This is a genomic window from Pseudosulfitobacter pseudonitzschiae, assembly GCF_900129395.1.
Lineage (GTDB): Bacteria > Pseudomonadota > Alphaproteobacteria > Rhodobacterales > Rhodobacteraceae > Pseudosulfitobacter > Pseudosulfitobacter pseudonitzschiae.
Genome location: NZ_FQVP01000011.1, coordinates 1 through 108,257, shown reverse-complemented (window position 1 = coordinate 108,257; position 108,257 = coordinate 1). Strand labels below are relative to the sequence as shown.

Annotated in this window: 88 protein-coding genes; 40 read left to right on the top strand and 48 right to left on the bottom strand. The window is 63.2% G+C overall.

Annotated features, from left to right (window positions below; all coding sequences use genetic code 11):
* Positions 1–219, top strand: a 219-nt coding sequence (locus BUC08_RS25050; protein ID WP_234973790.1) for a hypothetical protein, incomplete at its 5' end; no start/stop codon positions are given.
* Here BUC08_RS25050 and BUC08_RS21660 read toward each other — a convergent pair.
* On the bottom strand, positions 184–936 hold the full coding sequence (locus BUC08_RS21660; protein ID WP_037928977.1) for a hypothetical protein: 753 nt from the start codon (positions 934–936) through the stop codon (positions 184–186). The genes BUC08_RS25050 and BUC08_RS21660 overlap by 36 nt on opposite strands.
* 54 nt (positions 937–990) lie before the next feature.
* Positions 991–1,344 carry a hydroxyisourate hydrolase gene (gene uraH / locus BUC08_RS21655; RefSeq protein ID WP_037928979.1) on the bottom strand — a complete coding sequence of 118 codons (354 nt, stop codon included), beginning with the start codon at positions 1,342–1,344 and terminating at the stop codon, positions 991–993.
* Between the two features lie 152 nt (positions 1,345–1,496).
* On the opposite strand from uraH, the gene puuE reads away from it, so the two are divergent.
* Together puuE and BUC08_RS21645 are read left to right on the top strand one after the other, a co-directional pair.
* Positions 1,497–2,909, top strand: coding sequence for an allantoinase PuuE (gene puuE / locus BUC08_RS21650; RefSeq protein ID WP_037928980.1), 1,413 nt, complete (start codon positions 1,497–1,499; stop codon positions 2,907–2,909).
* Positions 2,906–3,406 carry an ureidoglycolate lyase gene (locus BUC08_RS21645; protein ID WP_037928984.1) on the top strand — a complete coding sequence of 167 codons (501 nt, stop codon included), beginning with the start codon at positions 2,906–2,908 and terminating at the stop codon, positions 3,404–3,406. Before puuE ends, BUC08_RS21645 begins: the two co-directional genes overlap by 4 nt.
* A 261-nt stretch (positions 3,407–3,667) precedes the next feature.
* On the opposite strand, the gene BUC08_RS21640 is transcribed toward BUC08_RS21645, so the two are convergent.
* Positions 3,668–4,492, bottom strand: a complete 825-nt coding sequence (locus tag BUC08_RS21640) for an IclR family transcriptional regulator (RefSeq protein WP_051694583.1) — start codon at positions 4,490–4,492, stop codon at positions 3,668–3,670.
* Positions 4,493–4,747: 255 nt separating this feature from the next.
* On the opposite strand from BUC08_RS21640, the gene BUC08_RS21635 reads away from it, so the two are divergent.
* Positions 4,748–6,154, top strand: coding sequence for an amidase (locus tag BUC08_RS21635; protein ID WP_037928988.1), 1,407 nt, complete (start codon positions 4,748–4,750; stop codon positions 6,152–6,154).
* Between the two features lie 44 nt (positions 6,155–6,198).
* Here the strand turns inward: BUC08_RS21635 and BUC08_RS21630 are convergent, their stop codons facing one another.
* From BUC08_RS21630 to BUC08_RS21620, 3 genes are all read right to left on the bottom strand, one after another.
* Positions 6,199–7,632, bottom strand: coding sequence for an amidase (locus tag BUC08_RS21630; protein WP_051694584.1), 1,434 nt, complete (start codon positions 7,630–7,632; stop codon positions 6,199–6,201).
* Positions 7,633–7,694: 62 nt separating this feature from the next.
* On the bottom strand, positions 7,695–8,543 hold the full coding sequence (locus BUC08_RS21625) for an amidohydrolase family protein (RefSeq protein WP_037928990.1): 849 nt from the start codon (positions 8,541–8,543) through the stop codon (positions 7,695–7,697).
* 10 nt (positions 8,544–8,553) lie between these two features.
* Entirely contained in the window at positions 8,554–10,155 is a 1,602-nt protein-coding gene (locus BUC08_RS21620; protein WP_051694585.1) for a class I adenylate-forming enzyme family protein, read from the bottom strand.
* Between the two features lie 294 nt (positions 10,156–10,449).
* Here BUC08_RS21620 and BUC08_RS21615 point away from each other — a divergent pair, with 294 nt between their 5' ends.
* From BUC08_RS21615 to BUC08_RS21595, 5 genes are all read left to right on the top strand, one after another.
* Positions 10,450–11,601 carry an ABC transporter ATP-binding protein gene (locus BUC08_RS21615; RefSeq protein ID WP_051694586.1) on the top strand — a complete coding sequence of 384 codons (1,152 nt, stop codon included), beginning with the start codon at positions 10,450–10,452 and terminating at the stop codon, positions 11,599–11,601.
* Between the two features lie 19 nt (positions 11,602–11,620).
* The gene (locus BUC08_RS21610) at positions 11,621–12,679 is read left to right on the top strand and encodes an extracellular solute-binding protein (protein WP_037928993.1); all 1,059 of its coding nucleotides are present in this window, start codon (positions 11,621–11,623) and stop codon (positions 12,677–12,679) included.
* Between the two features lie 64 nt (positions 12,680–12,743).
* Positions 12,744–13,583 carry an ABC transporter permease gene (locus BUC08_RS21605; RefSeq protein WP_037928996.1) on the top strand — a complete coding sequence of 280 codons (840 nt, stop codon included), beginning with the start codon at positions 12,744–12,746 and terminating at the stop codon, positions 13,581–13,583.
* On the top strand, positions 13,580–14,356 hold the full coding sequence (locus BUC08_RS21600) for an ABC transporter permease (protein ID WP_037928998.1): 777 nt from the start codon (positions 13,580–13,582) through the stop codon (positions 14,354–14,356). The genes BUC08_RS21605 and BUC08_RS21600 overlap by 4 nt, the downstream gene beginning before the upstream one ends.
* On the top strand, positions 14,356–15,654 hold the full coding sequence (locus BUC08_RS21595; RefSeq protein ID WP_037929000.1) for an NAD(P)/FAD-dependent oxidoreductase: 1,299 nt from the start codon (positions 14,356–14,358) through the stop codon (positions 15,652–15,654). Before BUC08_RS21600 ends, BUC08_RS21595 begins: the two co-directional genes overlap by 1 nt.
* A gap of 61 nt (positions 15,655–15,715) precedes the next feature.
* Here BUC08_RS21595 and BUC08_RS21590 read toward each other — a convergent pair whose 3' ends face one another.
* Positions 15,716–17,152, bottom strand: a complete 1,437-nt coding sequence (locus BUC08_RS21590) for a YfcC family protein (RefSeq protein WP_037929001.1) — start codon at positions 17,150–17,152, stop codon at positions 15,716–15,718.
* 136 nt (positions 17,153–17,288) lie between these two features.
* Here BUC08_RS21590 and BUC08_RS21585 point away from each other — a divergent pair, with 136 nt between their 5' ends.
* Complete coding sequence (locus tag BUC08_RS21585; protein ID WP_234973789.1) at positions 17,289–17,948, top strand: GntR family transcriptional regulator; 660 nt, start codon at positions 17,289–17,291, stop codon at positions 17,946–17,948.
* 2 nt (positions 17,949–17,950) lie between these two features.
* On the opposite strand, the gene BUC08_RS21580 is transcribed toward BUC08_RS21585, so the two are convergent.
* The 8 genes from BUC08_RS21580 to BUC08_RS21545 form a co-directional block, all read right to left on the bottom strand.
* A complete protein-coding gene (locus BUC08_RS21580) occupies positions 17,951–19,687 on the bottom strand; it encodes a dipeptide ABC transporter ATP-binding protein (protein WP_037929002.1) in 1,737 nt (578 codons plus the stop codon).
* Between the two features lie 4 nt (positions 19,688–19,691).
* On the bottom strand, positions 19,692–20,630 hold the full coding sequence (locus tag BUC08_RS21575; RefSeq protein WP_051694587.1) for an ABC transporter permease: 939 nt from the start codon (positions 20,628–20,630) through the stop codon (positions 19,692–19,694).
* Positions 20,623–21,618: an ABC transporter permease gene (locus tag BUC08_RS21570; RefSeq protein ID WP_037929005.1), complete on the bottom strand. Its 996-nt coding sequence runs from the start codon at positions 21,616–21,618 to the stop codon at positions 20,623–20,625. The genes BUC08_RS21575 and BUC08_RS21570 overlap by 8 nt, the downstream gene beginning before the upstream one ends.
* Before the next feature lie 88 nt (positions 21,619–21,706).
* Entirely contained in the window at positions 21,707–23,302 is a 1,596-nt protein-coding gene (locus BUC08_RS21565) for an ABC transporter substrate-binding protein (RefSeq protein WP_037929008.1), read from the bottom strand.
* Between the two features lie 22 nt (positions 23,303–23,324).
* Positions 23,325–24,497, bottom strand: a complete 1,173-nt coding sequence (locus BUC08_RS21560; RefSeq protein ID WP_037929011.1) for a M20 aminoacylase family protein — start codon at positions 24,495–24,497, stop codon at positions 23,325–23,327.
* Positions 24,498–24,734: 237 nt separating this feature from the next.
* Complete coding sequence (locus BUC08_RS21555) at positions 24,735–25,460, bottom strand: ribonuclease activity regulator RraA (RefSeq protein ID WP_037929016.1); 726 nt, start codon at positions 25,458–25,460, stop codon at positions 24,735–24,737.
* A gap of 273 nt (positions 25,461–25,733) precedes the next feature.
* On the bottom strand, positions 25,734–26,801 hold the full coding sequence (locus BUC08_RS21550; RefSeq protein ID WP_037929019.1) for a ParB/RepB/Spo0J family partition protein: 1,068 nt from the start codon (positions 26,799–26,801) through the stop codon (positions 25,734–25,736).
* Between the two features lies 1 nt (position 26,802).
* On the bottom strand, positions 26,803–28,107 hold the full coding sequence (locus BUC08_RS21545; protein ID WP_143186808.1) for an AAA family ATPase: 1,305 nt from the start codon (positions 28,105–28,107) through the stop codon (positions 26,803–26,805).
* A 361-nt stretch (positions 28,108–28,468) separates the two neighbouring features.
* Here BUC08_RS21545 and BUC08_RS21540 point away from each other — a divergent pair, with 361 nt between their 5' ends.
* On the top strand, positions 28,469–29,164 hold the full coding sequence (locus BUC08_RS21540; RefSeq protein WP_037929186.1) for a DnaA N-terminal domain-containing protein: 696 nt from the start codon (positions 28,469–28,471) through the stop codon (positions 29,162–29,164).
* Positions 29,165–29,320: 156 nt separating this feature from the next.
* Here the strand turns inward: BUC08_RS21540 and BUC08_RS21535 are convergent, their stop codons facing one another.
* Positions 29,321–29,875: a TetR/AcrR family transcriptional regulator gene (locus BUC08_RS21535; protein ID WP_200796226.1), complete on the bottom strand. Its 555-nt coding sequence runs from the start codon at positions 29,873–29,875 to the stop codon at positions 29,321–29,323.
* 166 nt (positions 29,876–30,041) lie between these two features.
* Here BUC08_RS21535 and BUC08_RS21530 point away from each other — a divergent pair, with 166 nt between their 5' ends.
* Genes BUC08_RS21530 through BUC08_RS21520 form a run of 3 tightly spaced genes read left to right on the top strand, consistent with a single transcriptional unit; the run spans position 30,042 to position 35,754 of the window.
* On the top strand, positions 30,042–31,253 hold the full coding sequence (locus tag BUC08_RS21530; protein WP_143186805.1) for an efflux RND transporter periplasmic adaptor subunit: 1,212 nt from the start codon (positions 30,042–30,044) through the stop codon (positions 31,251–31,253).
* A 5-nt stretch (positions 31,254–31,258) separates the two neighbouring features.
* On the top strand, positions 31,259–34,366 hold the full coding sequence (locus BUC08_RS21525) for an efflux RND transporter permease subunit (protein WP_037929022.1): 3,108 nt from the start codon (positions 31,259–31,261) through the stop codon (positions 34,364–34,366).
* Positions 34,363–35,754 carry an efflux transporter outer membrane subunit gene (locus tag BUC08_RS21520; RefSeq protein ID WP_037929024.1) on the top strand — a complete coding sequence of 464 codons (1,392 nt, stop codon included), beginning with the start codon at positions 34,363–34,365 and terminating at the stop codon, positions 35,752–35,754. The genes BUC08_RS21525 and BUC08_RS21520 overlap by 4 nt, the downstream gene beginning before the upstream one ends.
* Positions 35,755–35,779: 25 nt before the next feature.
* Here BUC08_RS21520 and purU read toward each other — a convergent pair whose 3' ends face one another.
* Positions 35,780–36,664: a formyltetrahydrofolate deformylase gene (purU, locus tag BUC08_RS21515; RefSeq protein ID WP_037929026.1), complete on the bottom strand. Its 885-nt coding sequence runs from the start codon at positions 36,662–36,664 to the stop codon at positions 35,780–35,782.
* A gap of 293 nt (positions 36,665–36,957) precedes the next feature.
* On the opposite strand from purU, the gene BUC08_RS21510 reads away from it, so the two are divergent.
* The 5 genes from BUC08_RS21510 (at position 36,958) to BUC08_RS21490 (ending at position 46,588) form a co-directional block, all read left to right on the top strand.
* Positions 36,958–38,193 carry a metallophosphoesterase family protein gene (locus tag BUC08_RS21510; protein WP_081855441.1) on the top strand — a complete coding sequence of 412 codons (1,236 nt, stop codon included), beginning with the start codon at positions 36,958–36,960 and terminating at the stop codon, positions 38,191–38,193.
* The gene (locus BUC08_RS21505; protein WP_037929034.1) at positions 38,193–41,618 is read left to right on the top strand and encodes an ATP-binding protein; all 3,426 of its coding nucleotides are present in this window, start codon (positions 38,193–38,195) and stop codon (positions 41,616–41,618) included. Before BUC08_RS21510 ends, BUC08_RS21505 begins: the two co-directional genes overlap by 1 nt.
* A 154-nt stretch (positions 41,619–41,772) precedes the next feature.
* The gene (locus BUC08_RS21500) at positions 41,773–42,123 is read left to right on the top strand and encodes a RidA family protein (RefSeq protein ID WP_037929036.1); all 351 of its coding nucleotides are present in this window, start codon (positions 41,773–41,775) and stop codon (positions 42,121–42,123) included.
* A 153-nt stretch (positions 42,124–42,276) separates the two neighbouring features.
* Positions 42,277–43,461: an efflux RND transporter periplasmic adaptor subunit gene (locus BUC08_RS21495; RefSeq protein ID WP_397467016.1), complete on the top strand. Its 1,185-nt coding sequence runs from the start codon at positions 42,277–42,279 to the stop codon at positions 43,459–43,461.
* Positions 43,462–43,480: 19 nt separating this feature from the next.
* Positions 43,481–46,588, top strand: a complete 3,108-nt coding sequence (locus BUC08_RS21490) for an efflux RND transporter permease subunit (RefSeq protein WP_037929038.1) — start codon at positions 43,481–43,483, stop codon at positions 46,586–46,588.
* An 18-nt stretch (positions 46,589–46,606) separates the two neighbouring features.
* Here the strand turns inward: BUC08_RS21490 and BUC08_RS21485 are convergent, their stop codons facing one another.
* From BUC08_RS21485 to glpD, 11 genes are all read right to left on the bottom strand, one after another.
* Positions 46,607–47,401, bottom strand: coding sequence for a carbohydrate ABC transporter permease (locus BUC08_RS21485; RefSeq protein WP_037929041.1), 795 nt, complete (start codon positions 47,399–47,401; stop codon positions 46,607–46,609).
* Positions 47,398–48,255 carry a carbohydrate ABC transporter permease gene (locus tag BUC08_RS21480; RefSeq protein ID WP_234973788.1) on the bottom strand — a complete coding sequence of 286 codons (858 nt, stop codon included), beginning with the start codon at positions 48,253–48,255 and terminating at the stop codon, positions 47,398–47,400. The genes BUC08_RS21485 and BUC08_RS21480 overlap by 4 nt, the downstream gene beginning before the upstream one ends.
* Complete coding sequence (locus tag BUC08_RS21475; RefSeq protein ID WP_037929044.1) at positions 48,252–49,361, bottom strand: iron-containing alcohol dehydrogenase; 1,110 nt, start codon at positions 49,359–49,361, stop codon at positions 48,252–48,254. Before BUC08_RS21475 ends, BUC08_RS21480 begins: the two co-directional genes overlap by 4 nt.
* Positions 49,362–49,365: 4 nt before the next feature.
* On the bottom strand, positions 49,366–50,853 hold the full coding sequence (gene glpK / locus BUC08_RS21470) for a glycerol kinase GlpK (RefSeq protein WP_037929201.1): 1,488 nt from the start codon (positions 50,851–50,853) through the stop codon (positions 49,366–49,368).
* Between the two features lie 75 nt (positions 50,854–50,928).
* A complete protein-coding gene (locus tag BUC08_RS21465; RefSeq protein WP_037929046.1) occupies positions 50,929–52,650 on the bottom strand; it encodes an ABC transporter substrate-binding protein in 1,722 nt (573 codons plus the stop codon).
* 70 nt (positions 52,651–52,720) lie between these two features.
* The gene (locus tag BUC08_RS21460; RefSeq protein ID WP_028957569.1) at positions 52,721–52,993 is read right to left on the bottom strand and encodes a DUF2160 domain-containing protein; all 273 of its coding nucleotides are present in this window, start codon (positions 52,991–52,993) and stop codon (positions 52,721–52,723) included.
* Positions 52,994–53,008: 15 nt separating this feature from the next.
* Complete coding sequence (locus tag BUC08_RS21455) at positions 53,009–53,872, bottom strand: carbohydrate ABC transporter permease (protein ID WP_037929048.1); 864 nt, start codon at positions 53,870–53,872, stop codon at positions 53,009–53,011.
* 1 nt (position 53,873) lies between these two features.
* On the bottom strand, positions 53,874–54,743 hold the full coding sequence (locus BUC08_RS21450) for a carbohydrate ABC transporter permease (RefSeq protein WP_028957571.1): 870 nt from the start codon (positions 54,741–54,743) through the stop codon (positions 53,874–53,876).
* On the bottom strand, positions 54,743–55,819 hold the full coding sequence (locus tag BUC08_RS21445; protein WP_037929052.1) for an ABC transporter ATP-binding protein: 1,077 nt from the start codon (positions 55,817–55,819) through the stop codon (positions 54,743–54,745). Before BUC08_RS21445 ends, BUC08_RS21450 begins: the two co-directional genes overlap by 1 nt.
* Positions 55,820–55,822: 3 nt before the next feature.
* Entirely contained in the window at positions 55,823–56,911 is a 1,089-nt protein-coding gene (locus tag BUC08_RS21440; protein WP_037929055.1) for an ABC transporter ATP-binding protein, read from the bottom strand.
* Positions 56,912–56,920: 9 nt separating this feature from the next.
* Positions 56,921–58,501: a glycerol-3-phosphate dehydrogenase gene (glpD, locus tag BUC08_RS21435; RefSeq protein WP_037929062.1), complete on the bottom strand. Its 1,581-nt coding sequence runs from the start codon at positions 58,499–58,501 to the stop codon at positions 56,921–56,923.
* A 219-nt stretch (positions 58,502–58,720) separates the two neighbouring features.
* On the opposite strand from glpD, the gene BUC08_RS21430 reads away from it, so the two are divergent.
* The 4 genes from BUC08_RS21430 to BUC08_RS21415 all read left to right on the top strand — a co-directional run bounded on the left by BUC08_RS21430 (position 58,721) and on the right by BUC08_RS21415 (position 62,246).
* On the top strand, positions 58,721–59,479 hold the full coding sequence (locus tag BUC08_RS21430; RefSeq protein WP_037929064.1) for a DeoR/GlpR family DNA-binding transcription regulator: 759 nt from the start codon (positions 58,721–58,723) through the stop codon (positions 59,477–59,479).
* A 201-nt stretch (positions 59,480–59,680) separates the two neighbouring features.
* Positions 59,681–60,658 (top strand): response regulator, encoded by a 978-nt coding sequence (locus BUC08_RS21425; protein ID WP_224557188.1) that lies wholly within the window; start codon positions 59,681–59,683, stop codon positions 60,656–60,658.
* 266 nt (positions 60,659–60,924) lie between these two features.
* Entirely contained in the window at positions 60,925–61,896 is a 972-nt protein-coding gene (locus tag BUC08_RS21420; protein WP_037929066.1) for a response regulator, read from the top strand.
* Between the two features lie 17 nt (positions 61,897–61,913).
* Positions 61,914–62,246, top strand: coding sequence for an Hpt domain-containing protein (locus BUC08_RS21415; RefSeq protein ID WP_224557305.1), 333 nt, complete (start codon positions 61,914–61,916; stop codon positions 62,244–62,246).
* A 163-nt stretch (positions 62,247–62,409) separates the two neighbouring features.
* Here the strand turns inward: BUC08_RS21415 and BUC08_RS21410 are convergent, their stop codons facing one another.
* The 7 genes from BUC08_RS21410 to BUC08_RS21375 all read right to left on the bottom strand — a co-directional run bounded on the left by BUC08_RS21410 (position 62,410) and on the right by BUC08_RS21375 (position 72,631).
* Positions 62,410–62,790 carry a response regulator gene (locus BUC08_RS21410; RefSeq protein WP_037929072.1) on the bottom strand — a complete coding sequence of 127 codons (381 nt, stop codon included), beginning with the start codon at positions 62,788–62,790 and terminating at the stop codon, positions 62,410–62,412.
* Positions 62,791–62,801: 11 nt separating this feature from the next.
* Positions 62,802–64,340 (bottom strand): PAS domain-containing sensor histidine kinase, encoded by a 1,539-nt coding sequence (locus tag BUC08_RS21405; protein ID WP_224557189.1) that lies wholly within the window; start codon positions 64,338–64,340, stop codon positions 62,802–62,804.
* A 264-nt stretch (positions 64,341–64,604) separates the two neighbouring features.
* On the bottom strand, positions 64,605–67,751 hold the full coding sequence (locus BUC08_RS21400; RefSeq protein ID WP_234973787.1) for a CHASE domain-containing protein: 3,147 nt from the start codon (positions 67,749–67,751) through the stop codon (positions 64,605–64,607).
* A 408-nt stretch (positions 67,752–68,159) separates the two neighbouring features.
* A complete protein-coding gene (locus BUC08_RS21390) occupies positions 68,160–68,849 on the bottom strand; it encodes an aspartate/glutamate racemase family protein (RefSeq protein WP_037929080.1) in 690 nt (229 codons plus the stop codon).
* Complete coding sequence (locus tag BUC08_RS21385) at positions 68,842–69,774, bottom strand: 3-hydroxyacyl-CoA dehydrogenase NAD-binding domain-containing protein (RefSeq protein WP_037929083.1); 933 nt, start codon at positions 69,772–69,774, stop codon at positions 68,842–68,844. Before BUC08_RS21385 ends, BUC08_RS21390 begins: the two co-directional genes overlap by 8 nt.
* An 82-nt stretch (positions 69,775–69,856) precedes the next feature.
* Positions 69,857–71,374 (bottom strand): malonate--CoA ligase, encoded by a 1,518-nt coding sequence (locus BUC08_RS21380; RefSeq protein WP_037929085.1) that lies wholly within the window; start codon positions 71,372–71,374, stop codon positions 69,857–69,859.
* Between the two features lie 3 nt (positions 71,375–71,377).
* Positions 71,378–72,631, bottom strand: a complete 1,254-nt coding sequence (locus BUC08_RS21375; protein WP_037929087.1) for a malonyl-CoA decarboxylase — start codon at positions 72,629–72,631, stop codon at positions 71,378–71,380.
* 223 nt (positions 72,632–72,854) lie between these two features.
* Here BUC08_RS21375 and BUC08_RS21370 point away from each other — a divergent pair, with 223 nt between their 5' ends.
* The 11 genes from BUC08_RS21370 (at position 72,855) to BUC08_RS21320 (ending at position 86,179) form a co-directional block, all read left to right on the top strand.
* Positions 72,855–73,511, top strand: coding sequence for a GntR family transcriptional regulator (locus tag BUC08_RS21370; RefSeq protein WP_037929089.1), 657 nt, complete (start codon positions 72,855–72,857; stop codon positions 73,509–73,511).
* 262 nt (positions 73,512–73,773) lie between these two features.
* Positions 73,774–75,288 (top strand): ABC transporter substrate-binding protein, encoded by a 1,515-nt coding sequence (locus BUC08_RS21365; RefSeq protein WP_037929091.1) that lies wholly within the window; start codon positions 73,774–73,776, stop codon positions 75,286–75,288.
* Between the two features lie 69 nt (positions 75,289–75,357).
* On the top strand, positions 75,358–76,275 hold the full coding sequence (locus BUC08_RS21360) for an ABC transporter permease (protein WP_037929093.1): 918 nt from the start codon (positions 75,358–75,360) through the stop codon (positions 76,273–76,275).
* Positions 76,276–76,283: 8 nt separating this feature from the next.
* Positions 76,284–77,195 (top strand): ABC transporter permease, encoded by a 912-nt coding sequence (locus tag BUC08_RS21355; protein ID WP_037929096.1) that lies wholly within the window; start codon positions 76,284–76,286, stop codon positions 77,193–77,195.
* Positions 77,195–78,832, top strand: a complete 1,638-nt coding sequence (locus BUC08_RS21350; protein ID WP_037929103.1) for an ABC transporter ATP-binding protein — start codon at positions 77,195–77,197, stop codon at positions 78,830–78,832. Before BUC08_RS21355 ends, BUC08_RS21350 begins: the two co-directional genes overlap by 1 nt.
* Positions 78,829–80,418, top strand: coding sequence for a gamma-glutamyltransferase (locus BUC08_RS21345; protein WP_037929106.1), 1,590 nt, complete (start codon positions 78,829–78,831; stop codon positions 80,416–80,418). Before BUC08_RS21350 ends, BUC08_RS21345 begins: the two co-directional genes overlap by 4 nt.
* The gene (locus tag BUC08_RS21340) at positions 80,419–81,807 is read left to right on the top strand and encodes a M20 family metallopeptidase (protein WP_037929108.1); all 1,389 of its coding nucleotides are present in this window, start codon (positions 80,419–80,421) and stop codon (positions 81,805–81,807) included.
* 4 nt (positions 81,808–81,811) lie between these two features.
* The gene (locus tag BUC08_RS21335) at positions 81,812–83,122 is read left to right on the top strand and encodes a D-serine ammonia-lyase (protein WP_234973786.1); all 1,311 of its coding nucleotides are present in this window, start codon (positions 81,812–81,814) and stop codon (positions 83,120–83,122) included.
* The gene (locus BUC08_RS21330) at positions 83,119–84,609 is read left to right on the top strand and encodes an amidase (protein WP_037929113.1); all 1,491 of its coding nucleotides are present in this window, start codon (positions 83,119–83,121) and stop codon (positions 84,607–84,609) included. The genes BUC08_RS21335 and BUC08_RS21330 overlap by 4 nt, the downstream gene beginning before the upstream one ends.
* Before the next feature lie 11 nt (positions 84,610–84,620).
* Complete coding sequence (locus tag BUC08_RS21325) at positions 84,621–84,953, top strand: RidA family protein (protein WP_037929115.1); 333 nt, start codon at positions 84,621–84,623, stop codon at positions 84,951–84,953.
* Between the two features lie 5 nt (positions 84,954–84,958).
* Positions 84,959–86,179 carry an NAD(P)/FAD-dependent oxidoreductase gene (locus BUC08_RS21320; RefSeq protein WP_037929117.1) on the top strand — a complete coding sequence of 407 codons (1,221 nt, stop codon included), beginning with the start codon at positions 84,959–84,961 and terminating at the stop codon, positions 86,177–86,179.
* Here the strand turns inward: BUC08_RS21320 and BUC08_RS21315 are convergent.
* Positions 86,176–86,652: an Lrp/AsnC family transcriptional regulator gene (locus BUC08_RS21315; protein ID WP_037929119.1), complete on the bottom strand. Its 477-nt coding sequence runs from the start codon at positions 86,650–86,652 to the stop codon at positions 86,176–86,178. The genes BUC08_RS21320 and BUC08_RS21315 overlap by 4 nt on opposite strands.
* 138 nt (positions 86,653–86,790) lie before the next feature.
* Here BUC08_RS21315 and BUC08_RS21310 point away from each other — a divergent pair, with 138 nt between their 5' ends.
* The 3 genes from BUC08_RS21310 (at position 86,791) to BUC08_RS24445 (ending at position 89,472) form a co-directional block, all read left to right on the top strand.
* The gene (locus BUC08_RS21310) at positions 86,791–87,810 is read left to right on the top strand and encodes a 1-aminocyclopropane-1-carboxylate deaminase (RefSeq protein WP_037929121.1); all 1,020 of its coding nucleotides are present in this window, start codon (positions 86,791–86,793) and stop codon (positions 87,808–87,810) included.
* A gap of 154 nt (positions 87,811–87,964) precedes the next feature.
* Positions 87,965–89,164: a Fic family protein gene (locus tag BUC08_RS21305; RefSeq protein ID WP_037929126.1), complete on the top strand. Its 1,200-nt coding sequence runs from the start codon at positions 87,965–87,967 to the stop codon at positions 89,162–89,164.
* Between the two features lie 35 nt (positions 89,165–89,199).
* Entirely contained in the window at positions 89,200–89,472 is a 273-nt protein-coding gene (locus BUC08_RS24445) for a hypothetical protein (protein WP_143186804.1), read from the top strand.
* A 42-nt stretch (positions 89,473–89,514) separates the two neighbouring features.
* On the opposite strand, the gene bhcD is transcribed toward BUC08_RS24445, so the two are convergent.
* The 4 genes from bhcD to bhcA all read right to left on the bottom strand — a co-directional run bounded on the left by bhcD (position 89,515) and on the right by bhcA (position 93,875).
* The gene (gene bhcD / locus BUC08_RS21300; RefSeq protein WP_037929210.1) at positions 89,515–90,480 is read right to left on the bottom strand and encodes an iminosuccinate reductase BhcD; all 966 of its coding nucleotides are present in this window, start codon (positions 90,478–90,480) and stop codon (positions 89,515–89,517) included.
* Between the two features lie 62 nt (positions 90,481–90,542).
* Positions 90,543–91,706, bottom strand: coding sequence for a 3-hydroxy-D-aspartate aldolase BhcC (gene bhcC, locus BUC08_RS21295; RefSeq protein ID WP_037929127.1), 1,164 nt, complete (start codon positions 91,704–91,706; stop codon positions 90,543–90,545).
* 13 nt (positions 91,707–91,719) lie between these two features.
* Positions 91,720–92,685, bottom strand: a complete 966-nt coding sequence (gene bhcB, locus BUC08_RS21290; RefSeq protein ID WP_037929131.1) for a beta-hydroxyaspartate dehydratase BhcB — start codon at positions 92,683–92,685, stop codon at positions 91,720–91,722.
* Positions 92,685–93,875 carry an L-aspartate--glyoxylate aminotransferase BhcA gene (gene bhcA, locus BUC08_RS21285; protein WP_037929134.1) on the bottom strand — a complete coding sequence of 397 codons (1,191 nt, stop codon included), beginning with the start codon at positions 93,873–93,875 and terminating at the stop codon, positions 92,685–92,687. The genes bhcB and bhcA overlap by 1 nt, the downstream gene beginning before the upstream one ends.
* A gap of 167 nt (positions 93,876–94,042) precedes the next feature.
* Between bhcA and bhcR the strand changes: the two genes are divergently transcribed.
* Positions 94,043–94,870, top strand: coding sequence for an HTH-type transcriptional regulator BhcR (gene bhcR, locus BUC08_RS21280; protein ID WP_037929137.1), 828 nt, complete (start codon positions 94,043–94,045; stop codon positions 94,868–94,870).
* Positions 94,871–94,917: 47 nt separating this feature from the next.
* On the opposite strand, the gene BUC08_RS21275 is transcribed toward bhcR, so the two are convergent.
* From BUC08_RS21275 to xdhA, 7 genes are all read right to left on the bottom strand, one after another.
* On the bottom strand, positions 94,918–95,658 hold the full coding sequence (locus tag BUC08_RS21275; protein ID WP_224769664.1) for a DUF3800 domain-containing protein: 741 nt from the start codon (positions 95,656–95,658) through the stop codon (positions 94,918–94,920).
* 219 nt (positions 95,659–95,877) lie between these two features.
* A complete protein-coding gene (locus BUC08_RS21270; protein ID WP_037929147.1) occupies positions 95,878–96,705 on the bottom strand; it encodes a bifunctional allantoicase/(S)-ureidoglycine aminohydrolase in 828 nt (275 codons plus the stop codon).
* Positions 96,706–96,834: 129 nt separating this feature from the next.
* Positions 96,835–98,157: a guanine deaminase gene (gene guaD / locus BUC08_RS21265; protein WP_037929149.1), complete on the bottom strand. Its 1,323-nt coding sequence runs from the start codon at positions 98,155–98,157 to the stop codon at positions 96,835–96,837.
* A 58-nt stretch (positions 98,158–98,215) separates the two neighbouring features.
* Complete coding sequence (locus BUC08_RS21260; protein ID WP_037929155.1) at positions 98,216–99,799, bottom strand: permease family protein; 1,584 nt, start codon at positions 99,797–99,799, stop codon at positions 98,216–98,218.
* A 42-nt stretch (positions 99,800–99,841) separates the two neighbouring features.
* The gene (gene xdhC / locus BUC08_RS21255; RefSeq protein ID WP_037929158.1) at positions 99,842–100,711 is read right to left on the bottom strand and encodes a xanthine dehydrogenase accessory protein XdhC; all 870 of its coding nucleotides are present in this window, start codon (positions 100,709–100,711) and stop codon (positions 99,842–99,844) included.
* A 4-nt stretch (positions 100,712–100,715) separates the two neighbouring features.
* Positions 100,716–103,034: a xanthine dehydrogenase molybdopterin binding subunit gene (gene xdhB / locus BUC08_RS21250; RefSeq protein WP_037929163.1), complete on the bottom strand. Its 2,319-nt coding sequence runs from the start codon at positions 103,032–103,034 to the stop codon at positions 100,716–100,718.
* Positions 103,035–103,047: 13 nt separating this feature from the next.
* Positions 103,048–104,511 (bottom strand): xanthine dehydrogenase small subunit, encoded by a 1,464-nt coding sequence (gene xdhA / locus BUC08_RS21245; protein WP_037929165.1) that lies wholly within the window; start codon positions 104,509–104,511, stop codon positions 103,048–103,050.
* 176 nt (positions 104,512–104,687) lie between these two features.
* Here xdhA and BUC08_RS21240 point away from each other — a divergent pair, with 176 nt between their 5' ends.
* Positions 104,688–105,590, top strand: coding sequence for a LysR family transcriptional regulator (locus BUC08_RS21240; protein ID WP_037929168.1), 903 nt, complete (start codon positions 104,688–104,690; stop codon positions 105,588–105,590).
* Between the two features lie 265 nt (positions 105,591–105,855).
* Here BUC08_RS21240 and BUC08_RS21235 read toward each other — a convergent pair whose 3' ends face one another.
* Complete coding sequence (locus tag BUC08_RS21235) at positions 105,856–107,088, bottom strand: urate hydroxylase PuuD (RefSeq protein WP_037928974.1); 1,233 nt, start codon at positions 107,086–107,088, stop codon at positions 105,856–105,858.
* Between the two features lie 100 nt (positions 107,089–107,188).
* On the opposite strand from BUC08_RS21235, the gene BUC08_RS21230 reads away from it, so the two are divergent.
* Entirely contained in the window at positions 107,189–108,106 is a 918-nt protein-coding gene (locus BUC08_RS21230; RefSeq protein ID WP_037928975.1) for a LysR family transcriptional regulator, read from the top strand.
* Positions 108,107–108,257 lie beyond the last annotated feature (151 nt).

The window sequence follows — 108,257 nt, the reverse complement described above, 5'->3', positions numbered from 1 at the left end:
TGCCACTTTATCTATCCGCCTTGGCGTGGGGATACAGAATTGCAATACGGTGAAGAAGCGCCCGCCCATGGGGCGGTCGGGCGCTGCCCGGCGGTGCTGCGCACCTTGACTCCGGGCTTTGGTGTGTGGGGTTGGCGTTGGTTATCTACGGCGAACAACCGGTTCGGCCAACTTACCAGAACATCACCTGTTCCGTTCGAAGATATCCTTTGGATTTAGCCAATCAGAATACGTGTCCTCGCCCACATCTTCGGTTTCGAAAACCTGACGAGGATCAGAAAGCGCAAATGCTTCGTTGGTCATCGCGATCAATGCGTCCGTGCCATCGAAAGCTGAAGTTATGAGGACACCAGGATCTGGAAGATGAATGGCCCAGATCCCGGAACTTGTCGTGGCCTCAGACAGTTCGACCGTCGGAACGTCTGATCCCAACAAATCTAAAGTCAGTTCAACAGAGTTATCTCTGAACTCATCATACGCGATGATTTTCCGGCCCTCGAACGGATGAAGAAATCGCTTCAACAGCGGGTGCAAGATTGCGGGAAGGGCGTCTTCTTCTGGCAAAAATATACCGTTGGCCCTGCAATAAGCAACGATCCGCTTCTGCAACGCGATGTTGGCACGCTTGTCAAACCCAAGGCAACTCAACAGCCATACAGCGCGATAGAACTGCATCTTTGGAACCTTCGGCGCGACGGCCTGATGTATGCTCTGCCATGTCACGGGTTCGCCGCGACGCTTGACCGTGTCGTCGAAATCATCCGGAATATCTTCAAAGTTCGGGATCGATTCAAAAGACACGTCTGACGCAGTATCCTGATCTTCGGATCGAATTGTGAAAAATGGATACAGTGCGATGAACACATGATCATAGTGACCGTGCCACCATGTCTTAATCGGTGTTCTCAAGTCCGGATGTGCGATTTCTCTTTGCATCAGCGAAAGCTATGCTTTCACTTTTGGTGAGGCAAGCAAAACGCCCCCCGCACCTCAACTCCCCCGATAGGTCGAATACCCGAACGGCGACAGCAGCAGCGGCACGTGGTAATGCATCGCCTCCGACATCCCGAACCGCAGCGGGATCACGTCCAGAAAGCGTGGCGCTTCGGGGGACACACCGCAGGCATCCAGATAATCGCCCGCGTGAAACACCAGTTCGTAGGTGCCCGCCTGAAACTCTGCCTCGGGCAGGATCTGCGCATCCGTGCGCCCGTCCGCATTGGTCTCAACCGTTTTCAGATGCGTCCGCCCCCCATCCTCGACCCGGAACAGCTCAATCCGCAGCCCCGCCGCGGGACACCCCCGCGCGGTGTCCAGAACATGGGTTGTCAAATATCCGGCCATCGCATTTCCTCCTGTGCGTTCCGCTGGCATATAGACAGAGTGCCGCACCCCCGGCAAAGCACCGCGCACAAGAGGCTGCTTCTGATATTTTTTGATAATCCCCGCGATTGTTTTGGATTACAGGGGTGTAGACCCGATCAAAGGAGACCACCATGAACCGCTACCCCCGTGACATGACCGGCCATGGTGCCACCCCGCCCGCAGCCAACTGGCCCGATGGGGCAAAGATCGCCGTTCAGATCGTGCTGAACTACGAAGAGGGCGGCGAGAACAACATCCTGCACGGCGATGCCGCGTCCGAGGCGTTCCTGTCCGAAATCACCGGCGCGCAGCCCTGGGTTGGGCAACGGCACTGGAACATGGAAACCATCTATGAATACGGATCGCGCGCAGGCTTCTGGCGTTTGCACCGCATGATGGCCGACCTGCCCGTCACCGTCTACGGCGTGGCCACCGCACTGGCCCGTGCGCCGGAACAGGTCAAGGCGATGCAGACCGCAGGCTGGGAGATTGCCAGCCACGGGTTGAAATGGGTCGAACACAAGGACATGCCCGAGGACGAGGAACGCGCCGCAATCGCCGAGGCCATCCGCCTGCACACCGAGGTCACCGGCACCCCACCGCGCGGCTGGTACACGGGGCGCTGTTCGATGAACACCAACCGTCTGGCGGCTGAGACGGGGCAGTTTGCCTATCTGGCCGACACCTACTCTGACGAGCTGCCCTATTGGGAGCGTTTTGACGGGCGCGACCAGTTGATGGTGCCCTATACGATGGACTGCAACGACATGCGCTTTGGCATTCAGGCGGGCTTTACCACCGGGGCGCAGTTCGAAAGCTATCTGATGGACAGTTTCGACATGCTTTATGCCGAAGGACAGGAGGGCGCGCCCAAGATGCTGTCGATCGGCCTGCATTGCCGCATCGCGGGCCGTCCGGGGCGGGCCGCCGGGCTGAAACGGGCGCTGGATTACATGAAGTCGCACGAGGGCGTGTGGTTCGCCAGCCGGCTTGAGATTGCCGAACATTGGGCGCGCACCCACCCTGCCCCGACGGCACAGCGCCCGTCGGACATGGACCGCGATACATTCGTGCAGGCGTTCGGTGGCATCTTTGAACACAGCCCCTGGATCGCCGAGGGCGCGCATGCGCTGGAACTGGGCCGCACCCACGACACCGCGCAGGGCATCCATCAGGCGCTGGCCCGGGTGTTCCGCACCGCGTCGGAGGAAAAACGTCTGGCCGTGCTGACCGCGCACCCCGATCTGGCCGGCAAACTGGCGGCGGCGAAACGACTGACGGCGGAATCCACCGCCGAGCAAGCCTCGGTCGGTCTGGACGCGCTGACCGACGACGAACGCGCGAAGTTCTCCGAACTGAACGATGCCTACACAGCCAAGTTCGGCTTTCCCTTCATCATCGCCGTGCGCGACAACACCAAGGCGTCGATCATGGACGCCTTCGCCCGCCGCATCGGCAACGACCGCGACACCGAATTTGCCGAGGCCTGCGCACAGGTCGAACGCATCGCGGAACTGCGCCTGATCGAGAAGTTCGGCGCATGACCCAGACGCTGACACTCAGCGCCCTGACGGCCGAAGCGTTTGCCCCCTTCGGCGATGTCATGGATGTCTCGGGCGCGCCGGACAAGATCATCAACCAGGGCCTGTGCGGCCGCCACCACGACCGCGCCAGGCTGGACTTCGGCGACGGGCGCGCGGGCATCAGCCTGTTCAACGCCGAACCGCGCCAGTTCCCGATCACGCTCGACATGGTCGAACGTCACCCCGAGGGGTCCCAGGCCTTTATCCCGATGAGCCTGCACCCCTTTGTCGTCGTGGTCGCCCCCGACGAGGATGGCAAACCCGGCACCCCCCGCGCCTTCGTGACCTCGGCGGGCCAGGCGATCAACCTGCATCGCGGCACATGGCACGGCGTCCTGACCCCGATCCACGCACCGGGGCTGTTCGCCGTGGTCGACCGCATCGGAGAGGGTGCGAACCTTGAGGAACATTGGTTCGAGACGGGGTACGAGATTGTGGAAGGCGCGCAGTCGCGTTGATCCGTATTCCTTCTATTGCCAATCAATCTGCCAAAGCTTTCATAGCGCTGACGCCGTCCGCGCAACCGAACTCCTAGCTTAAGCCCCGCCCGGAATCGAGGTGCGTAGCACCGCCGGGCAGCGCCCGACCGCCCCATGGGCGGGCGCTTCTTCACCGTATTGCAATTCTGTATCCCCACGCCAAGGCGGATAGATAAAGTGGCATGAACGAAGGTATCGGCGCCCACCCGCGGTCGGGCGCTGCCCTGTGTGGTTAGATCATTACCCCCGCCCCAGCATGTTCACCGCCTGCATCAGCGACGGGCGCATGGCGCGGACGAAATCCTCTTCGGGCCAGTCTGACAGCATCGCCGTGATCGTGACGGCCCCGATCGGCACGCCTTGGGTGTTGACGATGGCGGCGCCGATGGCGATCTCGCCCGGCATCAACTGTTCCAGCGCCACGGCATAGCCTTGCTGGCGGACCTGCCGTGTCTTCTCCAGGATCACTTCGGGATCGGTCAGCGTGTTTTCGGTGAACTTCACCCGTTCCGACCGCGCCAGAACATCGCGCGCGGCGGCCTCGTCCATCTGCGAGAGCACGGACCAGCCGGTCGAGGTGCAATACATCGGCACACTGTGCCCCAGCATCATCGCATTCAGCGTGTCGCGCTTGGGCTGGAACCGCGTCGCATAGATCAGCCGCACGTCGTCGATCAGCGACAGGTCCACCCGTTCGCCCACCGTGTCGCGCAGTTGCAGCAACACCGGAATGGCGCGCTGGATCAGGCCGTTCAGGCGCATGGTGTCAAAGATGTGGTCGTACAGACGAATGCCCGGCAGATAGCCCGTGTCGCGGTCGTCGCGCTGGATATACCCCAGCTTGCGCAGGGTGTGGATGATCCGCTGCGTGGTGCTGCGATCCAGCCCTGCGGCCTTGGACATATCGGTCAGGCTCAGCGGACCCTGCGCCCCGTGAAAGGCCGACAGCACCTGCATCGTGCGGGCCGCCGCGCGGACGAACAACGGATCGCTTGCGCCTGCCTCGATGTCATCGACAGCCGCCGGATAGGTGCCGCTCCAGGCGTGGATCGTCTCTTTCGTCATTCTCAACCTCTCTCGCGTGGCATCGGGCCGCTATATCATGCCCTCCGCGTCGCGCGCGCCTTTTCTGCACGATGCGCCCCTGCGGTTGGTTTCTGTGGCACCAACCCTCACCCAAAGCCAGATCCCAGCGGAATTTTCCTGATTACGCTTGTCGGTTTGATATGGCTATGTCAACAATTGATACAGTTGCATCGAAAACTGCCGTGAATGCCCGGCTTCCGCGCCATCCCACCGGCAAAAACAAGGACCAAAGGAATGACCAGCACGTCATTGCACGAACTGACCGCGACCCAACTGATCGAACTTTATAAATCCGGCAAGGCCACGCCCGTCGACGCCACCCGCGACGTGATCGCCCAGATCGCCCGCCGCGAGCCCGAGCTGCAAGCGACCTATGCCTATGACCCCGAAGGCGCGTTGAAGACCGCCGAAGAATCGGCCGCCCGCTGGAAAAACGGCACCCCGATCACCAAGGATGGCGTGACCATCGACGGCATCCCCACCACCATCAAGGAAAACATCGCCACCAAGGGCACGCCCGTTCCCTTTGGCACCGCCGCCACGCCGCTTGTTCCGGCAGAACAGGACGCGCCGCCCTCGGCCCGCCTGCGTGAAGCGGGGGCTGTCATTCTGGGCAAGACCACGATGCCCGAATTCGGCGCGATGTCCTCGGGCCTGTCCAGCATCCACCCGCTGACGCGCAACCCGTGGAACCTGAAAATGAACCCCGGCGGCTCCAGCGCAGGGGCCGGTGCGGCGGGGGCCGCAGGCTATGGCCCGCTGCACGTCGGCACGGACATCGGCGGCTCGGTCCGCTTTCCGGCGGGCTGGAACGGGCTGGTCGGCCTGAAACCCAGCCTGGGCCGCGTGTCGATTGATCCGCCGTTCATGGGCCGCGTTGCCGGCCCGATGACCCGCACCGTTGACGATGCCGCGTTGATGATGGCCGTGCTGTCGCGCCCCGATCCCGATCAACGCGACTGGATGAACCTGCCGCCCGCCGACATCAACTGGACCGATCTGGACATGGACCTGACCGGCGTCAAAATCGGTCTGCAACTGGACGCAGGTTGCGGCATGCCCATCGACCCGCAGGTGATCCCGCCGGTTCTGGAAGCCGCCAAGGCGTTCGAGGCCGCAGGCGCCATCATCGAGGAAGTCGCCCCTTGGATGACCGACGAGATCCTGCAAGGGCTGAACCGCTTTTGGTGCATCCGCGCCGCCAAGGACATTGCCGACCTGCCGCCGGGCCACCGCGAAAAGATCCTGCCGATTTTCCTCGAGTGGGTCGAACCGGTGCCGGGCTTTACCGCCCTCGAAGGCTATCGCGCGTTCCAGGCCACGGTCGACATCCGCAAGCTGACCGTCGCCGCCACCAAACCCTACGACTTCATGCTGTCGCCGCTCTCGGCGCACATCAGCTTTCCGGCGGAATGGGGCTATGCCAACAACGACGTGACCCGCGCCCATGACCAGATCGGGTTTACCGTGCCCTATAACATGAGCGAACAGCCCGCCGTGTCGCTGTGCTGTGGCTATGACAGCAACGGCGTGCCGATGGGGCTGCAAATCGCGGGGCACCGGTTTGACGATCTGGGCGTGCTGCGGATGGCCAAAGCCTATGAACAGATGCGCCCCGAAATGCGCCCCTGGCCGATGTAAAACGCGCTCAAGGCCCGACGGTGCAGTCGGGCCTTGGCTGCCGCTCACGCCGCCGCAGGCGGCCAGCGATCGGCCCAGGGCATCAGTTTTTCCAGCGCCGCCGCAACCGTCAGCAACGTCGCCTCGGAATGCCAGGGGCCCACGATCTGCATCCCGATGGGAATGCCCTTGCTGCTCATCCCCACGGGCACCGACATCGCCGGATGGCCGCTGGCATTCTGCGGCACGGTATAGGGATACCACGCCTCGCGCAGCGGCCCGTAATCCACCCCGTCCACGACCAACGGCGCATCCTGCACCTGATCAATCGGCAACGACGGCGTGGTGATCGTGGGTGTGACGTAAACATCGGTGCCGTCCAGCAGATGCTCCATATTGTGGAAAATATCCGTCCGCGCGCGCAGCGCCATCGCCAGCGCGTCATAGGAATGGTGCGGGTTCGAGGTCAGCGACATTTTCGCCGTGCGGTCCATCCGGTCACCGAATTCTTCGACCAGATGGCCAAAGCGGGCGTATTGATAGGCCCGCATATGGGTCAGCGCGCTGGAAATGTCATGCACCGGATCGTCGACCATGCCGACCTCCTGCGCCCCTGCCCCGGTCAGCGCCGACACCGCGTTCAGCACGGCGGCCTCGACCTCGGGATCGACCCAGTCGTTGACCGTGCGCATCATCACCCGCACACGCATTCCCTTCATCGCCTTGACCGGATCGGCCGGCAGCGTGATCGGCGCGGCGGGGCTGCCAAAGGACCACGGGTCGCGGCGGTCCATGCCCTTCATCCCGTTCAGGCCCAAGGCAAGGTCCGCAATCGACCGCCCCATCACCCCGATCACGGTGAACGAGCCGAACACATCCGTGGTGGATTCGTGCGGGATCAGCCCCCATGTCGGCTTGATGCCCGCAACACCGCAGGCCGACGCCGGAATGCGCCCCGACCCGGCCCCGTCCGACGACAGGTGCAGCGGACCGAACCCCATCGCGGTGGCCACGCCGGTGCCCCCCGACGACCCGCCGCAACTGCGCGACAAATCCCACGGGTTGCGGGTGATCCCGTTGGTGGGGCAGTCGGTGATCACCTTGTGCCCGAACTCTGGCGTTGCGGTCTTGGCAAAGGGGATGGCCCCCTTGCGGCGCAAACGCGCGACGGCTTCGACATCGGCGTCTGGCATCAGCCCCTTGTGCGCAAATGACCCGCTTTCCGTCGGCAACCCTTTGACGTTCAGCAAATCCTTGGCGGTGACCGGAATGCCCTGAAACGCGCCGGGCGCTTCGCCACGGGCCAGCGCCGCATCGCGGGCCTCGGCGTCGGCCATCGCGGCCTCGGGGTCCATGTTGGCGATGCCGTTGGTGTCCTTGTCCAACCGCTCGATCCGGTCCAGCACGGCACGCATCAGCCGCGCCGCCTTGACCTTGCCGGATTGCGTCAGCGGCAAAAGCTCGGTTGCCGTCATCCGGCACAGGTCGTCATCGGTCATCTTCGGTCTCCCTTTGGTCCTGTCCGCCGGATTAGGGCCGTCCCCACAGGCGAACGCAACGGTTAAAGCCCCAGGAACGTCCTGGCATTTCCGCCCAGCCAGCGCGCGGCGATGTCGTGTTCGATCGGCAACGCGCGCACCTCGTCCAGCACGCGGTCCATGGGCTGCATCGGCCATGCGGTGCCCACGATCATCCGGTCTTTCAGCACAGTGCGCCCGTATTGCATCAGCGGGCCGTAGCCCGAGTTTTCAACCGCCATCAGCCGGGGCCGCATCGCCACCAGCCCGATCCACAGGTTCGGCTGCCGCCACGCGACCGCCAGCAGTTCCTGCACCCACGGCCAGCCCGGCGGCGACGCAATGGCGCGCAGTTCGGGAAAATCGCACAGCACCCGGTCCAGCATTTCGGGCCGTCCGAAATCCGGCGAGGATTTCAGCGAAAAGTTGATACCGACGTGGATGTTCACCGGAATGTCCAGCTCCACGCATTTGGCATAGAGCGGGTACATCCGCCGGTCGTCGATGGCCAACTGGTTCTCGAAACACTGCAGGTTCAGACCCTTCAGGCCCAGCTCGCGCACTGCGTATTCCAGCTCGCGCACCGCCGTCATGCCCTTGTTGGGGTCCACACCGGCAAAGCCCAGGAACCGCCCCGGGTAGGCCGCGACCACCTCGGCCACCGCCTCGTTGGTGACCCGCCCGCCAAAGGTGGTCTCGACATCGCGTGCCTTGATCACCGTCAGGTCGATCCCCGCCGCATCCACATTGGCAAACCACTGGTCCAGCGTGGTCTCGCCCCGCGCCGATGCCTTTTCGCTGGACGCATAGACCCGCCGGTAATTGGCCAGATGGCTGCCATCGCCCAGCGAAAGCGTCTTGATCGGCGGCGTTGCGCCATAGTCGATGATCATGGCCGTTCTCCTAGCGCCACAGATGTTCCACACGGTCGAATGCACCAATCCGGTGATCTTCGCGCGTCTTGGCCAGTTCGGTCTTGGCCACCTTGAATGACGTGGTGCGGGGCATGGTTTCGATAAACTCGAAGTACCGCGGCACCTTGAACGAGGCGAGCCTGTCGCCCGCGTATTCGATGATCTTCCCGATCAGGTCGACATCGCCGGTCGCCCCCTTTTGAAGTGAGATGAACGCCTTGACCTCTTCACCGCGCAGCGCGTCCGGCACCGCGATCAGCGCCACCTCTTCGATGGCCTCCATGTCGCGCAAGACGCCCTCGACCTCGCGGCAGGCTATGTTCTCGCCCGACCGCCGGATCATGTCCTTCTTGCGGCCTACGATGTAGTGATAGCCCTGCGCATCCTTGCGGAACAGATCGCCGGTGTGCAGCCAGCCCCCCGCCAACAGCTCCGCCGACGCCTTGGGGTTGTCGAAATAGCCCGCCGCCATGCCGGGGCCGCGCACCAGCAATTCCCCGACCTCGCCCGTCGGCACCTCGCGGCCCGCATCATCGACAATCTTGGTCTCGCGGAACGGCGCGGCGATGCCGCAACTGCCCGACCCGATCATGTCGTCGGCCTCCAGCGGCATGTACATGCCCGACCCGATCTCGGTCATGCCAAAGGCTTCGCGCGCGACCAATCCGTAACGCGCCTCGATCTCGCGGTGTGCCGAGGCGCGCACGCCATAGATGTTCGCCCGCACCACCGGGTTGTCGGCATCATGGGCGGCAGGGGGCTGTTTCAACGCGGCCTCGGGGAACAGGCAGAAATTGATCCGGTGCGCGGACAGCCAGTGCGAGAATTTCGACGCGCTCTGCTTGCGTCCCACCACCAGCGTCCCGCGCTGGTAAATCGCCATCAGCAACAGCCATTGCGGGTCCATATAGCTGAACGGCGTCGTCGCCAGAACCCGCCCGAACCGCTGCCCGTCGCGCCATGCGTTCACCATGCCGATGGTCAGCCAATAGCGGTGCGACAGCAGGCACCCCTTGGGCAGCCCCGTGGTCCCCGAGGTGTATTGAATGTTCAGCAGATCATCGCAGCCCACCGTCACCTGCGGGCAATCCTGCGCATCCGCGCGCTGCCAGCGGTCGGCCCAGTCTTCCGAGCCGACGACAACCACCGTCGGGGTCACGGTCGCGGCTTTGAGAATGTCCGCCAGCTCCTGATGGATCACCAGGAACGCAGCCCCCGCATTGGTCACCGCATAATCCAGCTCGCGCGGGGAATAGCGGGTGTTCACCGGCACCATCACCGCCCCCAACCGCCCCAGCGCCAGCCAGACCAGCGGCATTTCGCACACGTTGGGCAGCATCACCGCCACCTTGTCGCCCCGCCGCACCCCCAGCTCGGCCAGCAACGCGGCCATCCTGCGGCTGTCATGCTGGCCTTGGGCATAGGTCGTCTGCGTGCCGTCGTCGAAGAAATCCCACAGCATCTGGTCAGGGCTGTCGCGCACCGCCTCGTCCAGCAACGCAGGCACCGATTGCGGCAATTCCGCCGCTTCGATCGTGGCGCGGCGTTGGTCTGGAGTTTGATCCGGGCGGGTCAGGGGTACGGGTGTCATCCGGGCTAATGTCCTGCGATTTTTACGTGCATCAGATGGACCAGCGTCCCTCTTGCCTCCACCTAGACAGCCATTTTCCCGACGCGCAAATGCCAAATGGTTCACTAAACATTACCCCAGATTATGATTGGTATACCGAAGAAAACGGGCAGGTTTCAGCGCCCTACAAGGACGACGCGGACGGTTTCATCCCACCCGCAGCGCGGGCAATCGCGGCAAACATTCCATAATCGAATGATTTAGGAAAAACTTGCTATTTGACTTGAACGGGGTCGGTGGCGCGAACTTGGGGGCATGATCCAGCCAGCGCATATCCCCATCGCATCCATCATGGAGACCCCGAATTTGGCCCGTGACAACACCCCTGCCGAACCGATCCTGTCCATTGATCACGTCACCAAACGGTTTGACGGAGCCGTGGCGGTCAACAGCGTGTCGATCGACATCATGCAGGGCGAATTCGTCACCCTTCTGGGGCCGTCGGGCTGTGGCAAGTCCACCCTGCTGCGCATGATCGCAGGGTTCGAAACACCCACCCAGGGCCGCATCCTGATGCGCGGCGAGGACATGTCCCACCGCCCCGCCTATGACCGCGAAATCGGACTGGTGTTTCAGAACCTTGCGCTGTTTCCGCATATGAACGTCTTTGACAACGTGGCCTTCGGGCTGCGGGCACGGGGCCGCACCGACGGGCTGCAAGCCAAGGTGCAGGACATGCTGGCGCTGGTCGGGCTTGACGGCTTCGACACCCGCCGCACCGGCCAGATCTCCGGCGGGCAACGGCAGCGCGTGGCGCTGGCGCGGTCGCTGGTCACCCAGCCCGACGTGCTGCTGCTGGACGAGCCGCTGTCGGCGCTGGACCTGAAACTGCGCCGCCAGTTGCAGACCGAACTGAAGCGCATCCAGCAGGAAACCGGCATCACATTTGTCTTTGTCACCCACGATCAGGAAGAAGCCCTGTCGATGTCCGACCGCATCGCGGTGATGAACGCGGGCCGGGTCGAACAGTTCAGCTCGGCGGTCGACACCTATCACCGCCCCGCCACCGAATTCGTGGCCCGTTTCGTGGGTGAAACCAACCTGCTGCGTGGACAGGTCCAGGCCGCGAGCGGCGGGCGGGTGACGCTGAAGCTTGACAACGTCACCGCCACCGTGACCGCCCCCGCGGGTGACACCTCGCTGGGGCTGGGCACCGATGTGGCCATCTCGATCCGGCCCGAACACATGACCCTTGGCACCGACCAGCCTATCGCCGCACAGGTCCTGTCTCACAGCTTTTCCGGCGCCACGATCACCTATGCGCTGGACAGCGCGGCAGGACGCCTTTTGGCGCAGGTGCCGTTCCAACCGGGCGGCGGCCACCCGCTGCCGGCCAAAGCACCGGTGTCGGTCGGATGGACCGACACCGCAGTGACACTGATCCCGGGCAAACCGGGACGTTCATAACCTGACATGGAGAACTGACATGAACCTGACACGACGCCAGACCATCGCGGGCGCGCTTGGCACCGCCGCCGCCCTCAGCCTTCCGGGCCGCCTTTCCGCCCGGACCGACCAGTTGCTGCACGCCTCCTGGGGCGGCGGTACGGGGGACACCTGGACCCATTCCTTTGCCACGCCTTATCAGGAAAAATCCGGCACCGCCGTGCGCGTGGTCGAGGTGCCCAACCCCGAGGCCCAGTTTCGCGCGCAGGCCGGCGCACCACAATATCACACCGGCATCGGCACCTTTGTGCAGGGCGTAAACCTGATGCGCGACGACATGCTGGAAACCTTCAGCATCGACGAACTGCCCGCGATGAAGGACATCGACGAAAAATACTGGCTGAAAACCCCCGATGGCCGTCTGGCCGGTGTCACGCCCTATTTCGCCTATTACGGCATTGCCGTGAACACCAACGAAGCCTCGGTGGACGACTTCCAGTCCTGGAAGGACCTCGCAAACGAGAAATGGCGTGGCCGTCTGGGCATGACCCGCCCGATCTACCTGTCGACCTATGACCTGACCATGTTCTCAATCGCCGCCGGCGGCGACGAGATGAACACCGCAGGCGGCATGGAGCTGTTGACCGGCATGGCGCGCAACGTGCTGATCGTGTCCAACTCGCTGGCCCAGCAAAACACCATGCTGGAACGCGGCGAAGTGGCGGCGATGCCGTTCTATTCCACCCGCGTCTGGGCGCTGAACGAAGCGGGCGTGGACTACGTCAAGATGGTGATCCCCACCGAAGGCAGCCTGTTGTTGCCCTATGCGGTCTTTGCGCCCAAGGGTGTGGCGGACCGTGAACAGGTCGCGGAATGGCTGAACTATTGCGCCAGCGCCGCCCCGCAGGAAAGCGGCATGGCCTATTCCGGCTATATCCCCGCCAACTCAAACGCGGTGGCCACGGATGAGATCAAGGCCAAGCTGGGCATGGACTACACCGACCTGCGCGCCAAGCTGTATCAGCCCGATTGGGGCTATATCGCCGAACACCAAAAAGACACCGTCGCCGCCATCGACCAGATGATGTCGACCCTGTGATCTGACCGCAGGCCCGGCGCTGTCCGGGCCTGCCACCCCTCGCCCACACGAACGGAGCCTTCTTATGGCCAGGACCCTGCGGTCTGCCCTGTTGCTTGCCCCCTCTGCCATTCTGATCGGGATATTCCTGATCGGACTGGTGCGGTTGATCGCGTCGTCGGTCCTGATCGACGGGCAGATCGACCTGCACCATTACGTCGACATCATGAACCGCCCCGACTATATCGCCATGCTGGGCCGGACCCTGCGCACGGCGGCGCTGACCACGTTTTTCTGCCTGCTGCTGGGCTATCCCACCGCCTATTATGTGGCGCGTTATCAGGGCAACCGGAACATCCTGCTGCTGCTGATCATCTTCCCGTGGCTGGTGTCCATCGTGGTGCGCAGCTATGGCTGGGTGGTGATCCTGGGGCCGCGCGGGCTGGTCAACGGGTTCCTGATGTGGACCGGCATGGCCGACCGCCCGTTCAAGCTGATGTACAACGACTTTGGCGTGGTGATGGGGCTGGTGCACGTGCTGCTGCCGTTCATGATCATCGCCATCCTGTCGGTCTTGATGCAAATCTCGCGCAACCTGGAAGAAGCGTCGATGAGCCTTGGCGGTCGCCCCTTTTACAGCTTTCGCACCGTGTTGTTGCCGCTGTCCCTGCCGGGCATCCTGACCGGCGTCACGCTGGTGTACCTGATGTCCACCGGCGCGATTGTCACCCCGCTGCTGCTGGGGGGCCTGGGCGACACCATGATCGGCACCGAGATTTTCCAGGAAGTCATGCACTTCTTTGACTACCCCAAGGCCGCCGCCCTGGCGACCGTCCTGCTGGTCACCGCCATGGCCGTCGTGCTGCCGCTGCAAGTGCTGGAACGCTGGCTGTCCAAACGCCTGACCGATGGAGCGCCCTCATGATCCCCCGTTACATCGGCATCGCCGTCCTGTTGTTCCTGCCCATGCCCATCCTCATCGTGGTGCTGTCTTCCTTTACCTCGGCGGGCTACCTGTCCTTCCCGATCAAGGGTCTGTCGCTGCGCTGGTATGCGGAATTCCTCGGCTCGGCCGACTGGCTGCGGGTCTTGGGCACCTCGGCGCTGCTGGCGCTGATTGGCGCCGTGGTCAGCACCGGTGCCTGCTTTGCCGCCGCCTGGGCCGTGGTCCGCCACAAGATCCGCTTTGGCGCCACCTATGAAACCATCCTGCTGGCGCCGCTGATCTTTCCCCACGCCGCGATTGGCGTGATCATGATCGTAACCCTGTCCAGCCTGGGCTGGCTTGGCACCTTCTCGGGGTTGGTGCTGGTGCATTGCATCCTGACCATTCCCTACGCCTATCGCCCGGTCGCCGCCGCCCTGCGCAAATCCGACGCCGCACTGGAAGAGGCCGCCGCCAGCCTGGGCGCACGCCCCTGGCGCACCTTCTGGATGGTGACCCTGCCCGCCGTGCGCCCCGGTCTGGTCACGTCGCTGCTGTTCACCTTTATCATCTCCTTCGACGAGGTGACGGTGACCCTGTTCCTGGTCGGCCCCTTCGTCATGACCCTGCCCGTTCAGGTGTTTTCCGAAGTGCTGGAAAGCGCCAGCCCCATCATCGCAGCCGTATCGGCGGCACTGGTGCTGTTCACTTCGGCCATGGTGTTCATCCTGGACCGTGTCATCGGAATCCAGTTCTTCGTGGAACGCGACTGATGCAGAACCTGATCAGCACTCCCTACTGGTGGCAGGACGCCCCGCCGCGCCGTCTGGGCAACACGCCGCCTGCGAAAACCGATGTGGTGATCGTCGGTGGCGGCTTTACCGGCCTGAACGCGGCCATCACCCTGCGCCGCGCCGGCGTGTCGGTGGTGGTACTCGAGGCGGAGGCTTTCGGCTTTGGCGCCAGCGGGCGCAACGCGGGCCATGTGTCCAGCGGTGTGAACCTTGGCAAATCCGCCGCGTCCTCCAACGTCCGCTCGCCGCTTGAGGGGCGCTTGCCGCCCGGCGTCTATGACGCGCTGAAGGCCGAGGCCGCCGCCTCCTTTGACCATATCGAAGCGCTGATGCCACAGTTGCCCCGCGATGCGGAATACCGCCGCTCGGGCCGCGTCGTCTGCGCCGCCCGGCCTGCACATTACACCGCGATGCAGGCCAAAAGCGGCAAGATGACCCGCGACGGCACGCACCTGTACCCAAAGGACCAACAGCGTCAGGTGATCGGAACCGATCTCTATCACGGCGTCATGACCATCGACCGCGCAGGCCAATTGCATCCGGGCAAATACGTGCAAGGTCTGATGGACCTTGCCGTCAGCACCGGCGCGGTCCTGTGCGACACCCACCGCGTCAGCGGCATCAGCCGCACCGGCACCGGCTGGCGGGTCGCGGCCGGCAACGCGCGGGTGGATTGCGAAAAGGTGTTCATCGCCACCAACGGCTATTCCGACGCCCTGCGCCCGTGGATGCGCCGCCGCGTGATCCCCGCCGCCAGCTATATCGTTGTCACCGACGAACTGCCCGACGGGCTGATCGACGAACTGCTGCCGCAGGGCCGCACCGCCGTCGACAGCAAACGCCTGCTCAGCTACTTTCGCCCCACGCCGGATCGCAAACGCATCCTGTTCGGCGGCCGCGCCAGCCTGCAGGAACGCCCCGCACAAGAGGTGGCCGACGAACTGGCCGCGCGCCTCTACACAGTGTTTCCGCAAATCACCGGCCTGCCGATCCGATACGCCTGGTCCGGCAAGATCGCCTTTACCTTCGACCTGCTGCCGCACCTGGGCGAACACGAAGGCATCGTGCACGCCCTTGGCTGCAACGGCTCGGGCGTGGCCATGCAAAGCTATCTGGGCCACATGGCGGGTCAGGCGATGTCCGGCGGGCCAAAATCCGCGTTCTGGAATCTGGATTTCCCCACCCTGCCCTTTTACCGCGAAACCCCGTGGTTCCTGCCCGCCGTCACCGGCTGGTATCGCTTCCGCGACGCGGTGGAACGGACAACCGGCCTGTAACCCACATGCAAAAAGGGCCGGCGCATCCCTGCACCGGCCCCCTGCCTTACGCGAAACCCTGTCAGCCGATCCAGCCGGTCAACTGGGCATAGACCAGGAACCCCGCCGCAATCGCGACCCAGATGCCGAACAGCGGCAGGAAGAAACGCACCCAGCGGTCCCAGCTTACCCCCGCCAGCGCCAGCGTCGCCATGAAATAGCCCGAGGTCGGATACAGGATGTTCGACAGCCCGTCGCCCAGTTGATAGGCCAGCACCGCGTTCTGGCGGGTCACGCCGATCAGGTCCGACAGCGGTGCCATGATCGGCATCGTCACCAGCGCCTGACCGCTGCCTGACGGGATGACAAAGTTGAACCCCAGCTGCGACAGGAACATGCCCACCGCAGACAGCGTGTGCGGGAAACTGCCCACCAGGTTGCCCAGCCCGTGCACCAGCGTGTCCATGACCTGCCCCTGCTCCAGCATCACCGCCACGGCACGCGCCAGCCCCACGATGATCGCGCCCACCAGCACGTCGCGGAACCCTTCGTTAAAGGCCTCGCAAATCCTTGTGGTGGACAGACCGGCGATCAGGCCGACAGAAATGCCCATCAGCACGAACAGCCCCGCCATCTCCATCATGAACCAGCCGCGCGTCAGCACGCCCCAGACCATGACCGCGAAAAATCCCAGCGCGGCCAGACCGGCCACCATCTGACGGCCCGTGAACCGCAAGGCGGGGCTGTCGATGTTGTTCTGATAGATGGCCCGCTTTTCGATCTCCTTGGCGTCACCCGCCATCAACCCCAGCTCGGGATCGCGGCGCACCCGCAGCGCATAGCGGGTGATGTACAACACCGCCGCCCCCAGCAAGGCAACGAACAGCAACGTGCGCAGACCGGCACCCGAATACAGCGGCAGCTCGGCAATGGTCTGGCCCAGCCCGGTGTTGATCGGGTTCAGCACGCCCGACGTGAACCCCGCCGTCGTCGCCAGCAACGCAACCCCCGCCGCCGTGATGCTGTCAAACCGCAGCGCGATCATCAGCGGCAGGATGACCGGCACATAAACCAGCGCCAGCTCTTGCGTGCCGATCAGCGTCGCCACGACCGCAAACGTCACCATCAGAACCGGCAGGATCAGGATCGACCGCGCGGCAAACCGGCGGGTCAGCTTGTCCACGGCCACATCAATCAGCCCCGTCCGCCGGATGACCATGAACATGCCGCCAATGATGAAGGTAAAGAACACCACGACCGACGCATCCGCCAGCCCGCGCGGCACCGCCATCATGAAATCCTCAAGGCCCACGGGGCTGGACGGGACCGTGCGATAGGTGCTGGCATCAATCGCCGTCCTGCCGTTTTCCAGCGTGATCCGGTCATACAGACCCGCCGGAATGAAATGCGTGGCCAGCGCCGCCAGCGCGGTAAAGACGAACAGGATCACGTAGATATGGGGCATCTGAAACCCCGGTTTGTCCTCGCCTGTCTCCAGTTCAACATCTTGCGTGCTCATCGCATCTCCTCCCAAGAAATAGCGTTGATCGGTTATAAAATTTCGTCTAACATTTTAGGTGTGATATTTTCTAAAAGACAACGTTGCAGAACCGACAGGACTTTCAAAATAAACTTGAAAATGACGGCCCACCCTTATGAACATGACGCCAAAGCCTGACACACAGCCGCAATACGACAGGGCCTTTGATGCGCTGCTACAGGCTTTGCGCGCGGGAAAACTGCGATCGGGCACCTACTTCTCGATGCCCAGTCTCGTCGAAGAACTGGGGTTTCCCATTGCCGCCATCCGCGAGGCGACAAAACGCGCCGAACAGCAATCCTTGCTGAAAATCCTGCCCAAACGCGGGATCACGGTGATGGATGCAGGCCCGGAATTCACCCGTCACTGCATGGACATGCGCGCCACGCTGGACAAGGAAGGCGCGCGGCGGTTGCTGGCGCGCGGCCCGGTGCAGGGGCTTGACCCCTTGCGCGACAGCCACCAACAGATGCTGGACCGCGCCCAACAGAACATGACCCCGCTGCTGCCGCCCCAGGCGATCACCGTCGATCTCAGCCTGCACGACGCACTGGCCGGCGGGCTGGAAAACCCGCTGCTGGTGCAATGCTATGCCGAGAACCGCAACCGGATCGCGGTGATCCAGAATTCGCGCCCGCTGCTACAGGACCGGATCGTGCCCGCCATGCAGGAACACCTGTCGATCATCGCAGCCCTTCAGGCCGGCGACACGAACGCGACCATCGCCGCCATCGACCTGCATCTGGCGCAGACCCTGCGCTGGTGGGGGCTGTAAGCTCAGCCTTTGACCGCCGCCCACTCCGACGCATCCGGTGCCGTCACGCGCGGCATCAGCGACAGCAGTTCCGTGGTATAGGGATGCTTGGGCGCCTCAAAAATATCTTCCGCTGCGGCCAGCTCTACCAGCTTGCCCGACTTCATCACGCCCACACGGTCGCACATCTGGCGGATCACCGGCAGGTCGTGGCTGATGAACAGCAAGGTCAGGCCCAGCTCGGCTTGCAGGTCTTTCAGCAGGTTCAGGATCTGCGCCTGGATCGACACATCCAAGGCCGAGGTCGGCTCGTCACAGATCAGGAACTGTGGCCGCGTCGCCAGCGCCCGCGCGATCGAAATCCGCTGCCGCTGCCCGCCGGAAAACGCATGGGGATACTTGTGCGCCGCATCGGCCCCCAACCCCACGTGGTCCAGCAGGTCCGCCACCACGCTTTGCGCTTCGCTGCGGCTGGCGGCCAGACCGTGGTGCAGGATCGGCTCGGCCACGATGTCCCCCACCCGCATCCGCCGGTTCAGCGATGAAAACGGGTCCTGAAAAATCATCTGGATCTGTTGCCGCACCTTGGCCGCCATCGGCTGCGCATCAGTGCCGCCAATAACCTGCCCGTCATAGACCACCTGCCCGACGCTGGGCGTGTACAGCCCCGCGATCATCCGCGCCACGGTGGACTTGCCCGACCCGCTTTCGCCCACCAACCCGAACGTCTCGCCGCGCTTGATGTCAAAGCTCAGGTCGTCCACGGCGGTAAAATCGCGACGCCAGGCCGGAATGATCGACCGGTGGCTGACAAAGCGCATGGTCAGGTTGCGCGCCTCCAACAGGGTCTGGTCGCCACCCTGCACCGCCTTGCCCCGCCGTCCCAGCCAATGCGTCGACAGATCAATCACCTGCCGCTCTTCAGGCGGCGCGCCGTCCTCGCGGTAATCCAGTTGCGGAAACCGCGCCAGCCGCGCATCGGCACGCGGCACGGCGGACAACAGGCTTTGGCTATAGGCATGACGCGGGTGCGCCAGAACGGTCTGCGTGTCGCCGGTTTCCACGATCAAACCGTGGTGCATCACCGCCACGCGGTCGGTGACCTCGGAAATCACGCCCATGTCGTGGGTGATGAAAATCGCGCCCACGTTCCGCTCGCGGCACAACCGCCGCAACAGCGACAGGATCTGCGCCTGCACCGAAACATCCAGCGCCGTTGTCGGCTCGTCACAGATCACCAGATCGGGGTTGGCGCACAGCGCCAGCGTGATCACCACCCGTTGCCGCATCCCGCCCGAAAACTGGTGGGGGTATTCGTTCATCCGCTGCTCGGGGTTCGGAATGCCCACCTCGGCCAGCAAGGCCACCGCCTGCCGCAACGCCTCGGCGCGGCTGGTGTCGCTGTGCTGACAGATGGTTTCGGCAATCTGGTCACCGATGGTCAGCAGCGGGTTCAGGCTGGTCATCGGGTCCTGAAAGATCATCCCGATCCGCCGTCCGCGAATGCGCCGCATCGCGGCCTCAGACAGCGTGTCGATGCGCTGCCCGTCAAACCACACCTCGCCACCCGCGATCCGCCCGGGCGGTTCCAACAGGCCGATCACCGCGTTGCCGATGGTCGACTTGCCCGCACCGGATTCACCCACGATGCCGACGATTTCACCGCGTGCGATGCTCAGGTCGATGCCGCGCACCGCCTCGACGGTGCCCCGACGGGTGTCAAAATCAATCCTCAGATTGCGCAGGTCCAAAAGGCTCATGGTATCATCCCAACGTCGGGTTAAGGGCGTCGCGCAGCCAGTCACCGACCAGATTGACAGTCAGCACCAACAGGGCCAGCGCGGCACCGGGGAAAATCGTGATCCACCACGATCCCGAAAACAGGTAATCGGTGCCGCCGTTGATCAGCGTCCCCAGCGACGGCTGGGTCGGCGGCACACCAACCCCCAGAAAGGACAGCGTCGCCTCGGTCAGGATCGCACCCGACAGGTTCAGCGTGGCAATCACCATGATCGGCCCCATGACATTGGGCAGGATGTGGCGGAACATGATCGTCAACGGACCGATCCCGATCAACCGCGCCGCCAGCACATATTCCTGACTGCGCTCGACCATGGTCGACGCACGGACCGCGCGGGCAAACTGCACCCAGTTCGACAGGCCAATCGACAGGATCAGCACCAGGATGGCCACCTTGTCCATGGTCGACGGCGGCGCGATGGCCCGCAAGATGCCGCTGATCAACAGCGCAACCAGGATCGTCGGCAGCGCCAGTTGCACCTCGGCGATCCGCATGATGACCGCATCCATGAACCCGCCGCGATACCCCGCGATCAGCCCCGCAGTCACCCCGATCACCAGCGACAGCGCCACGCTGGTCACCCCGATGAAAATCGACATGCGGCTGCCGTAGAGAATGGTTGAAAAGATCCCCCGCCCCACCGCATCGGTGCCCAGCGGATAGCGCGCATCGCCGCCCTCAACCCACGCGGGCGGCAGGTTGGAATCGAAAATGTCGATCGACGCCATGTCGTAAGGATCGTGAAAGGCGATGACACCCGCCCCCAACGCCGCAAAGATCATCAACAGCGCCCCCACCGCCGCAATCACGGTCACGGGCGATTCAAGAAAGCTCAGCATCAGGTCGCTTTGCCGGATGCGCTGCCAGCGGGTGACAGGTGGGGCAAAAACAGAATTACGCATGTGCGTTCCCCTTCAGCGCGCCCGACCGCAGACGCGGGTCGATGGCATAATAGGTCAGGTCGGTGATCAGGTTGATCACCACGAAAAAGAACGCGATCATGATCAGATAGGCGGACATCACAGGAATATCGACCTGCTGGATCGCCTGCAAAAACAGCCGCCCCATGCCCGGCCACTGAAAAACGCTTTCGGTGATGATGGCAAAGGCGATGACCGCCCCCAATTGCAGCCCGATCACCGTCACCACGGGCATCAGCGTGTTTTTCAGCGCATGGCGAAAGTGCACCACCCGGTCACGCAAGCCCCGCGCACGGGCGAACTTGATATAGTCGGTGCGCATCACGTCCAGCATCTCGGCGCGCACCAGGCGCATCACCATCGTGGTCTGGAACAGCGCCAGCGTGATCGACGGCAGGATCAGCGCCCGCAACCCCGATGTGGTCAGGAAACCGGTGGTCCACGCGCCGCCAAACACCTCGGTCGTCTCGCCGCGCCCAAAGGACGGCAACCAGCCCAGCACGACCGAGAACAGATAGATCAGCATGATCCCGATCAGGAATGTCGGGATCGAAATCCCCACCAGCGACACCGCCATCAGCCCCCGCGCGATCCGCCCGTTGCGGTGCAGACCGGTGTAGACGCCCAAAGGGATCCCCAGCAGGATCGACAGCAAAACCGATGTGCCGGCCAGCTCGAACGTGGCAGGCATACGCTCTTGCAGCAACACGCCCACGGGGCGCTTGTGGAAATAGGACACGCCGAAATCGCCCTGCACCGCGCCGCTGACATAGCGCCAGAACTGCACGGCAACGGAATCGTTCAGCCCCATCATTTCGCGCAGCCGTTCGATCTCGGCCTGCGAGGCATCCTCGGTGACCATCTGGCGCACCGGGTCACCGACGAAATCAAACAGCGCAAAAGCCACGGCGGCGACGACGAACATCACGATAAACGACTGGGCCAGACGGCCCGAGATATAGCGGATCATGGCGTACCTTCCGGATGAAAAAACCGGGGACCAGACCTGCCCGGTCCCCGGAAGTCAGCGGCCCGCAACAAGGCCGCCGGGGAGTGGCTTAGCGGGTGATCTTCGCATCGGCATAGTTGAACCCGTCATCGGCCCGCTGTTTGACCTCGACACCGTCCCGCACACCCCAGACCACGGCCTGTTGGTGCAGCGGCAGGTAATAAACCTCGTCATGCACGATCTGGTAGGCCTCGGCGATCAGGGCATCACGCTTGGCCGTGTCGGTTTCGCTTTCCACCAGTGCGACGATCTCGTCGATGCGCGGGTTGGAAAAGTCGCCGTTGTTGATCCGGCCACGGCCCGACGCCTCGTCCCAGCTTCCCATCAGGTTGAACAGCACCGAATAGCTGTCCAGACCGCCGGGCGTCCAACCCATCATGTAAATGGCGAACTCTTGCACGGGGCGCCCCACGACCTTCCAGTACTGGCTGACGTTCATGGTGCGCAGGTCCACCTGAATGCCCACGCGCGCCAGCATCGACGCAACGGCCTGACAGATCTTTTCGTCGTTCACATAGCGGTTGTTGGGGCACACCAGCGCGGTCCTGAACCCGTCGGGATAGCCCGCCTCGGCCAGCAGCTTGCGCGACGCTTCGGGGTCAAAGGGATACCGCTTCATCTCGCCCGCAGGGGCGAACAGCAGCGGCGAAATCAGCGTCGCCGCAGGCTCGGACAAACCGTTCATCAGCTTGGACTGGATGCCGTCAATATCAATCGCCTGATACAGCGCCAGCCGCACGCGCCGGTCCTTGAACGGATTGGTCGGCGTGTCTGTCAACAGCGCCACATCGCGGTTCTGGTCCATGCCCAGCATGATCGTGCGCAGTTCCGGCTGGATCAGAACACGTGTGCCCGCGTTGGCATTCACCCGGTCGATGTCTTGCAGCGGCACGGGGAACATCATGTCGATCTCGCCCGACAACAGGGCCGCCACGCGGGTGCCGTCCTGGGTGATCGGCGTATAGATCACACGGTCCAGATTGTCCGTCCGCTCGCCCCACCAGCCGTCAAACGGCTCGAACACGGTCTTGGTCTCGGGCTGGCGTTCGGTCACCCTGAACGGACCGGTGCCATTCGAGTGCAAACCCGCATAGCTTTCGATGTTCTCAACAGTGTTCGATGGCACGGTCGCGCTGTTTTCTTCCGCCCATTCCTTGTCCATCATATAGATGCTGGTCCACATGTTCGGCAGGATCGGGTTCGGCTCGGCGGTGTGAAAGTCGATGGTGTAATCGTCCACCTTGGTCATCTCGGTGACCATGGTCACACGGTCGCGCAGGAAGGAATATTCGTTGCCCACCCGCCCCATGGAGAAAATCACGTCATCGGCGTTGAAATCGTTGCCGTTCTGAAACTTGACCCCTTCACGCAAATGAAACCGCCAGACGGTCGGCTCGATCACCTCCCAGCTTGTGGCCAACCCCGGCGCCAGCGACATGTCCGACGCGCGCATCACCAGCGGTTCATAAACGTTGCCCAGAATGGACAACGGCAGCGCCCCGGTGGTGCCATGCGGGTCCAGGTTGGCAATATCCGCCTGCGACGCCCACTTCAGCACGTTTTCCTGCGCCACGGCCCCCTGCCCCGTCGCAAGCACAACCGCCGTGGAGATGGCCAGCGCAGACACCAGTTTCAAATGTTTCATGTTTTTCCCTCCCAGAAAGATGTCAGCGTTTCGCTGACAGTTGATCCTCGACCAAAGCGGCGAAATAAGACGCGCCAATGGGCAGGATCTCGTCGTTGAAGTCATATGCGGGATGATGCAGCTGGGGATCGTCCGCCCCCTTGGCTGAGCCCACATGGATATAGGCACCGGGCAGAACCGCCAGCATCTCGGCAAAATCCTCTCCGCCCGCCACCGGCTTTGGATCGCGAACAATAGCGTCGGCCCCCAGTATAGACGAAATCGCACGGTCTGCGGATGTCGCCTCGGCGGGGGTGTTGATCGTGGGCGGGCAGCCCATGCGATACTCAAGGTCCAGCGTGACGCCGTAGGCGACCTCGATGCCCTTGCAAATCTCTTGCACCCGCCGCCGCACGGTCTCGCGCACGCCGGGATCGAATGTGCGGATCGTCGCGTGCAACTCGGCGCTTGGCGGGACCACGTTGACCGCAGTGCCCGCGATAAAGCGGGTCACGTTCACCACGGCCACCTCGATGGGGTCGATGTTCTTGGTGCACAGGTGCTGAAACGCCGTGTGCAGTTGCAAGCCCACCGCGATGGGATCGTTGCCGTTGTGCGGACGGGCCGCGTGGCTGCCCTTGCCGTGGATCACGATCTTCATCGTGTCCACCGCCGCCATCACCGCCCCGGCCCGCACCGATGCGGTGCCCACGGGCCGGTTGGGCGCGTTGTGCAAGGCCCAGATGCTGTCGCAGGGGAACTGGTCGAACAGCCCCTCGGCAATCATGCGCTTGGCCCCTGCCCCGGCCTCTTCGGCGGGCTGGAAAATGAAATGCACCGTGCCCGAAAAATTGCGCGTCTCGGCCAGGTATTTGGCCGCCCCCAACAACATCGTGGTGTGCCCGTCATGGCCGCAAGCGTGCATGACGCCGCTGTTGGTCGACCGGTACGGCAGGTTGGTCTGTTCTTCCATCGGCAGCGCGTCCATATCGGCCCGCAACCCGATCGACCCGCCCCCGTCACCGCCGCGCAGCACCCCGATCACGCCGGTCTGGCCCAGACCGCGATGCACCTCGATCCCCCAGCTTTCCAGCCGCTGTGCCACCAGGTCGGATGTCCGCTGCTCCTGGTAGTTCAACTCGGGATGCGCATGAAAATCGCGCCGCCATTCGGTCATCTCGTCGTGCAGTGCGGCGATCTGTGGATATGTCGGCATCCGGGGAAAAGCTCCTGTGTCAGGGTTGCAGGGTCCCTCGCAGCCTAGCCAGTCGCCATTTTCATTGAAAATACCGATTGGCCGCCAAGATATAACTTTGGGTAATGTTTACAGCCAAAAACCAATGCTTTTTTGGCAAAGCCTTGTGTGCCACGCGGCCACAGCCCCCAGCGCAGAAAACCGGCCTGTCAGCGACCTGAATGATCGAAAGGTGCCCGTGCCCCTCGGGGCATGGGACTACCGGCCCGTCTTGACGCGCCAGGCGTCAAACTTCTTCTGGTTCTCTTCCAGCGTGCAGGGATAAAGCCCGATGATCGGCGCCCCTGCCAAAACTTCCTCAAGCACGAAATCCTCGAACGCTTCCATGCCTGCGCACACCTCGGCAATCTCGTCGGCCAGATGCGCGGGGATCACCATGACCCCGTCGCCGTCACCTACGATCACGTCACCGGGAAACACCGCAACCCCGCCGCAACCGATGGGCACGTTGATGTCCAGCGCCTCGTGTTTGGTCAGGTTGGTCGGCGCCGACGCCCGCGCGTGAAAGGCGGGCATGTCCAGCGCACCGATCCCTGCCGCATCGCGCAGACCGCCGTCGGTGACCACGCCGGCACAGCCGCGCACCGCCATCCGTGTGACCAGGATCGACCCGGCAGTCGCCGCTGTTGAATCCTGCCGCGCGTCCATCACCAACACATGCCCCTCGGGACAGGTTTCCACCGCCACCCGCTGCGGATGATCGGCATTGCGGAACACGTCCAGTTGGTTGCGATCCTCACGCGCCGGAATGTAGCGCAGGGTAAACGCCTGCCCCACCATCCGCTCGGCCTTGGGCGACACCGGCACAACGCCTTGGATGAACTGGTTGCGCAGACCGCGCTTGTACAACTGCGTCGCAATCGACGCGGTGCCGGTGCGCTTGAGTTGCGCCTTGGTGGCGTCGGACAGGATGTAGTCACACATGGGGAAATCCTTGGTACAGGTGCAGGCTGTAGGTTGGCCTTTTAACTAATATATTAGTTCACACACCGCAAGGATTATGCGGCATAGCACCTGCGTGTGGGTGTCCCACTCCGCGTCCAGTCCTGTATCTCTAACGTGTATGGCAGCTAAGTGATTGTTTTTGCTTTATAATTGCAAGGGTAACCCATGGGTTACCTCCCTGCCCGCCATCAAGGTAACCCGTGGGTTACCCTCGGCACATGGCCGCCGGGGTAACCCATGGGTTACCGTCCGTCACAGCGGCCTGACCGACGGTCCACCGCGCAGCTCTTCCTCGAACGCCTTGATGGCCCGCTCAAGCTGTGACTTGGGGATCGCCGCGAAATCGTCCTTGCTGACGATCCGGCACTCGCCCCGCCGCGCCGTCACCTTCAGGCTGCCGACGTGAAACTCGAACTTTTCCCGTGGCTCCAGCTTTTTCTTCGGCGTCTGCGGGGTGGTTTTTGCCGCATCGACAAAGGCCACCAGCGCCTTGTTCTGCTCTTCGGGGGTCTGGCACGTGGCCAGCTTTTCGCGCAACGCCTGTGCCGCCCCTTGGGTCTTGAACGCCCGCGACACATCCACACCCAGGTTGCGCGACACCGCCTTGGGGAACGGCAGCACATCGCCCAGTTGCGACAGCAGGAAGACAAAGCTGCGGATGTAGGATTTTTTCATCTTGTGCAGCGAGCCATAAAGACGCGCCACCAGCGCGTCGGGGTCCGGCTCGCCCACCGCGTCGTCCTGTGCGGCGGTGATGACAACCTGCGCCATCTCGGCAAAGGTCAGATCCTCGCGCACAACGTTTTCCTCGACCATGTCGATGTACCGCGCCAGCCGCCCGTCATCGCCCCGTTCGATCCGCGCGATGATGGTGCCGAACCGCGCGTCGCCGGTTTCCGCCAAAAGCTGCGAGAGCGCGGTGAACCGGCGCCAGCCTTTTTTCAGCTGAAAGCTGCCGTCGGGACCGGGATAGACCTCGATCGGTTCTTTCTGTCCCCGCTCGCGAATGGACGCCTTCAGCTCTTCCATCTCGTCCGAGGCGGCAACCGCCTCAAGGTCCATCCGGTCACGCGGCAGGTCGTCGGTCGCAATCTGCGACAGCTCCAGCGACATCAGAACCCGCCCCTCGTCCTGAGCGGTGCGAAAGGCTTCGGCGTCCACCGCATTCTGGCGGCGCTTCTCAACCTTGGCCTCGGTGGCGTCGGTCAGGCTTTCCGCCGCCTCGCGCACGGCGGCGCCCATCGGGCCGACAGACCGCTCGCGCCGCTGCGGCGGCTCGGTTTCCAGAGGGGCAAATCCGAACTTGTTGCTCTTGGCCATCTCATGTCTCTCCCTTGTCTGCGTTGCGTTCCCAGGCTGTCAGCATGGTCGCCCTGAATTCCTCGTAAGCCCGGTCAAAACTTTGCCGCGCCCGCTTCCAGGTTTCGCGGGTCATCTGGCGATAGTCCTGCTCATAAACCGACATCTGGAACCGGCCCGACTGTTCGACCGCACGGGTCATTTCGATCGGGTTCTGACAAACGTCCGCGCCGAACACATTGCGAAAGGCATCCATCATCGCGGTGTGCAGCGGGTTGTTGGTTTCGAACCGGGTCATGAGGATACGTATGTCCAAAAACTGTTTCGGAAGCGTAATCCCGGCGTCCGCTGCCAGCTTGCCGAACCCGTCCGAAATATCCTCCATCGCGTCGCCCAACTGGCCCAGATAGCTGGTGGTGGAATCGTATTCCCAATAGCCGGGACCGGAAGGGATATAGAGAATGTCAGCCGCAAAGGCCGCGTTCAGGGATTGATAGCCGATGGCCGGCGGGCAGTCGAAAATGATGACGTCATATTGGTCGTCGGGCAGCTCATCCAGGTAACGCGCGACGCAGCCAAAGAACGACCACGCCTTGTGCAGCGCGCGGTACTGGGCGCTGGCGAATTCGACAAAGGCCGCGTTGGCGCAGCTTGGGATGATGTCGATGGTGGGCCAGCAGGTCGGCTGGATAAAGTCCTGCGTCCGCTGCGCGCCGATGCTTTGCACGTCTTCGGGCAGTTCGTCGGCGGCGGGGTAGGGGCATTCCTCGGGCAGGTCATAGCTGTTCATGATCCGGTCCGCCTCGCGACACAGATCGCGGCACATGATGCCCCAGACGGTGTTGCCTTCCTTGACCTCGACCAGCCCCATCGAATGGGTCAGCGTCGCCTGCGGGTCAAAGTCGATGCACAGCACCCGGTAGCCGTCCAGCGCGGCGGCATTGGCCAGGTGTTGCGCCACCACGGTCTTGCCCACGCCGCCCTTGAAGTTCGAGACAGCGACACGGATCGCGCGGCCATCGGGCCGGCGGGGCAGCAGGGACTTGCCGCGAAAGCGCAGGCGGCGGCGCAATTCGTTGATCTCTTTCAGAGAGAACCAGCGCTGGCGGCCATCGTCCTGGGTTTCGCCTTGCGGCAGGGTCGGGTCCTCTGCCAGTTTCTTGCGCAGGGTGTCGGGGGGGATGTCGAACATGAACTGGCTGATTTCCCAGATCGAGAAGGGGCGCAGCGCCTTGACCACGCCGGGGTCAAAGGTTGCGCGGCGCACGGAAGCCTGTTGTGCCAAACTGCGCGCGTTCATGTCCTGAAGGTCTGAATGATCTCTCATGGTGCTGCTCTTGCTATTTGGATATTTTTCTTCAATAACGGGATATAGCCAAATTGGCAAAAGCAAACTTTGGCGTTTCCGCTCCTGTTAATCTGTCCCATCCCAGCAATCACAGGAAATCGGGCCCTTTATTTAGTGACACATATGGCCACATCAGGCTCTATTTGGTGACACAGGCGGGCAGATATAGTGACATGACTGATGTCACCCTATACCTTATATACCAGATTCAATTTATTCTTTTTGGAATTCGTGTATTTTCAGGGGCGTTGACAGAAAACGGGATTTTATGCACTTATCAACCTCAATGAGAATCGGCCCGCAGATGGCCGCCATTGAGAGCCGAGACAGTGAGACCAGCATGGAACCCAAGCGACTGACAGGACCCGGCGCGGGTTCCATGAAATATGATGTGCTGACCGCACTGACGGTGTCCGGTCTGCATGGAACCCCCGCCCAGCAAATTTCGATGACGCGGCTCTGTGCTTTGATCACGGCGCGGTACAATTGGAAACTGGATCATTTCTGCGTGGGCCAGCCTGAAATGGCGCGGATGTGGCATGTGACCGAACGCACCGTGAAACGCGAGATCAAACGCTGGGTCGAGGATCGGCTGCTGATCTGTGTGCGCAAGGGCGTGCGGGGCAGGGTAGGGGCTTATCGGTTGAATATCCTGCGTGTGTTCGAGCTGTCGCGCGATATCTGGGGCGCGGTGGGGCCGGACTATGCCGAGCGGATGCAAAAGATGGACCCGGGGCAAAGGTCGTCGGTGGTGAAGGTGGATTTCAGCAAACCGGTGCAAGAGGTCAATGTCCCGGACGATGGCACGTCCTGGTATGCGGTGTCCCAACGGCTGAAGGCGCTGTATCCCGAGAAGCACCGCAACTGGTTCGCGCCGCTGCGCTTTGTCTCGGACGAGGGCGGCACCTATACGCTGGCCGCGCGTAGCGGGTTTGTCGTGCGGTATTTAGAGACGCATTTCAGCACGGTCATGGCCGAGGCGGTGGTGGCCGAAGTGGGGCTTGGCAGGCGCATTGCCTTTGTGGTCGATGACTGACACTGGCGGTTGGGTCTGAAATATTATCGGACCTGACCGCTTTGACACGGTGCGGCGGTTACGGCCTGATTCCCAACGAACAAGCGCCGCCAACGGCTTTTCACAATCCGCGACGGAAAACCCGCACGCCCGCGTAAAACACCCGAACAGCTGAATTTACAGAGGCCCGGCATGTGTGTCGCTTTGCATCAGGATTTGAGTGACACTGCGCAATCTGGTGGCGATCAGCGTCGTGATGGCGTCGAGCCCCAGGCTATCGTCCGCGACCCATGTCATGACGGCCTCGGTCAGGGCCTGGGTGGCCAAAGAGGCCAGAAGTCGTGCTTCGACGGCCATATCGTCCCCCAGTCGCGCGTTGAGCATTTCGGTGACCAGAACCGTTGTTTCATCAAGCCGGGTGCGGAACATTTCCTGCAGGGCGGGGTGTGCCTCGATCACCTCCAGGATCTTGAGCAACAGCGCGCGGTCCAGCGGATGGTCGTGTGCGGCCTGTCCCAAAAGATGCGCAAGGTCGTCGATGACGGGATTCTGCGAACCGGCGAACCAGCCCGCGCCGATCAGGTCGATCCTGACGGCATCGCCAAGGATCGCGGCATGTTTGTTGTTGTAATAATTGAAGAAGGTCCGGGTGCTGATGCCGGCCTCGGTGGCGATGGCTTCGGTGGTGGTGTTGTCCAGACCATTGCGCAGGGCGACCGTCACTGCGGCCATCTGGATGTCCCTGCCGGTCTGCAGGCGGCGCCGTTCGCGAAGACTTGTGACCATCGAATATCTGCCTAAATTTTTCACACAAAGAAAACATTGCACACTGTGCAACAATATGCAATCTGCCGTCGCAATGGCGATGCCGCCGATCAGGAAACCGGATGAGATGACAATGTACAAGTTTACCCTCTTTGCGGGCGCAGCCGTTTTGTTGGCCAGTTCCGTCGTCGCCCAGGCCCCTGCAGGCATGCCCCCCAAACAGGTCGGCGTTGTCGAAGCGCAGGTTCAGGACGTGCCACGGATCGTGACCCTGCCCGGACGGGCGGTGGCGGCGTCGTCCACGGCAATCCGTCCACGGGTCAGCGGGATCGTCACGGAAATCCTGTATGAACCCGGTCGTTTCATTGCGGCGGGCACGCCGATGTTCCGCATTGACGATACGACCTACGAGGCGAATGCCGCGGCGGCGGCGGCACAGCTTTCCAGTGCGCAGGCGCAGGTGACCGAGGCACAGGCGGCCTATACGCGGACCGAACGGCTGGTCGGGTCGGGCAGCACGCAGGCACAGGTCGAATCCGCCCGTGCCACGCTGGACCAGGCGCGGGCGGCGGTGGATTCCGCCCAGGCGAACCTGACGCTGGCGCAGGCGCAACTGGGCTGGACCACGGTGACCAGCCCGCTGTCGGGGATCGCGAGCGTTTCGGCGGCCTCTATCGGTGACCTGGTCACCGAAGGGCAGGCGGACGCGATGGCGACGGTCACCCAGCTGGACCCGATCGAGGTGGACATGTACGAGCCGTCGTCGCGGTTTCTTAGTGTCATGGACGATATCACCGATGGCACGCTGCGGCTGAACGAGGAGCTGAACGCGACGCTGACGCTGGAGAACGGGCGTGTCTATCAGGGGCAGGGGTCGCTTGTCGCGCCGGGGGTGACGGTGTCAACCACGACCGGCTCGATCGACACGCGGTTCCGTTTTGACAATCCCGACAACATGATCCTGCCGGGCATGTTCCTGCGCGGGCAGGTCGATCTGGGGATCACGCAGGCGATACTGGTGTCGCAATCGGCAACCAGCCGCGACAAGCTGGGCAAGCTGACGGCCTGGGTCGTGGTGGACGGCAAGGTCAGCCAGCGCGCGCTGACCGAAGAGGGCACCTTTGAGCACCAGTGGATCGTCACCGGCGGCGTGGAGGACGGGGACATGGTTGTCGTGGACGGGCTGGCGGGGCTGAGCGAAGGGGCGGAGGTCGTGCCGGTTCCCGTAAGCTTTGACGACAACGGCGTGGTCCGCGACCGCGCGCCTGCACAGGCCCAGACCGACACGGAACCCCAGGCAGAGACGCCTGCAACGGCGCCGTCCGACGCGTCCGCGACGGAGTAACGTAAATGGCCCGTTTTTTCATTCACCGCCCGGTCTTTGCCTGGGTGATCGCCCTGGTCGTGATGCTGGTTGGCGCGCTTGGCCTGAATTCGCTGGCGATTGAGCAATATCCGCAGATTGCGCCGACCACCGTGCGGATTTCGGCGGTTTACACAGGGGCGTCGGCTGAAATCGTTGAATCCTCGGTGACGACCGTCATCGAAGACGCGATGACCGCGGTTGACGGCCTGATTTACATGACCTCGAATTCGACCGCCGGATCGGCGTCGATTTCCCTGACCTTTGACGACAGTGTCGATGCGGACATTGCGCAGGTGCAGGTGCAGAACAAGCTGCAGCTTGTCACCTCGCAGTTGCCCGACGTGGTGCAGCAGCGCGGGGTGAGCGTTTCGCGGTCAACCAGTTCGATCCTGATGGTCGGCGCCCTGACCAGCGCGGACGGCACGCGGTCGACGGTAGAGCTGGGCGATCTGGTGTCCCAGTTGATCGAGGACCCGGTCAAGCGCACCCCCGGCGTGGGGTCGATCAGCACCTTTGGCTCGGGCTATGCCATGCGGATCTGGATGGACCCGATGAAGATGGTGCAATACCAGGTGACGCCCGCGGATGTGACGGCGGCGGTGGCGGCGCAGAACACAAATGTCACTGTCGGCGACCTTGGGGCGCAACCCAGTGCCGGCGGCCAGCGGGTCACGGTGCCGATTTCGGCGCAGTCACAGTTGTCGACCGTGGAAGAGTTCGAAGGCATCCTGTTGCGGGTCGATCCGGATGGGTCGACCGTGTTTCTGGGAGATGTCGCAAAGATCGAGATCGGCCAGGAAAGCTATGGCGGGGATGCGCGTTACAACGGCAATCCGGCGGCGGGCTTTGCGGTGAACCTGGCGACGGGGGCGAATGCGGTCGATACCGCTGCGGCGGTGCGCGAGACGATCAGCGGACTGGTCGAGGGGCTGCCGCAGGGGGTCGAGGTGGTGTTTCCCTATGACACTTCGCCCTTTGTCGAGAAATCCATTTCGCAGGTCTACAAGACGCTGATCGAGGCCGTGGTGCTGGTGTTCCTGGTGATCCTCGTGTTCCTGCAAAGCTGGCGCGCCACGCTGATCCCGGTGATCGCAATTCCGGTTGTGTTGCTGGGCACTTTTGCCGTGCTTGCGGCGGCGGGGTTCACCATCAACACGCTGACCATGTTCGCGCTGGTGCTGGCGATTGGCCTGCTGGTCGATGATGCCATCGTGGTCGTCGAAAACGTCGAGCGGGTGATGGAGGAAGAGGGCCTTGGCCCTGTCGCGGCGACCGAAAAGAGCATGGACGAGATCACCTCGGCGCTGGTGGGCATCGTGCTGGTGCTGTCGGCGGTGTTCCTGCCGATGGCCTTTATGGGCGGGGCCACGGGGGTGATCTATCGCCAGTTCTCGGTGACGATCATCACGGCGATGGTGTTGTCGCTGGGCGTGGCGGTCATCCTGACGCCCGCGATGTGTGCCAGCCTGCTGAAGGCGCGCAGCCATGGGGACAGCATTGCGCCGGCCCGCTGGTTCAACCGCAACCTTGACCGGGCCACCAACGGCTATGTCAGCGTCGTGACGCGCTATGTGAAACGTCCGTTCCGGGCGCTGGTGGTGCTGGTCGCGGTGGTGGCCGGCATGGCCGTCCTGTTCGAGCGCCTGCCGGGGTCGTTCCTGCCGGATGAGGATCAGGGGGTCGCGCTGGTCGTGATCCAAGGGCCTGACGGGTCCACCACCGAACAGACCAAGGCGCTGGTGGAAAAGGTCGAGACCTATCTGCTGGATGCCGAAAGCGACACGGTTGAATCGGTTTTTGCCGCCCTGGGCTTTGGTTTCGGGGGCAGCGGGCAAAGCAGCGCGATGGTGTTCGTCAAGCTGCGCGATTACGCCGAACGCGACGGGTTTGACATTGCCGGACTGGTGCAGCGCGCGAACGGTTATTTCTTTTCCACCAACCGGCAGGGCACCATCTTTGTCCTGCAACCGCCTGCGATCCAGGGTTTGGGCAGCTCATCGGGTTTTACCATGTACCTGACCGATCAGGGGGGGCAGGGACAGGCGGCGCTGGCGGCGGCTGCCGATCAGCTGGTCGCCAATGCACAGGCGGACGGGCGGGTGACATCCCTGCGCGGGAACGAAGCGGCGACCGAAACGGCGCTGCGGCTGGACATCGACCAGCAGAAGGCGGCGGCCTTTGGCCTGTCGATCACCGACGTCAACGCGATGCTGTCGGTCATTTTCGCAGGCCGCGAGGTCAATGATTTTGCCCTGGGCAACGATCTGCGTCCGGTGATCGTGCAGGGGCAGGCCGATGCGCGGTCGCAGCCCGAGGACATCAACAGCTGGTACGCGCGCAACAGCGCGGGCGAGATGGTGTCCTTTGCCGCATTCTCGGACCAAAGCTGGACGCAGGAGCCGCAGGCGGTTGCCCGCTATGGCGGCACGCGCGGCATGGAACTGAGCGGTGCGGCGGCGGCGGGCCTGTCGTCCAGCGATGGCATGAACGCGATGGAAGAGCTGGTGTCGGAGCTGGATGGCAATTACGGGACCGCGTGGACCGGCCTGTCCTATCAGGAGCGGTTGTCGGGCAACCAGGCGCCTTTGCTGTTCGCGCTGTCGGCCCTTGTGGTGTTCCTGGCGCTGGCCGCCCTGTACGAAAGCTGGACCGTGCCGCTGGCGGTGATGCTGACGGTTCCGGTGGGGATTCTGGGCGCGCTGGCGGCGGCCTATTTCCTGGGACAGTCGAACGACGTCTATTTCAAGGTGGGGCTGCTGACGACCATCGGACTGGCCGCGCGCAATGCCATCCTGATCGTGGAATTTGCGCAGTCCCAGGTGCACGAGGGCAAATCCGTGATCGAGGCGGCGCTGATCGCGTCGCGCCAGCGGCTGCGTCCCATTCTGATGACCACCTTTGCCTTCATGCTGGGCGTGCTGCCGCTGGCCATTGCATCTGGTGCCGGGGCAGGGGCGCAAAACTCGATTGGCATCGGCGTGTTGGGGGGCATGGCGTCGTCGGCGCTGCTGGGGATTTTCCTGGTGCCGGTGTTCTACGTCGCGGTCCTGAAGCTGAGCGGGATGATATCGCGAAAGGAGAAACCAGCGTGACCCTTGTGAGAAAACCTGTCGTGGCGCTGTCTTTGGCGGCCTTGTTGCTGAGCACGGCCTGTGCGGCGGTGGGGCCTGACCCCTCGGCGGTGCCGACGCCGGCCTTGCAGGCCAACTTTGCCGAAGGGGCGGCGGTCCCGGTGGGGCAGGTTGTCACACAAGCCTTTTGGCGCGGCTATAACGACGCGACCCTGACGCGCCTGATCGAGACGGGGCTGGCGACCAACCTCGATATCCTGGCTGCGAACGAACGCATCCGTGCGGCACAGGCCGACGTGGCCGCAACACAGCCGCTGGCGGCGCAGTTGGGGGGCGACAGCGCCAGCGCCAGCCGGATGCGCGCGGGTGGCGACGGTCAGCCGGTTACGACGACAACCGGCGCGAGCCTGTCGGCCGGTTTCGTGTTCGATCTGTTCGGGGGCGCGCGCCGCGCGCGTGAGGGTGCCGAGGCCGCCGAAGCCGCGGCGCGGGCGCAGGCCGAGGTGACACGGCTGGCCTGGCTGGCCGAGGTGATCAGCGCCTATTCCGACGCGCGCTATTACCAGCAGGCACTGGCGCTGACCCGCGACACGATTGCCGCGCGCGAGGCGACGCTTTCGGTGAACAACACCATGCTGGGTCTGGGCAGTGCGACCGATCTGGACGTGGCCCAGACCACGGCGCTGTTGCAGACGGCCCGTGCCGATCTGCCCAACTTCGAGGCGCTGTTCAATGCGCAGGTTTACCGGTTGTCGACCTTGCTGAACCTGCAGGCCGCCCCGCTGATGGCACAGATGCGCCGTGGCGCGCCCGCCCTGCGCATTCCGCCGGGTCCGGGCACGGGCGTGCCGGCCGAGTTGCTGCAAAACCGGCCCGATGTGCGGGCGGCGCGGTTCGACGTGATGCAGGCGCTGGCCGCGGTCGGGGTTGCCACCGCCGACATGCTGCCGTCGCTGTCGCTGAGCGGCACCGTCAGCGACACGGGCGGCGCGGACAGCTGGCGTTTTGGTCCTGCGCTGACCCTGCCCGTGGCCAACCAGGGCCTGTTGCAGGCCACCCGCGCCCGCCGCCAGTCCGAGGCGCGGCAGGCCGATCTGGCGTGGCGGTCACAGATCACGGCAGCGGTCGAGGATGTTCAGGTCGGACAGTCGAACCTGCGTCGTTATCGCCAGCGCGTGAGTGCGCTGGACCAGGCGGCGGCGTCCTATGAGAACGCCTATGGCCTGGCGCGCACGACCTTTCAGGCCGGGGCGACGGCGCTGGTCGACTTGCTGGATGCTGACCGCCAGCGCGCGGCGGCCCGGTTGCAAGCGGCATCGGCGCGCAACGACGCCGCCAAGGCCTGGGCGGCGCTGCAAATCGCAACAGGGGCCGGAGCGGCGGTGACCGGTACGGCGGGCGGTTCTTAACGCCCTGCCGGTCACCGCCGGCGGATCAGCCCATGCGGTCGCTGCTGTAGGCGCCGGGCGAGGGCGGGAACACCACGGTCTTGTTGCCGTTCAGGAAGACGCGGCGGTTGGCGTGGGCGTGGATGGCACGGGCCAGAACCTGCGCTTCGACGTCGCGGCCCAGAGACACGTAATCGGTGCTGTTCTGGGCGTGGGTCACCCGCACGATGTCCTGTTCGATGATCGGACCTTCGTCCAGGTCGGCGGTGACATAGTGGGCGGTGGCCCCGATCAGTTTCACGCCGCGCTCAAAGGCCTGCTTGTAGGGGTTGGCCCCCTTGAACGACGGCAGGAACGAGTGGTGGATGTTGATGATCCGGCCCGACATTTTCTGGCACATGCTGTCCGACAGGATCTGCATGTAGCGCGCCAGCACCACCAGATCGGCGTCCACATCCTCGACCACTTCCATGATCCGCGCCTCGGCCTGCGGTTTGTTCTCCGGTGTCACCTTGATGTGGTGGAACGGGATGTCGTGGTTGACGACAACCTTTTGGTAATCGGTGTGGTTCGAGATCACCGCCACGATGTCGATGGGCAGCGCGCCGATGCGCCAGCGGTACAGCAGGTCGTTCAGGCAGTGGCCGAAACGCGACACCATGATCACGGCTTTCATCTTGGTGGTTTCGTCGTGGAACGACCAGTCCAGGTCCAGCGGTTCGGCCACGGCGCCGAACTCGGAAATCAGCGTTTCCAGCGTGGCGTCCAGCTCGGACGCAAAGCCCACGCGCATGAAGAATTTGCCCGTGTTCGTGTCGTCGAACTGGGCGCTGTCCAGAATGTTACACCCGTGGTCGGCCAGAAAGGCCGAGATGGCGGACACGATGCCACGGCGCGAGGCGCAGCTAACGTTCAGGCAATATTTCATCATCGTCAGAATCCCAATCTTTGGACGCGGTGGGCTTGGCCCCTGTGACGCTACCTATGCGCCAGCGCAGGACTTCATCAAGGATGCACAACGGCGCGGTGCGATGGAAAAACGACACGGGCGGCAGATTTTGCCGGATCGCGGGGGAATCGCGGCAAGCGATTGCGGCGCGGGGAAAGTGCCGCGTTGAAAACCCGCGGCAAGCTGTCTACCCTGAGGGGCGCTGAACAGGACCTTATCATGCCAGACCATTGCCTTGCGCCGCACCGTTGTGCCCTTTGGCCGATCCTTGTGGAATGACGATCCGCATCCTGCACACGGCTGACTGTCATCTGGATTCGCCGCTGCAATCGCTGGCGCTGCGCGATCCGGGGCTGCGCGACCGGGTCCAGACCGCGACCCGCACCGCATTCGCACGCATCATCGACACGGCGCTGGCCGAGCAGGTGCAGGCGTTGCTGATCGCGGGCGATTTGTTCGACGGGGCCGAGCGCAGCGCCAAGACGGCGGCGTTCCTGACCGCGCAGCTGGACCGATTGCACGCGGCGGGGATCGCGGTGTTCTACATCAAGGGCAATCACGACGCCGAGAACCCGATCACCGGGGCGCTGAGCCTGCCGGAGAATGTCCACGTCTTTGACGGGCGCGGCGGCAAGGTGCAGCTGGGTGATGCGGACGTGTGGATACACGGCGTCAGCTTTGCGGGCCGGCACGCGCCCGACAGCCTGCTGGGCAAGTTTCCGGCCCCCGTGGCCGGGGCGGTGAACATTGCCATGCTGCACACGTCGCTGGTGGGGGCGGCGGGGCATGATCCCTATGCGCCCTGCACGGTGGCAGAGCTGTCGGGCATGGGGTTCGATTACTGGGCGCTGGGGCATGTGCACAAACGACAGGTGCACGGACAGGCGCCGTGGATCGTGATGCCGGGCACGCCGCAGGGGCGGGACATGGGCGAGTCTGGCGCGAAGACTGCCAGCCTGCTGACGCTGGACGACGCAGGGATCACGGTCAGCGCGGTGCCGACCTCGGTCATCACATTCCTGCACCATGATATTGACGTGTCCGAGCACGACCACGCCGACGGGCTGCGCGCCCATCTGCGCGAGGCGCTGGCCGCGCTGGCGGCGGCGCAGCCCACCGATGCGATCCTGCGGCTGACGTTGACGGGGGCGACGCCGCTGCGCTGGCAGCTGTTGCGCGACCGCGACGTCTGGCAGGAAACGCTTGGGCAGATGGCGCAGGACACCGGCGTGCTGTGGCTGGAGAAGTTGAGGATCGAGGTGACGGACGACCACGCGCCCTCTGACGCCTCGGCCACCGATGCGCTGGGGCAGATGATGCGCGACATGCTGGCCGAGCCGGGGATGATGGCGGCGCTGCAAGAGGAATTCGACGCGCTGCTGGCCGAACTGCCCGCGTCGCGGCGCACCGTTCTGGCCCCCACGCCCGAGGCCGCCGCCGCGCGGGCACAACGGCTGGCGGCATCCGGGGCGGCGCAGATGATTGCGCGGATGAAAGGGGCGGACGGCTGATGCGCCTGCGGCACCTGTCCCTGGACTATTTCGGTCACTTCACCGGCAAGGCCTATGACTTTGGCGACGGCCAAGGCGCGTCCGATTTCCACGTGATCTACGGCCCCAACGAGGCGGGCAAGACCACCACGATGGAGGCGGTTCTGCGCCTGCTGTACGGGTTTCCCACGCGCGAGACCTATGATTTCCAGCACCAGCGCAAGATTTTGCAGGTGTCGGGAACCATCGAGGCGGAGGGCACGGCGCATCAGCTGGTGCGCATGACGGGCCGCAAGGGGGCGCTGAGCGATGCCACCGGGGCCGTGCTGCCCGAAACGGCGGTGTCGGCGCATCTGGGCGGGCTGGGGCTGGACGATTACCGGATGCTGTTGTGTCTGGACGACGAGACGATCGAGAAGGGCGGCGAGGCGATTGCCGCGAGCAAGGGCGACATCGGGCGGCTGTTGTTTTCCGCTGCGGCGGGGCTGGGCGATCTGGGGGCTGTGCTGGATCAGGTGGGGGCGCAGGCGGATGCGCTGTACCGCAAGCGGGCCAGCAGCACGAAGATGGCGGCATTGAAGAAAGAGCTGGCCGAAGTCGACAAGGCGATCCGCGACGGCGACGTGTCGGCCAGCGCCTTTGCCCGGTTGAAATCGGAACTGGCGCAGGCGCAAGAGCTTGAGGCGCAGCTGCGCGCGGAACGGGATGCACTGTCCCGCGCGCAGGCGCAGGTGGCAGCGCAACTGACAGCGCTGCCGCTGGTGATGGAATACGACGCATTGGCCGCGCAGATTGCGGACAAGGCCGACTATCCCGCCACGCTGGACATCACCGCCGAGGCGCTGGTGGGCGTGCTGACCGAGGACAGCAGGGCCGAGGCAGACATCGCGCGGCTGGACGATGAGATCGCGGGGTTGGAGGCCAGGGTCGAGGGGCTTTCGCTGAACCCCGATCAACAGCAACTGGTGCAGGAACTGGCAGATCTGGACGACCTGCGCAGCCGGTTTGTCACCGCGGGCCGTGATCTGCCGCGGCGGCGGGACGATCTGCGGGGGTTCGAGGCGCAGATGGCAGAGGTGGCGCGCCAGCTTGAGGCCGGGACGGAGGCCGAGGGGCTGGTGCTGACGGCGGTGCAAATCCAGCGGCTGGAAGGTGCACGCGACGCGGCCCGGACCGCCGCATTGGCCGCCGCCGCCGAGGCGCGCGAGGTTGCGGCGCTGGAGGAGCGGCTGCGCGAGGCCGAGGCGGTGCTGGCGGGGCAGGGGGCGGAGCCGGACAGCGGTATTGGCGCGTTGCTGGACCGCTATGCCGCCGACAGCCTGCAAGGGGCATATGCCACCGCACGGGCCGAGGTGGACGCGGCCCATGCGGCCTTGCGCACGGCGTTGGACGGGTTGCATTTCAAGGGTCAGGATTTTGACGCGGTGCCCACGTGCCCCCTGTCGGTGCAAGAGGCGCAGGTGCTGGCCGAGCGGCACGCCGAGGCCATGCGCGACAGGGCGCAGGCACAGGAGACCGCGCGCGAGCAGCGGGGGCTTGCCGAAGAGGCGAACGCCCAGATTGCCCGCAGCACGGCGCAGGTGGGCCAGATCGGCGATGCCGAAGCGCAGGCGAAACGCGACGCCCGCGATGCGCTGTGGGCGGCCCACCGCGCGGCGTTGAGTGCAGAGACCGCAGAGCGGTTCGCGCAGGCGATGGCACAGTCGGACGCGGTGTCCGATGCGCGGCTGGCCCATGCGCGGGCATTGGCGGACCTGCGGGCGGCAGAGCTGGCGCAGACACGGGCCGAGACGCGGGCGGCGCAGGCCGGGCAGGTGGCAGAAGACGCGCAAAACCGGATTGATGCGGCGGCACGGGCGGCAGCCGAGGCGGCGGCAGGGGCAGGGGTGCAGGGTGTTATGACCCCTGCCGATCTGGCGCTTTGGGTCGCGGCGCAGGCTGTGGCGCGGGCGGCGGAGCAAAAGCTGAAACGCTGCGCCGAGGCTCACCGCGCGACCCTGGACAAGGCCGCGGGGCTGGCCGCTGAACTGGCGCCGCTGATCGATCTGGAGGCACCGGAGTTTGCCACGCTGATCGACGCCGCCCGCCGCCGCGCCGCGCAGGAGCGGGGGGCCGCCGAGGCGGTGGCCCAGGCGGGCAGGGCGCGGGATGTCTGTGCGCAGGATCTGAAGGCGCGGACAGAGACATTGCAGGCTCTGACACAGGAGAAAGAGGCCTGTGTGCGGGCTTGGAAAGAGGGCGTGCGCGCGGCTTTGGGGGGACGGGTCCAGCCCGAGGTTCTGGAGGCCACGCTGGAGCCGCTGCGGACCCTGGCGACCCTGGATGACCAGCGCGCCGGGATGGCAGAGCGGATCGCAAAGCTGGAAGCGGACCAGGCGCAGTTCACGGCGTTGATGGCCGGGCTGGGACAGCGGCACGGGGTCGAGGGGGACGACGCCGGCGCGATATTCGAGGCGCTGCGCAAGCGGGCAGAGCAGGCCACGGCGGCGGGCACATTGCACACCAGCCTGACACAGGCGCTGGACCAGGCGCGGGCAGGGCGCAAGGCGGCACAGGACAGCCGCGCCGGGATCGCGCGCAAGGTTGCGGTCTGGGCCGATGCCTTTCCGCCCCATGTCGCCACCGGAACGCTGTCCGACCTGCGTGCCGCCGTGCAGGACGCCACCACGGTGATCGCCGCCCGCGCCCGCATGGCCGCGCTGGACACGCAGGTGCGGCTGGCGCTGTCGGTGGACCGTCTGGACGAGGCGCGCGCCCTGTTGCGTGACTCCACCAGCGCCGGTCTGGAGGCGGAACGGGCCACGTTAGAGACCGAAAGCGCCAGCCTGACCGCCCGGCTTGAGGCCGCCATCGCCGCGCGGGCCAATGCGCAGGCGGCGCTGACGGCGATCACCGGCGACACGGACATCGCGCAACTGACCGAACGGCGCGCGACGCTGGAGCTTGAGCTGGAAGACTGCGCACTGACCTATCTGGAACTGCGCATGGGCCAGCGGCTGGCCGAGGAAGCGCTGCGCCGCTACCGCGACAGCCACCGCAGCGGCATGATGCAGGCCACGGAGACCGCGTTTTGCACGCTGACGGGCGGGGCCTATACGCGGCTGGGCACACAGCCCGGGGCGAACGGGGCCGAAACCCTGCTGGCCATCGACGCTGCGGGCACCAGCAAACAGGCGCAGGATCTGTCCAAGGGCACGCGGTTCCAGCTGTACCTGGCGCTGCGGGCCGCAGCCTATCAGCAACTGGTGGACACCGGCGTCAGCCTGCCGTTCCTGTGCGACGATATTTTCGAGACCTTTGACGAGGACCGCACCGCCGCGGCCTGTCTCATGATGGAAGATATAGGGCGGCGCGGGCAGGCGATTTACCTGACGCACCACCGCCATGTGGTCGAGATTGCCAAACAGGTCTGCACCGTGCCGCCGACGATCCATATGATCGGCTGAGGGGCGTTCGCGAGGCTGTGCAAGTGCCCGTATAATTCTAGTTATGTTAATGTATTGAGAGTGATCTCCGCCAATCCCGTTTTCCGCTTGCCATCCGCACGCGGTTTGCGAACACAGGCGCGCAGGTGCAATTCAAACCCAAGAGGAACCACACATGGCCACCATCGAACGCCACCATTCCAACCACCGCATGAGCCAGATCGTCACCCATGGCGACATGGTCTATCTTGCCGGTCAGGTCGCAGCCCCCGGCGACAGCGTCACCGAGCAGACCAAGGGCATTCTCGAGCAGATCGACACCTTGCTGGCCGAGGTCGGTTCGGACAAGGAACAGATCCTGCAAGCGATCATCTGGCTGGCGGACATGTCCGATTTCGCCGAGATGAATGCGGTTTGGGATGCCTGGGTCCCGCAGGGTCATACGCCTGCACGCGCCTGTGGCGGTGCACCTCTGGCGACGCCGGAGTACAAGGTGGAAATCATCGTGACTGCCGTGCGCCGTTGAACGTGTCTCTGCTGTTGCGGTTATGTTCCGTGGCAGCAGAGAACACTGTGCGTTAATGCACGAAGCTTGTCGTCGCCAGGTCTTGCTGCGTCGCCGCATTTGGTTAGTATCATCCACTGACCGCGCGTGTACGAACCAGACTGGACACAGACCATGCTTTTTCAAAATCTCCGCCTGCGCCTCATGGTGCTGGCCCTGTTGCTTATCGGTTTCGGCATGCCCGCCACAGCCCAGCAACAAGGGATGCCGCCCGCCGCAGTGACCGTCATCACGGTTCAGCCGCAGGATGTGCCGTTGACCACCACCCTGCCCGGTCGGGTTTTGGCCTCGGCGCAGGCCGAGGTGCGTCCGCAGGTGGCCGGGATCATCACCGACCGCAAGTTCAAGGAAGGCGGGCGCGTCGAAGAAGGTGACGTTCTTTATACCATCGACGCCGCCACCTACGAGGCCGCCGTGGCACAGGCCGTAGCGGCCGTGGCGCAGGCGAATGCGCAACTGAAATCGGCGCAAAAGGAAGAAAGCCGCCTGCAAGAGCTGCAGTCGCGCAACGTGGCAAGCGAACAGGCGCTGGACGAAGCCGTGGCAGCCCGCGATACCGCCGCCGCTGCGGTTCAGGCAGCAGAGGCACAGCTGCAAGCGGCGCAGATCCAGCTGGACCGCACGCAGATCCGTGCCCGCCTGTCCGGCGAGATCGGCCGGTCGCTGGCCAGCCGTGGCGCGCTGGTGACGGCCAGCCAGGCCGAGCCCATGGCGGTGATCCGCAACATTGATCCGGTCTATGTGGACGTGACGCAATCGGCGGCGGACATCATTGCATGGCGGCGTGACAACATCGGCGCGCGCCTCGAAGACCTGCCGGCCGAAGTGACCCTGACGCTGGCAGATGGCAGCGTGTTCGACCAGACCGGCACCCTGACCGCAGCCGAACCGGACGTGAACGAGCAGACCGGCGTTGTGGTGCTGCGGATGCAGTTTGCCAATCCCGACAAGCTGCTGTTGCCCGGCATGTACGTGCAGGTGCAGATCGCGACGACCACGGCCAAAGGCGTCTATCTGCTGCCCCAGCAGGTCGTCAGCCGCGACCGGCGTGGCCAGCCCACGGCGATGGTGGTCGGTCCTGAAAACGTGGTCGAGATGCGCCAGCTGTCGGTGATCAGCGATCAGGGCAGCAACTGGGTGGTCGACGGCGGGTTGAACCCCGGCGACCGCGTGATCGTGAAGGGTCTGCAAAAGGCCGCCCCCGGTGCCACCGTGACCCCGCAGGAACAAGACGCCGCCCCTGCCCCCGAAGCCGCGCCCGAGGCGGACCCCTCCGCCGCGCCGGCCGCAACAGAATAGTTCAGGATCAGATCCCGCCATGGCCCGTTTTTTCATCGACCGCCCGATCTTTGCCTGGGTCATCTCTATCTTTATCATGGGGATCGGCATCCTGGCGATCCGGACGCTGCCGGTTGCGCAATATCCCCAGATTGCCCCGCCCACTGTCACGGTCAGCGCGGTCTATCCCGGTGCCTCGGCAGAGACCGTGGCCAATACCGTCACGCAGGTGATCGAACAGCAGATGACCGGGCTGGACGGCCTGCGCTATGTGTCGTCGTCCTCGACCTCTTCGGGCAGCGCCAACGTGACCCTGACGTTCGAAACAGGGACCGATCCCGACATCGCGCAGGTGCAGGTTCAGAACAAGCTGTCGCAGGCCAGTGCGCTGTTGCCCGAGGTCGTGCAACGGCAGGGTGTGACGGTGCAAAAGTCCTCTGCCGGCTTTTTGATGGTGGTGTCGCTGATTGCCGAGGACGGCACATATGATGCGACCGACCTGGGCGATTACCTGTCCACGAACCTTGTCAACGAACTGAGCCGCGTCGAAGGCGTGGGCAGCGCGCAGGTGTTTGGTGCGCAATACGCCATGCGCATCTGGCTGGACCCGTCCAAGCTGGCCGCCTTTGAACTGACGCCGGCGGATGTGGTCGCGGCTGTCTCGGCCGAGAACGCACAGATTTCTGCCGGGGCCTTTGGCTCGCGTCCTGCGGTTGACGGGCAGATGCTGAACGCCACCATCACCGCGCAATCGCTGTTGCGCACGCCCGAGGATTTCCGCCAGATCGTTTTGCGGGCCGAGACCGACGGTGGCCTGGTGCTGGTCAACGATGTGGCACGGGTCGAGATTGGCGCCGAAAGCTATGCCACCGTGTCGCGCTATAACCGCAACCCTTCTGCCGGTCTTGCGATTTCGCTGGCGCCGGGGGCCAACGCGCTGGACACGGCCAAGCTGGTCGAGGAGCGGCTGGAAGAGCTGGCTGCCTTTTTCCCCGAGGGGGTCGATTATGTGATCCCCTTTGACACCACGCCCTTTGTGCAGATCTCGATCGAGGAAGTGATCAAGACGCTGGTCGAGGCCATCGTGCTGGTGTTCCTGGTGATGTACCTGTTCTTGCAGAACTTCCGCGCCACGCTGGTGCCGACGCTGGCGGTGCCGGTGGTGTTGCTGGGCACCTTCGGGGTGCTGGCGGCATTCGGCTTTTCCATCAACACGCTGACCATGCTGGCCATGGTGCTGGCCATCGGCCTGCTGGTGGATGATGCGATTGTCGTGGTCGAAAACGTCGAACGGATCATGGAGCAGGAGGGGCTTGGCCCGGTCGAGGCCACGCGCAAGTCGATGGACCAGATCACCGGCGCGCTGATCGGCATCGCCGTGGTTCTGTCCGCGGTGTTCGTGCCGATGGCCTTCTTTCCCGGATCGACCGGCGTGATCTACAAACAGTTCGCGGTGACGATCATTTCGGCCATGTCGCTGTCGGTTCTGGTGGCGCTGACCCTGACGCCCGCGCTGTGCGCCACCTTGCTCAAAGCCAAGGGCCACGAGAAACGCGGCGGGCTGTTCGGTGTGTTCAACTGGGGTTTTGACAAGCTGATGACAGGCTATGGCAAGACCGTGGGCAGGCTGGTGCGCTGGCGGTTCCTGACGGGTCTGGCCTATATCGGCATCTTTGTTGCCATGGGCCTGCTGTTCCTGCGCACGCCGCAGGGGTTCCTGCCCGACGAGGATCAGGGCATCCTGTTCACCCTGATCCAGGCCCCGACGGGGGCCACGACCGAACGCACGCTGGATGTGCTGAAACAGGTCGAGGATTACTATCTGGAGCAGGAATCCGACATCGTGGATTCCGTGTTCGGTGTCGTCGGTTTCAGCTTTGCCGGTCAGGGCCAGAACGTCGGCATCATGTTCGTGCGCCTCAAGGACTGGAAAGACCGCGAGGCGGCGAACCAAAGCGCGCAGGCGCTGGCGGGCCGTGCCTTTGGCGCGTTCAGCCAGATACAGGACGCGATGGTGTTCCCCGTTGTGCCGCCTTCGGTGATCGAACTGGGCAACGTATCGGGCTTTGACTTCTATTTGCAGGCCCGTGGCGGGCAGACCCACGAACAGCTGCTGGACGCCCGCAACCAGCTGCTGGGCATGGCCGCGCAAAGCCCGCTGATCGCATCGCTGCGCCCCAGCGGTCTGGAAGACGCGGCCCAGTTCAAGCTGGACATCGACTGGCGGCGGGCCGGGGCGATGGGGGTGACTGCGACCGACGTGGGCAACCTGCTGACAATCGCCTGGGCGGGGCGTTACGTGAACGACTTTATCGACGAAGGACGGATCAAGCGTGTCTATGTCCAAGGCGAGGCGGACGCCCGTGCGGTGCCTTCCGACCTGGACAAATGGCGCGTGCGCAATTCCAGCGGCGGGTTGGTGCCCTTCTCGAACTTTGCCGACGCAAGCTGGGCCTTCGCACCACAGGGCGTGACCCGCTACAACGGCGTGCCCGCGATGCAGCTTCAGGGATCGCCCGCCCCCGGTGTCAGCACCGGTGACGGCCTGGCCGAGCTGTACCGTCTGGGTGCACAGCTGCCTCCGGGTTTCCAGATTGCGCCCACCGGCCTGTCGCTGGAAGAAGAGGAATCGGGCAGCCAGGCGCCGCTGTTGTACGGGCTGTCGCTGGCCGCGATTTTCCTGGCGCTGGCTGCGCTTTATGAAAGCTGGTCGATCCCGTTCGCGGTGATGCTGGCCATGCCCATCGGCGTGTTGGGTGCGCTGACTGGGGCCTATCTGGGCGGTTTTGAGAATGGTGTGTTCTTTCAGGTGGGCCTGCTTACGGTCATCGGCCTGACGGGGAAGAACGCGATCCTGATCGTCGAGTTTGCCCGCGACCGCCGCGCCGAGGGCGAGACCGTGATCGAGGCCGCAGTGGACGCCGCGAAACAGCGGTTCCGCCCGATCATCATGACCTCGATGGCCTTTTCGCTGGGGGTTCTGCCGCTGTTGCTCAGCACCGGCGCGGGGTCCGGCGGGCGGACGGCCATCGGCAGCGGCGTGCTGGCGGGCACGATTTCGGCCACGGTCTTTGGTGTGCTGTTCGTACCGTTCTTTTTCGTCATCATCTCGCGCCTGACCCGCAAGGGCCGCGCCGAAACCGGATGAACCAGACCGGCTGCGGGGTCAGGCCCGCAGCTGGAACCCCCGCGCGATGTGGTTGCGCACGAACCAGATCAGCGCCACCCCCGGCACCAGTGACAGCACCATCATCGCCATCACCAGCCCGATGTCGGTCTGGAAGGTGAACAATGCGTCAATTGCCATGGTGATCGGCTTGCCCCCTGTCGATGTCAGGATACGGGCAAAGACGACCTCGACCCACGAGAAGATGAAACAGAAGAAACAGGCCACCCCGACACCCGGCGCAATCACCGGCAACAGGTGGCCGACAAAGAACCGTGGCAGCGAATGCCCGTCCAGAAAGGCGGTTTCGTCAAATGCGCGCGGCACGGCCGAGATGAAGCTTTCCAATATCCAGATGGCGATGGGAATGTTGAACAGGCAATGCACCAGCGCGATGCCAAAGGGCGAATTCAGCAACCCCAGCCGCGCGAACAGCAGGAAAATCGGCAGCGACAGCACCACCGGCGGCGTGATGCGAAAGGCCAGCAGCAACAGGAACACATGCCGGTCCCCGACAAAGCGGTAGCGTGACAGGGCATAGGCGGCGGGCAGCGCCACGACCAGTGTCAGCATCACATTGGCGGTGACATAGGTCAGCGAATTGCCCAGGGATGCGACCAATGCGGGGCTGGCAAAGATATTGCGGTAATTCACCAGCGACCAGTCACCCACGCTTACCCCCGGATGCGGCAGTGTCACGGTCAGGCTGAGCACGATCGCCTGAACCAGCGGCCCGATGATGAACACCGCCAGCGCCAGAAAGGCCAGCGCGCGCAAGAGGCCCCGCACGGTCATTGCGTCTCGCGCTGCATGGCAACGCGGAACAGCCACGCCACGCTGAGCACCAGCAGGAAATACAGCACCGACCGCGCGGCGGCGGGGCCGTAGTTGAAGGCGTTGATTTCCTCGCCCAGTTCCAGCGAGAGGAACGCGGTCGCCCCCATCGGTCCGCCTGCGTTGATGCCAAAGGCCTCGACATAGATCATCAGGCTGTCGATCACCCGCAACAAAAGCGCCATCAGCAGGACGGGCCGGATCTTGGGCAGCTGGATGTGCCAGAACACCTGTGCCCGCGACGCGCCGTCGATGCGGGCGGCCTGGAAATAGGACGGCGGGATCGCGGACAGGCCGGAATAGGCCAGGATCACCACGAGCCCGATCCAGTGCCATGTGTCCACCGTCACCAGCAGCGCATAGGTGTGAACGGCGTTGAACTTATAGTCGAAATCAAACCCGATGGCGTCAAAGAGCTGCGCCAGGGTCCCATAAGTCGGGTGCAGCAGGTTCAGCCAGATCATCGGGATCAGGTTCCATGGCACCACCAGCGGGACCGCCACCAGCATCAGCACCAGGCTGCCTGCCAGCCGCCCGCGCGGGATCATCAGGGCGATGGCGATGCCCAGCGGGAACTGCACCAGCACCACCAGCGCCGAGAACAACACGCTGCGGCCGAGGGCGGCATAGAGGTCCGGGGTGCCCACCAGTTCGGCAAACCATTCGGTGCCCACCCAGAACCGGCTTTGCAGGGTGAAGATATCGAAGAACGCATAGTTGAACACCGCGATCAGCGGCACCAGCCCGACGATCCCCAGCACCGACATCGCGGGCAACATCAGCAGCCACGCGCGGTTGTCGGCGCGTTGGGTCACAGGGCGGCCTGCAGGATTGTCACATAGGTTTCCACCGGCAGCGGCACTGCGTTCTTCTGGCTGGAGGAGGCGGCGCGGCCTTGGGCGGCCAGGTCGGGCAGCATTGCATCGGCTGCGCCATAGTCGGCCAGTCGCGGCAGGCCCTGTTCGGTCATCCACGCGGCCAGCCCCGACAGCGCGTCGCCCCCCTGTGCGGGGGCAAAGACATCGGCCACTTCGGCGGCGCAATCGGCGACGCTGCTGGCGCCGGCGGCGGCGTTGGCGCGCATCACCGGCACCAGCAACCGCCCGCACAGCGCGCCGTGCGGAGCGCCCAGCCGCGCGCCCAGAACCGCGGCCAGCCCATGCGCCGCCCCCAGCCCGCCGTTGGCCAACGCCATCCCGCTGGCCAGTGACGCCCAGGCCATGGCGGGCCAGCCTGCCCTGTCGCCCGCGACTACGTCGCGCAGGGCACGCAGGGCACCGGGCAAGGCCTGGGCCGTCAGCGCGCGGGTAAAGGGGGTGGCTGCGACCGATGTATGCGCCTCGATCAGTTGCGTGACCGCGTCCAGCCCTGCGTGCAGGGCGATGGCGCGGGGTGCTCCGGCCATCAGGTCGGGGTCCACCAGCGCGTGATCGGGGAACAGGGCGCGGCCGCGTATGCTCAGCTTGGTCCCCAGTGCCGGCACGTCCAGCACCGCGTTGCGCGTGACCTCGGCCCCTGTCCCCGCCGTCGTGGGCAGCGCGATCAGGCGCACATCGGCGCGCCGGTTCAGCAGCGCGGGGTCGATGCGGGAGAAATCGTCGCTCAGCCGTGTGCCGGACCCCGCCAGCACCGCCAGCACCTTGCCCGTGTCCAGAACCGAGCCGCCGCCACAGGCGACGACGGTGCCCACGGCGATCCCCTCCAGCGTCTCAAGCGCCGCGTTGATGCTGTCCACCGACGGCTCGCCCGTGCAGCGGATCACGCAGGCCACATCGCCCAGCATCTGCAACACGGGATCAGAGGCCGCCCCGCTGGAACCTTGTACAAAAACCACCGGATCTTGTACAAGATCCGGCACCCGCGCCGCTGTGCCCGCGCCAAAGGCAATCTGCACGGGGCAGTCGATGGCAAAGGGTGTCATCGGATCAATACCGCAGCGTGCTGTCGACGGCGCGTTTCCAGTTGGCGTATTTGGTGGCACGGGCCTCTTCGGGCAGGGTCGGGGTGAACTGCCGGTCCAGCGCCCATTGCTTGCCAAAGGCCTCTTGATCCGGCAGCGCGTCGGCCTGCATTCCGGCCAGCCACGCCGCCCCCAGGGCGGTCGTTTCCAGGACCTTGGGCCGGTCCACGGGGGCACCGATGATGTCCGACAGGAATTGCATCGCCCAATCCGATGCGCTCATCCCGCCATCGACCCGCAGCACGCCGCGCCCGGCATCGTCGGTCCAGTCGGCATACATCGCCTCCAGCAGATCGCGGGTCTGGTAGCCGACGCTTTCCAGCGCCGCCTTGGCCAGTTCCTCGGGGCCCGAGTTGCGCGACAGGCCAAAAATCGCGCCACGGCAATCGGGGTTCCAGTAGGGCGCGCCAAGGCCGGTGAAGGCGGGCACAAGGATCACGTCCTGCGCCGGGTCGGCGTTTTCGGCCAGCGGTTGCGTCTGAGATGCCTCGCGGATGATCTTCAGCCCGTCGCGCAGCCATTGCACCACGGCGCCGGCCACGAAAATCGACCCTTCCAGCGCATAGGTCGGCTTGCCGTCCAGTTGATAGGCAATCGTCGTCAGCAGACGGTTGTTCGAGCGCACCGGCGTGTCGCCCGTGTTCAGCAGGGCAAAGCAGCCGGTGCCATAGGTCGATTTCATCATGCCGGGTTCAAAGCAGGCCTGCCCGATGGTGGCGGCCTGCTGGTCGCCCGCCACGCCCAGGATCGGGATCGGGCGGCCAAAGAGGTCGGCGCGGGTGGTGCCGAAATCGGCGGCGCTGTCGCGCACGTCCGGCAGCATGGACATGGGCACGCCCATCAGGTCACAGATGGTCTGGCTCCAGCGTCCCTTGCGAATGTCATAGAGCATGGTGCGCGCGGCATTGGTGGCGTCGGTGGCGTGCACCTCGCCGCCGGTCAGCTTCCAGATCAGGTAGCAATCGACAGTGCCGAACAGCAGATCGCCCGCCTGTGCCGCATCGCGCGCGCCGTCGACGTTGTCGAGGATCCATTTGACCTTGGTCGCGGAAAAATACGGGTCCAGCAGCAGGCCGGTGCGGTCGGCCACCATATCCGCGTGGCCCGCATCGCGCAGGGATTTGCAGAACTCGGCGGTGCGGCGGTCCTGCCAGACGATGGCGTTATAGACCGGCTTGCCGGTCTTCTTGTCCCACACGACGGTGGTTTCACGCTGGTTGGTGATGCCGATGGAAATGATGTCGCGGGCGTCGATGCCTGCCCGTTCGATCACGGCGCGGCAGGTGCCTGCCGTGGTGCTCCACAGATCGGAGGGATCGTGTTCGACCCAGCCGGATTTGGGGAAGATCTGGCGAAACTCCTCTTGCGATGTCGCTTTGAGGTTCAGGGTCTCGTCAAACAGGATGGCACGGCTGGACGTGGTGCCTTGGTCGATCGACAGGATGTATTTCATGGGGCGCACGCTCTGGATCAAAGGGCAAAACAGGGGGCCGTTCAAGGCCCCCCGCAGTTTCATGCAAACCGGGGTTTATTCCCAGGACTTGATCAGCTCGTCATAAGCGACGGTTTTGGGATCTTCGTCCTCGTTCTCCAGCTTGGGATAGGGGGCACCGGGCTGTTCGAACCAGTATTCGGCGGTTTCCTCGGGGTTCAGCTTGGGACCAAGGTCGCCTTGCACGCCGGCACGTTCCAGACGCTCAAGCACGCGTTCCTGATCGGCGCAGAGGGCATCCAGAGCCTCTTGCGGTGTTTTCGCACCGGACATGGCGTCGCCGATGTTCTGCCACCACAGTTGCGCCAGCTTGGGGTAATCCGGGACGTTGGTGCCGGTGGGCGACCATGCCACGCGGGCGGGCGAGCGGTAGAATTCCACCAGACCCCCCAGACGCGGTGCGCGTTCAGAGAAATGATCGCTGTCGATGGTCGATTCACGGATAAAGGTCAGACCCACATCCGATTTCTTCACGTCCACCGTTTTGGAAACCACAAACTGTGCATAGAGCCAGGCGGCCTGTGCGCGGTCCACGGGGGTCGATTCCATCAGCGTCCAGCTGCCGGCGTCCTGATAACCGATCTTCTGGCCTTCTTTCCAATAGACACCGTGGGGCGAAGGGGCCATGCGCCATTTGGGCGTGCCGTCTTCGTTCATCACGGGCAGACCGGGTTTGACCGTGTCGGCGGTAAAGGCCGTGTACCAGAACATCTGCTGCGCGACGTTGCCCTGTGCGGGGATCGGGCCAGCTTCGGAGAAGGTCATACCGGCCGCTGCGGGCGGCGAGTATTTTTGCAGCCATTCGATCGCCTTGGTCACCGCATAGACGGCAGCGGGCGAGTTGGTGGCACCGCCGCGTGTCACGCACGAGCCTGTCGGCTGTGACTGTTCGTTGACGCGAATGCCCCATTCATCGACCGGCAGGCCGTTGGGTTCACCCACGTCGCCCATGCCCGCCATCGACATCCACGCATCAGTGTACCGCCAGCCCAGGCTGGGGTCTTTCTTGCCGTAGTCCATGTTGCCATAGACTTCGCCGTTCACGTCCATGTGCGACAGATCACGCCCGGTGAAGAATTCGGCGATGTCCTCATAGGCCGACCAGTTGACCGGAACGCCCAGGTCATAGCCGTATTTCTCCTTGAAATCGGCCATGTTCTTTTCGTCGTTGAACCAGTCATAGCGGAACCAATAGAGGTTCGCGAACTGCTGCGTCGGAAGCTGGTACAGCTTGCCATCGGGGCCGGTGGTGAAGGAGGTGCCGATGAAATCGTCCAGATCCAGCGTGGGCAGGGTTACGTCCTTGCCTTCGTTCGCCATCCAGTCGGTCAGGTTGCGCACCTGCTTGTAGCGCCAGTGGGTGCCGATCAGGTCAGAGTCGTTGATATAGGCGTCATAGATGTTCTCGCCCGACTGCATCTGTGTCTGCAGCTTTTCGACAACGTCGCCTTCGCCGATCAGGTCATGGGTGACCTTGATGCCGGTGATCGCGGTGAAGGCAGGCGCCAACACCTGGCTTTCGTATTCATGGGTGGTGATGGTTTCCGAGACGACCTTGATCTCCATGCCCTGAAAGGGTTTGGCAGCGTCGATAAAGAACTGCATCTCGGCTTCCTGGTCGGCGCGCGACAGGGTCGAGACATCGCCGATCTCGGCATCGAGGAAGGCCTTGGCGGCCTCCATGTCGGCAAAGGCCGGGCTGCCAAGCAGTCCCAGCGCAACGACCACCGCCGTTGAGGATTTCAGTGATAAATTCATAATGTTTCCTCCCTTATGAATGTGGATATTTATCTGACCGCAGGGCCCCACATGCCCCTGCGCCCATCACTTACACCCAGCGGAACACCGCTGCGGCGTAGATCAGACAGACAATCATCGCATAGGGCTGTGCCGTGCCCACCAACCCCAGCCAGCCGAGGTTGATGAACGCGCTGCCCAGAAGCGTGATAAACAAACGGTCCCCGCGCGTGGTTTCCATCCCCAGCACGCCACGGCGCGGCGTTTCGGGGAATTTGATCGCCAGCACCGTGAAGGTGACCAGCAGCGACGCGATGACCATGAAGAAGATCGCGGTCGGCCATGTCCATGCCATCCAGTCCATGTGTCGGCCCTTTCCTTAAACCCGGCCCAGGGCGAAGCCCTTGGCGATGTAGTTGCGCACGAAATAGATGACCAAGGCCCCCGGTACGACGGTCAGGATGCCCGCCGCCGCCAGCACGCCCCAGTCGATGCCGCTGGCGCCTTGGGTCCGTGTCATGATGGCGGCAATCGGTTTTGCGTCCACCGTGGTCAGCGTGCGGCTCAGCAACAGTTCGACCCATGAGAACATGAAGCAGAAGAACGCCGCGACGCCGATGCCGCTGGCGATCAGGGGCATGAAGATCTTGATGAAGAACCGGCCAAAGCTGTAGCCGTCGATATAGGCGGTTTCGTCAATTTCCTTGGGCACGCCGCGCATGAAACCTTCCAAAATCCAGACCGCCAGCGGCACGTTGAACAGGCAATGCGCCAGTGCCACGGCGATGTGGGTGTCGAACAGGCCCACGGAGGAATAGAGCTGAAAGAACGGCAGCGCGAAAACGGCAGGCGGTGCCATGCGGTTGGTCAGCAGCCAGAAAAACAGGTGCTTGTCGCCCATGAAGCTGTAGCGGCTGAAGGCATAGGCTGCAGGCAGCGCCACGGTCAGGCTGATCACGGTGTTCATCACCACGTAGATCAGCGAGTTGACATAGCCCATGTACCACGCGGGATCGGTCAGGATCGTCGCGTAGTTGTCGAAGGTCAGATCGCGCGGCCACAGGGTAAAGCTGTTCAGGATCTCGGTGTTGGTCTTCAGGCTCATGTTCAGCAGCCAGTAAATCGGCAGCATCAGGAACAGCAAATAGACGGTCATCACCACGGCAGAGCCGTTGATCCGCACCCGGCGTTTCGCCGGGGTGCGCGCGGTCATGTCGGCGGGGATGGTTGCGGTGTCGGTCATCTTAGCCCTCCTTCGCGTCAAGGGTGGTCATGACGGTGTAGAACACCCATGAAATCAGCAGGATCACGAGGAAATACATCAGCGAGAACGCCGCCGCCGGTCCCAGGTCGAACTGCCCCAGCGCCATCTTGACCAGGTCGATCGACAGCAGCGTGGTGGCGTTGCCCGGTCCGCCGCCGGTGACCACGAAGGGTTCGGTGTAGATCATGAAGCTGTCCATGAACCGCAGCAGGATGGCGATCATCAGAACGCCCGCCATCTTGGGCAGTTCGATAAAGCGGAACACCTTCCAGCGGCTCGCCTGATCGATCTTGGCGGCCTGGTAATAGGCGTCGGGGATGGATTTCAGCCCGGCAAAGGCCAGCAGCGCCACCAGAGATGTCCAGTGCCACACATCCATCACCACCACTGTGGCCCAGGCGGCAAAAGTGTCCTGGGTGTAGTTGTAGGAAATCCCCAGCTTGTCCAGCGTATAGCCCAGCAGGCCGATGTCGACGCGGCCAAAGATCTGCCAGATGGTGCCGACCACGTTCCACGGGATCAGCAGCGGCAGCGACATCAGCACAAGGCAGAAGCTGGACCAGAAGCCGGATTTCGGCATGTTCAGGGCGACGAAAATGCCCAGGGGGATTTCAATCGCCAGAATGATCCCCGAGAACATCAGCTGACGCCCCAGCGCATCCCACATGCGGTCCGAATGCAGCATCTCCTCGAACCACTCCAGCCCGGCCCAGAAAAACTGGTTCTGGCCAAAGGTGTCCTGCACCGAATAGTTGACGACGGTCATCAGCGGGATGACGGCGGAAAAGGCGACCAGCAGCAGCACTGGCAGCACAAGGAACCATGCTTTTTGGTTGACGGTCTTGTTCATCAGGCGGCCTCCCCCTGTTGGCGCCAGTCGTCGACATAGACGTTGACCTGCGCGGTATCGAAAGCCACGCGGGTCATGTCCGGCGAGATTTCGGTGCCTTCGGCGGCGACGATGTTGATCTCGTTTCCGAACAGGTCGGCGCGGATGATCTTGTGACGGCCGACGTCCTCGACGCGGCGCACTTTGACAGGCAGCCCGTCGCCATCGGTCAGGGTCACGAATTCGGGGCGCACGCCCAGTTTCACGTCACCGCTCAGCGCGCCATAACGCTGGCCCAACGCGACCTGCGCGCCGTGGACCGTGGCCTGCGTGCCCGCGACCGACGCCGGGATCAGGTTCATGCCGGGCGAGCCGATGAAATAGCCCACGAATGTATGTTCGGGCCGCTCGAACAGTTCCTGCGGCGTCCCGATCTGGACCACGCGGCCGTCGTGCATCACCACCACCTTGTCGGCAAAGGTCAGCGCCTCGGTCTGGTCGTGGGTCACATAGATCATCGTGTGCCCGAATTCGTGGTGCAGCGATTTCAACTGTGTGCGCAGTTCCCATTTCATATGCGGGTCGATCACCGTCAGCGGTTCGTCGAACAGCAATGCGTTCACGTCCTCGCGGACCATGCCACGGCCCAGCGAAATCTTTTGCTTGGCATCCGCCGTCAGGCCACGGGCGCGTTTGTTCAGCACGTCCTCCATGCCGATCATCTGCGCGATTTTCTGCACCCGTTCGGCCACGTAAGACGCAGGTTCGCCCCGGTTGCGCAGTGGAAAGGCCAGGTTGTCGTGCACGGTCATCGTGTCGTAGACGACCGGAAACTGGAACACCTGCGCGATGTTGCGGTCGGCGGTGCTGGATTGGGTCACGTCCTTGCCGTCAAACAGGATGCGCCCCTGGCTGGGATGCAGCAGGCCCGAAATGATGTTCAGCAGCGTGGATTTCCCACAGCCCGAAGCACCCAGCAGGGCATAGGCCTCGCCATCGGCCCAGTCGTGGTTCAACTCCTTCAGCGCAAAGTCGGCCTCGGATTTCGGGTTTGGCAGGTAGGAATGTGCCAGATTGTCGAGCGTGATCTTTGCCATGTCTCAAGCCGCCAATGCATAAGAGGCGGGCGCAACCAGGTCGCCCGCTTCGGTGAAGATGTAGACATGCGCAGGGTCCAGATAGACCGGCTGCGCCGTCCCCGGTTTCAGGTCGTGCACGCCGTGAACCAGACCGACCCATGTGTCGCCGTGGTGGTTCAGGTGAACAAAGGTTTCGGACCCCGTCAGCTCGGTCACGATCACGCGTGCGTCGAACTGCAGTGCTCCGTCCTTGTGGCGGGCAATCTCCAGATGGTTGGGCCGGAAGCCCGCCAGATAGCGCCCGTCGGCCAGATCGGCCAGCGGGCCGGTGGCCTTGGCGCTTTGGCCCTCGCCGAACATCAGGGTTCCGCCCGTTTTGCTGATGGTCATGAAGTTCATCGGCGGATCGCTGAACACCCGCGCCGTGGTCGCATCGACCGGCTGGCGATAGACCTGCGGCGTCGGGCCGAATTGGGTCACGCGGCCCTGCCACAGGGTCGCGCAATTGCCACCCAGCAACAGCGCCTCTTCGGGTTCTGTCGTGGCATAGACAAAGACAGCGCCGGATTCCTCGAAGATCTTGGGGATCTCGACGCGCAATTCCTCGCGCAGCTTGTAATCGAGGTTCGCCAACGGCTCGTCCAGCAACACCAGCCCTGCGTTCTTGACCAACGCCCGCGCCAGTGCGCAACGCTGCTGTTGCCCGCCCGACAGTTCCAGCGGTTTGCGGTTCAGGAACGGGCCAAGCTGCATCAGGTCGGCGGCCTGTTTCACCGCTGTGTCAATCTCGGCCTTCGATTTGCCCATCAGCCGCAGGGGCGAGGCGATGTTGTCGTAAACGGTCATCGACGGGTAGTTGATGAACTGTTGGTAGACCATCGCGACCTTGCGGTCCTGCACGCGCATCCCGGTCACGTCCTGACCTTCCCAGAACAGGCGTCCCTCGGTCGGCACATCCAGCCCTGCCATCAGCCGCATCAGCGATGTTTTTCCCGACGACGTCGGTCCCAGCAGCACGTTCATCGTGCCCCGCTCAAGCGTCAGGTCGGTGGGATGAATGTGCACATCGCCGTTCACCACCTTGGACACGTTTTTGAACTCAAGCGTCATGCCGCCCCCCTATTCCGCCGCCGCAGCATTCGACTGCTGTGCGTGGTCTTTCATCCATCCCTGCAAGCGGTCGATTTCCGCTGCATCCATCCGCAAGCCCAGTTTGCTGCGCCGCCAGACCACGTCCTGCGCCGTGCGTGCGTATTCCTTGTCCATCAGCCACGTGACCTCGCGCGCGGTCAATGTCGCGCCAAAGTCGGTGCCAAGATCGGCCAGCGTTCTGGCACCGTCCAGCATCTGCGCGGCTTCGGTCCCGTAGGCACGCACCAGCCGCAGCGCCCAGCGGTCGGTCAGGAAGGGAAAGTCGCGTTTCAGGCCGGCCACCAATGCGTCGACCCCGTCCACCGGGAAATCGCCCCCGGGCAGCGGCACGCCCGCGGTCCAGACCTTGTCGATCCCGTCGAAATGATGCGCGATCTGTTCCAGCGCGGTTTCGGCCAGCCGGCGATATGTCGTGATCTTGCCGCCAAAGACGCTGAGCGCCGGGGCGCCGCGGCTGGTGTCGGTCTTGATCACGTAATCACGGGTGGCCGCGCTGGCGCTGCTGGCGCCATCGTCATAGAGCGGACGCACGCCGGAATAGGTCCACACCACATCTGCGTCGGAAATCGGTTTCGCCAGATAGCCGTTGATAAAGTCGATCAGGTAGGCCTGTTCCTCTGGCGTGATCTGCGGTTTCACATCCGCATCCGTATGGTCCATGTCGGTGGTGCCGATCAGGGTAAAGTCGGTCTCGTAGGGGATCGCAAAGATGATGCGTCCGTCGGTGCCCTGGAAGAAATAGCATTTGTCGTGGTCGAACAGCCGCCGGGTCACGATATGACTGCCGCGCACCAGACGCACGCCGCTTTGCGAATTGCTTTTCAGCGTGCCGCGCAGCACGTCGCCGACCCACGGGCCTGCGGCATTCACCACCATTCTGGCGGTCATGGTGCGGCTTTGGTCGCCCTCCTGCAAAGTGACGTGCCACAGGCCGTCCACCACTTCGGCGCCTGTCACCTTGGTGCGCGGCATGATCTGTGCGCCGCGTGCTTCGGCGTCGCGGGCGTTCAGCACCACCAGACGCGAATCCTCGACCCAGCAATCCGAATATTCGAACGCCTTCTCGAACTTCGGGTTCAGGCCGCGCCCTTCGGGGGCGCTGCGCAGGTCCAGCCTGGAGGTGCCGGGCAGGATCTTGCGCCCGCCCAGATTGTCGTAAAGAAACAGCCCCAGCCGGATCAGCCACGCGGGCCTGCGTCCGCGCATCCACGGCATCACCACGCTCAACAGCTTTGACGTGGGCGTTGTCATGTCAAAGCGCATCGACCGGTGATGGGGCAACACGAACCGCATGGGCCACGAGATATGCGGCATCGCGCGCAACAGGACCTCGCGTTCGATCAGCGCCTCGCGGACCAGCCGCAGTTCGAAATATTCCAGATAGCGCAGGCCGCCGTGAAACAGTTTGGTCGAGGATGCAGAGGTGGCCGAGCCGATGTCGTTCATCTCGGCCAGACAGACCGACAGGCCACGGCCCGCCGCGTCACGCGCAATGCCACATCCATTGATGCCGCCGCCGATAATCAGCAGGTCACAGTCCGGTTTCATCAAAAGCCTCCCCTGCGACGTTACCGCCGCTTGGGGCACAGCGTACAAAATCCACGCGCGTTTGGAAGGTAAAAATGTTCGTTTTTGCTCGTTTTTAGCCAAGAGGCTGAATTTACACTGGATTTCGCGCAGAAATCGATGTCAATTTACAAGTGCGCGCTGCGAACCGCACAATAGCGCAGGTTACAGGCTTCGATTCGTGACCGTATGGGAGGGAGAATGAGTCAATCTTTGCGCAAACCCGAGATCATCAAGATCGCCCGCCGCGAAGGCCGGGTGACGGTGGACGGGCTGGTGGATCATTTCGGCGTTGCCCCGCAGACCATTCGCCGCGACCTGACCGAGCTTGCGGATTCAGGCAAGCTTGAGCGGGTGCACGGGGGGGCTGTGCTGCCCTCGACGACCACGAACATCGGATACAGCGAACGCCGCGAGTTGAACCAGGCGGCCAAGGTCGACATTGCCCGCGTCTGTGCGGCGCAGATTCCGAACGACTGTTCGGTGTTCCTGAACATCGGCACCACCACCGAAGCCGTCGCCGGGGAGCTGTTGCATCATCAGGGGCTGCTGGTTGTGACCAATAACATCAACATTGCCATGATCCTGTCGCAAAACCCCAGCATCGAGGTCGTGGTGACAGGCGGCAACCTGCGCCGGTCCGATGGCGGGCTGATCGGTGATCTGGCGACGCAGACCATCCGCCAGTTCCAGTTCGACTATGCAGTCATCAGCTGTTCGGCGCTGCGCGAGAATGGCGACCTGATGGATTTCGATATTCAGGAGGTCGGCGTCAGCAAAACGATCATCGCCCATTCGGAAGAGGTGTTCCTGGTTGCCGACGGGTCCAAGTTCGAACGCAAGGCTCCGGCCCGCATTGCCTCGATGGCGCAAGTCGATTTGTTCGTGACCGACCTGCCCCTGTCGCCTGCCTGCGCCAGTTTTTGCGAAACCTCCGGGACCAAGGTGCTTTACGCATAGTATCACAAAACCGCCACATTTCAGGCTATGGTTGAGAGGGAACCCGCTCAATCTGTTCGGTCCAAGGCAGGGAAAGCCATATTTAACACTGTTTTTCCGCCAACTGGTCTCAAAATTGCCCCGTTTCACTGACCTTTTGTTAACAACTTAAAGCAGATCAACCGCTGCTTGAGGTGGAAACGTATATGGGGAACGAAACCAATGATGCATATTCTTGCCGTAGATGACGATCCGGTCATTCTGGACTTGCTGCGTGGCAGTTTGACTGAAGAGAAAAACTACAAACTGACCTGCGCTGCATCGGCCGAGGATGCTTTGGACATCGTTCGTGAATCGCCACGTCTGTTCGATTGTTTCCTCGTCGATATCATGCTGCCCGGCGTGGACGGGATTGAAATGTGCGAAATGATCCGCGCCTGCGCGGCCTACCGCAGCACCCCGATCCTGATGATGACCGCCAGCCGCGAAGCGGGGCTGATGCAACGCGCGTTCTTTGCCGGTGCGACCGATTATATCTCGAAACCCCTGGAAGGTGTCGAGTTGGGCGCGCGGATCAATTCCGCCGGCCTGTTGAACGCAAGCCTGCTGCGCGAGCGTGAGGCACAGCACACTTTGGGCGAGCTGACCGCGCTGGTCAAAGTGCGCTTTGAGGAGCCGTTCAAGCTGGACGTGCCCGGCATGTCCAACCTGCTTGAAATGGAAAACCATCTGCTGCGGCTGCAAACCGGTTGCTATGCGATGAACCTGTTCAGCATCGAGGCACAGGGCATGAAGGCCGCCCACGCCACCGTGTCGCCCCCTGCCTTCCGCAACGCGATCGAACAGCTGGCCGAGATCACGCTGGATTCGCTGAACGGATTTGCCGCCCACGTCGCCTATGTCGGCTCGGGTCGGTTCCTGGGGCTGACCATCGGTCGTCGTCGTCTGGACCTGAACAAGTTGCGCCGCGACATGACCCAGGATCTTGCGCGGAACTGGGACGAGGAAACCAGCCAGATCGCCACACCACCCAAGGTGCGGGTCGCCTCGGTGGGGAACCAACGTTACTGGTCCGGCATGTCCGCAAGCGAAAAGCTGCGCGAGACTAGCATCAAGTCCGAGCCGTTCAGCGAGAGCGTCGAGGAGGAAGAAAGCAACCTCTTCGCCAAATTCGAGAGCTACGTGGACTCGCGCGACTGATCCCGGGGCCTGCGCCCTGGTACAATCCGAACGGCGGCTTGTGGCATTTCGCCGAAGCCGCCGTTTGCCCATTTTCCAATCGCACGTGTGTTGCGGTGCGGTTCTGCACGCATTGCGTGCGGATTAAACCGGGTAAAAGCTACAATTTTTTTGAAAAATTCCAATTGTTTCTCCAATCGCCCAATTGATGCCATCTTTCCCCGTAGAGTTGTCATATGGCCCCGAGACAGGCGTTTGGGGCCAGAAACGAAAAATGGAGACTAGCAGTGCGTATTTTGGCTGTAGACGATGATCCCATCATTCTCGAACTGTTGACACAGTTCGTTGCGGCTATTGGCGAGCACGAGCTGACCACCGCCGAATCCGGCGCCGAGGCGCTGGACATTCTCAAGACACCCGGATGCGCGCCGTTCGAGTGTTTCATGCTGGACATCCAGATGCCGCAGATGGACGGCGTCGAACTGTTGACCCGCATCCGTGATATTGCCCGCTATGCGGACACGCCGGTGCTGATGGTCACGGCCATGTCCGACAAACGTTATATCGATGCCGCGTTCAAGGCGGGGGCCACCGACTATGTGACCAAGCCGTTCGAAGTGAACGAGTTGCGCGTCCGCGTGGGCATGGTCGAAAAGATGACCCAGACCCGCCAGTTGCGCACAAAGAAAATCTTTGCCGCCAAGTCCGCCGCCGCCGTTCCGCAGACGCTTGAGCTGCATGAACCGCTGTCGGTCTATGATGTGGACAACGTGATCGACTTTATCGCGATGGAAAACTATGTGGCCCAGCTGTCGCGCAACGCGCTGTTCGGTTCCACCGCCTTTGGCTTTTCCGTGCGCGACATTGAAGCGTTTCACCAGGCGCTGAACGCCTTTGAATTCAGCGGCCTGATCTCGGATGTGGCCGAGGTGATTTCGGACACGTTGGCAGGCCATCAGTTCCTGATGTCCTATGGCGGCGACGGCACCTTTGTGTGCGTCACCGAAAGCGGCTGGCGCCCCGATACAGAGCGGTTGATGGACGATGTGAACCTGGCGCTGTCGCGGATGGAGCTGTTCAACAACAAGGGTGAACCGCTTGAACCACGTGTCAGCGCAGGCAGTGCCGTGCGGATGATCTGGAAAAGTGGCAATGCCGTGATGAACGCCCTGGGCGAGGCGCATTCCAGCGCCAAGGCGGCCGCGGAAAAGTATGAACGCAACCGCCATGACTTTTGGCTGACCGAGCAACGCGCATAATGGACGGCGGCTTGGATATGATGTCGGGTCTGGAAAAGATCCGGGGACGATTTCTGGATCTTCTGGTCACCCGTCAACAAAGCATCGCCCACCATGCGGTGCTGGCCTATGAAAGTCACACGCTGGATGAGGTGAACGGCAACCTGGCTGCGGCCCGTGACATCCTGCACCAGATCGCGGGCACGGCGGGATCGCTGGGCTTTGACGATCTGGGCAATGCGGCGCGGGCGTGCGAAAACGAGATTGTCGCGCATCTGAACGGCCCGGACAACGACCTGGCGCTGTGCCCCGATGCGTTGCTGGTCCAGATCGACGACTTTGTCGAACAGTGCAAAGGGATGTTGCATTAGCAACGGACCGGCAAGACCCTGAAAAAACGCGCTGAACCCGGCGCGTTTTTTCGTTTGTGCGGTGCGCGCCTGCCTGCCCCGTCCCTTGACCAGTGGTCCCTGAATGCAAAAGGCACCCACGATTGTGGATGCCTGTGAGCCGTTTCGTATCGGAATGACGTCTTCAGGTTTCGACGTAGGCTTTCAAGGCGGCCTTGATCTGGTCGCCCAGCAGCATCGGATCAAACGGCTTGCTGATCACCTCGGCCGCGCCAAGTTCGCGCAGCTCTTCCACTTCGGAATTCTGGGCGCGGGCGGTCATGAAGATGGCAGGCGTTTTTTCCAGTGCGGGGATCTGGCGCATCCGTTCCAGTGTTTGGCGACCGGTCATGCCGGGCATCATCACGTCCAGCAAGAGCACATCGGGAACAAAGGCCTGAACCATCAAAAGCGCCTCTTCGCCAGAGGCGCTCTGGACCACCTCGAAATCGCCGGAGAGCCCGAGGGCAAGCTGGGCGATCTCGCGAATATCTGCATCATCTTCAACGTGTAATATTTTTATCATCTAATTTCCAATCAAGAGGCCACGCGCAATTTCGGCTCGTTGCTGGCTTCCGAGGATATAGCCTCGAGTTTGGGCAAATTAAAGAAAAATGTCGTTCCAACACCTTCGACGCTGGTAAAGCCGATCGTACCTCCAAGACTTTGCACGATGGCCTTGCAAATGCTCAGCCCCAAACCTGTTCCACCCTTGGTTGTGCGGGACGAGTTGGCCAGGTCGGCAAATTTTTCGAAAATCTTGTGTTGATCCTGCAGCGGAATCCCCTGCCCCTGGTCACGCACCGAAATGCGCAGGCTGTCGCCCTCGTCGCGGACGCGGATGGCGACGGTGTCGCCTGCCTTGGAAAACTTGCAGGCGTTGGAGACAAGGTTGTTCAACACCTGGATCACACGGTTGGGATCGGTGCGCAGCGGCAGCGGATCGTCCAGGCCAATCGCTTCGAGCGAAATGCCGAAACGCTCGCCGATGTTCGCGTTGGCGACCTGCGCTTCGCGGATCAGGTCGCGCATGTCCACATCGTCCAGCGTGAATTCCATGCGACCGGCCGAGATTTTCTCGAGGTCCAGAATGTCGTTCAGGATCAGCACCAGTCGGTCGGCGTTGCGATGGGCGATGCCCAACAGGTCGACCGCCTTGTCCGGCAGGTCGCCGGTGGCATTCGACAGCATCAGCCCCATCGCACCCTTGATCGACGTCAGCGGCGAGCGCAGTTCGTGGCTCACGGTCGAGATGAAATCGGACTGTGCCCGTTCCTGTTCGATCCGGGCGGAAATGTCGTTCAGCACGATCAGGAAGCGGCCATCGTTATGATGGCTGGGCAGAAACTTGATGCTGATGTGAAAGGGCACATCAAACAGGGTCTCTTCGAACTGGGTCGAGGTTTCGTTGCGTTCGATCATACGCCGGCACGCGCTGCGAATGGCCTTGGCGCCCGGCTGCATCGCCAGTTCGGACAGGGAATGGCGTTCGACCTCATTGTCCTGCCAGCCCAGACGGCGCCGCGCGGCGGCGTTGACATAGGCGAATTTCTCGGAATCGGCGCGGACAATCCAGATGTCATCGCGCAGTTCGTGCAGGGACTCTGCGACGTTGCGTTCCGCCAGAAGCTGGCGTGTGCGCGTGATGTCGGTGCGCACGGAAATCGACCCTTTCCAGACACCCTTGGTGTCGAACAGCGGCATGATGGTGCTGTGCGTGTAAATGATCGAACCGTCCTTGCACCGCAGCGGTGTTTCGCCCTGCCACAGCTCGCCACGTTGCAGGCAGGTGCGGATTTCAAGCGCCAGGCCGCGATGGGCGATGTCATAGACCTTGAGCACCTGCTCGCCCATCAGCTCGTTGCGGGTATAGCCGGTCATTTCCAGAAACTGGTCATTCGCCTCTGACAGTTCGTGTTTTTCGTTGACGATGGTGACCATGGCGTGCCGGTCCAGCGCGCTCAGCCGTTGGGCCATGGACAAGGCCCGACCCGAAGTCATGCGGCGGATGTTGTATTTGACAATCGCCAGAGGGGTCAGCCCGGCAAGCGTGATTGCGCCCGCGATCGGCAGCACCTCTGCGCTGATGCCTGGTAGGAAGCTAGGACTATATGCGTACCAGCCAAATGCCAAAGCACTGCCAAATGCAAACCCAACCGCCGTCTTATCGGTAAAACCCTTAACTAACACACTGCTCATCCCTGAACCGAAACACTCGGCATAAACGCGTCATGTTCTTACAAACCCGCCGGTCGTTTTGCGGATGTGTCATTTATTACAGTCCAAATTGGCAAAAATAGGGCAAGCTTGGTCTATCAGGGTGTCGCCGATTGGGTTGTGCTATGACGCCTGAGCCTCGAGACCCAGCACACTTGCCGAGATTCCGGCCAGATCCGTGCGCGATTTGACAAGATTTGCAGACAGCCGTTGATCGGCGCGGCGGCTGCCATCCGCAGACAATGCCACGATTCGAATATTCTTGCCCGACTCGTAAACTTCGTCCAGCAACTCTGACGCGTCCCCGTCGGGAAGCGTCCAGTCCAGAACGATCACATCGTAATCGTTGTGTTTCAGACGTTTGCGGGCCTCTGCGAGATTCTTGGCATGAGAGACATCGGCCACCGGGGTCAGGCCCGAGTGGATGACTTCGGCAAAATCCAGATCGTCTTCGAGATGCAGCACTTTCAGCCGTTCGCGGTTTTCCGATGGTTTTATCGCATCCGGGGGCGGCAAAAGCGCTTTGGTTTCCGCCAGCGGGCAGGTGAACCAGAACACGGTCACGCGATTGGGAATGCTTTCAAATCCGATCTCGCCGCCATGACGCTTTACGATCTGGCGGGTGATGTTCAGGCCCAGACCGGTGCCGCCCTTGGCGCGCGTGTCCGAACTGTCGGCCTGCGAGAACGCCTTGAAGATGCGCACACGGAAATGCTCGGGGATGCCGGGGCCTTCGTTCTGGATATAGACGATGCCCACGCCGCCCAGCCTTTCGGCCTTGATCCGCACGGCGCTGTTGTCGGGCGAGTATTTGCAGGCGTTCGACAACAGGTTGACCAGAACCTGTTTCGTCCGTCCGGGATCGGCAAAGACCTCAAGCGGGACCTCGGGCAGGTCAATCTCAACGGTGGCGAGATGGGTTCTGATATAAGGCGACAATTCGTCAACGGTGTCGCGGATCAGTCCGCCCATATCGACATTTTCAAAGTTGAACGTGACCTCGCCCGACGAGATCTTTTCAAGGTCCAGGATGTCGTTGACGATCGAGGTCAGCCGGTCGACGTTCGTGGTGGCGATGTCCATCAGCCGCTGCGTGGCGGGGGGCATGTCGTCGCCGCCGGTCGCACGGATCAGCCCGAGCGCGCCCTTGATCGAGGTCAGCGGCGTGCGCAATTCGTGGCTGACCGTGGCCACGAATTCGTTTTTCATATGCTCGACCTTCTTCTGGTCGGTGATGTCCAGAACCTGCGCCACATAGAAATAGCGGCCTTCGTTCTTGTCATAGACCCAGCTGACGCGGAAATAACACCAGCGCAGTTCGCCGCTTGAATGCAGGACCTCATGTTCGCCTTCGTACAGTTCGGCGCCCGCGGCGACCATTTCGGCCACGGCCTTGTAGATCGGACCACGCCCATCGGGCGGGATCAGGTCCGCCATGCGCATCGGCGCCATCAGTTCGTCCTCGGAATAACCGCTGACCGTGCAAAAGGCATTGTTCACGCCGGTGATGTTGCTCTGGTCATCCATCATGACCATACTCACGGGGGCAACGCTGATCACCTTGCGGAATCGTTTCTCGCTGGCTTCCAGCGCGTTGCGCGAATGGCGCAGATTGGTGACGTCGGTCTGGGTGCCGATCAGCCGCGTTGCCCTGCCGTTTTCATCCCGCTCCACCACGATGGCGTCGGATTTCATCCAGCGCCAGACAACGCCGTCGGGGGTGTCGAACCGGATACGGTATTCCGCGATCGAGCGTTCGGTCTCGCCACGCATACAGGCGACATCGGCGTTGATCAGAATCTGACGGTCTTCGGGGTGAATCCGTTCCATGAACAGGCTTTGGGTGTCCATGGTCTGGGTATCCATGGACTGTGTGTTTGGCTCGATGCCCATGATCCGGCACCATGTGTCGGACACGTCCGAGGTGCCAGTGGTCAGATCCACGTCAAACACCCCGATCTGCGCACCTTGCAGGGCAAGGTCGTACAATGTCTTGGTGTTTTTCAATTCGTCCTGGGTGCGGATTTCTTCGGTCAGGTCGTGGATGATGATCGTCCTGCGCAGTTCATCGTCGAACGACAGCCAGTCGTTGCGCTGCACATCCAGCAACAGGCGTCTGCCGTCCTTGGTCTGGCCGATTGCGTTGTGACGGTCTCCGGGCTCGGCTTGCTCAACCGTTTGCACCAGTGTGTCGAACGCGCGCGCGGGCAGTTCGGATGAATCGTGGCCGAACATGTCAAGCGCGGCCTGGTTCGCGGACAGCACCCTGCCGTCGCCATCCAGGACAAACACCGCTGACACGGCGTTTTCAAGGATCGAGCTTTTCTCGGCCTCCTGCGCGTTCAGCTTGCGGGCGCGCATTTCGGCCACTTCGGCCATGGCTTCGCTGCGGATGCGCGTGCTGCGCAAGGCGACATACAGCATGAAGGTCAGCAGCGTGCCCGCGATCAGGATCAGAATGTGCGCGTATTTCTTGAACAGCGCGTCATAGGCCGGAGTGCTGCGGTAGACCACGGTCCAGGCCCGCCCCAGGTTCGAGGTGGTGAGAACGGTGGAAAACGCGCCCGCGTTTTTACGATCGGGGTCGGTGTCAAAGATCAGGTTTTCAGGATCGGTCGTCTCGCCGTCATAGACCGAGATTTCGTAGCTTTTGCCCTGGCTGGGGGTCAGATCAGCCAGGATATCCGGCCCGACAAAAGGCACATAGACCCACAGGTCTTTCGACCAGCCCGCCTTTTGGGGCATCGCAACCGGCAGCACCAGCAGGAAACCCGCCTGCTCCATTTCGTCCTGGACCAGCGTGATCCGGCGGGTCATCTGCGGCTTGCCCGTCGCGCGCGAATTTTCCAGCGCCTCGGTCCGCGCCTCTTCAAAGCGCAAATCCAGCCCCAGGGCGTCGCGGTTGCGTTCCAGTGGTGAGATGTGACTGATGATCAGATGTTCATCGGTATCGACCTTCGGATGTATTTCAAATGGCTCGAGCCCTGGCTCTGCATGCAGCGCCATAAAGCTTTCCATGTCCGTTGCGGGCACAGCCTCGATCAGGCCCATGCCCAGAACCCCGGGCAGATAGTCTTCGACTTTCAGGGATTTGACGTATGAATCGAACTCTTGCCTCGTGACGTTGTCAGAGGCGACGATAAACGCGGCAACGCCAGTCAGGCTGTGCAAATAGCTGTCGAACCGTGTGTCCAGTGCTTCGGTCCCGTCCAGTGACAGGCGCACGAATTCTTGTTGAGCCGCCGTTTGCGATGTTTGATAGCGCAGCATTGCCATACTGATCGTGATCAGTATGAAGAGAGCGATAAGAAAAACATCAAGCTTGCGCACTAAAAGAGCCTGTCCCGGTTACATCACTAACAATACTTGCTCGATACAGTGTTGCCACAACTTTTGCGTGGCTTTTCGAATTACACTATCTTGAGTTGTTAGCCTGGATCCCGGTGTCTGTCTAAATCTATCGCCGCCGACGAAAGCGTTCCTTTCGAAGCCGTGCGAAAGAAACAACATATAATACACATGCACTTGGCGGTGCTGCGGGGCCACGTCAGGCCGTTCCCGGACCGCAACAGCGCCGGGCCCTGCAACCACAAGCCGCAACATCCGGCCATCTTTGGATGCCGGTCAAGCCGTTGCAATGTGGCCACATTTCAGGTGCGGGTCTTACCATGTGACGGCTCAGGACTGGCCGGCCTCCAACATCTGGCGCAGGGCGCGCACGGCGCTGTCGGGGGTGGTGATGACGGGGCAGTCCAGCATCGGGGTCAATTGTTTTTCGGCCCGCGCCAGGCTGAACTGGCCCAGCACCACCGCGTCCTGCGGCCCCAGCGCCTTGCATGCTGCGCGCACCGCCGCGTCATGGCCTGCGCCGTCGCCTGCCTTGAGCGCGGCCAGCGCGCCGTCGGCCAGAACCGGCGTGATTTCGACGGTTTGCCCCCGTCGGGCTGCCATCTGCTCAAGCTCGCAGCTGAGCGCGGGCAGCGACGGGCCAAAGGTGACCACCAGCGCGATGCGTGATCCGATGTCCAGCGCCGCGTCAAAGGCGGCCTCGTTGGGACGCATCACGGGGATCGACAGGTCCGCTTTCACCGCGTCGATCGCGGGGCCAAAGGCGGAACAGGTGAACAGGACGGCGCGGGTGTCGTCGGTGCCGGTCCCGCGCGCGGCATAACGGCCCAGCGTGATAAACCGCTGTGTCATCGCATCGTCCAACGCGCCCGCAGCGGCCAGATCGGCGGACAGCGACGCGTCGAGCAGATCGGCCCGCAGCGCCTGCGGCCAGAGCCGGACAAAGGCGTCGCGGATCGGCAGCACGGATTCCTCGAGCGCATGGATCAGCGCGATACGGGGCGGTGTGGTCTCAGACATGAGGGGCATCCTTGCGCGCGCGCAGGGCGGCAATCAGCGCCTTGTCGCGGGTGTCTTCCAGTTCCGCAATGTCGCGCCCTGCGGCCTCGCGGGTGACCCCGGCGACCAGTTCGGCCTGAACCTCGGGGCTGAGGGTGGGCGACCCCAAAGCAGCCCAGCGGCGTTCCTGGCTGGGACCGAGATGGGCCAGATAGCCTTGCATCCCGCCTGCCCCGCCGCCCAAGTGATAGGCCATATGCGCGCCCAGCACAGACCAGCGTAGCCCCGGCCCGTTGACCAATGCGGCGTCAATCGCTTCGACATCGGCGATGCCGTCCTGCACCATGAACACCGCCTCGCGCCACAGGGCCGAGGCCAGACGGTTGGCGATATGCCCGGTTGCGTCCTTGTTCAGCCGCACCGGCACACGACCCGCGCCGCGATAAAGCGCCTCGGCCCGTGCGATACGGTCCGCGTCGGTGCCGTAGATTTCGACCAGCGGCACCAGATGCGGTGGGTTGAACGGGTGGGCCGTGATCAGCCGTGCGGGGTCTTGCAAGCCGGGGCTGAGTTCAGACCACGTCAGCGCCGATGTGGACGAGGCCAGCACCGCGTGATCGGCCAAAAGCGGTTCGACCTGCGCATAAAGGTCGTGTTTCACGGGGATGTTCTCGGGCGCGTTTTCCTGCACCAGATCGGCACCGGTTACAGCCTCGGCCACTGTCTCGCACAGGGTCACGCTGCCCAGCGGACCCGCGTCAGGGGCCGCTTCGGCCAGTTGCGCCAGCGGTTTTGTCATGCGTTTCGGCGTGGCGGCCAGCGCATCGGGATGCGGGTCCCACACCCGCACATCTGCGCCATGATGCTGGAACAGCGCGGCCCAGGCGGCCCCGATCAGCCCCGCGCCCAGAATGGCAATCTTGGGTGTTGGTTGGGCTGTGGTCATGGTGGCTGTCCCTTGCTGCAAACACGGCTGCGCCATTGCTACGCCAGTTCGGCGCGCAGATCGACACAGATCTGCCGCTGCATCAGGTCGGGGCGAACATATCCTTGTAGGCGTCGCGCAGGACGTTCTTTTGCACCTTGCCCATCGTGTTGCGCGGCAGGCTGTCGATCACCACCAACCGGCGCGGGTGTTTGAAGCGTGCCAGCGGCCCCTTGATGGTCTCCATGATCGCGTCGGTGTCGGGGCTCTGCCCCTTTTGCGGCACCAGCACGCCCACCACGGTTTCGCCAAAGTCAGGGTGCGGCACGCCGATCACCGCGCTTTCCAGCACGCCGGGCTGTTCGTCCAGCACCAGCTCGACCTCTTTGGGATAGATATTGTAGCCGCCCGAAATGATCAGATCCTTGCCGCGGCCCACGATGCTGACATAGCCGTCGGCGTCGATCTGCCCCAGGTCGCCGGTGATGAAAAACCCGTCGTCGCGCAGTTCGGCGGCGGTTTTCTCGGGCATCTGCCAATAGCCTTTGAACACGTTCGGCCCGCGCACTTCGATCACGCCGACCTCGCCCTGCGGCAGGGTCGCGCCGGTGTCGGGGTCGGTGATCTTCAGTTCGACCCCCGGCAGCGGAAAGCCCACGGTGCCCGCGCGGCGTTCGCCGTCATAGGGGTTTGACGTGTTCATGTTCGTTTCGGTCATGCCATAGCGTTCCAGAATGCGCTGGCCGGTGCGCTCTTCGAACTGCACATGTGTTTCTGCCAGCAGCGGGGCCGATCCCGAGATGAACAGCCGCATGTGTGCTGCGGCCTCGCGGGTGAAACGCGGGTCGTCCAGCAGACGGGTGTAGAACGTGGGCACGCCCATCATCGTCGTGGCGCGGGGCATCTGGGCCAGGATCTGCTCCAGATCGAAACCGGGCATAAAGATCATGCTGCCGCCCGCGACCAGTGTCACATTGGTGGCGACGAACAGCCCGTGCGTGTGGAAAATCGGCAGCGCGTGCAGCAATACGTCGTCCGCCGTGAACTGCCACTCTTTCACCAGCGTCTGTGCGTTCGACAACAGGTTCGCCTGCGTCAGCATCGCGCCCTTGGACCGTCCCGTGGTGCCCGAAGTGTACAGAAACGCCGCCAAGTCGTCCGCGTCGCGGGCGACCGTGTCAAACTGCTCGGATTGCTGCGCCGCCTTGTCGGTCAGCGATCCGGTGCCGTCGGCGTTCAGGGTTTCCACCCTGGCCCCCAACCCTTCGGCCACCGGCGCCAGCGATCCGGTCTTGGCCGCGTCGCAGACCACCAGCGCCGCACCGCTGTTTTCAATGAAATAGGTCAGCTCGTCCGTGGTATAGGCCGTGTTCAGCGGCAGGAACACCAGACCGGCCTGCGCGCAGGCGGCGCACAGCGCCAGCGCTTGCGGCGATTTGTGCACCTGCACCGCGACGCGGTCGCCCGGCTGCACCCCCAACCCCGTCAGCACATGCGCGATCTGCGCCGCCTGTGCCAGGAAACCGGCATAGGTCACCGTGCTGCCATCGCTCAGGTGCAAGAATGGTGCATCCCGCCCCGCATGGGCTCCGAACAGGGTGTCGTAAAGAGGGTTGGCCATGTCTTACCTTTCCGCAGTCATCGCGTTGGCGCCTGTTTTTGCCAGCGAGGTGACCTCGGAACTGGCAACGATTTTACGTTTGGTCGCAAAGTTTTCGTGATTTACCGCGACTTGCGCGAGATCATAAAGATAATTCACCATCACACCGCCCGATTGTGCCTGACCGTTGTCCGAGGCATCGGCATCGGCATGGACCGCGTGCACCAGTGCACCGTTGCCCAGATGGAACCGCGCCACCGGATCAAAGGGCGCATCGCCCCGTCCCTTGGCGTTCAGCAGGTAATGCGCGGCCAGCGCGCGGCGCGCGTCCGGCTCTTGCGGCAGTTCGATGCCTTCGCCCTTGGCCCATTTCGTCAGCAGCGGGATCGGCGACAGGGTGACAAAGGATTTCAGCCCCTTCAACTCGCCCGACAGGTCCGCCGCCACCTGTTTGATCAGCGAATTGCCAAAGGAAATGCTGGCCAGCCCGGCCTGGCAATTCGAGATCGAATAGAACACGGCGGTGTCGCATGTCTCGGGATTGATGGCGGCGCGGTCCTCGGCCAGCAATGTCTGGATCGAGCCGGGGATGCCCTTGGTCAGCGCAACCTCGACAAAAATCAGCGGCTCGTCCGGCATTGCCGGGTGGAAAAAGGCAAAGCAGCGGCGGTCCTGCGGTTGCAGGCGGCGGCGCAGGTCGTCCCAGCTGTGAATGGCGTGCACGGCCTCGTAGGCGATGATTTTCTCAAGGATATGCGCGGGGCTTTCCCAGTTGATCGGGCGCAGCACCAGGAAACCCCGGTTGAACCACGAGGCAAAGAGATGCCGGAAATCCAGGTCCAGCGCGGCCAGTTCGGGATCGTCGCCCGCCAGCCGCAGCAGGTCGGCGCGCATCCGCACCAGCGCGCCGGTGGCACCGGGCACGCGGTTCAGACGGCGAATCAACTCTTGTCGCTGCGGCTCGGCGGCGGTCATGAACGCGCGATAGCTCAGCTTTGACGGCGCTTGTTCATATGCGTCCAGCGCCGAGCGCACGGTTTCCGGGTCGATATTCATGTCGTGCGCCATGTGCCGCAGGAAGGCCAGCTTGCCCGCATCGTCAAGGCTGGCGTAGTGCCCCAGTATGTCTTGCGCCAGCGCCAGCTCGGAGGTTTCGCCCGCGCTGCCCAGCAGGTCGGCCATCAACGCCTCGACCGGACGGCCCGAGGCGCGCCCCTGCCCCGGCGTGCGATACCGGCGTTCGAACATGGTGGAAAGCAGGTCGGCAAGTATCGTCATGTTGCAGTCCTTTTCGCGTGATGTCGCAGCTCCTCTACCCGGAACCGCGCGCCGGAGCGGCGGGATAAGTGCCTGTTTTTCGGGCACAGGTCCCGAGTCAGAGGGCACAAACGCCAAGCATGGGCGGGTTGATCATAGGTGTATGATGTTTTTCAGGTCAATCACTTTGTATACAAGAAGATAGTTATTGCGTGCTTCAAATCGCCAAGCTAGCTTTTTCAGCATGGAACAACGCAGCGCCGTAAATATCGCCAATTCACTGGAACACATGATCTTTGACGGCACCTTTGCCGACGGAGACCGGCTGGACGAGGTTCGGCTGGCTGAACAGTTCGGCGTGTCCCGCACCCCGCTGCGCGAGGCGTTGCAACGGCTGGAAAGCTCGGGACTGGTCACCCTGATCCCGCGACGGGGCGCCTTCGTGCGCCAGCCCGGTCCGCTGGAACTGCTTGAGATGTTCGAAGTGATGGCAGAACTGGAAGCGGTCTGTGCCCGTCTGGCCGCACGGCGCATGTCGAACGAGGCGCTGGAAGAACTGCGTGAGGCAAACATTCGCTGTCAGATGGCATCGGAGGCACAGGACAGCGATTTGTACTATGCCGAGAACGAACGCTTTCATGCCACGATCTACCGCGAATCGGGCAACAGCTTTCTGGAGCAGGAAAGCCTGAAACTGCAAAAACGGCTGCGCCCCTTCCGCCGGCAGCAACTGCGTTTTCGCGGACGGATGGCGCAATCGCTGACCGAACACGAGGCGATTGTCGCGGCGCTGACCTCTGGTGATTCCAACGCCGCGGCCAATGCGCTGCGCGACCATGTGACGGTGCAAGGCGAGCGTTTCCAAAGCCTGATGGCGGGCCTGAAGGCGGCCGCATCCTAGCCACCTGTCACGAAAACTCCCGGTTTGTGGGCATGTGACGTCAAGCCTGCGCCGGTCGGGGATGTCCCTGCAAAGACGATGTCGGGTTCGCCCCTTGGCCGATGTCCAAACCCGATGCCCAGATATGCATCAAAGCGCAAAATCTGCCTGATGTTCGGGCAGAGAATTGCAATCTCCTCTTGACCAATTACAATTCATCGATGTTGTATACAAGAACAAGAATAAAAATACAGAACCCCGAACCATAACAGTGAGGACTACCATGACACTGAAGAACCTGATGATCGGCACCGCCATGAGCCTGGTGACTGCCGCACCCGTATTCGCCGACAAGGCCGACGACACCCTGCGCGTTGCCTTTACCAAGGAACTCGAATCGGTCGACACCTATTACAACTCGGCGCGCGAAGGCATCTTGTTCACGCGCGGTGTCTGGGACGCCCTGCTGTACCGTGATCCGCAAACAGCCGAGATCAAGGGCAACCTTGCCACCGAATGGACCTGGATCGACGACGTCACGGTCGAATTCAAACTGCGCGAGGGCGTGACCTTTCACAACGGCGAAGTCTTTAACGCCGACGACGTGGTCCACACCGTGAATTACGTTGTGAACCCCGAAAACGGCGTAAAGGTCATGACCAACGTCAGCTGGATGAAGAGCGCGGAAAAGGTTGACGATTATACCGTCCGTATCAATCTGAACGCACCGTTCCCGCCCGCCGAAGAATACCTGGCAAGCGTTGTGGTCATGTACCCTGACGAATATTACGCCGAAGTCGGCCCGGCCGGCATGAACTCGAACCCCGTGGGCACCGGTCCCTACAAGGTCGACAAGGTCGAGGCAGGCAAGCTTTACGAACTGAGCCTGAACGAAAACTATCACGAAAGCCCCAAAGGCAAGGGCAAGATCAGCAAGATCGAAGTGAAAACCATCCCCGACATGAACACCCAGGTGGCCGAGCTGTTCAACGGCGGGCTGGATTTCCTGTGGAACGTGCCCGCAGACCAGGCCGAGAAACTGGCCCAGATGGACGACCGTTTCGACGTGGTCAACGCGCTGGCAATGCGCATCGGCTATATCACGATGGACGCGCAGGGTGCCGTTGATCCCGATGGCCCGATGACCAAGAAACTGGTCCGCCAGGCGATCTATCACGCCATCGACCGCCAGGCGATTGTCGATGCGTTGGTCAAAGGCTCGTCCGAGGTTGTGAACGCAGGTTGCGCACCGATCCAGTTCGGTTGTGACCTGACCGTCAAAACCTATGACTACGATCCCGAGAAAGCCAAGGCGCTGCTGGCCGAAGCCGGTTATCCCGACGGGTTCGAGATCGACTTTTACGCCTACCGTGACCGTCCCTATGCCGAGGCGCTGATGGGCTTTTTGAACGCGGTCGGGATCAAGACCAACTTCAACTACCTGCAGTACTCTGCCCTGCGTGAAAAGCGCACTAAGGGCGAGGTCGCGATTTCCTTCCAGACATGGGGCTCTTATTCGCTGCCCGACGTGTCGGCGATCACCGGTGAATTCTTTACCGGCGGCGATCTGGACGATGCAAATGACCCCGAGATCATCGAATGGGTGAACGAGGCCGGTTCGATCACCGACCGTGCCAAGCGGGAAGAGCTGTATTCCAAAGCACATGCCAAGATTGCCGAAGAGGCCTATTGGGTGCCGCTTTGGACGTACAACGTGAACTACGTCATGAGCAAGGAACTGGACTTCACCCCCACGGACGACGAAGTCATCCGTTTCGCCGACTTCTCCTGGAAGTAACATTTGACGGGCCGCGCGGCAGGTGTTGCGCGGCCCGTGCCTTTTTCTTTGCCCGGAAGGTGATGCACGATGGCCGTCTTCATACTTAAACGTCTCGGACTTGCCCTGTTGGTGGCACTGACCGTTTCTTTCATCAGTTTCAGCCTGTTGTTCATGGCGGGCGATCCGGCCGTGGCCATTGCGGGTGAAAACGCCAGCTCGGAAGACATTGCGGTGGTCAACGAACGCTATGGTTTTGACCGGCCGATGATCGTGCAATACGGCGACTGGCTGGGATCGGCTGTGACCGGTGACCTGGGCAATTCGTGGTATTTCGACATGCCGGTGACCGAACTGATTGCCGACCGCCTGACAGTCACCATGAAGCTGGGCCTCTTTGCCATCACACTGGCGCTGGCGGTGGCGATCCCGCTGGGCGTGGCGGCGGCGGCCAATCCGAATTCGATGATCGACCGCTTTGCGCTGTTTCTGTCCGTGGTCGGCCAGGCCATCCCGTCCTTCTGGTTCGGCCTGATCCTGATTGTCATCTTCTCGATCAAGATGCGCCTGTTGCCCGCCTCGGGCAACGAGACATGGCAACATTTTGTCCTGCCCACCGTCGTGCTGGGCTATTACGCCACCCCCGCGATCATGCGCCTGACGCGGGCGGGCATGATGGAGGTGCTGTCCTCTGACTATATCCGCACCGCACGCGCCAAGGGGCTGCGCACGCGCAAGGTGATGTTCAAACACGCCCTGCGCAACGCGATCATTCCCGTGGTCAGCCTGGCGGCGGTCCAGATGGGCTTTATGCTGGGCGGCTCGATCGTGGTCGAAACCGTCTTTGCCCTGCATGGGGCGGGCTATCTGGCGTGGGAATCCATCGCGCGCAACGACCTGCCGACAATGCAGGCCCTGATCCTGATTTTCTCGACTTTCTACATTCTGTTCACCTTCCTGGCTGACGTATTGAACGCATGGCTGGACCCACGGCTGCGCGTGGGCTGAGGACCGATATGACCGATACAACCACACCCGCCGACCTGCCCGTGCAGGCCCCCCGCGACAAACCGCTGACACCCGGACAGGCCATGCGCAGACGCGCGCTGCGCCACAAGGGTCTGATGTTCGGCGCCGTCGTCATGCTGATCGTCGTGGGCATCGCAATCTTTGCCCCGCTGCTGACCCAATATGATCCCTATCAGCAAAGCCTGCTGGCGCGGATGAAACCCCCGGTGTTTCTGGGCGGCACATCCGAACACTGGCTGGGCACCGACGGGCTGGGCCGGGATTTCTGGGCGCGCCTGGCTTACGGCGCGCGCATCTCGCTGATGATCGGCATTCTGGCCGCTGTCATTTCGGGGATCATCGGCTCGACGCTGGGCATTCTGGCCGGATATTTCGGTGGCCGCGTCGATATGGTCGTGACCTTCCTGATCAACGTGCGTCTGGCGATGCCCGTCGTTCTGGTGGCGCTGGCTGTCGTGGCGCTGTTCGGCGGATCGCTGACCGTCGTTGTCTCGGTTCTGGGCCTGCTGCTGTGGGACCGCTTTGCCGTGGTTCTGCGGTCGGCCACGATGCAGGTGCGCAAACAGGAATATGTCGCCGCCGCCGAAGTGCTGGGCGCATCATTGCCGCGCGTCCTGTTCAAGGACGTGCTGCCCAACGTGATGAACCACCTGATCGTGATCTTCACGCTGGAAATGGCCCACGCCATTATCCTCGAGGCGGCGCTGTCCTTCCTCGGCCTTGGCGTACAGCCGCCCACCCCGTCGTGGGGCCTGATGATTTCCGAAGGCAAGGACATGCTGTTGTTCGAGCCCTGGCTGATCACCATTCCCGGCGTCGCCCTGTTCTTTCTTGTTCTCGCCATCAACATGCTGGGCGACGGCCTGCGTGACGTCACCGCACCGGAGGGCCGCAACTGATGACCGATCCTATCCTGTCCATCAACAACCTGACCGTTGACCTGCCCAAGGCCGCCGACCGCGCCCATGCCGTCGAAAACCTGTCCCTGCAGGTCATGCCAAAGGAAATCGTCTGCATCGTGGGCGAAAGCGGCTCGGGCAAGTCGATCACCGCCTTTACCACCATGGGGCTGCTGCCGCAGGCGCTGAAACCGTCGCAGGGCGAGATCCGCTTTGACGGGCACGACCTGCTGAAACTGTCCAAGCGCGCGCACAGCAACCTGCGCGGGCGGCGCATGGCGATGATCTTTCAGGAGCCGATGTCGGCGCTGAACCCCTGTTATACCGTGGGTGACCAGATCGAAGAGATGTTCCAGCAACACACCGATCTGGGCGCGTCCGAGCGCAAGGCCCGCACGATCAAGCTGTTGGAAGAGGTCCACCTGCCCGATCCGCCCCGTGTTTATGGATCGTACCCGCACCAGCTCTCGGGTGGCCAACGCCAGCGTATCGTGATCGCGATGGCCCTGGCGCTGGACCCGGCGCTGCTGATTGCGGACGAACCGACGACCGCGCTGGACCTGTCCACGCAACAGCAGATCCTGCACCTGTTCAAGGAACTGCGCGAAAAGCACGACGCAGGCATCATGTTCGTGACCCACGACTTTGACGTGGTGGCCGAAATTGCCGACCGCGTCGTGGTGATGCAGCATGGCAAGATCGTCGAACAGGGCACCGCCGAAGAGGTCCTGAACCGCCCGCAACACCCCTATACCCGCCTGCTGATCGACGCCGTGCCGCGCCGCACCCGTGACGTGCCCGAGCCGATTACCAGCCGCGAAGTGCTGAAGGTGTCGAACCTGAACAAGACTTACCACATGGCCGGTGGCATGTTCCGCCCTGCGCGCACGATCCACGCCTGCAAGGACGTGAACTTTACCGTGCATCAGGGCGAAACGCTGGGCATCGTGGGCGAAAGCGGCTCGGGCAAGTCGACGCTGGTCAAATGCCTGATCCGTCTGGAAGACCCCGAAAGCGGCGTCGTGTCGGTCGAGGGCAAGGACATCGCGCTGATGTCGCGCCACGCCCTGCACCCCTACCGCAAGCACATCCAGATCGTGTTCCAGGACCCCTATGGCTCGCTCAACCCGCGCCGCACCATCGGCGACCAGCTGGTCGAGGGACCGGTGAACTTTGGCGAAAACCGTGCCAAGGCGATGGAACGCGCCCGCGAACTGATGAAGATCGTGCGGCTCGATCCCGAAGTTTTGAACCGCTATCCCAACCAGTTCTCGGGCGGTCAGCGCCAGCGGATCTGCATCGCGCGCGCCCTGATGGTCGAGCCGAAAATCCTGATTGCGGACGAGGCGGTCTCAGCGCTGGACGTGTCGGTGCAAAAAGAGGTGCTCAAGCTGCTGAACGAAATCCGTGACCGGATGGGGCTGACGGTCCTGTTCATCACCCACGACCTGCGCGTCGCCGCTCAGGTTTGCGACACGCTGATCGTCATGCAACAGGGCGATGTGGTGGAACGCGGCACCGTCGAAGAGGTCTTTGGCGCGCCGTCGCACCCCTACACCAAGATGCTGCTGGACGCGCAGCCCGGCAAGCATTGGAATGTGCCGGACGTCTCCACCCTGCCCCCGGCCGTCGCATGAGCGGGTCGTTTTCGCGCAGCCAGCAAACGCGCAAACCGGGTGTCACGGCCACATCGGGCGGTGTTGTCGCAGCCCAGCATGTGGTTGCCGCCGAGGTTGGCGCCGAAGTCCTCGCCGCAGGCGGTGACGCGGTCGATGCCGCCGTCGCCGTAAGCTTTGCCATTGGCGTGGTCGAACCGTGGATGTCCGGCCCCATGGGCGGCGGCGCCATGATGCTGTGGCGCGAAGACGAAGGCCGCGCCCATGCGCTGAACTATGGCATGCGGTCGTCGGCCACGCTGGACGTGGGGCATTATCCGCTGTCGGGTGCCGGGAAGGCTTCGGACCTGTTCCCGTGGGAAGCCGTGGTCGAGGACCGCAACGTGACCGGTGCCACATCGGTGGCCGTGCCTGGCACGATGGCCGGCATTTCCGCCGCGCACGGCCGCTTTGGCCGGATGCCCTGGGACACCCTGCTGGCCCCCGCTGTGGACCTTGCCAAACGCGGGTTGCACGTCGATTGGTACGCGGCCCTTGTCATCGCCTCCAGCGCGCGTGATCTGGCCCGTGACCCGGATGCGGCGGCGCTGTATCTGGACGATGGCCAATGGCCCAAAGGGTCCGGCTGGACCGCGCTGGCCGATCAGCGGCTGGACCAAAGCAAGATGGCCGAAACGCTGGAGCAGCTTGCCCGCGAGGGCGAAGCGGCGTTCTATCGCGGCGACATCGCTGCCGCCCTCGTGCGTGATGTCACCGACAAGGGCGGCTTTCTGTCGATGGACGACATGCGCGATTATAGCGCCACGTGGTCCGACCCGCTGTCGATCCCGTTCCGCGATGGCACCGTCTACGCCATGCCCGGCCTGACCGCCGGCCCGACACTGGCCGACGCGCTGGCCCGCTGGCAGGATGGCTATGACGCCGCCGACGCCGACAGCCCCGCCGCCCATGTCGCCCGCGCCAACGGGCTGCGCGCGGCCTATGCGGACCGGCTGACCAACATGGGCGACCACGACAGCGCCAAGGCCCCCGGCTGTACCACGCATTTTTCCATCGTGGACAGCGCCGGCAACATGGTGTCGATGACGCAAACGCTGCTGTCGATCTTCGGCTCCAAGGTGGTGTCGCCCTCGACCGGCCTGAACCTGAACAACGGCATCATGTGGTTCGACCCCGAGCCGGGCAAGCCGAACTCGCTGGCGGCGGGCAAGGCCTGTCTGATGAACGTCTGCCCCGTCGTGGGCGAAACCCCCACCCGCCGCTTTGCGCTGGGGGCGTCCGGCGGACGCAAAATCATGCCAGCCGTGGCCCAGATCAGCGGCCACCTGATCGAACAGGGCATGTCGATGCAAGACGCCATTGAGGCCCCTCGTCTGGACGCATCGGGCGGCGCGCAGGTGGTGGCGGACGAACGCCTTGCCGGTCCCGTGGCCGACGCGCTGGCCGACAGCTTTCCGTTGGCGCTGGCGCAACGGCTGCCCTTCCCCTTTGCCTTTGCCTGCCCCGCAGGGGTGATGCGCGAGGGCACCACAAACTCCGGCACCACGGAAACCATGTCCCCCTGGGGCGATGGCGTGGCTGAACCCGAACACAAAAAGGCCCCTTGAATGACCCTGCAAGACTCTGCCCGCGCCAACATCGAAACCTATTTCGACGATGGTGAGTTCCAACGCGATCTGGCCACGCTTGTGTCCCGTCCCACAGAAAGCCAGGACCCCCGCGGCAAGCCGCACCTGCACGCCTATCTGCACGACGACATGGCCCCGATGCTGGAATCCATGGGCTTTGTCTGCCAGTTCCACGACAATCCCACACCCGACGGCCCGCCGATCCTGACCGCTGAACGGATCGAGGATGCAAGCCTGCCCACGGTCCTGACCTATGGCCACGGCGACGTGGTGCGCGCACAAGAGGGCCAGTGGCGCGAAGGGCTGACGCCGTTCGAGCTGATCGAGGAAGGCGACCGCCTCTATGGACGCGGCGCGGCCGACAACAAGGTCCAGCACCTGATCAACCTGCGCGCGATGCAGGCGGTGCTGAAGGCGCAGGGACATCTGGGCTTTAACGCCAAGGTCATCATCGAAATGGGCGAAGAGGCCGGATCACCGGGTCTCAAGGAATTTTGCACCGCCAATGCCGACCTGCTCAGCGCGGATGTTTTCATCGCGTCCGACGGCCCGCGCCTGCGCCCTGCCGCCCCCACGATCTTTACCGGCTCGCGCGGCGGCGTCAGCTTTGATCTCGAGGTCAACCTGCGCGCCGGCGCCAACCACTCGGGCAACTTCGGCGGTCTGCTGGCCGATCCCGCGATGATCCTGTCGCACGCCCTGGCCAGCATCACCGATGCGCGCGGCCAGATCCGCGTGCCGGAATGGCGCCCCACCAGCCTGACCCCCCGCATCCGCGAGGTGCTGGCCGCCCTGCCCGCACACGACACCGGCATCGACCTTGACGCCGATTGGGGCGAGGTTGACCTGACCCCCGCCGAACGTGTGTTCGGCTGGAACAGCTTTGCCATTCTGGCGATGACCGCAGGCGTCCCCGCCGCCCCGCTGAATGCCATCGCCGGATCAGCCCGCGCCACCTGCCAGTTGCGGTTCGTGGTCGGGACCGAGGTTGACGACATCCTGCCCGCCCTGCGCCGCCATCTGGACCGCGAAGGGTTCGGCAAGGTCAAGATCGTCGAACATGAGCGCAACAGCTTTCCCGCCACACGGCTGGACCCCGACCACCCGATGGTCCGCTTTGCCACCGCGTCGATTGAAAAAAGCGTGGGCGTGGCACCCGACATCCTGCCAAACCTTGGCGGCTCTCTGCCCAACGACTGCTTTGCCGAGGTGCTGAACCTGCCGACGATCTGGGTGCCGCATTCCTATGCAGGCTGTTCGCAGCACGCGCCCAACGAACATATCCTGAAATCCCTGTCGCGTCAGGCGCTGGTGGCGATGACCGGGCTGTTCGCCGATTTGGCCGAACAGGGCCTGCCAAAGGATTGATCCGGTGCCCCTTGCCCCTCAGGACATGATCGCCCTGCGTGACACCGTGCGTGCGGGGCAATCGGCTCTGTGGGTCAATCCCGCCTATATGCCCGCCAACGACCCCGTGGCGCGCGTCGATCTGGACCGGGCCTGCGATGACTGGGCCATGCTGGCCCCGCTGCTCGCGCGGCTGTTCCCTGAATTGGAGGCGTCGGGCGGGCGCATCGCCTCGGACCTGATCCCAGCCCCCGCAGGGGCATTTGGCGATCATGCGGGCACCCTGCTGATCAAGGGCGACCATGCCCTGCCGGTGGCCGGGTCGATCAAGGCGCGCGGCGGTCTGTTCGAAGTGTTCATGTGCGCCGTCACCCAGGCCCGCGCGGCAGGGGTGCTGGCCCCCAACGCGCCCCTCACCGATCTGGCTGATATGCGCGATTTCTTTGCGGCCCGCACGATCGCGGTCGGTTCTACCGGCAATCTGGGTCTCAGCGTCGGCATCGCCGCACGCGCGCTGGGGTATGCCTGTGTCGTGCATATGTCGAGCGACGCCAAGCCGTGGAAGGTCGACCGCCTGCGCAAGCTGGGGGTCGAGGTGGTGCTGCACACCGCCGATTACACCACCGCCGTTGCCGCCGCGCGGGATGCCACGGCGGACGATCCCGACAGCTATTTTGTCGATGACGAATCCTCGGAACTGCTGTTTCGCGGCTACAGTGCGGCAGCGGCAGAGCTGGCCGCGCAACTGGACGCGATGGGCGTTGCCATCGGCCCCGACCGTCCCCTGTGCCTGTACCTGCCCTGCGGCATTGGCGGCGCGCCGGGTGGCATCGCCTATGGCGCGCGGGCGATGTTCGGAGCCCATGCCCACAGCTTTTTCGTCGAGCCGCAGCAATCCGCCTCGGCCCTGTGCCAGATGGCCTTCGATGCGCCGTCCGTGCACGATCTGGGCCTCAGCAACCGGACCGAAGCCGACGGCATGGCCGTTGCCACCCTGTCGCCGCTGGTGCGCGCGCGCATGCACGACCGCCTGGCGGGGGTCTGCACGGTGGGCGATGCGGACATGCTGCGCTGGGTCGCGGCGGGCCATGCCCACGGGTTGCAATTCGAACCCTCGGCCACTGCCGGCTTTGCAGGACCACAGCACCTGATGCACAGCGCGGCGGGCAAGGCGTTTCGCACGGCCCACATGGCCCACGTGCAACCCGAAAACATCGTGCACGTCGTCTGGGCCACCGGCGGCCTGTTCGTCCCCGACGCTGCCCACCGCGCCTTTCTGGACGCCGCCGCAGCCCTGCCCGCCGCCCTTGACCTGCCACAGGAGATCACCCCATGACCAACCCCGCCAGCCTTGGCGCCATCGACGCCCGCCGCCTGATCGCGCGCAAAAAATTGTCGCCGGTCGAGCTGGCGCAGGCGTGCATCGCGCAGGTCGAAACGCTGGATCACGCGGTAAACGCCCTGATCGCGCGCGACTTTGACGGGATGCTGGAGGGCGCGAAAAAGGCCGAAACCGCCGTGATGTCGGGCGCGCCCCTGGGGGCGCTGCACGGCCTGCCCTTTGCGGTGAAGGACATGATTGATGTGACGGGCCTGCCCACCACCTTCGGGTCTGAAGCTTTTGCGAACAACATCGCCACCGGCGACGACGCCATCGTTGCTGCCATGCGCGCGGCGGGCGGTTTGCCGATGGGCAAGACCAACACGCCGGAATGGAGCGCGGGCGGCAACACCCGCAACCGCGTCAACGGGGTGACCGCAAACCCCTACGACCTGACGCGCACCTGTGCCGGATCGTCGGGCGGCTCGGCGGTGGCGCTGGCCTGTGACTATGCCCCGCTGGCCACCGGATCGGACACCGGCGGCAGCCTGCGCAATCCGGCGGCCTATTGCGGCATCGTGGGCTACCGGCCCAGCCCCGGCGTGGTGCCGGGCAACACCCGCGCGGCAGGGTTGATCCCCATGCCCACCTCGGGTCCGATGGCGCGCAGCGTGGCGGATGCAGGGTTGATGCTGTCGGTGCTGGCCCGCCCGGACCGCAACGACCCGTTCACCACCGTGATCGACGGGCAAACGCCGTGGGATGCGGCAAGCTTTGCCAACCTGCCACGCCGCGACCTGTCATCCCTGCGCATCGCAGTCACCGAGGACTACGGCTTTGCCCCCACCGAAACGCTGATCCGCGACCACTTCCGCGCGATCCTGCCCAAGCTGGCACCGTTCCTGGGCGAGGTCACCGAAGCCATCCCCGATTGCACCGACGCCGACCGCATCTTTTCCGTCCTGCGCGGGGTGCAGTTCTTGGGTGTCCACGCAAAACTTTACGACGAAACCCCCGATCAGGTCGGCCCCAACGTCGCTGACAACGTGCGCGAAGGCCGCAGCTATTCCGCCGAGGACGTGGCCCAGGCGATCTTTGCCCAAGGGCGCTATCACCGCGACTGGCAGGCGTTTTTCGAGCTGCACGACTTTATCATCTCGCCCGCCGTCACCATCAGCCCGCGCCCGTGGCGCGAACTCTACCCGACCGAAATCGACGGCACGCCCACCAAAAGCTATTATCACTGGCTGGCGATGGCCTATGCCTCGACCATTCCGGGGCATCCGTCGATCACGATCCCCTGCGGGATGGACGCGAACGGCATGCCCTTTGGCCTGCAAATCGTCGGGCGGCGTCACGACGATCTGGGTGTGCTGGCCGTCGCCGCCGAACTTGAGGCGATCATCGCAGGCACCGATCTGGCCGTGCCTGCCCCCGACTTTGCCGCCCTGCGCACCGCCCCACCGCTGTCGCAGGCGGACGAATTCCTGACATTCAACTGAAAGCGTTAACCATGAACATCCCCCTCTCGAAAACCCGCCGCATCGACAACACCCTGTACCTGTCCGGCGAGCTGGGCTTTGACGCCAACGGCAAGATCCCCGAGGGCATCACCGCGCAAACCGAAAACTGCATCGCCAACATCAAGGCGACGCTGGCCACCGAAGGGCTGGACCTGTCGCACGTAATCTCGGCCACCTGTTACCTGACCGATCCGGCGGATTTTGCCGCCTTTAACGCGGTCTATGCCGCCGCATTCCCGCAACCCTACCCCGTGCGCACAACCCTTGCCGCCGCGCTGATGATCGACGCCAAGGTCGAAATCACCGTGATCGCACAAGGCTGACCGGAATGGCGGATTTCCTTGTTCTGGGTGCCGGCATGGTCGGGATCAGCGCCGCACTGGCCTTGCAGGCGCAAGGCCATGCGGTGCGCGTGATCGACCAGCGTGGACCGGGCGAGGAAACCAGCCACGGCAACGCGGGCGTCATTCAGGCCGAGGCCCGCGCGCCCTATGCCATGCCGCGCGATCTGGCGACGCTGTTGCGTTACGGGCTGGGGCGCAGCAACGACTTTCGGCTGGACCCCGCGGTTCTGCCGGGGTCGGCACGCGCCTTGCTGGACTATTTCCGCCACTCGGCCCCCGCCCGCTATGCCCAAGTGATCCCGCATTACGCCGCACTGATCGCCCGCGCGACCGCCGACCACGGCACGCTGGTGGCCGACGCAGGCGCCGACGCCCTGATCCGCCGCACCGGACTGGGCGAGATTTACGAGACCGCGCAGGATTTCGACGCGCGTGCGCAGACCGCCACCGACTTTGCCGAAACCCACGGGTTGGCGCTGCGCTGCGTGGCCGGGTCCGACCTGCGCACTGAAGAACCGGCGCTGACCCGCAGCCCGGCGGGTGCCATCGTCTGGGACGAAAGCTGGAGCACATCCGACCCCGGCGCGCTGGTCCGCGCCTATGCCAAACTGTTCGAGGCACGCGGCGGCACGATCCTGCAAAGTGCCGTGCACCAGATCACCGAGACCGTCACCGGCTGGCGCGTGGACCGCGATGGCGGCCATCTGAGCGCGGAACATCTGGTGGTGGCGCTGGGACCGTGGTCGCCTGCGCTGTTGAAACACCTGGGCTACCGTGTGCCGATGGTGATGAAACGCGGCTATCACGGGCACTACGATATGCAGGGGAAACTTGCCCGCCCCTATCTGCTGGCCGATCACGGCGTGGTCATGTCGACCATGGCGCGCGGCCTGCGCATCACCACGGGTGCGCATCTGGCCCGCACGACAGCCCCGCAAAATCTGGCGCAACTGACCCACGGAGCAGCCGCGGCGGGCGCATTGGTCGGGTTGAACGGCCCCGTGCCTGACAGCCAGTGGCAAGGCGTGCGCCCCTGCCTGCCGCGCATGTTGCCCATGGTGGGCCGTGCGCCGCGCCACGACAAACTGTGGTTCAACTTTGGCCACGGGCATCAGGGCCTGACCCTTGGGCCGACCACCGGCGCGCTGCTGGCCGACATTGTGGATGGCCGGGACGATGCGCTGACGCGGGCGCTGGCCCCCTAAAACGGCAGTGGCGCGTTGTCCTTGACCTCTTTCATCACGAAAAAGCTGCGGATCTGCCGCACGCCGGGCAGGGCGATCAGCATCTTGCTGTGCAGCGCGTTGAAATCCGCCATATCCCGCACGCGGATTTTCAGCAGGTAATCGAAATCCCCCGCCACCAGGTTGCAATCCAGCACCTCGGGCATGGCAATCACCGCGTCCTCGAAGGCGGCAAAGCTGTCGGGCGTGGACCGGTCCAGCACCACGCCCACCATCACCAGCGACCCCAGGCCCACCGACACCGGATTGATCCGCCCGCGCACGTCCAGCACATGCTGGTCCGCGAACAGGCGTCGTATCCGGCGGTGACAGGTGGCCGGGCTGATGTTCACCCGCTGCGCGATCTCGGCATTGGTCAACCGCCCGTCCTGCTGCAACAGCCGCAGAATCCTGCGGTCGATTCTGTCGATGCCTTCTGTGGAAGATTCTTCCATAATTTACCTGACTATCTATCGCACCGAATAGTATTTTCGGTTTCTCATCAGAAATATGTAAAACATGCCCCCAACTTAGAAAGCACATTTCATCCTTCTTCCCCTAACATGCACCAAAGCCAAACCGGAAGGAAAACCATGTCCCTGCTTGATAAATTCGAACGCTACCCGCTGACATTCGGGCGCACCGCCATCGAACACCTGCCCCGCCTGAGCGAAGCCCTGGGCGGCAAGGTCGAAATCTACGCCAAACGCGAAGACTGCAACTCGGGTCTGGCCATGGGCGGCAACAAGCTGCGCAAGCTGGAATATATCGTCCCCGACGCCATCGCCTCCGGTGCCGACACGCTGGTGTCCATCGGCGGGGTCCAGTCGAACCACACCCGTATGGTCGCCGCCACCGCCGCAAAGATCGGCATGGATTGCGTTGTGATCCAGGAAAAATGGGTGCCGCACCACGATGCCGTCTATGACCGCGTCGGCAACATCATGATGACCCGCCTGATGGGCGCGGATTCGCGTCTGGTCGATGAAGGCTTTGACATCGGCATCCGCAAAAGCTGGGAAGACGCGATCAAATCGGTCGAGGACAAGGGCGGCAAGCCCTATGCCATTCCCGCCGGTGCCTCGGTGCACAAATACGGCGCACTTGGCTATATCGGCTTTGCCGAAGAGGTTGCCGAGCAAGAGAAGGAACTGGGCTTCAAGTTCGACTATATCGTCGTTTGCGTCGTCACCGGCTCGACTCAGGCGGGGATGATCGTGGGCTTTGCCGCGCAGGACCGCGCCGAAAGCGTGATCGGCATCGATGCCTCGGGCACACCCGAACAGACCCGCGCCCAGGTGCGCAGCATCGTCGATGACACCGCCGAGCTGGTCGGCCTTGGCCGCAAGGTCCGCGAAGACGAGATCGTGATCAACAATGACTACGCCTATCCCGCATATGGCGTGCCGTCGGACGAAACCAACGAAGCGATCCGCCTGGCGGCCCGCACCGAGGCGATGATCACCGACCCGGTTTACGAAGGCAAATCCATGCAGGGCATGATCGACCTGACGCGCAAGGGCTTCTTCCCCGAAGGATCCAAAGTGCTCTACGCCCACCTGGGCGGCGCACCGGCGCTGAACGGCTACGCGTCGTATTACAAAGAGGGCTGATCCCTCCCCAGCCCCGCATGGGCCGCTCTGTCAGAGTGGCCCATGTCAAAGACCGGCATGCAAGATCGGCAACCGATATCGGCAAACTCTTGCAATTTTCTCTATTTATGCCCTATAAACATTCAACTTTTGACGAACACAAGATCGGCAAAAAATGTTGGAAACACCGGGCCGCATAGAACCCTGCTTTTTCGAAGATCACATCCCCGCCGCACTGGCTGACCTGTCGGTCGAAATCCAGCGCGCCGCCAGCGATCTGGGGCATGGCCTGCACCCCGACAGCGCCGCCGAGCTGGCCGACCTGGTGCGGATGATGAACTGTTACTACTCCAACCTGATCGAAGGTCACAACACCCGCCCGCGCGACATCGCCCGCGCACTGGCCGGTGCCGAACTCGAGGCGGAAACCCGCCCCCTCGCGCTTGAGGCGCGCGCCCATGTCATCGTGCAGCGCGCCATCGACCAGATGCACCGCGACGGGACATTGCCTGCGCCCACTTCAGTTGAATTCCTGACATGGGTGCACCGCGCCTTTTACGACGAAATGCCCGACGAATTCCGTGTGGTCGACCACCCCGACGGCACACAGGAACCCATCGTGCCGGGCCGGATGCGTCAGCCCGGCGACCGCGAGGTGGCCGTGGGGCGGCACCTGCCGCCGTCGTCCGACCGCGTGGCGGCCTTCATGGAGCATTTCGACAAGCGCTTTCGCATCGCCGAACGGTCCGCCAGCGGGCGGATCATCGCCATTGCCTCGGCGCATCACCGGCTGAACTTCATCCATCCCTTTCCCGACGGGAACGGCCGCGTCAGCCGGCTGATGTCGCACGCGATGGCGCTGAATGCGGGGATCGGGGGCAACGGGCTGTGGTCGATCTCGCGCGGGTTGGCGCGGGGGCTGGAGGATCGCGGCGAATACAAACAGATGATGGACCACGCCGACACCCCCCGCCGGGGCGACCGCGACGGACGCGGCAACCTGTCCCAGGCGGCGCTGCAAACATTCTGCACATGGTTTCTGCAGGTGGCGCTGGATCAGGTCACTTTTTCGGCGAAATTGTTCGATCTGGGCGGGCTGGAGAAACGCTATCGCAGGTTGGTGGCCGACACCATCGACGACAAACGCGCGCCGGACCTGATGTCGGCGGTCCTGCGCCACGGCACACTGGACCGTGGCGACGCGCAGATCGTCCTGAAGACATCCGAACGCACGGCACGCAACACGCTGAAATTGCTGACAAGCGCGGGTTTCCTGACCTCAAGCGGGCCGAAAACGCCCGTACGGCTGGCCTTTCCGCTGGATTACCGCGAGCGGCTTTTTCCCAACCTCTTTGCCGAGGCTGATGTGCTATAAACAACGAAGCCTAGGTTAAGAAAGTGGCCAGATAGATGATTTCAGTTGAAGTAGAAAATCATGATGATCCCGAATACGGGCCAACGCCGGTTGTGAACCTTATCATCACCGCAGATGAAATCGATCAGTTGATCGTGGACCTACAGAGCCTGCAAAAATCGAGAAGTGGATCTTCTCTGCATCTTTTTTCAAGTGCTTGGGGCAATGGAGATCTAAGTGTCACTCAACTTTTCAACGGGTCCAATCCCGTACACCATTTGCATGTGTTGCGCACAGGTGATCCCAAAGACCCCCTTGAAGATGTGTGAACCATTCGCACTCACATTTCGAAACTGCGACGTTTAGCTCTCCTAAAAATCCACCTCGATCGCAATCCCCTGCGCCACCGCCAGATCCACAACCGCCGCCGCCACGGCCAGATCCTGCAGGCCCACGCCGGTGCCGTCAAACAGCGTGATCTGGTCGTCGCTGACCCGCCCCGCGTGGGTGCCGTTGATGACCGCGCCCAACTGGTGCACGTCGCTTTCGGCAATCAGCCCCTCAGCCACCGCGTGCTGTGCCTCGCCAATCGACACCGATTGCGCGACCTCGTCGGTAAAGACCGTGGCCCGCGCCAGCAGCGCCGCCTCGACCTCTTGCTTGCCCTTGGTGTCGGTGCCCATGCACGCCAGATGGCAACCGGGTGCCACATGATCCGCCATCAGCGACGGGGAAAACGCAGACGTGATGGAAATGATCACATCCGCCTCGACCATGCCGGGCAGATCGACCGCCTGGAACGGCACGCCTGCCTCGCGCGCGATCTTCTCGATGTTGGGCAGCATCTCGGGGTGATAGTTCCAGCCGATCACCTTGTCGAAATCCCGCTGCTCCAGCGCCGCACGCAGCTGGAATGTCGCCTGATGGCCCGCACCCACCATACCGATCACGCGTGCATCCTTGCGCGCCAGATGTTTGATCGACACCGATGACGCAGCGGCGGTGCGCAGGGCGGTCAACAGGTTGCCCCCCACCATCGCCCGCGCCCTGCCGGTGTCGGGATCGAACAGGAACACCGTGGACTGGTGGTTGATCAGGTTCCGCTTTTCCAGGTTGTTCGGCCAATACCCGCCCGCCTTCAGGCCCAGCGTCAGCCCGGCGCGGTCAAACCCGCCCTTGAACCCGTACAGCGCATCCTCGTGACCAATCGCCTCGCGCACGACGGGGAAGTTATAGGCATCGCCCGCCGCCATGGCGGCAAAGACCTGTTCCACCGCATCAAAGGCGGCGGCTCGGGTCATCAGGTTGGCAATCTCGCGTTCGGGGACGATCAGCATGGGGGTGGCTCCGGTCAGTTTGGGACAGTGCAGGCGACCGCGTGCCGCCTGCACAAAGGGGATCAATAGGCTTTGCCGCGCGCCGACACCGGCCACAGGACCTCGACCTTGTCGCCGCGCACGCCCACGTACCAGTCGTGTACGTTGGCGGTGGGGTCACAGTGCCCCGGCACCAGCCGCAGCTTGTCGCCCACTTTCAACACGCCGTCAGGGTCGGATACCACGCCGTGCTCATCGGAACATTTGGTGTATTCGATATCCGTGCGGCCAAAGATCACCGGCAACCCGCTGTCCACCGACTGCGCTTTCAGGCCCGCATCCACAACCGCAAGGCCGGGCTTGGCGTGGCTCATCACCTGCGTGAGAATAAAGAACGCATTTTCCCATTCGCCTTGGTCGATACGCTGTCCGCTGGCATCCAGAATGCGGCCGTAATCGGCATCCATGAACGCATAGGACCCGCATTGCAGTTCGTTATAAACGCCCGAGTTGCTCTCAAAGTAATAGCTGCCCGTGCCGCCGCCCGAGACTAGCTCGCATTCGATGCCTTCGGCCTTCAACCCGTCAACCGCGTCCTTGACCTGTGCAATCGCAATGTCCAGCTTGGCCTTGCGGGCCTCATAGCTGTCCAGATGCTGCATAGCACCCTGATAGGCCTGGATGCCGGTAAAGGTCAGACCGTCCGCCGCCTGCACCGCCTTGGCAATCTCGATCACCGCATCCGTGGTGGTCACACCGCACCGCCCCGCGCCACAGTCGATCTCGACCAGCACCTCGATCTCGGTGCCATGTTTCACCGCCGCCGCCGACAGCTCGGCCACGTTGGCCACGTCATCCACGCAGACGATGGTGCGCGCGCCGAACTTGGGCAGCCGCGCCAGCCGGTCGATCTTGGCCGCATCGCGGACCTGGTTCGACACCAGAATATCCTTGATCCCGCCACGGGCGAACACCTCGGCCTCGGACACTTTCTGACAGCAAACGCCAACAGCACCGCCCAGACGTTCCTGCAACTTGGCCACGTCCACCGACTTGTGCATCTTGCCATGCACGCGGTGGCGCATCCCGTGCGCTTTTGCGTAATCGCCCATCTTGACGATGTTGCGCTCCAGCGCGTCCAGATCCAGCACAAGGCACGGCGTCTGGATGTCCGCCGCATCCATGCCCGGCAGCGCCGGCACGTCATAGCCCACTTCGAGGCCGTCGAATTTAACAGGTGCATTCATGGTGTTGGCTCCTTCAATTGGACCACGGCAGAGCGTCAAGATCGACGTTGCCCCCGGTGATGATGATCCCGACCCGCTTGCCCGCGAACCGGTCCTTGTTGGCAAGGATGGTGGCCAGCGGCACGGCGCTGCTGGCTTCCATCACGATTTTCATACGCTTCCACGTCAGTTTCATCGCATCCACGATCTGATCTTCCGAGGCTGTCAGGACATCGCTGACGTGGTTTGACACGAAATGCCATGTCAAATCTTTCAGCGGCACCTTCAGCCCGTCGGCAATCGTGTCCGGCGCATCGTCCGCAATGATGTGACCCGCACGGAAACTGCGCGCGGCGTCGTCGGCCTGTTCCGGCTCGGCGGCAATAATCTGCACCTCGGGGGCCAGATGTGACAGGGTCAGGCAGGTGCCCGAAATCATGCCGCCGCCACCGATAGGGGCCACGACCATATCCAGCCCGTCGGTCTGCTCCATCAGCTCGCGCGAACAGGTGCCTTGACCCGCGATCACACGCGGATCGTTGTAGGGGTGCACAAAATCGCCCCCCGTGCGCGCCTGCACCTCGGCAAAGACCGCCTCGCGCGATGTGGTCGACGGTTCGCATTCGGTGATCATGCCGCCATAGCCGCGCACTGCATCCTTTTTCGCCTGTGGCGCGGTGCGGGGCATGACCACGTTGCACGGGATTCCCCGCCGCCCGGCGGCGTAGCTGAGCGACAGCGCGTGGTTGCCCGACGAATGGGTGCAGACACCAGCCTTTGCCTCGGCATCGGACAGGCCGAACACCGCGTTCGACGCGCCGCGCACCTTGAATGCGCCCGCCTTCTGGAAATTCTCGCATTTAAAGAACAACTGCGCACCGGTCAGCTCGTTCAGGAACGAAGACGTCAAAACCGGCGTGCGGTGGATATAGGGCGCAATCCGGTCGTGCGCCGCCAGCATGTCGTCAAAGGTCGGGATATACATGGCCGTATCCTTCATCACGCGGCGTCCTGCTGCCGCTCGGCGCGGTTGGCGCGATAATAATCCTGCGCCGCCGCCACGCCCGAGCCAAGCGTAATATCCAGACCCAGGTCGGCCATGCACATTTCCGCCGTCGCAATCCCCGACAGCATCATGACATCCGTCAGGCTGCCCAGATGGCCGATGCGGAACACCTTGCCCGCAACCTCGCCCAGACCGACGCCAAAGGCGACGCCGTAAACCTCTGCCGCGTGGGTCACGATGCTGGTCGCGTTGAACCCCTCGGGCGTGCGGATGGCACTGACCGTGTCGGAGTAAAGATCCGGGCTTGCCGCACACAGATCCAGCCCCCAGGCGCCCACCGCCGCCCGCACGCCTTCGGCAATGCGGTGATGGCGGGCAAAGACATTTGCCAGCCCCTCGTCCAGCAGCATCCCGCAAGCGGTGTTCAACCCGTTCAGCAGGCCGACCGCAGGCGTGTAGGGATAGGCGCTGTTGGCATAGCCCTTGGCCATGTCGTGCACGTCAAAGAAGGTGCGCGGCAGCTTGGCGGATTTCGTGGCCTCCATCGCCTTGGCGCTGAACCCGACGATGCCCAGACCGGCGGGCAGCATGAACCCCTTTTGCGATCCGGTCACGGCCACATCGACGCCCCAGTCGTCAAACCGGAACTCCATCGACCCGATCGACGACACGCCGTCCACGAACAACATCGCAGGGTGGCCCGCATCATCCAGCGCCTGACGCACCGCCGCAATGTTCGACCGCACGCCGGTCGCGGTTTCGTTGTGCGTGGCCAACACCGCCTTGATCTGGTGACCCGTGTCAGCCGCCAGAATCTCGGCATAACGGTCCGCAGGCACGCCCTGCCCCCACGGGGTTTCGACCACGTTCACGTTCAGCCCGTGGCGCTGGCACATATCGATCCAGCGTTGCGAAAACATCCCGTTGCGCGCCGCCAGCACGGTGTCGCCCGCGCTGAGCGTGTTGGTCAGCGCCGTTTCCCAGCCCCCCGTGCCGGTCGAGGGGAAAATGAACACCTCGGCGCTGGTGCTTTTCAGCACCTTTTGAACGCCCGCACGGGCGGGGTGCAGGATCTGCCCGAACAGCGGCGACCGGTGGTCGATGGTCGGCATGTCGCAGGCCTTGCGCAGGTTCTCGGGGATGTTGGTCGGCCCCGGAATGAAAACTGGGTTCTGAAAGCTCATGTCCGTCTCCTTGATGTGTTGCACCCACCTTAGGACAGTGATCGCGCGCACCCAATTTTTTTGAAATCGTTTTTCAAAAGTGCTATAAAAGGAATAATCACGTCATGTCAGTGCCTTGCATTTTTCATATCGTGAAAACGGCTTTCGCTTTAAATCAAAGGCATTATATGGTTTCCCAAGATAATCCCCCCTCCGAGCCCCGCCGCGCCCGTGGCCGCCCCCGCGACTGGTCCGACAAGACCGCGCAGAACACCATCAAATCACTGGACCGCGCGATGGAGGTGTTCGAATTCCTCAGCGAACACCAGGGCAAGGCGCTGACCACGCTTGCCACCGAAACCGACCAGTCCCCGGCCACGGTCTATCGCATCCTCGTGACCCTCGAAGGGCGCGGGCTGGTGGAATTTGACGCCGTGGAACAGCTTTGGCACATCGGCCCGCGCGCCTTTGTCATCGGTGCGCGGTTCCTGCGCCGCACCAGCCTGGTCGAACGCGCCCGCCCGGTGATGCGCCGGCTGATGGAGCAGACGGGCGAGACGGCAAATCTGGGTATCGAACGCGGCGGGCAGGTTCTGTTCGTCAGCCAGGTCGAGACCGAGGCCACCATCCGCGCCTTCTTCCCCCCCGGCACCCTGTCGCCCATGCACGCCTCGGGCATCGGCAAGGCGCTGCTGGCGGAAATGGACGACGCGCGGTTGCAGCGCGCTTTGGCGGGCAAAACGCTCACCGCCTTCACCCCGCACAGCATCACCGATCTGAACGCCCTGCGCGCCGATCTGGCACAGGTCCGCGCGCGTGGCTATGCGGTGGACGCCGAAGAACGCAACATCGGCATGCGCTGCATCGCGGCCCCCGTGTTCGACATCCACCAAGAGGCGGTGGCGGGGATTTCGGTTTCAGGGCCGACCAGCCGCGTGGGTCTGGAGGATATTGAGCGGTTGAGTGTCGCGGTGCGCGCAGCGGCAGCGGATTTGTCGGCGACGTTGGGGGGTTAGGGTTGGCAACGCCACGCAGCCAGACCCGGGCGCGGACTCGTCGTTATTCAGTCTCTGATCCCACTTCTAACGACGCAACGATGCAGCCGTGTTGCGAAATAGGTCGCGAGGATCTCATTTTCCGCATACTCACCAGGGTTTTTCCAATACGACCCTAGACGACCAACAAGGCCAGCTATCCAATCCGCAGCCTGCATGGTCTGATAGCGATGGCTTTCTAATTGAAAAGGCGGCTCAATAAGGCAGCGCCTGTTATCGGTTCCGTACATTGCGATTGCCGCCTGCGTAACCAAGGCCGATCGCTGGTCATGCTCATCGAGGGCAAGGAGAAACTTCTCGCACGGTGTGCAATCTTTCTCACAGTGCTGGTCTATGCGCTTGATGGCCTCACGCAAAATATGCCGATAAAGCGCGTTCGCATCGTGGATGCCTGGAGCATCATGCTTACGTTGTCCGACATAAAAGGCAAATCCACCAAGCTTTGTGATCTTATTGAAAAGACGGTTTGTGAAATTGCGCAGCTCTTGGTAGTTTTTGACGTTCCGTACTGTATAAAGCGCCGCACCTTTCTTTTCCCAAACTGACGGATGTTTATCCGAACGGTCAATCTCGAATTTCAAAAGCTCGCATTTTCGTTGATAGAACCAGGTTCCAAAATTGCGCACTTCCTCGATCGGGAGGACAAGTCCAGCAAGTCCAAAAACCGGGCTGTCGTTGTGCTGAGGATCATTGCGGCTAATGTAAGGGCCGATGTGGCCAAACTCGTCCAGATAGGCAATGTACGTCAAAACATTCTCCAAAAACACGAAAACCCGCGCTTACGCGCGGGCCTCGGAATGAGGGCAATACACGACTGCGCCTCACGAACCTAATTAGGTGATCAGGCTTCGATTGTCAACTTCCAACAAAACCACCATTCTGAAGAAACAAAGCGACAGAGGTGTCATTAGTACTGTCGGCACCCCTCTGCCCTGACGGCCAGCCGCTGCCCTTATGTCGCGAGCCCCCTAAAACGTCCGCCGCAAACTCATATGCCGGTTCACGTCCTTATACAGCAGGTACCGGAACCGCCCCGGCCCGCCCGCGTAACAGGCCTGCGGGCAGAACGCGCGCAGCCACATGTAATCGCCGGCCTCAACCTCGACCCAGTCCTGGTTCAGTCGGTAAACCGCTTTCCCTTCAAGCACATACAGCCCATGTTCCATCACATGCGTCTCGGCAAAGGGGATCACCGCCCCCGGCTCGAACGTCACGACGGTCACGTGCATGTCGTGGCGCAAATCGCTGGGGTCCACAAACCGAGTGGTCGCCCATTTGCCATCCGTATCCGGCATCACCGTGGGCGCAATGTCGGCCTCGTTGGTGACGATCACCTCGGGCATCGGCAGCCCCTCGACCGGCTCGAACGCCTTGCGCACCCAATGAAACCGCAGCATTTCGTCGCTTTCGTTGTGCAGGGTCCAGCCACACTGCGGCGGCAGGAAGGCATAGCCGCCGGGCGTCATCACATGCACTTCGCCATTCACGCGCAGGGTCGCGGTGCCCTCGACGATGAACAACACGCCCTCGGCGCCGTCGTCATTCTCGGGCTTGTCCGAACCGCCACCGGGCGCGACCTCCATGATGTATTGCGAAAACGTCTCGGCAAAACCGCTGAGGGGGCGCGACAGAACCCACAGGCGGGTGCCCTCCCAGAACGGCAAAAAGCTGGTGACGATGTCGCGCATCGTGCCCTTCGGGATCACCGCATAGGCATCGGTGAACACCGCGCGGTCGGTCAAAAGCTGCTCTTGTCCCGGATGCCCGCCGGTAGGGGCGTAATATTTCGCTGACATCAGCGTCTCCTGTAAGGCTGTCGAATTCAGGCCACTATGGGCCACACCGCCCGCCGCCGCCATCTGGAAAACGGCGACAGCACCTTTCGGTTTGATTTGACAATCCTCAGGGGGTTATCGGTTTTCCAACTAAATCGCGGCTTCCAGCACAGGCGCGCCCTTGCTGGCCCGCCCCGCCACGTAAACCTGCGCCACCGCGCGGTCATCGCCCAGCATTTGCAGGATGAACAATTCGTCAGACAGGCTGCCCGCCCGCTGCATCCGCAGGTCCATCGCCGGTGTCGCGCGCGCGTCCAGCACCACGACATCGGCTTCGGTCCCTGCGTCCAGCGTGCCGATCTTGCCTTCCAGCCCCAGCGTCACCGCATTGCCCCGCGTGATCCAGTGGAACGCGCGCAAGGGGTGCAGCGACTGGCCCTGCAATTGCAACACCTTGTAGCCTTCGTTCAGCGTTTGCAGCATGGAATAGCTGGTCCCCGCCCCCACATCCGTCGCAATCGCATTGCCAATCCCGCGCGCCCTCAGACCCGCGCCGTCGAACAACCCGCTGCCCAGGAACAGGTTCGACGTCGGGCAAAACACCGGATGCGCCCCCGTCTCGGCCAGCGCGTCGATCTCGCGCGGGGTCAGGTGGATGGCGTGGCCCAGCAACGCCTTGGGGCCAAGCAAACCATAGGTTTCGTACACATCCAGATAGTCCCGCGCCTGCGGATAGAGTTCACGGGTAAAGTCGATCTCGGCGTGGTTTTCCGACAGATGCGTCTGCACATAGCAATCGGGGTTTTCCGCCACCAGCGCCTGCGCCATCTCCATCTGCGCAGGGGTCGAGGTGATGGCAAAGCGCGGCGTGATCGCATAGGACGCACGCCCCTTGCCATGCCAGTCGCGGATCAACGCCTGTGTATCGTCATAGCCCGACTGCGGTGTGTCCATCAGCCCGTCGGGCGCGTTGCGGTCCATCATCACCTTGCCGCCGATCATCCGCATGTCGCGCCGCGCGGCTTCGGCGAAAAACGCGTCCGCCGATGCCTTGTGCACCGAACAATAGGCCACCGCCGTCGTCGTGCCGTGCCCCAGCAGCAGGTCGTAAAACTTACCCGCCATTGCCGCGCTGTGGTCAGGGCTGGCAAATCGGGTCTCCTCGGGGAAGGTATAGCTGTTTAGCCAGTCCAGCAACTGCGCCCCCCACGAGGCAATCACCTGCACCTGCGGGAAATGAATATGCGTGTCGATGAACCCCGCCATCAGCAGATGCGGGCGGTGGTCGATCACCTGCGGCTGCACCGCTTGGGCGGCGACGGCTGTATAATCGCCCGAGGCGACGATCAAGCCGCCCTCGATCAACACCGCGCCGTCTTCGCAATACTGATAGGCAGCGGTGTCCTCCGGCCCCGTGGGTTCGGCGGAAAAGTTCAGCGTGCGGCCACGCAACAGGGTCTGCTTGGGTGTCATGTCATCTGTCCTTGGAAATAGGCACCCAAGGCGCTGTGCGCGCCTTGGGTCTGTTTGGTCATTCGCCGGGGGCTATGCCCGGGGCGTTCTCGGGCAGGGGCATCTCGGGGATCTCATCCTCGCGGTGAAAGATCGGATAGATGAACAGGAACGCCGCCGCGATCAGATAGCCCACGGCGACCCCGCTGAACGCAGGCCAATGCAGGCTGGCCGCATGGATGATCCCCACCAACGACATCCCGAACGCCGCCAGCGCAAAGCCGCCTGCGTTGCGGAAATTGCCGTCGATGACGCTGGCCACGATGGCACCCCAGATCAGCCCGGTCAGGATGGCCCCCTGGCTCAGCGCCAGATGCCCGGTGTAATGCGCACCCTGCTGCAACAATGCCGCGGTCAGCGCCGGATCGCCCATCTGCGGCAGGTCCTGCGCCCCCACTGCAGCCAGCGCGCCCATCATCGCACCCCATTTGATCATCAGGAATGACGAGATATGCGGCATCATCGCAATGGTGACGGCTGCCATATGCTCGGTCTTGACCGAATGGGCGGTGTTGGTGATCAGGCTCAGCGCCACGAACACCAGCACGGGCGCGGCAGCGGCCACCGGGATCAGGTTGTTCAGAAACGCCAGCAGGCCAAAGAACACGGCAAAGGGAATGACCAGCCCGACCCCGATGATATAGCCCGAATGCGCCCCCATCTTCTTGTAGGCCGGATGCCCGATATAGGCCGTCGTCGGAAACGGCGAACCGAACAGCGCGCCCACCATGGTGCCGACCCCATCGGTCACCTGACAGGTCGCCACAGGATAGGTGTCCCCCGCCGCCTCGGCGCTTTCGACGTTGTTCATGGTTTCGATGAAGTTGTAGATCTGCACCGGCACCAGGACCAGGAACAGCTCTGGGTTGGCAAACAGGTGCTGGATGCCCACGATCAGGTCGCCGAAATAGGGCAGCGGCGGATAGAACGCGACGCCGTCAAAGCTGACGCTGGCCTTGCCCATGCCCAGTGCCACCACGGTGCCCACGATCAGCGCCAGCAGGCCGGCGGGCATGTTGAACGGCAGCCGGAACCGCCCGACCAGCCCCCACAGGATGATGATCATCGACGCAAAGCCGACGTATGGGTCCTCGAACACCGTGGCCAGCGGTACGGTGCCGATGAACACCAGCGCGATGCCGCACAGCGTGCCCAGCATCCCCGCACGCGGTGTCACCCGTTTCAGCAGCGGGCCGACAATGGCGCCCATCGCGGCGACAATGCCGCCCATGAACCCCGCGCCGATGCCCACCTGCCACGCCAGCAGCGGGTCGTTCGTGGCCCAGTAAATCGGCCCTATTACGCCAAACAGATACACAAACATCACCGGCGTCGAAATGCCGTAAGGCAGTGCGGTGAAATCCCGCCCCGCCCGCGTGGCCGCGCGTTTGGCCAACCATGTGTACACAGCAACCCCCGCCATGATCGCCACCGCAGCCCCGGGCAGGATGCGCCCGAACACGATGGCCGCAGGCATGTCGAACACGAACTGGCAGACCCCCGCCAGCACGATCAGGTTGATCAGGTTGTCGGTGAACAACGCCCAGAACGCGCTGAAATCACTGCGCGCGAACAGTCTGTAATTGTATGTTTTGCCGTCCATGACGGGCACTCCTCCACTGCGACCGGACACGCATGCCTGATGTCAGGCGGTCCTCCCTGTCCGGTCTGTTTGTGCGCCCCCTCCGGGCGCTTCGGTTTCCCCCAAGGGGGCAGTCGCGGCAGTTTCAGAGGTCAATTCAGCCATCACTTCGGCCACCACAAAGGCCGCAATGACGCTGGGCCGCTTGTCGCGGCTGCCGCTTGCCCCGATGGGGCAATTCAATTGTTCGATGCTTTGGCCGTCGCAATGGTCGCGCAGCCAGTTGCGGAATTTCACCCGTTTCGTCGCCGAGCCGATCATGCCGACATAGGCCGCGTCGCCCCGTTCCAGCGCCGCTGACGTCAGCAGGAAATCCAGCCCGTGATCATGGGTCAGCACGACAAAGGCGCTGCCGGCAGGGGCAGTCGCAATCTCGACCTCGGGGATCACGCTTACCCTTGTGTCCACAGCCGCACGGCACTGCGCCAGCTCCTCGGGGCGGGTGTCGACCAGCACGCAGTTCACCGGCAGATGCTGGAACAGATCGGCCAACGCCCGGCCCACATGTCCCGCGCCCATTACGTAAACCGACGGCAAGGCCGCCTGCGCCTGTTGCGCCTGTCTCAGCGCCGCGCGCCGGTCCCCCTGCCGCATCCGCACCAGCGACAGCTCGACCCGCCCGCCGCAGCACTGGCCAATCTCCGGCCCCAACGGCACGTCCATCACTGCGTTCAGCGCGCCGTCGGTCAACATCGCGCGGGCGCGTTCAATCGCCATATGCTCAAGCTGTCCGCCACCGATAGTGCCGCACAGCGCGTGCGGGGCCACGAACATATCCGTGCCCTCGTTGCGCGGCGACGACCCCCGCACGCGGGTCAGCGTCACGCAGATCACCGACGCATGGGCCGACAGGAAATCAGCAAGCGCGCTCATGGCGTCACGCCCCCGCCCGCAACCGCGCCACCGCCATCAGCACCCGCTCGGGCGTGGCAGGGGCATCCAGACGCGGGCAGACGGTGTAATCCGCCACCGAAGCCACCGCCATCGACAGCGCCTCGAATACCGAAATGCCCAGCATAAAGGGCGGCTCGCCCACGGCCTTGGACCGTTTGATCGTCAACTCACGGTTCTCGGACCAATCGGCCAGATTCACGTTGAAAATGCGCGGCCGGTCGCTGGCCAGCGGGATTTTATAGGTCGACGGCGCATGGGTGCGCAGCGCGCCCTTGTCGTCCCACCACAATTCCTCGGTGGTCAGCCAGCCCATGCCTTGAATGAACGCGCCTTCGACCTGTCCCTTGTCCAGAATGGGATTCAACGACCGGCCCACGTCATGCAGGATGTCGGTGCGGGTGACGCGGTATTCGCCGGTCAGCGTGTCAATCGTCACCTCGGAACAGGCCGCACCATAGGCATAGTAATAGAACGGACGCCCCTTGCCGCTGGCACGGTCCCAATGAATCTCGGGCGTTTTGTAGAAACCTGCCGCCGAAAGCTGGACGCGCGCCATATAGGCCTGTTTGATGAAACTGTCGAAGGTCAGCGTGTCGCCGCCAACTTGTACAAGATTGGGCAGAAACCGTACATCTTCGGGGGCCACGCCCCATTTGTCCGAAGCGAACGCAACCAGCCGCCCCTTGATCTGCTCGACCGCGTTCAGCGCCGCCATCCCGTTCAGGTCCGATCCCGACGACGCCGCCGTGGCGGATGTATTGGGCACCTTTTCGGTCGTGGTCCTGGTGATCTTGATGCGGTCGAAATCCACCTGGAACGCATCGGCCACAACCTGCGCCACCTTGGTGTTCAGCCCCTGCCCCATCTCGGTCCCGCCGTGGTTCAGCGCGACAGAGCCGTCCGAGTAAACATGCACCAGCGCACCGGCCTGATTGTAGTGGGTGGCGGTGAACGAGATGCCGAATTTGACAGGCGTCAGAGCGATGCCCTTTTTCAGGATTTTAGACCCTGCATTGAACTCGACAATCTCCGCCCGCCGCTTGCGGTACGCAGCCGTCTCTTCCAGCTCGTCCACCAGCCGGCCGATGATATTGTCCTGCACCTGCTGGTGGTACGGCGTCAGATCCCGCCCCGCATCGCCATAGAAATTGACCTTGCGCACGTCCAGCGGATCGCGCCCCGTGGCATAGGCAATCTCTTCGATCATCCGCTCGGCAGCCACCACACCCTGCGGCCCGCCAAAGCCGCGAAAGGCAGTGTTCGAGACTGTATTCGTCTTCATCGGACGGCTGGTCAGCCGCACATGCGGGTAGAAATAGGCGTTGTCGGCATGAAACAACGCACGGTCGGTCACCGGCCCGGACAGGTCCGACGAATACCCGCAGCGCGCGGCAAAGCAGCTTTCGACCGCCTGAATGCGCCCGTCGTTGTCAAAGCCCACGTCGTAATCCACCACGAAATCGTGGCGCTTGCCGGTGGCGGTCATGTCCTGATCGCGGTCGGGGCGGATTTTCACCGCACGGTTCCATTTCTTCGCGGCCATGGCGGCAACCACACAGAACAGGTTCATCTGGCTTTCCTTGCCGCCAAAGCCACCGCCCATGCGCCGCACGTTCACGGTAACCGCATTGGACGGCACACCCAGCACATGCGCCACCATATGCTGCGCCTCGGAAGGGTGCTGGGTGCTGCAATGCACCACCACGTCGTCGTCTTCGCCGGGAATGGCAAAGGCGATCTGCCCTTCCAGGTACATATGATCCTGCCCGCCGATGGCGATCCGCCCCCGAAGGCGGTTGGGCGCTGCGGCAAAGCCGTCTTCGACCGCGCCGCGTTCCAGTTTCAAGGGGGCTGTGACATGGGGGTATCCGGCCTCCTGCGCGGCACCCACATCCAGTGCATGGGGCAGAACGGTGCAATCCACCTGCGCCAGCTCTGCCGCGCGGCGGGCGGCATCGCGGGTCTCTGCGATCACCGCAAACAGCGGCTGGCCGTGGAATTCGATCTTGTCGGTGGGAAACACCGGCTCGTCGTTCTGGCCCGTGGGGCTGATGTCATTGCACCCCGGCACATCGGCGGCGGTCAGCACGCCGACCACGCCGGGGGCTGTGCGCACCGCCGTCAGGTCAATCGCGTTCAGCGTCGCGTGCGCCACCTTCGAGACACCCAGGTAGGCGTGCAGCGTACCCTGCGGTTGGGGAATGTCGTCGGTGTAATCCGCCGTGCCGGTCACATGTTTGATGGCGCTGTCGTGGATGCGGTCGGTGTGGACCGCGCCACGGATCGAAATATCGTCTTTCATCGCATTCTCCTCCTCAGGCCGTGGCCAGTTGCACCGGCGCAGACGTCGCATCGTCCTGTTCCAGAAAGAACCGGCGCAGCAGGTTCTGGGCCGCCAGCATCCGGTAGTCCGCCGAGGCCCGCCAATCGCTCAGCGGGGCGAAATCCTGCGCCAGCGCCTGCGCTGCCTGTTCAAAGGCACCTTCCGACCACACCGCACCCCGCAAGGCCGCCTCGGCCTGCGCGGCCCGTTTCGGCGTGGCCGCCATGCCGCCAAAGGCGATGCGCACGTCTGCAATCCGATCCCCATCGCGCGTCACGCTGATCCCCGCAGCGACCGATGAAATATCCTCGTCCCGCCGTTTCGAGATCTTGTAGGCGGCGTCGATCTGCCCCTGCACGGGCAGCGGCACGCGGATGCTTTCCACAAACTCGCCCGCCGCGCGGTCCTGTTTGCCGTAGTCGATAAAGAACGCGTCCAGCGGCAGCACCCGCCGCACATCGCCACGCCGCAGGGTGATCTCGGCCCCCAGTGCGATCAGCACCGGCGGCGTGTCCCCGATGGGCGAGCCGTTGGCGATGTTGCCGCCCACGGTGCCCATATTGCGCACCTGCCAGCCCGCGATGCGGTCCCAATAGGGGGCAAGATGCGGGAAATGGTCCGCGATGGCATCCTGACACTCGCTGTAGCTGGCCCCTGCCCCGATGTGCAGCGCGTCGCCCTTCACCTGCACCGTCTTCAGCGCGTCCAGATGGCCCAGGAAAATCGCGGGGCCAATGGGCCGCAGGAATTTCGTCACCCACAGGCCCACATCGGTGGCCCCGGCGATCAGCGTGGCATCGGGATACTCCAGCAAAGCCGCCGCCAGATCGTCCACATCCGCAGGCAGGATCGCCAGATCATCCGCCGGCCCTGTCACCACCCGCTGCCCGTCCCGCAGCGCCGTCAGCTGTGCGGTCACGCGGGCGCGTTCCGTGTTCAGGTGATCGGCAGCGGGGGCGCCATAGCGGCTGACCGCCACGGCGGCGCGGATGATCGGAGCATAGCCGGTGCAGCGGCACAGGTTGCCTTGCAGCGCGGTTTCAACCTGCGCCTCGGTCGGCTCGGGCACCGCCATCCACAGCGCATAGAGCGACATCACGAACCCCGGCGTGCAAAACCCGCACTGGCTGCCGTGATGGTCCACCATCGCCTGTTGCACCGGATGCAGCCGCCCGTCGGGGCCGGACAGATGTTCGATGGTCACCACATGACAGCCATCGACCGAGGCCAGAAACCGGATGCAGGCATTGACCGGCGCATAGCTCAGCCCCTCCGGCCCCAACCGCCCGACCAGAACCGTGCACGCCCCGCAATCGCCCTCGGCGCAGCCTTCCTTGGTGCCGGTCATGCGCCGATCCAGCCGCAGGAAATCCAGCAGCGTCCGGCTGGCGCCGGTATCATGCGCGGTCACCTCGCGGCCATTCAGCAAAAAGCGGATGTGCGTGCGTTGGGTCATGGGGGCCTCCTCAGGGTCGTCCGCCGGCGGCTGGCCGGGCGGCAGTCGAGGCAGGATAGGCCAACCCACTGCATCGAAAAACAGCGCCTTTTGGCAAAGACTTTAAACAAAACGTTGATAATGATAGGGTGAAAAGAGCCTATAAAGGCACATCCAACCACAGCCCGAGTCATCCCATGTCCTATATCGAAAGCCTGAAAGTGTTCGTGCGCGTCGTCGAACTGGGCAGCATCACGTCCGGCGGGCGCGACCTGCGGCTGACACCGGCTGTGGCCAGCAAGCGTATCAAGGAACTGGAAAAACACCTGGGCGTGCGCCTGTTCAACCGCACCACGCGGTCCCTGTCGCCCACCGAGGTCGGCCATGTGTTCTATGACGAGGCAAAGTCGGTTCTGGGCGCGTTAGAGACGGCAGAGGCCAAGGTGGCGAATTATTCGGCGCAACCGCGCGGCACCATCCAGATCACCGCACCGCTGGGGGCCGGTCGCCGTCTGATCGCGCCGCTGGTGCCGCGATTCGTCGATGCCTTTCCCGAGACGCGGGTGCGGATGCGCCTGTCGGATCGCAAGGTGGACATATTGGCCGACGGTCTGGACATCGCGTTTTTCATCGGCACGCCGGGGGATTCAAACATGAAGCTGCGCAAGATCGCAGATTGCGCCCGCGTGCTGTGCGCCGCCCCGCGCTATCTGGCGCAACGGGGAATGCCCGCGCGACCCGACGACCTGATGGATCACAACTGCCTGTTGCTGCGCTATCCGCGCTCGCCCGAGTATTTCTGGACGCTGGACACCGCCCAAGGGCCGCGCAAGCTGGAGGTGGCGGGGAAATACGATGCCGATGACGGCGATGTGCTGACCGATTGGGCGCTGGACGGGCGCGGGATCGTGAACAAGCCACGCTTTGACGTGGCGGCGCATCTGGCGCGCGGCGATCTGGTCGAGGTGTTGCCTGATACGCCGCCGGTGCCCACGATCTTTGGGTGTTTGTATCCGCACAAGAAGTTGCAGGACCCGAAGGTGCGGCTGTTTGTCGATTTCGTGGTGAAGCAGTGCGAGGGGCTGTTGCCTGCGGGTTAGGGTCGAAAAAGTACCCAGAATGACCTTGCCACACAGGGCAGCGCCCGACCGCGGGTGGGCATCACACCGTCAGTGGCGACCACTTTATTTCTAGTCTTTGGCGTGGGGCAGATGAATCGCAATACGGTGAGAAAGCGCCCGCCCGTCACGCCGAAGGCGTGCCGACTTTCTATGGCGCACCTTTGGTGCGACGGGCGGTCGGGCGCTGCCCGGCGGTGCTACGCACCTTGACTCCGGGCTTTGGTGGATGGCGGCTTAACCCGCCCTAATCCCCCGACGCCGCCCGCACCCACGCCACGATCTGGCGGCGGGCGTCATCGTCCATCTGCACCGCATTGGGCGGTGGCATCGCGTGGCTTAACCCCGCCTGCATGTAGATCTGCGGCGCATGGCGTACCACGTCGCTTTTGGTTTCCAGCAGCACGCCCTTGGGCGGCCATTGCAGCCCTTCCCAAACCGGCTCGCGCGCGTGGCACATGGAACAGTTGGAAATCACTGCATCATAGGCCGCATCAAACCCCTCTGCCGAGGCAAACCGCTGTTCGGTCGCGGTCAGCGGCCGCGCTTCGGCCTCTTCATAGGTGTCATTCATCGACGCCGTGGACAGCCACGCGATCAGGATGAACAGGATCACCGTCACGCCCCAGGTCCAGTGCGGCCCCTTGCCGGTGGCGTGCATGGTGTTGAAATAATGCCGGATGGTCACGCCGGTCAGGAACACGAGGCTGGCGATGATCCAGCTGTACTCGGTGGCAAAGGCCAGCGGGTAGTGGTTCGACAGCATCAGGAAGATCACCGGCAGCGTCAGATAGTTGTTGTGGGTCGACCGCAGCTTGGCAATCTTGCCGTACTTGGGATCGGGCGTGCGCCCCTCTTGCAGGTCTTTGACCACGATGCGCTGGTTCGGCATGATGATGAAAAACACGTTGGCGGTCATGATCGTCGCCGTGAACGCCCCCAGATGCAGCAGCGCCGCGCGGCCGGTGAAAATCTGGTTATAGCCCCAGGACATCACCACAAGGATCACGAAAAGCAACAGCATCAGGAACGTGGGCGTCTCGCCCAGCCTGGATTTGCACATCAGGTCATAGAGAATCCAGCCGATCGTCAGCGATCCGCCCGAGATCAGGATGCCCTGCCACAAGGCCAGATCGGCCTTGGTCGGGTCCAGCAGGAACAGCTCGCCCCCGACCCAATAGACGATCATCAAAAGTGCGGCCCCGGACACCCATGTGATGTAGCTTTGCCATTTGTGCCAGATCAGGTGCTCGGGCATGTTTTCCGGCGCGACCAGGTATTTCTGGATGTGGTAAAACCCACCGCCGTGCACCTGCCATTCCTCGCCATGCGCACCCACGGGCATGTTCGGCACTTTTTTCAGGCCCAGATCCAGCGCGATGAAAAAGAACGACGCGCCGATCCATGCCATCGCGGTGACGACATGCAACCAACGGACAGCGAACGCGGCCCAGTCCCACAAGACAGCCAGATCATACATGGCAGTTCTCCCTCGATTCCTATGTCCCGCCACTCTAGGCGTTCGCACATTCTTCTGCTATTAACGCAAAAGACCAAGCAGCATCAAAAAATTCAGAACAATGTCCTATCTTGATAATATCCGCACCTTTGTGCGTGTCTACGAATTGGGCAGCATGTCCGCAGCGGGGCGCGATTTGCGTATTTCTCCGGCAGTGACGTCGTCGCGGATTTCCCAGCTTGAGGATCATCTGAGCGTGCGCCTGTTCCAGCGCACCACCCGCAGCCTGACCCCGACCGAGCAGGGCAAGGCGTTTTACAGCGGCGCCTGCGAGATACTGGAATCCGTCGACAACGCCGAGGCGCAGGTGGTGTCGATCACCGACAACCCCAAGGGCGCGCTGTTCGTGGCCGCCCCTTTGGGCGTCGGCCGGCGGCTGATCGCGCCGCAGGTGCCTGCGTTTCTGAAAGCCTACCCCGAGGTGTCGGTGCGCCTGCGCCTGACCGACCGCAAGGTGGACCTGACCACCGAAGGGCTGGATCTGGCGTTTTTCCTCGGCCAGCCCGAGGACAGCAACCTGCGCATCCGCAAGATCGCCGATGTGGAACGGGTGCTGTGCGCCGCCCCCGACTACATCGCCACGCGCGGCAATCCGGTCTCGGGCGAGGCGCTGGTGAGCGACCGCCACGAATGCCTGAACCTGCGTTTTCCCGGCGCGCCCGAATTCCAGTGGCGGCTGATGACGCCCGAGGGGCCGAAACGCTTTGCCGTGACGGGGCGCTACGAATCCGACGACGGCGACGTGCTGATCGACTGGGCGCTGGCGGGGCAAGGGATCGTGCTGAAACCGATCTTCGAGGTGGCCGACCACCTGCGCGCCGGACGGCTGGTGCCCGTGGCCACCGCCACCCCGCCCGAACCGATCCAGATGGCGTGCCTGTTCACCCACCGCAAACGGCAGGACCCGAAAACGCGCCTGTTCATGGACTTCGTCATCGACCGCATCAGCAAGGACGTACGCGACAGCGGGATGCTGTAGGGGGTCACAAAGGGCAGCGCCCGACCGCGGGTGGGCGCTGATACCCCTGCTCGTGCCACTTTATCTATCCGCCTTGGCGTGGGGATACAGAATTGCAATACGGTGAAGAAGCGCCCGCCCATGGGGCGGTCGGGCGCTGCCCGGCGGTGCT

Coding starts and splice junctions, on each gene's coding strand:
- BUC08_RS21390 (WP_037929080.1), bottom strand. CDS start 68,849: ATGTCTGAGACCACACCGCCCCGTATCGCGCTGATCCATGCGCTCGAG.
- BUC08_RS21565 (WP_037929008.1), bottom strand. CDS start 23,302: ATGAAACATTTGAAACTGGTGTCTGCGCTGGCCATCTCCACGGCGGTT.
- BUC08_RS21230 (WP_037928975.1), top strand. CDS start 107,189: ATGTCCTATCTTGATAATATCCGCACCTTTGTGCGTGTCTACGAATTG.
- BUC08_RS21360 (WP_037929093.1), top strand. CDS start 75,358: ATGGCCGTCTTCATACTTAAACGTCTCGGACTTGCCCTGTTGGTGGCA.
- BUC08_RS21600 (WP_037928998.1), top strand. CDS start 13,580: ATGATCCCCCGTTACATCGGCATCGCCGTCCTGTTGTTCCTGCCCATG.
- BUC08_RS21590 (WP_037929001.1), bottom strand. CDS start 17,152: ATGAGCACGCAAGATGTTGAACTGGAGACAGGCGAGGACAAACCGGGG.
- BUC08_RS21240 (WP_037929168.1), top strand. CDS start 104,688: ATGTCCTATATCGAAAGCCTGAAAGTGTTCGTGCGCGTCGTCGAACTG.
- bhcB (WP_037929131.1), bottom strand. CDS start 92,685: ATGAAGGATACGGCCATGTATATCCCGACCTTTGACGACATGCTGGCG.
- puuE (WP_037928980.1), top strand. CDS start 1,497: ATGAACCGCTACCCCCGTGACATGACCGGCCATGGTGCCACCCCGCCC.
- BUC08_RS21550 (WP_037929019.1), bottom strand. CDS start 26,801: ATGGCCAAGAGCAACAAGTTCGGATTTGCCCCTCTGGAAACCGAGCCG.
- BUC08_RS21635 (WP_037928988.1), top strand. CDS start 4,748: ATGACCAGCACGTCATTGCACGAACTGACCGCGACCCAACTGATCGAA.
- BUC08_RS24445 (WP_143186804.1), top strand. CDS start 89,200: ATGATTTCAGTTGAAGTAGAAAATCATGATGATCCCGAATACGGGCCA.
- BUC08_RS21450 (WP_028957571.1), bottom strand. CDS start 54,743: ATGAACAAGACCGTCAACCAAAAAGCATGGTTCCTTGTGCTGCCAGTG.
- BUC08_RS21645 (WP_037928984.1), top strand. CDS start 2,906: ATGACCCAGACGCTGACACTCAGCGCCCTGACGGCCGAAGCGTTTGCC.
- BUC08_RS21380 (WP_037929085.1), bottom strand. CDS start 71,374: ATGGCCAACCCTCTTTACGACACCCTGTTCGGAGCCCATGCGGGGCGG.
- BUC08_RS21320 (WP_037929117.1), top strand. CDS start 84,959: ATGGCGGATTTCCTTGTTCTGGGTGCCGGCATGGTCGGGATCAGCGCC.
- BUC08_RS21640 (WP_051694583.1), bottom strand. CDS start 4,492: ATGACGAAAGAGACGATCCACGCCTGGAGCGGCACCTATCCGGCGGCT.
- BUC08_RS21505 (WP_037929034.1), top strand. CDS start 38,193: ATGCGCCTGCGGCACCTGTCCCTGGACTATTTCGGTCACTTCACCGGC.
- BUC08_RS21540 (WP_037929186.1), top strand. CDS start 28,469: ATGGAACCCAAGCGACTGACAGGACCCGGCGCGGGTTCCATGAAATAT.
- BUC08_RS21530 (WP_143186805.1), top strand. CDS start 30,042: ATGTACAAGTTTACCCTCTTTGCGGGCGCAGCCGTTTTGTTGGCCAGT.
- BUC08_RS21375 (WP_037929087.1), bottom strand. CDS start 72,631: ATGACGATACTTGCCGACCTGCTTTCCACCATGTTCGAACGCCGGTAT.
- BUC08_RS21660 (WP_037928977.1), bottom strand. CDS start 936: ATGCAAAGAGAAATCGCACATCCGGACTTGAGAACACCGATTAAGACA.
- BUC08_RS21615 (WP_051694586.1), top strand. CDS start 10,450: ATGATCCAGCCAGCGCATATCCCCATCGCATCCATCATGGAGACCCCG.
- BUC08_RS21340 (WP_037929108.1), top strand. CDS start 80,419: ATGACCCTGCAAGACTCTGCCCGCGCCAACATCGAAACCTATTTCGAC.
- BUC08_RS21545 (WP_143186808.1), bottom strand. CDS start 28,107: ATGAGAGATCATTCAGACCTTCAGGACATGAACGCGCGCAGTTTGGCA.
- BUC08_RS21495 (WP_397467016.1), top strand. CDS start 42,277: ATGCTTTTTCAAAATCTCCGCCTGCGCCTCATGGTGCTGGCCCTGTTG.
- BUC08_RS21625 (WP_037928990.1), bottom strand. CDS start 8,543: ATGATCATCGACTATGGCGCAACGCCGCCGATCAAGACGCTTTCGCTG.
- BUC08_RS21465 (WP_037929046.1), bottom strand. CDS start 52,650: ATGAATTTATCACTGAAATCCTCAACGGCGGTGGTCGTTGCGCTGGGA.
- BUC08_RS21325 (WP_037929115.1), top strand. CDS start 84,621: ATGAACATCCCCCTCTCGAAAACCCGCCGCATCGACAACACCCTGTAC.
- xdhC (WP_037929158.1), bottom strand. CDS start 100,711: ATGAGCGCGCTTGCTGATTTCCTGTCGGCCCATGCGTCGGTGATCTGC.
- BUC08_RS21580 (WP_037929002.1), bottom strand. CDS start 19,687: ATGAGCCTTTTGGACCTGCGCAATCTGAGGATTGATTTTGACACCCGT.
- BUC08_RS21455 (WP_037929048.1), bottom strand. CDS start 53,872: ATGACCGACACCGCAACCATCCCCGCCGACATGACCGCGCGCACCCCG.
- xdhB (WP_037929163.1), bottom strand. CDS start 103,034: ATGAAAGACGATATTTCGATCCGTGGCGCGGTCCACACCGACCGCATC.
- BUC08_RS21605 (WP_037928996.1), top strand. CDS start 12,744: ATGGCCAGGACCCTGCGGTCTGCCCTGTTGCTTGCCCCCTCTGCCATT.
- BUC08_RS21500 (WP_037929036.1), top strand. CDS start 41,773: ATGGCCACCATCGAACGCCACCATTCCAACCACCGCATGAGCCAGATC.
- bhcD (WP_037929210.1), bottom strand. CDS start 90,480: ATGCTGATCGTCCCCGAACGCGAGATTGCCAACCTGATGACCCGAGCC.
- BUC08_RS21585 (WP_234973789.1), top strand. CDS start 17,289: ATGAACATGACGCCAAAGCCTGACACACAGCCGCAATACGACAGGGCC.
- BUC08_RS21425 (WP_224557188.1), top strand. CDS start 59,681: ATGATGCATATTCTTGCCGTAGATGACGATCCGGTCATTCTGGACTTG.
- BUC08_RS21430 (WP_037929064.1), top strand. CDS start 58,721: ATGAGTCAATCTTTGCGCAAACCCGAGATCATCAAGATCGCCCGCCGC.
- BUC08_RS21510 (WP_081855441.1), top strand. CDS start 36,958: ATGACGATCCGCATCCTGCACACGGCTGACTGTCATCTGGATTCGCCG.
- BUC08_RS21385 (WP_037929083.1), bottom strand. CDS start 69,774: ATGACCACAGCCCAACCAACACCCAAGATTGCCATTCTGGGCGCGGGG.
- BUC08_RS21260 (WP_037929155.1), bottom strand. CDS start 99,799: ATGGACGGCAAAACATACAATTACAGACTGTTCGCGCGCAGTGATTTC.
- glpD (WP_037929062.1), bottom strand. CDS start 58,501: ATGAAACCGGACTGTGACCTGCTGATTATCGGCGGCGGCATCAATGGA.
- BUC08_RS21310 (WP_037929121.1), top strand. CDS start 86,791: ATGTCCCTGCTTGATAAATTCGAACGCTACCCGCTGACATTCGGGCGC.
- BUC08_RS21575 (WP_051694587.1), bottom strand. CDS start 20,630: ATGCGTAATTCTGTTTTTGCCCCACCTGTCACCCGCTGGCAGCGCATC.
- BUC08_RS21370 (WP_037929089.1), top strand. CDS start 72,855: ATGGAACAACGCAGCGCCGTAAATATCGCCAATTCACTGGAACACATG.
- BUC08_RS21570 (WP_037929005.1), bottom strand. CDS start 21,618: ATGATCCGCTATATCTCGGGCCGTCTGGCCCAGTCGTTTATCGTGATG.
- BUC08_RS21560 (WP_037929011.1), bottom strand. CDS start 24,497: ATGCCGACATATCCACAGATCGCCGCACTGCACGACGAGATGACCGAA.
- bhcA (WP_037929134.1), bottom strand. CDS start 93,875: ATGAGCTTTCAGAACCCAGTTTTCATTCCGGGGCCGACCAACATCCCC.
- BUC08_RS21305 (WP_037929126.1), top strand. CDS start 87,965: ATGTTGGAAACACCGGGCCGCATAGAACCCTGCTTTTTCGAAGATCAC.
- BUC08_RS21350 (WP_037929103.1), top strand. CDS start 77,195: ATGACCGATCCTATCCTGTCCATCAACAACCTGACCGTTGACCTGCCC.
- BUC08_RS21610 (WP_037928993.1), top strand. CDS start 11,621: ATGAACCTGACACGACGCCAGACCATCGCGGGCGCGCTTGGCACCGCC.
- BUC08_RS21525 (WP_037929022.1), top strand. CDS start 31,259: ATGGCCCGTTTTTTCATTCACCGCCCGGTCTTTGCCTGGGTGATCGCC.
- BUC08_RS21620 (WP_051694585.1), bottom strand. CDS start 10,155: ATGACACCCGTACCCCTGACCCGCCCGGATCAAACTCCAGACCAACGC.
- BUC08_RS21475 (WP_037929044.1), bottom strand. CDS start 49,361: ATGACACCCTTTGCCATCGACTGCCCCGTGCAGATTGCCTTTGGCGCG.
- glpK (WP_037929201.1), bottom strand. CDS start 50,853: ATGAAATACATCCTGTCGATCGACCAAGGCACCACGTCCAGCCGTGCC.
- BUC08_RS21415 (WP_224557305.1), top strand. CDS start 61,914: ATGATGTCGGGTCTGGAAAAGATCCGGGGACGATTTCTGGATCTTCTG.
- bhcR (WP_037929137.1), top strand. CDS start 94,043: ATGGTTTCCCAAGATAATCCCCCCTCCGAGCCCCGCCGCGCCCGTGGC.
- BUC08_RS21270 (WP_037929147.1), bottom strand. CDS start 96,705: ATGTCAGCGAAATATTACGCCCCTACCGGCGGGCATCCGGGACAAGAG.
- bhcC (WP_037929127.1), bottom strand. CDS start 91,706: ATGAATGCACCTGTTAAATTCGACGGCCTCGAAGTGGGCTATGACGTG.
- BUC08_RS21490 (WP_037929038.1), top strand. CDS start 43,481: ATGGCCCGTTTTTTCATCGACCGCCCGATCTTTGCCTGGGTCATCTCT.
- BUC08_RS21365 (WP_037929091.1), top strand. CDS start 73,774: ATGACACTGAAGAACCTGATGATCGGCACCGCCATGAGCCTGGTGACT.
- BUC08_RS21535 (WP_200796226.1), bottom strand. CDS start 29,875: ATGGCCGCAGTGACGGTCGCCCTGCGCAATGGTCTGGACAACACCACC.
- purU (WP_037929026.1), bottom strand. CDS start 36,664: ATGATGAAATATTGCCTGAACGTTAGCTGCGCCTCGCGCCGTGGCATC.
- BUC08_RS21355 (WP_037929096.1), top strand. CDS start 76,284: ATGACCGATACAACCACACCCGCCGACCTGCCCGTGCAGGCCCCCCGC.
- BUC08_RS21630 (WP_051694584.1), bottom strand. CDS start 7,632: ATGACCGATGACGACCTGTGCCGGATGACGGCAACCGAGCTTTTGCCG.
- BUC08_RS21400 (WP_234973787.1), bottom strand. CDS start 67,751: ATGCTGCGCTATCAAACATCGCAAACGGCGGCTCAACAAGAATTCGTG.
- uraH (WP_037928979.1), bottom strand. CDS start 1,344: ATGGCCGGATATTTGACAACCCATGTTCTGGACACCGCGCGGGGGTGT.
- guaD (WP_037929149.1), bottom strand. CDS start 98,157: ATGACACCCAAGCAGACCCTGTTGCGTGGCCGCACGCTGAACTTTTCC.
- BUC08_RS21555 (WP_037929016.1), bottom strand. CDS start 25,460: ATGTGTGACTACATCCTGTCCGACGCCACCAAGGCGCAACTCAAGCGC.
- BUC08_RS21410 (WP_037929072.1), bottom strand. CDS start 62,790: ATGATAAAAATATTACACGTTGAAGATGATGCAGATATTCGCGAGATC.
- BUC08_RS21315 (WP_037929119.1), bottom strand. CDS start 86,652: ATGGAAGAATCTTCCACAGAAGGCATCGACAGAATCGACCGCAGGATT.
- BUC08_RS21485 (WP_037929041.1), bottom strand. CDS start 47,401: ATGACCGTGCGGGGCCTCTTGCGCGCGCTGGCCTTTCTGGCGCTGGCG.
- BUC08_RS21460 (WP_028957569.1), bottom strand. CDS start 52,993: ATGGACTGGATGGCATGGACATGGCCGACCGCGATCTTCTTCATGGTC.
- BUC08_RS21595 (WP_037929000.1), top strand. CDS start 14,356: ATGCAGAACCTGATCAGCACTCCCTACTGGTGGCAGGACGCCCCGCCG.
- BUC08_RS21445 (WP_037929052.1), bottom strand. CDS start 55,819: ATGGCAAAGATCACGCTCGACAATCTGGCACATTCCTACCTGCCAAAC.
- BUC08_RS21440 (WP_037929055.1), bottom strand. CDS start 56,911: ATGACGCTTGAGTTCAAAAACGTGTCCAAGGTGGTGAACGGCGATGTG.
- BUC08_RS21235 (WP_037928974.1), bottom strand. CDS start 107,088: ATGTATGATCTGGCTGTCTTGTGGGACTGGGCCGCGTTCGCTGTCCGT.
- BUC08_RS21330 (WP_037929113.1), top strand. CDS start 83,119: ATGACCAACCCCGCCAGCCTTGGCGCCATCGACGCCCGCCGCCTGATC.
- xdhA (WP_037929165.1), bottom strand. CDS start 104,511: ATGACCCAACGCACGCACATCCGCTTTTTGCTGAATGGCCGCGAGGTG.
- BUC08_RS21345 (WP_037929106.1), top strand. CDS start 78,829: ATGAGCGGGTCGTTTTCGCGCAGCCAGCAAACGCGCAAACCGGGTGTC.